Below are 115,343 nucleotides of genomic sequence, written 5' to 3'. Positions count from 1 at the left end.
CCGTGCCCGCACCGGCCCCCACCCCGCCGGTCGAGGCCGCCCCCACGGGCCCCTTCGACCCCGTCAAGGAATTCGACCGCATCGTCACCAACGCGTCGACCAGCTTCACGGTCGAGGGCGCGCCCATCAAGCAGCGCCTGCAGATCGGCAAGGACCGCCTGGGCTTTTCGTTCACCTCGTCCAAGCCGGGCTATGCCTATGTGCTGCTGGTCAGCACCGACGGCACCTTCATGAAGCTCTTCCCCAACCGGATCGCACCGACCAACCACGTCGAGGCCGGCGAGCACATCCACCTGCCCGACAAGAGCTGGCCCATGGACGCGGCCGGACCGGCCGGCACGGACCACTTCGTCGTCATCGTCTCCAGCCGCCCGCGCGACTTCACCGAGGCCGGCGGCCGCAACGAAGGCGGTTTCGTCGAATTCCCGCGCGACGAGGCCGAAGCCGCCTGGCGCAACCACAAGGGCCCCGGCTCGGTGTTCGCCGGCAAGCCCGTGTGTGATGGCGGCGGCGCCTGCCCGGACGACTACGGTGCCGCCCATTTCACGCTCGAAGAATTCGAATAAGCCACCCCCTCCGTCCCACCCGGGACACCCCAGATGCATCCCAGGGAGCGAACCGCATGAGCACCGACTGGACACCCAATTTCGGCCAACTGGACCGCACCGCGCCCACCTGGGCGCCCAAGCGCCCCGTGCGCATCGCCCTGCTGGGTGATTTCAGCGCCGGCGCCGCCGCCGGCCGCCTGGACAGCGGCAGCGCGCTGTCCAAACGCAAGCCCATCCCGGTCGAGTTCGACACCCTCGAAGACGCGCTTTCGCGCCTGGACGTCAAGCTCAACCTGCCGCTGGGCGAGCAGGGCAGCGTCGAGATCAACCTCACCGAGCTCGAGTCCTTCCACCCCGACGAGCTCTACCGCAACCTGGATCTGTTCTCGCAGCTGTCCAGCCTGCGCAAGCAGCTGAACAATACCGCCACCTTCGCCAAGGCCGCCGCCCAGGTGCAGGGCTGGGCCGATGGCAAGGCCAGGAAGGCCACGCGCACCAGCCGCAAGTCCAAGGCCCGTGGCGCCGCCCCCGCGGCCGATGCGAAGCTGAGCGATTTCGCCCGCCTGGTGGGCTTCGCCAGCGCACCTGAAGACGCGCCCGCAGCCGCCGGCGGCGCCGACGCGCTGATCCGCAGCATCGTCGCGCCCTTCATCGTGCCGGCTGCCAGCCCCAACAAGGATGCGCTGGTCGCCTCGGTGGACAACGCCCTGTCCGACGCGCTGCGCGCCGTGCTGCACCACGCCGACTTCCAGACGCTCGAGTCGCTCTGGCGCGGCGCCGACTTCCTGCTGCGCCGCCTGGAGACCGGCCCCGGCCTGCAGGTGCACCTGATCGACCTGAGCGCCGAAGAATTCGCCGCTGACCTCAGCAGCACGGACGACCTGTCCGAGACCGCGCTGTACAAGCTGCTGGTCGAGAACCCCTCGCAGGACAAGACCGGCGGCTACACCCTGCTGTGCGGCCTGTACCAGTTCGAGGCCACGCCGCCGCATGCCGAGCTGCTGGGCCGCATCGCCCAGATCGCGCAGCAGGCCAATGCGCCCTTCGTCACCAGCTTCAGCATCGACGGCCTGACCGACCGCAAGAAGCCGCCGCATGCCCTGGTGCAAGAGGCCTTGCGCGCCCTGCAGGGCCTGCCCTCGGCCAGCCACCTCAGCCTGATGGCACCTCGCTTCATGCTGCGCCATCCCTACGGCAAGCGCAGCGACCCGATCAGCAGCTTCGAGTTCGAAGAATTCACGGCCCAGGAGGGCCTGCGCGGCATGCTGTGGGGCCACCCCGCGCTGCTGGCCGCCAGCGCCGTGGCAGGCAACGATGGGCTGACCATCGGTGATCTGCCCTTCTACCATTTCAAGGATGCGGACGGCGACACCATCGCCCTGCCCACCACCGAGCGCCTGCTCAACACCGACGCGGCCACCACCCTGCGTGACTGGGGCATCAGCCCGCTGCTGGCCCACAAGGGTGCGCCCGAGCTGCGCCTGGCCGGCCTGGACGCCGTCAACGGCGCCGCGCTGGGCAAGGCCACGCCGGTGTCGTCCAGGCCCCGCGTGGGCGTGGAGACCAAGGTCGGCATCGGCGCCGGGCTCACCGTCACGGCCACCACCCGCAAGCCCGCCGCGGGCAAGCCGGCCACCAAGGGCGACGATGACGACGTGCTGGCAGGCCTGAGCGGCGACGACAGCGGCGCCAGCGACGACCTCGACGCACTGCTCGCCGGGCTGGACGACTCGTCCTCATCGTCCAGCGACAGCAGTGGCGATGACGACCTGGACGCCCTGCTCGCCAGCCTGGGTGGCGACGACAGCAGCGCGTCCAGCGACGACAGTGCATCGTCCGACAGCGGCAGCGACGAGATGGACCCGGAGCTGGCGGCCTTGCTGGCCTCGCTGGAGTGAAGGCTCAGCCGGTTGACGCGCCGGCGCCGTCTTTCTGCCCGTTCACACCCATCCCTTCGGCCCCGTCCTTTCAGACGGGGACACTACCTTTCCGGCAATGGGCAAGCCGCCCAAAGGTGCCTAGAGTCGGCCCACGATTGCAGCCACAGCAGCGCCCGGGAGGCGCACGCCGCATCGAGGGCCGACACGCCCACGAAATGACGCATCACACGCCATGAGATCCATTCGACACCTGCTCTCCCGCATCACCGCGCCTTTGCTGCTGGCCGCCGCCACAGCCTTCGGCCCCGCCGTGGCCCAACCCGCCGCGCCGGCCAAGGCACCTGCCGCAGCCGCCAGCGCCGCGGTCGACACGCCCCGCAAACCTGGCGTGCTGCGCGTGGCCGTCAAACCGGCCAAACCCTTCGCCTACGAAGAAAATGGCCAATGGAAGGGCTACAGCGTCGAGTTGTGGAACGCCATCGCCCAGCAGGAGCAATGGCAGTTCGAGTGGGTGCCCATGGACACCGTGCCGCAAACCCTCGAAGCCCTGCAGAAGGGCCAGGTCGATGTCGGCGTGGGCGCGCTGAGCATCACCGAAGAGCGTGAAAAAGTGCTCGATTTCTCGCACCCCTTCTTCGAATCGGGCCTGCAGATCATGTCGCCCGTGGCCTCCGCCGGCTCGATCTGGGTGGCCCTCCAGGGCCTGGCCTCGGCCCCGGTGCTGGGTGGCTTCGGCGCCCTGGTCCTGGCCCTGCTGCTGGTCTCCTGGCTGCTGTGGTGGTTCGAGCACAAGGACAACGAAGAGAGCTTCCCGGCCCCGGCCTGGATCGGCTTCAAGGAATCGCTCTGGTGGTCGACCAACATCCTGATCGCCGGCGGCTGCGAGAACAAGTCGCCCAACGGCACCCCCGGCCGCCTGCTGGCCGTGGTGTGGATGCTCGGCGGCATCGCCTTCACCTCCTACATCACCGCCGTGTTCACCTCCACCCTGACGGTCACGCGCCTGAACACGCAGGTGCGCGGCATGGCCGACCTGCAGGGCCAGATCGTCGGCACCGTCGAGGGCAGCTCCAGCGACGCCTACCTCAACAAGCTCGGCGGCATCCCGGTCGAGGGCCACGACTCGGTCGATTCGGCCATGGCCGCGCTGCTCAAGAAGGACGTCAAGGCCGTGGTCTACGACGCCCCGATGCTGCGCTACTGGATGTCCACCCACCCGGCAGAAAATGAAAAAGTCGCGCTGGCCGGTGACACCTTCGCCCGCCAGCACTACGGCTTCGCCCTGCCGGTGGGCAGCGCCAAGCGCAAGGAAATCAACGAAACCCTGCTGCAATTGCGTGGCTCGGGCTTCCTGGAAGATCTGGAAAAACGCTGGTTCGGGTCCATCCAGGCCCCGTTGAGCCAATGACCTGATCAGGAGGGCTGGGCCATCCCTAAGCTCAGGGACCCGACCCCTACCCCGACGACGCCGTTGAGTCTATGATTGCCGAATTACCCTAAGGAGCACCCGCCATGAACCGCCCCCTCACCCCTGAATCGCACGCTGCGCGCCGCATCCTGGCCGCCTGCCTGCTGACAGCGGCGCTGGGCGCCTCGCCCGCCTGGGCCCAGGACGCCGCGCCCGCCCCCGCCGATGCCGGCGCGGCCGCCGGCCCCGTGGATGTCGGCACCACCGTCCCCGATGCAGCCTCTGTCAAGGAAGGCCTGTTCCCTGAAGACGCCTGCAAGGAACTCGAAGCCAACGGCTTCAAGTGCATGGGCTTCAAGCCCGCCATCAAGTACTCGCTGCCCGCCTCGTCGTTCGCGCTGGGCTCGGCCGTGCTGCCCGAGTTGCTCAAGCGCCAGCTCGACGTCTTCGCCGACGTGCTGCGCGGCAAGCGTGGCTCGTCCGGCCGCCAGGTCAAGATCGTGGGCCACGCCGATGCCTCCGGCTCGCAGGCCGGCAACCTGAGCCTGTCGCAGCGCCGCGCCGAATCCGTGCGCGCCTACCTGGTCCAGAAGGGCGCCGATGGCGGCATGCTCGAAGCCGTGGGCCTGGGCTCGACCGACCCCAAGAACAAGGCTGATCCGTACTCCAGCGAGAACCGCCGCGTGGAGATCGGTCGCGCCAAGTAAGCGCACCGCACCGCAGGAAGGCCGCTGATCCAGCGGCCTTTTTTCCGCCTGCGCCTCGTCATCGCTCCATGCCCAGCGGCAACACCCATGGCATGACCACGCGCCTGGCCCGCAACACGCAACTGCTGCAGGCAGCCGTGGCAGCGCTGGGCAACGGGCAGCAGACCGGCCAAGGGGGCACGACAGCGTCCACCCCGCCGCCGGCCCGGCCCAAGGCCGTGCGCACCTTCACCGATGTGCACGATTTCAATCGCGCGGCGAACAATGGCGCCTGGGTGAAGACCGTTTTACGCAACAAGGCCGGTGGCTGACATGGACATGCTCGAGCTGCAGGAGCAATTCATCGGCGAACTGCTCGACGCCATCACCGAACCATGGGAACGCATCGAGGTGCACTACGAGAACTTCGCATGGAGCGATGGCAGCTCGGAGATCTACGTGGCCAACCGCTTCCTGGGTGACGAGAAGATCGACGTCGACCTGTCCGTAGAAGCGCTCGACGCACTGGCGGCGCTTCAGGAGCACCCGCCCCAAGGGCAGAGCGAAGCCTGGACCTGGCTGACGTTCACCCTGTACGCCACAGGCAAATACCACTTCGATTATCAGTACGGCGTGCCGCCACTGGTGGCGCGGGAAATCGCGGCAAACCGTTGATCAGACGCCAATGTGGCAATGGCGCGGCCAAGACCCGCCATCCACGACACAACGCAAGGGCGCGCGAGCGCATGGCGGCTCGACCCGGGCCACTGCTTCATCGACAGATCGTGCTGCACCCACCTGCCGAAGCTGCGTGCAGGCGCATCAAGGAATGTGCTCGGTGACCTGCCCAGGGAAGGTCACCTGGATCACCCCGGCCCACATGCACATCAGCTTGCTCGTGTTGTTGAGCGCGGGCATGTTGGCCAGCAGCACCGTGGGCGAGCCAGGCACCCAGGGTGACACGGTGGCCGGCACGCAGGGCATGGGCGTGAGCACTCCCATGGCAGCCGCCGTGGCCGCCGCCACCACCGGGTTGGCGGGGCTGGAACACATCCCGAACGGCCGGATGTTCACGATGGGGATGTGGTCCATGATGTTGGCCGCCGGCTGGTTGCTGGTCATCATCCGGTTCAGCGGCAATACGCCCATGGCACTGGGCGCAGCCCCGAAGGAGCATGCCAGCAATGCGTTGTTGCACACATGGCTGATCGCACCGCTGCCTGCCGATGAAGCCCCTCCGGCTGCCGCAGCCACCGCGGGTGCCGCGATCTTCTTGACCGCAGAGATATTGTGGGTAGGCCAGATGGCGCCCTCATAACCAGAGGGGTTGAGCCCGCCGACTTCCAACGCCTTCCAGGTGAAATCGATGCAGCTGTTCGTCAGCCCGTTGTAACGTGTGCTGAAGCCGGCGGCGGTGGGGTCCTCGCCAAAGGATTTCATCGCGTTGTACTGCGCATCGGAGATGTCGATGGTGCGCGAGTACGCCTTGCTCTTGTAGTTCGTGCTGTCGTCGTTGTAGACCTGTCCCGGCGCGAAGGGGCTGCCGTGGTGCTCTTCGTCGGGAGCGAACCCATAGCTGGTCGTGCTGCCATCGTCGTCCGTGAGCTCATACCACATGTGCCCCACGGAGGATGTCCCTCCAGAGGCCAGCTCCGTGCCTCTGTCGGCAATGTTGATCGTGACCTTTGGCATGTGTGGCCTCCTTACTTGCCCATGTAGGCCCGGACAACGGAGAACTGGGTCCCCGCATCCCGGTACTGCGGCGCATCGTGTCGGTTGACGAGCCTGACCTTGAAACGGCCTGGCGCGAGCTTGACTGACGCCAGCCGGCTGACGAGCTTGTCGGCGGTCGCTGATGTCTTGCGTGGCCGCTCGATCTCGCTGTCGTGGACGGTGCGGTCCTGCCCCCCGTCCGCAGCCAGAGCGATCACCGACAGATGAACATCGATGCCTGCGCCAGGCTCCTCCCAGCGCCCCGTTGCCGGATTCAAAAAGGGCGCTCCCGCAAGCCGAACCGCCTGGGCGCGGCCGGCCGCATCGCCCTCCTTGAAGGGGTAGAGCAGGTTGAAGGCGTAGAACGTCTCCTCCCGGATCTCGAATTCAGCCTCGACCACGGTCTGCGCGTGAGACATGTCTACCGGCAATTGGAACGGTGGATGCTGCAGGCCCGCACCGTTCACACAACCGCTGGACGCACCGCCGATGAACAGCGCTGCCAGAACACGGCGACCGATCCCGGGCAGTCCGGGTGTCCGGGGCTTGCTCATGGCTCGACCCTCAGTTTTTCAATGCGCGTGGCCTTGCCCCGCTCGAAGTACACCCTGAACACCCATGTGGGCTCCCCGGGGAACTGTGTGTTGTTGACGAAGGTCATGACGATCTCGCTGTTGTCCGGCTCGATCGACTGTCGCCACATGACGTCCAACGGGTTGGTGTGTGGTGGCCACTTCGCAGGGTCGGCCTTCACCTTGTAGGTGAAGGCGCCGCCCGCCAGCCTGGCCTCGAAGGGTGCCATGCCAGGAAGCACCTGCCCTTGCAGGATGGAAGCACGGTGAGCCTCGGGAAATGCTGCAGGCTCCTGCTCGAACATCCGTTGGGCATAGGCTTTCCGCTCCGTAGGCGTCATGTTCATGAAAAAGCTCCTTGCGGCCTGCGCATCAGGCGGGGTCGTCCAGCGCCCACACCGTCAGGGCGCTGAAGTTGTCATGGCTGGGCTTGTGCGCGGCATTGCGCAGCACCAGGGCTTCCAGGGTGCTCAGCCATTCGCGCGGGTCTCGGGCCTGCGTCAGCGTCTGTTGCAGCACGGCCTCGTCCACGTACTCCCACAGCCCATCGGTGCACAGCAGGAACACATCGCCAGGGGCGATCACCCACGGGTCGTGGCTCACACCGATGTGCAGGTCTTCTTCCTGCGAGCCCAGCGCGCACAGCAGTTCGCTGCGCTGGACATGGTTGCGCATCTGCTCCGGGCGGATCAGGCCGCCATCGACCAGCGATTGCACCAGGCTGTGGTCACGCGTCTGCATGCGCAGCTGGCCGCGGCGGAACACATACAGCCGTGAATCACCCACGTGGCCCCACATCGCGGTCTGCGTGTCCAGCTCGATGAACAGGGCCACCACGGTGCTGTGCATGTGCTCGCGCACCCCGCCCTGCTGGCGATGCTGGTGGATGGTGCGGTTGGTGTCCAGGATCAACTCGTGCACCGACGCACCGTTGTTGACGGGCTGCTGGGCATTGCGTTCGATGATGTGGCGCACCGCCAGCTTGGAGGCGATGTCGCCGCCGCCATGGCCACCTGCGCCATCGGCCACCACGCAGGTGAGGTGGTGGTCGGAGTGCCAGTGGCCGCAGGCATCTTCGTTGTAGTTGCGCCCCCCCTGGCGCGAGATGATGGCCAGATCCAGCTGGATGTGGCCCGGCGCCCCGTACACGGTGTCAGAGAAGTTCGACATGGTTGTTGCTTTCGGTGTCGTCTCGGTCACGCGTCGCCATGCTCACGCGTCGCGCTGCAGTTCGTCGATATGGGCTTCGTAGGCACGCAGGAATTCCTTGCCGAACAGCTCGTGGAAGTCGTCGCTGGCCTCGGCAGATATCTGGCTGTAGAGCTCGGTGAAGACGTCCCACATCTTGGCCTTGCGGGCGCCCGGCAGCACCGAGGCCAGCACCGACTTCTGGGTGAGCTTGCCTTCGAGCACACCCGGATCGAAACGCTTGAGCACCCCTTCGAGCGCGGCGCGCATGCCAGCCACGAAGGCGAACTGGTGGGCGCGCAGATCGTCGTAGGCATCACGCATGGCAGGGGCCGGCGGCATGAAGCCGCGCGCAGGCGGGCTGAGCAGGTGGTTCAAGGCCACTTCGACCGAGGGCGAGAACTTCAGCGGGTTGTTTTCCTTGGCCACGATCATCGTGACCTCGGCGCGGATCTCGCGCTTGAGCGCGGCGCGGGCCACCAGCAGTTCCACCGTGCCCTTGGTCGACTCGTGCACCAGCTGGCCGAGCAGCTTCATGAACTCGGGCGTGAGCGACTGGATGGGCAGGGCCGACATGCCCAGGCCTTCGCGCAACGCGGCGATGAGGGCGGCCTGGTCGGTGGGCGTGCCGGCCGCTTCGGCAGCGGGTGAAGGCTGCGGCACCGGGGACGGCGCTGCAGCGCGCACGGCAGGTGGGGTGACCGGCGCGGCAACCGGCGCCGCCACGGGCACAGCGGTCCGCTGGGCCGGCGGCGGTGTGATCGGCGAGGACGCTGGGCTGCCTATGCCCAGGTCGGAAAAATCCAGTGGATCGAGCACCCCACCGCCAGAGCCACCGGTGCTGCCACCACCCAGCAAGGCCAGCGGATCCAGCAATGCATCACTGGCATTGGCGCGCCCGGCGGGCGATGCCGGCGCTGGTGCATGTGCTGGCGGCATGGCGGGCGCCACCGGTGCCGACACCGGCGGCTTGGCAGCCGCCGTCGTGCCGAAGCTGTCGAAATCACCCAGCTTGGCCTTGGATCGGATCACGGTGCGGCCTTCCTGGGCACCATCGTCCCAGGACATCACGGCCGAGCCGGCCCCACCGGCCGCCGGTGGCGCCACGGGCCCGGCCACCGGCGCCGCCGGGGCCTTGGGCGCGTTGACCTTCAGGGGCGGCTCCATGAACGGCTGGTTCAGCGCCGAGACATTGTCCGGGGCGGCCGTGGCCGAGGCCACGTTCACCGAGTTCAAGGACTTCATCGGGTCGAGGTGGTTGGCCATGTTGGGCTGGGCCGAGGCCTGGGCCAGCACCGAATTGGCCAGGGGATCGCCGCCGCCGCTGCCACCACCCAGACCGAACATGGCATCGATGGACGACGAGGTGTTGGCCTTGCCGCCGCCCAGATCACCCATGCCGGGGATCAAGGGGGCATTGGCACCGCCGCCCAGTTCCAGCCCGAGGCTGTTGCTCTGGCCGAGTGAACGGGCCAGGTCCTGCGGCTTGGGGGCTGCCACCGGATCCGGGGCGAAGGGGTCCCAGTCGTCGGGGATGCCCCCGGCCGCCGGGGCCGCGGGGGCCGGGGCGGGTGACGGCGCACCAAAGCCACCGCCGAAGCCACCCCCCCCGCCACCACCACCGAAGCCCCCTGCCGAGGGGGCCGCTGCTGGCGCGCCAAACCCGAAGGGATCCCCCGCAGGCGCCGGGCTGCCGGCAAAACCGAATGCGGCCAGAGGATCGGTGCTGGCAGCCCCGACTCCACCCGCAGGCGGGCGTGCGCCACCCGCGCCACCACCACCGAAACCACCGCCCGCCGCAGCCGGCCTGGGCGCACTTGGCGCAGGTGCCGCGAAAGCCATGCCGCCCAGGTCACCGAAGGGATCACCTGCACCACCGCCCGCATGGGCACCCGCGGCGGCACCACCGGCCAGCACGTCCACCCGGATCGCGTAGCCACCGATCTGCAGCTGGTCCCCGGCTGCCAGGGGCGCCTCCACGCCGTTGCCCAGCGAGCGGCCATTGATCAGCACGGCGTTGCTGCCGCGGTCCACCAGGGCATAGCCGCCGTTGCGGAACACCACCTGGGCATGCACGCGAGAAATCGAACGCTCGGGATCGGGCAGCACGAGCTGGTTGGTGTCGGCACGGCCGATGTTGCCGCCCAGCTCGTCGAACTGGGCCGACAGGGCCTGGGGCAGCGGCGTGCCGTTGTAGGTCTGGACAGTGAGCTTGATCACGATGCGGTTCCTGGGGGACTCGGTGGGTGCGGGGGCGTGCGCCTTGCTCAGCGCAGTATGTAGAGCTTGCCTTCGACCTGGGCCAGGCGCAAGGGCCATGCCGCCCACGCGCCCCCCGCTTCCTTGGGGCCTGGCGCGGTGCGCAAGGCCGGTCCACCGTCGGGCGCCAGGCATTCGACCAGGCGGCCTCCGGCCACCGGCCTCAGCACCAGGCCATCGGGCTCGGGCGGCTTGACCGTCAGGGCCTGCGCCTCGAACAACTGCTGCACATGGTCGCGGATGTCCTGCACCCAGGCGTTCGGCGCGCGCTGGTAGGCCAGCGCCAGCTCTTCGGTGCGCAGGCGGGCCGCGGCCAGCAGGCTGTCCGGGTCGCCGCGCAGCAGGTCCAGCGCGATGCCTTGCAGCGTCTCCAGCACCTGGCGCTGCAGCGCTGGTCCCTGTGTGATGACCGGCGCCTCCAGCCAGCGCCAGCGCGGGAAGGTCACGGGCAATTCCACGTCCTGGCCGAAGCTGAAAGGCCAGTCATGGGTTTCGTTCAGGCCAGGCGTCCACGACAGCTGGGACAGCACCCGGGCGTTGGGGTCATGCGGCGCCTGGCCCTGGTGGCACAGCGCCAGCACCACGCGCACCCCCACGCTGCCATCGCCCACCTTGGGCTGGGCCGGCGGCGCTTCGCCCACCAGGGGCGCGGGGGGGCCGGCCGTGAAGCTCAGGCGGTTGCGGCCGGCCACGGCGTACTCGTGCACGGGCAGCGTCACACTGCCACCCTCAGCACCCAGGCGCGCCAGGGGCAGGCCATTGAGCTGCACCTCGGCGGCACAGCCCCTGGCCTGCAGGCGGATCATCATCAGGCGTTCCATCAGCCGGCGCTCCAATCCACCAGCGTGATCGCCGGCCACAAGGTGCGCGTGGCGGTCTGCTCGCCCCGCACCGGATCCCACACCCTGAGCGACAGCGTGCACGGCAGCAGCGCCAGCTTGAGGTACCACTGCCAGCCCTGCCCGTCCGGGCGCGGCCGCAGGCCGGCCTCGCCCACCAGCGCACCCGGCTGGCTGCCAGGCGCCTCGGACACCGTCGACAGGCCGGTGTGGCTCAGCGCGTCGAACTCCACCGCGAAGGGATGCGACCACGTCGTCTTGACCGCCATCAGGCGCTCGGCCAATGCCGGCTCGGGCTGTTCGCGCATCACGTCGGCCTCCAGCAGCGCGCGGCCGGTGGACAGCAGGCGCACGCGGCCATGGGTGCCGGCATGGCGCAGCTCGCCCATCACCGTCAGTTCGGTGGCACAGGCCACCAGTCGGGCGATCAACTGGGCCCGCAGGAAGCCACTGCTGCCTTCGGCGGTGACCGCTTCACGCGCCCCCCAGGTGAACGCCGCCAGGCCGTGCAGCAGTTGCGGCACCGCCTCGATCCGCGGGGACAGCAGCACCTCTTCGCGCATCAGTTGCTGGTACCAGCCGTCCATGCCATTGACGAAGGCCTCGCCCAGGCGCGAGAAGCCCTGCTGCCAGGCGCCGACGGGCAGCGGCTGGCCATCGCGCTCCAGGCGCACCAGCGGTGGCGGCGCGATGTCGCGTGCGCCCTGCTGGGGCCACTGCCAGGTGGGCTGCGGCAAGGCCTTGAACTCGGCGAACCACTGCTCGGCCGGCAGGATGCTCAGCACCGCCTGCTGCGTGCCCAGCGGGGCCCCCGCACGGCGCAGGCCGCAGGTGCACGCGGTGATCTGCACGTAGCGCGGCGGGCGCTCGCGGCACAGGGCGCCTTCGGTCACGGGCGTGGTCACCGGGGCGCCGGGCTTGCCCTGCTGGGCTGCCGGTGTAGGGCCGGCAGGCCCCGTGCGCGCCTTGGGCGGGATGAACTCTTCGGCCGCGTGCAAGGGGCTCTTGATCAGGCGCGCGGGCATGCCCATGAACACCTGCCCGCCGGCATCGCTCTTGAACTCCACACGCGGGTGCACATGGGCGTCGCACACGGTGTCGATGGCGCAGCGCAGGTGCAGCCAGGCCTTGTGCCCGCGGGAGGCCGGGTAGGCCAGCGCCGCGATCTGGCGCGGTGCCACCTCGGCGCCGGGCAGCGGGGGCGTGTCGGTGCGGTAGCGCTGCGGCTCGGCGGCCACCGGGGCGCGGTTGACCAGCACCGCGCCGCCCGACAAGGCCAGGCGGTATTCCTGGCGCCAGCTCTGGTCGCCCAGGGCGATGTCGAAGGCGGTCATGTCGCAGACCTGGCGTGGCTGGGGCAGGCCGGCCTGCCCTTCGATCCAGGGCGCGGCCTCGGGGCCCGCGGCCACGGCCTCCAGCGCCGCATCGGCGGCATCGAACTGCTCGGGCTTCACGCCGGCGGCTGCGCGCTGCGTGAGCTCGTCATGCGAGCGCAGCGCCAGCTGCTGCACCTTCACGCCAGGCGGACGGTGTTCGTCACGCAGGATCTCGGTGGCCCATTCGAAGCCCGGCTTGTCATCGAAGGCCGGTCCCCACACGCACCACAGGTTCACATAGCGCGCCGCATGCACGGGCTCCAGCAGGCCGTGGCGCTGGGCCTGCAGCAGCGCCGCATCGACGAAAGCCTCGCCCCGGTCGCCCAGCTTGGCGGCCAGCACCGGCCACTGCACCGTCAGCACCCGCGCCAGGGCCTGCGCCAGGCGCTCGCGCTGCAGGCTCTGCAGCCATTCGTGTTGTTCGGCGGTCAGGCGAAGCATGGCGTCCCGTCCTTCACGCGTTGGCGACCGGCAGGCATTCGCGAGGCGTCACGACCAACTGGCCCGCGCTCAACGACAACCACTGCCACACCTTGGGCCCCACCATGACCCAGTCGGTCAGCGGTCCGTAGGCGGCATCGAGCTGCTGCGGGTCGAGCTTGGGCAGCAGCGGTGCCCACAAGGCCGGGTCGTGCCACGTCCAGCGACGGCGCTGCCCATCGGGCAGGGTCACGTCCAGCAACCGGCGGCCATGCTCGCGCATGGTCATCAGGTTGACCGGCCCCAAACCGATCACACCCCAGCCGGGGTAGGTGCTGGAGCACTCCTGCAGCAGCCAGTCGGTGAAGGCCCCCTCGGGGTTCAGCTCGACCAGGTAAGGCGCCTGGGCGGCTTTCTCCGGCGTCAGTGCACCGCGCCACAGGCAGTCCCAGCCGCGCGCATCGGCCTTGTCCAGCAGCCCGCGCACATCGGGCACCACGGCGCCGCTGATCACCGCGTGGGCGCGGGCAGCGGGGGAGGCCCACAGCATGGACTTCAGGTGCGCGTAGGACTGCTGCTGCATGCGTGCAAGGTCGGATCGAACGAAGGCGGTATTGTCAGGCCGCGCCCGGGGTCAGGCGCGGCCACCAGGGCATCAGAACAGCGGATCCTTGTCGGGCTCGGGCTTGATGGCTTCCACAGGTGCCGCGACGGCCGGAGGGCTGGCCGGGCTGGCCGACCCTGCACGGCCACCGCAGTTGATGTTCACCAGCGGCGCGTCGATGCTGATGGTGGCCGGCCCGATCACGATGCTGCCCGCCCCCGCCTTGAGCGTGAGCGTCATGCCCGCCTCGATGGTGACGTTCATGTCGCCCTTGAGGTGCACGTTCATCGCCGCGCCCTTCATGTCCTGCGTGGCCTTGATGTCGATGCCCTGCATCGCATTGACGCCCACGTTGGCCTTGGTGTCGACCACGAAATCGCCGTCGGAATGCAGGTTGATCACGCCGGTGGTGGTCTGCAACCAGTCGCCACCCACCGAGTTGTGGTGGTCCTTCAGGAAGGTGGTCGTGACCTTGCCGTAGACGATCTGCTCCACGTCCTTCTCGACCAGCTCCTGGCGCTTGCCCTTGAGGGTGATGAACTGGTCGGCCTTGACGGTGTCGTAGTCGTTGTTCTCGACCTCGCGGTGGAAATCCTTTTGCGCTTGCAGCCAGATGTACTCGCTGCCGGGCTTGTCTTCGAAGCGGAACTCGTTGGACTGGGCCTTGTCGGTCGAGGCCATCGAGCGCGACAACATGGTCGTGACGCTGGCGTTGGCCGGCAGCGCGTGCGGCGGCATGTACTCGGCGTTGTAGACACGGCCCGTGATCAGCGGCTGGTCGGGATCACCCTCCAGGAAGCTCACGACCACCTCGTCGCCCACGCGCGGCAGGCTGATGGCACCGAAGTTCTTGCCGGCCCAGGGCTGCGACACGCGCACCCAGCACGAGCTCTTGTCGTCCTTCTTGCCCAGGCGGTCCCAGTGGAACTGCACCTTGATGCGGCCGTACTTGTCGGTGTGCACATCGTGAGGCTTGACGGCCGCGGGGCCCACCACCATGGCCGTCTGCGGGCCATAGACCATGGGCTTGGGCGTCAGGCGGGGCGCACGGTACTTGTCGGCCGTGGGCATGACCTGGAAGTCACATGAGTAGTGGCCATCGGAGCCTTCCTCGCCACCGATCTCCGCGCCTTCCTCGATGTAGATGTTGGTCGACAGCACCAGGTACTCGCCGTCGAGCGCCTTGTTGGGCAGGCCGTCGACCTTGAAGGTGGTACCGCAGGTCAGGCCCCGCGCGTCGGATTGTCCGCTGGCCACCTGGTAGCCGGCCTGCTGCTCCTGCGCGCGGGCCTTGGCGTAGGCCGTGCCGTCGCCGTCCTTCGTGTACTCGCCGGGATAGTCGAACACTTCGTAGCTGTTCAGGTCATGCTGCCGCGCGACGGCGCTGTCCTTGCGCAAGGCCACACTGGGGCGTTCGAAGTCGTAGTCGGCCAGCACCACCTTGGTGGGCAGCACCTGCACGCCCACGCTCCAGCTCTGAATGGTTTCGCCCTGGTCGCCATGGGCCTCGGACCAGTTGGCCTTGTACGGGATCTTCTCGTACAAGGCCACGGAATGGTGCGCCGAGGCGTTGTCGCACAGCACCATCTCGTGGCCGCCGGCGGTGTGCTCGAAGTAGTAGTAGATGCCCTCCTGCTCCAGCAGGCGGGTCACGAAGTTCATGTCGCTCTCACGGTACTGCACGCAGTAATCCCAAGGCGTGTAGGTTCCCGTGAGCTTCTTGCTGACCTTCTTGATGCCGGCGTGGTCGGCAAAGACTTCCTCGACGATCTGCACGACCGTCTTCTCCTGGAAGATCTTGCAATCCTGCGTGCGCGACAGGAACCACAACCAGGGCCGCAGCGTGGCCTGGTAATGGAAGAACTGCTTGGTGCGCCGCCCCGAGTGCGCGAAACGCGCCACCAGCCCGTTGAAGTGCCGTTTGCCCTCGGGCAGCTCCAGGGCGATCGACATGCTCTTGCCCAGGAACTTCTCCAGGTCCAGGTCGGGTTTGTCGCTCAATATCTCGACCTGGTATTCGAATGGCCGTGACAGCCCCTCCGAGGCCGACAGCGACATCAGCTGCATCTTGCCCTTGCCGGGCACATCGCAGGTCAGTTCAGCAAGCAGTGCCATGATGATCCTTTCAATCCTGTCTTCGCCCGGCATCAGCCGGGCTTTGTTCTTGCGGTGCGCCCATGCGGCTTCGCATGCCTAGCGCCCCTGCAGCAGGCCGGCCTGGATGACGCCCGTGTCACGCAGCTGGCCGACGAGGCTTTTCCCATAGATGGACCGGTAGACGCCCTCGGCGGCCAGGGCCCCGACCACACCGGCCACCAGCCCGACACCGATCACGACCGCGCCCGATGCCCCGACCGCCACCAGCACGGCGGTGGCCAGGCCTGTGGCCAGCGCACCACCGGCCGTCGTCACGGCCTCTCGGCGAATGAACTCGGCCTTCTGGTGCTGAGGGGTGTTCTGGTACTCGTGGTACGTCCACCCCAGACCCGCCACCATCAGGATGGCGCCGCCGGCCTTGAGGTAGCGGGCGTTGCGCAGCACGGCCGCATCCACCCCGGCATTGGTCTTCTCGACATTGCGCAGGATCTGCCGCAGGTGGTCGTCGCGCGACCAGGTGGCCCGGGCCGGATTGGCCTGTGATCGCTTCATCAGGTTGTTGAAGTTGCGCCCGCCGGCGCCGTACTTGGCCCAGTCCCGTGCCTCGGCGGCCAGGAAGGCATCCGGCCCCGAAGGCACACGCCACAGCCGTGCGACCGTGGTGCGCTGGCCCGATGCCTGCCTCACCAGGGCCTCGAGCTCGGCCGAGGTGGGATGGGGGCCCAGCTTGGACAACCTGGCCTGGGCAGCCTCGACCAGGGCGCGGTCCACCTCCTGGTAGCGACGCCGTATCGGGTCCCAGGTCGCCCCGGCCAGGAACTGCCGTGCACCCGCGCCACCCACTCCGTTGTCCAGGCTGAGCAGGAAGGCATGGCCTTCCTGCTCCGTGCTGCCCGGCACCATCAGGGTGTAGCACTGGCGGGCGATCGGGTCATCGATCACCAGGGTCACGCACGTCTGTCCGGTCAATTGGTCCATGGCTGGCCTCACTCGTCCCGAAGGACATCCACGAGGCCCAGCGGCCCCGTCTCTTCACCGCCCTGGCGAACGGCATCCCAGACCGCCAGGCTGAACTGCCCGCTGCCGCGGCGCATGGCGCACCAGGCCCAGCCCAGCGTGCCCCACCGCCAGGGCCAGCCCACCCGCCGCAGCCGGAAAATGCCCCCGCAGGATTGCGCCCAGGCCCCCAGCGCATCCACATGCGCCTGCGAGGGCAGGTTCAAGGCAGCCGCCAGGGCGATGCCATCGCGCGTCTGCACCACCCAGCGCTGCTCCGCCTCATCGGGCACACCGGGCAACACCGCCACGACCGACCACAGGCGCTCCAGCGAGGCCAATGGCAGACGCCAGCCACCGACGTTCACCACGTCGGAGCCCAGGTCCAGGTCGATCACCGCGGCAGCGCCCATGGTGTGCTCAGCCGAAGTCGTAGGTGAAGTCGCCCTCGGCTGCACCCAGGGTCACGCTCTGCAGCGCCTCGCCACGGCTGGTGCGGCCCAGGTACTCGATCGAGATCTTGGGCAGCACGGTGTTGGTGAGGATGGAATCGATGATCCGGCCGCCCGCTTCCGGGTTGTCGCAACGCTTGACGATGAGCTTGACCGCGTCGTCCGAGTAGTTGAACGGGATGCGGTGGTTCTCTTCGACACGGCGCTTGATGCGGTTGAGCTGCAGGCGCACGATCTTGCCCATCATCTCTTCCGACAGCGGGTAGTACGGGATCGTGACGATGCGGCCCAGCAGCGCAGGCGGGAACACCTTCATCAGCGGTTCCTGCAGGGCCATGGCCAGCGAATCCGGATCGGGCGAGAGCTCCGGGTCCTTGCACATGTTCATGATCAGCTCGGACCCCACGTTCGAGGTCAGCAGGATGATCGTGTTCTTGAAGTCGATGAAGCGGCCTTCGCCGTCTTCCATCGAGCCCTTGTCGAACACCTGGAAGAACATCTCGTGCACGTCGGAGTGGGCCTTTTCCACTTCGTCGAGCAGCACGATGCTGTAGGGGCGGCGGCGCACGGCTTCGGTCAGGATGCCGCCTTCGCCATAACCCACGTAGCCCGGAGGCGCGCCCTTGAGCGTGGAGACGGTGTGTGCCTCCTGGAACTCGCTCATGTTGATGGTGATGACGTTCTGCTCGCCGCCGTACAACGCCTCGGCCAGCGCCAGCGCGGTTTCGGTCTTGCCGACGCCGGAGGTGCCGCACAGCATGAACACGCCGATGGGCTTGTTGGGATTGTCCAGGCGGGCGCGCGAGGTCTGGATGCGCTTGGCGATCATGTCCAGGCCATGCTGCTGGCCGATCACGCGCTTGCCCAGGGCCTCGCCCAGCTTCAGCACGGTTTCCAGCTCGTTCTTGACCATCCGGCCCACGGGGATGCCCGTCCAGTCGGCCACCACGGCGCCGACGGCGTACGCATCGACCGAGGGCATGATCAGCGGGGCATCGCCCTGCAGCTCGGCCAGCTTGCCCTGCTCGGCCTTCAGCTCTGCCAGCAGCGTGGCGCGCTGCGCGTCGTCCAGCGTGGCCGCTTCGGAGGCCTGGCCGTCGACCGGCTTGTCACCGCCGCGCAGTTGCGCACGCAGCGCCAGGATCTTGTCGACCAGGGCCTTTTCTTCCTTCCAGCGGGCATCCAGGCCGGCCAGTCGGGTCTTCTCGGCGTCCAGCGCGGTGGCGGCGTCCGTGCGGCGGCTGCCCACGTCCACCCCCACAGCCGATTCACGGTCGATGATGCCGATCTCGATGTCCAGCGCCTCGATGCGGCGGATGGCGTCTTCCACCTCGGCGGGCGTGGCGTGCTGGCTCACGGCCACACGGGCGCAGGCGGTGTCCAGCAGGCTCACGGCCTTGTCGGGCAGCTGGCGCGCCGGGATGTAGCGGTGCGACAGCTTCACGGCCGCTTCGATCGCCTCGTCGAGCAGTTGCACCCTGTGGTGCTTCTCGAGCACGGTGGCCACGCCACGCAGCATCAGGATGGCCTTGGCCTCGTCGGGCTCGGGCACCTGCACGACCTGGAAGCGGCGGGTCAGCGCCGGATCCTTCTCGATGTACTTCTTGTACTCGGCCCAGGTGGTGGCACCCACGGTGCGCAGGTTGCCGCGCGCCAGGGCGGGCTTGAGCAGGTTGGCCGCATCGCCGGTGCCGGCCGCGCCGCCCGCGCCCACCAGGGTGTGCACTTCGTCGATGAACAGGATGATGGGCTTGGGCGAGGCCTGCACCTCGTCGATCACCTGGCGCAGGCGCTGCTCGAACTCGCCCTTCATGCTGGCGCCGGCCTGCAGAAGGCCGATGTCCAGGCTCAGCAGGGACACGTCCTTGAGCTGGGGCGGCACGTCGCCGCGGGCCAGGCGCTGGGCGAAACCCTCGACCACGGCCGTCTTGCCCACGCCGGCCTCGCCGGTCAGGATGGGGTTGTTCTGGCGGCGGCGCATCAGGATGTCGACGATCTGGCGGATCTCGTCGTCACGGCCGGTCACCGGGTCCATCTCGCCCTTGCGGGCCTTCTCGGTCAGGTCGACCGTGAACTTCTTGAGCGCTTCCTGCTTGCCCATGGCGGCCGGGGCGATGGCGCCCTGGTCGGAGCCCGGCTGGCTGCTGCCCAGGCCGCTGCCATCCTGCGCGCCCATGCGGCTTTCAGACGTGCCGCCGCAGACCTTGTCGAAGTTCTCGGCCAGGTCATCGACCTTGATCTTCTCGAACTGGCGCGAGATGGCCAGCAGCGCATTGCGCAGCGTGGTCGTGCGCAGGATGCCCAGCAGCAGGTAGCCCGTGCGCACCTGGCTGTCGCCGTACTTCAGCGTGCCGTAGACCCAGCCGCGCTCGATGGCGGCCTCGATCTGCTCGGAGAAATCGGAGATGGCGGTCGAGCCACGCGGCAAGCGGTCCAGCGCCGTGGTCACGTCCTTGGCCAGCACCGACGAATCGATCGCATAGTGGCGCACGATGGCGTCCACATCGGATTCGTTGTTCTGCAGCAGCTGCGTGATCCAGTGGATGAGCTCCACATACGGATTGCCACGCAGTTTGCAGAAAACGGTCGCCCCCTCGATGGCCTTGTAACCCAGGGGATTGAGTTTGCCAAACAAGGCCACCCGGCTGATTTCACTCATGGCTTGCTCCTTAATTTACGCAAGAGAAAGATGTTCTACGTTCATGATCAGATCGGCCGCATCGCGGCGGCGCTGCTTCTGGTTCATCCAGGTGCTGCGCCCCAACGCACCGGCCACGGGCGACTTGCCCAGGGACCACGCGGGCACGTCATCACGGTGCAGGATGAGCTTGAGGTCCCAGGCGAACTCGAAGCCCACATACTGGCGCACCAGCGATTTCAGTGAGGCCAGGCCCGTGGCGCCCGGCAGGAACTCACGGTACTGCGCCAGGTGCAGCGGCCCGATGACGATGCGGAACTTGTGCTGCACATCCCACACCTGTCGGCCCAGCACCGCACCACGCCCCAGGCCTTGCTGGCCATGGCGCGTCAGGCGCGAGCGCTCCTCGTCGGCCAGCGGCATCCAGTGCCCGGCGAACTGCTCCACCTGCACCGGCACGTCGTACTGCACCTGGATCCAGGCGCGCAGCCCATCTGCATCGCGCACGCCCCGCGACAGCCGGCCGGCATAGAACAGCTTGGCATGGTCGGGCAGCGCGTCGCGCTGTCGGAAGGCCTCGCCGCCGAAACCGAACATCGCCCCCAGCCAGCGCTCGACGCTGGCGTCATCGGCCCTGTCGAGCAGCACCGCGGGCTGGGTGCGCGTCCAGGCACGGTAGAACAGCAGCCCGAAGCGGTGCAGCAGCATGTCCAGGAAGCGCTGCATGGTCGGGTCGCCATGGTGCATGGCGCGCTCTCGGGCGTACTCGGTCAGGTGAATGGGCAGGGCGCCATTGGGGCCCAGGAAGCTGAACACCCGCTGCACCAGGCGCACGGTGCCGGTGTGCCCGACCTGCGTCTGCGTGATCGGGGCGGGCGCGAAGTTCAGCGCGGCCTCTTGCGCGAACCGCACGGGCTCGTCCTGCGGACGCAGGGCCGTGCCCAGGCGCGGCAGATGAGGGTGCGTGCCTTCGATCCGGCGCAGGGCCTGGAACAGGTCGAAATCATAGGGACGCTCCTGCAGCCTTTGCCACAGGGCCTCGGCCAGGGCCTGGCTGGCCGCCTGCAGATCCGGCTCGCGAGGGGTGTCGAAGGCAGCGCTCACAGCACAGGCCTCGCGCCCAGACCGGGCTGCCAGCGCATCACCTCGCCACGCGCCAGCGAGTGCAGCGAGGTCTGCACGAAGCTGTTCATCGACACGTGCCGCGCCAGGTAATGGTGCAGCACGGAAGCGAACAGGAAGGCACTGCCGCCCTCGAAGGACAACTCGTCGACCGTGAGTTGCACCTCCAGCCCGCGCCCGAAGGCGATCGGGCCGGGCACCGGGTGGCGGCGCACCACGGGCTTGGTGCGCACGTGGCGCAGCCCTTCGATCTGGCGGCGCGTGGCCGGGTCACAGGCCAGCGTGAACAGCTGCAGCAGCTCGCGCAGGGCCTGGGCGCCCTGCTCCGCATCCGTGTCGATCAGCGACAGGTGGTTCAGCGACAGCAGGTTCAGCAATTGCCAGGCCGCCGCGTTTTCACGCAGCGAGCTCAAGGGGCGCGACGGGCCGGCCAGCACCTGCACGCCCTGCAGCGGCGCGGCCGTTTCCAGGGCCATGCCCGCACCGCCGCCCACCGGCATGAAGACCGGCAGGTCACGGTTGGTGCACAGGGCCTGCAGCGAGAGCTGGCGCAGGGTCTGCGGGAAAGGCGCCTCGCGCGCATCGACCAGCGAGATGAACACCTCCGAGCCGATGTAGCCCGACCGCGCCCCTTCCCTGCGCACCTTGTCCGACGGCAGGCGCGGCTCACGCAAGGTGCTCCAGTAGGCCTGGTGGCCGGGCGGCGCACTGTGCGGCGTGGCGAACAGCGGATGGAAGGTGACCTGCTCGTTGGTCTGGGTGACACCTTCGACGGTCTGCAGGGAGTAGATCTCGTAGTCGGTGGGGGCTGAGCGCTCCGGCACCACATGGAATTCGAACGCGCTGTCATTGACCTGCACGCGGTCGGCACGGTGCGGGAACAGGTTGATGGCGGGCGCGCAGTGCAACGCGAAATTGCTGGCATCGACCGCGCCCTCCAGCCCCTCGCCCTGGCGGGAGAACAGCAGCACCAGCTCGCACTCGTTGCCCGGGCAGGCTGCGAAGCCACGTGCCAGCTTCTTCACATCGAAGAACATGAAGCGCTGCGGAAAGGCGAAGTACTCCTGCATCAAGCGCGTGCCCGACAGGCCCCGCTGGGTGACCGGCAGCAAGGCCTCGTCGTCACCGTAGCCCACGGGCTGCACCACGTCGCTGTCCAGCCAGACCCGCGAGCCCTCACCCGCGCGGCCCGGCAGGCCCAGCATCGCACCCGTGCACGCGCCCAGCACCAGCTCTTGAAGGCGGAAAGCCACGTCCTGCAGCCCGGCCAGGTAAAAGCGCAGTTGGTCGACCCCCAGTTGCGTGAACTGCAGCCCGTCGGGCAGGCCCATGCGGATGCGCACCCCGCTGCGCGGACGGTCCTTGAGCGGCAGGCTGGACAAGGACAGATCCGCCGCGTTGATGAAGTACTCCGCCGATTTCACGGTGATGGGCGTGAGCGTGACGTCGTGCCCGGTGCGGAACTCGCAGCGCGTGGCACTGACCGAGGTGCTCGGCCCCATCAGGGATGAGCCGCGCGGCAGCACATAGCCCTTGAGCAGGCCCGGGTCCGGCTGGGGCTGGAACTGCGCCACCATCATCGAGGGGATCGGCGACGACAGGTTGGGGCAGACCATGTCCAGCAGGCGCTGGGACAGCTTCGGGAACTCGGCGTCCAGCTTCAGGTGCACCCGCGCGGCCAGGAAGGCCGAGCCCTCCAGCAGACGCTCGACATACGGGTCGGCCACCTCCAGGCCTTCGATGCCCAGGCGCGAGGCGATCTTGGGGAACTCGCGCGCGAATTCCGCGCCCATCTCACGGAGGTAGCGCAGTTCCTGGTTGTAGTAGCGAAGCAGTCGGGGATCCATGTTCAGCCCCGCATGTCACGGACACTGGACTGCCCGGTCTCCACGTCCATCGACGCGCTGAGCAGCAGCTCCAATGGCACAGGCTGGTTCCACATGTGCCCCCGGATCACCAGCTTGAGCTGGTTGTGGTGGCTGTGCAGCGAACCGTCGATCTGCGCCTCCACCTCCAGCGTCTCGCGATCGATCCGCGGCTCGAAATCCAGGATGGCCTGCTTGATGTCGTTGCCGATGGCGCGCAGGTCCATGCGGCCCACGGCCTCGCCCGACAGCGAGGGCAGGCCATAGTTCAGCACCGAGTGCTGGGCAAAGGGCGCCTGCTTCCACAGCGCCGCCTCTTCGTCGATGTAGGCCGGGCGGCTCTGCTTGGCGCTGGTGCGCCGCGACGGTTCGGCCCGGTTGGCATTGAACAGCCAGGACAGGTCGCGCAGCACCGCGGCGCGAAGCTGCTGACGCGACAGCACGCGGGCATCGAGCGATTCACTCTTGTTGCCCGGGTCCGCGTCGGTCAGGCGATCCAGCAAGGAGGGCTGGAGTCGTTCCTGGGAAGTCAGCTCAGCCATGGTCCGCCTCGGCCCCGGCTTCGCCCTCACCCTCGCCATCATCATCAGCCGGTGGCGGCTGCAACTCGATCAGGCGAACGTTCAGCAGGTCGTGATCGCCCAGGTTGGAGCTGAACACGCGCTGGCCCAGGCCGGCCCAGCGGTCCGCGCCGATCTCGCGCCATTCGGTCTTGCGCGACAGCAGCAGTTGTGCGTCGCCGCTGTCCTGGGTGCCAGGGTAGCGCGAGGGGATCACCGCCACCACCTCGCCACCGTTGGCGAAGGTGAGGTAGGCCGGGGTCCAGACCATGTCGCGCAGATCCTGCGGCAGCTCGAACGAGATGCGGCTCAGGCGAGAGAAGGGAATCCAGTAGTACTTGCCGTTGACGAAGGCCTCGAGCACGGGGCCCAGGCGCGAGTCGGCATCGGCGATCCACTCGAAGGGCTCGCCATCGATGGCCCCGGGCACGGCGGGTGCCTCGTCGAAGGCCTTGGCCGCCAGCTCGTTCGACAGGGGTGCATTGCCCTGCCCGACCTGCAGCAGCGATTCGATCAGCTTGGCCAGCCAGGGGTCCGGGTGCCCGAAGACCATGGGCGCACGCTTGCCGGCGAACACCTCGGCACGCAGCAACTCGCAGCGCAGCGCATGCCCGACCATCTCGCGCATCGGCCCGGCCGACGGCAGCAGGTCTGCCACGACATTGAGCTGGGTGTGGGCGCGCGACCACTGGCCCAGCACGCACAGCAACTGGGCCATGAAGATACGCAGCCGCGCGTCGGCCGGCTTGGCCTTGACGGCGGCGGTCAGGTGCTGCAGCGCGCCTTGCGGATCACCTGCGCGCAGGGTGGCTTCGGCTTGGGCCAGGGGTTCGGACATCGGGCGGCTCTCTTTTCTTGAGAATGAGGGGTGCGAGGGGATGGCGGCCAAGCGCTCAGGCGCGCTCAGAAGCCATGGCCGCAATCGGTGCAGAAACGGGCGGCGCGGGGCATCACACCACCGCAACCGGGACAACTCTTGTGGGTGCTGGCCATGTCGAAGCCGCACTCGTGGCAGAAGCGCCCACCACTCGAAGGCACCTGGCAGTTAGGACAGGCCAGCCCGCCCGCGCCACCTTGCCCTTCGTCATACCCACCGCCATGGCCGGCCGACGCGCCACCCGGCCGCTTGTGCTTGTTGAGGCAGGTCTTGCACTGGCTCAGACTGTCGTCCCAGCACTCGTCGCAGGCCTGGTTGCGGCACTCCGTGCACTGGTTGAAGTAGCGCTGGGCCTGCGCCTGGGCCGCCTCAAACGCCTCTTCGTGTGCCCCGCGCGCACCGGCCGTGGACATCGCGCTGGTGGCCTTGCCGGCCTTGTTCAGGTCGGTCATCAGGAAGGTCAGCCGCGTCAGCCAGCCTGTCAGCTGGCCCATGCGGTGCGCCTTGAAGGGGCTGCGCCAGGTGAAATCGCAGCACTGGCAATAGAACTCGAACTGAAACCCAGCGCCGACGTCGCCCGCCGTGCTGCTCAGGTCTCGGTAATTCTTCATCCGGATCATGGTCGGGCCTTGATGTGGTGACTGGAGCGCTTACTTCTTCTGCGGATGCTTCTTCAGGTACTCTTCGATGATCTTGATGACGTCATCCTTGGTGAGGCCCAGTTGCTCGCTGAGCGATGAATCGCTGTCAGCGGCGGTCAACTGCGCCGGCTCTTCCTGCTCGATGCCCGGCGGCATTTTCAGCGCGAAGATCTTCTGGCCCTTGTTGCCGTGGTCGCTCTTGTAGCGCACCTCGACCTCGTCATACGACAGGCTCCAGTCTTCGTCGAGCACCACCTCCATGTCGCCGCACTGGACGTTCAGGTCGCAGGACATCAGCCGCACCGACTTGAGGATCACCTTGAGCTCGACCGCCTTCTCCGTCCGCTGCCGGATCGTGAGGGTGGCCGTGCCGCAGGTGGCCCCGCTCTTGAGCAGGGCCATCATGGGCACGCTGGCAACGTCCACCGCCTTGGAGATGCTCAGCCGGCGGCCTTCGGCCTGGCGATCAGCGCTGCGGGCATCTGGCGACTTGTCGGCCATCTTCAGGCCCCACTTCCAATCGAACAATTCGATCTCGCCCTTGTGCCCTTCGGCCTGGCTGTTGCCAGCCACGGCACCCAGCGCCAGGTAAACCTCTGCGAATTCCATGACCTGCCTCCGTCGTGTCTACGATCAGCCCAACCACACCGGGATCATTTGAGATCCATGCCGTCCACTTCGGTCAGGAAGGTACTGCGCTTGGTCGAGAAGCTGCCATTGGGATTCACCTCGAAGACCTCGATCTTCAGCGACGAATACCGGATGGACAGCTCCTCCTGGAGCACCATCGCCTTGCCGTCGGCCACCAGCGCCACATCGATGTTCTCGATGAACCCGCCCTGGACTTCCAGGGTGAAGGCATCCCGCATGTCCCCCTGGCTGCCCCCAGCCCCGGCGCCCGTGCCGAAACCGTGCGCCACGGTGACCTTGGCGGTGGTGATGCGCTTGCGCTCGCGCATCGCCGTCATCAGGGTGACCGATGAGCTGTCGAAACGCTTCTTGAGCGAGAGCACATCCGCCTCGACGCGCCGAGTGACCGTGCGGCCAGCGCCCACGCCCTTGATCACGTCCTTGCCGGTCATCGACCAATCGAAATCCGACAGGATGATCTGGCCCACATAGCCGGCCGTCTCGCTCTCGCCGATGTTGGAGGCGTCGAGTCCTTCAATGGACATCTTCAGGAATATCTGGCTCCAGCCCATGGTGCACCACCGTGATGACTAACGGCAAGCCGTTGACACAATGAACAAATCCGGGAGCCCCTCGCAAGGAGGAAGCACCCGGACCACATCAGCAAGACAGGTCTTACTTGATGATCTTGTTGGCGGCGATGTCCCACTCGAACGGCATGTCGCCAGACAGCTTGCCCTTGTTGTCCTGGGGCTTGTAGTTGATCTCGATGGACTTGGACACCATTTCGACGTCCTGGCTCACAGCGCCGTCTTCGCCACCCTTGGTCGAGACCTTGGTGGTGAAGGCGTCCTTCATCTTGATCTGGAAGAACTGCTTGGGCAGGCCGTCGGCATCGCCGACTTGCTTACACATCACGATTTCAACGGTCGCGAAGTGCACACCCTTCACGATGTTGCGCATGATCGTGGGGGAGGACTTGTCGAAGTAGTGCGAGAAGCTGAACACGCCGGGTGTGGCCTTGCCGACCGCAGCGCCGCCGCCCTTCAGGAAGCTCGATTCGGCTTCGATGTCCCAGCTCCAGTCGCCGATTTCGATCCAGCCCTGGTCGCCATGGAAGTTTTCCTGGAAGGACTCGCCCTTGTCGACGCCCGCGAATTTGATGAATGCATTACCCGGCATGATTGACTCCTAAGTGGTCAGTGTTAACGAACGATGGCTTGATCAGCCCTTCTTTTCAGAAGGCAGTTTGGAGACAAGCCGCAGAGAAACCGTGAGGCCCTCAAGCTGATAGTGAGGTTTGAGGAAGAACTTCGAGGAGTAGTAGCCCGGAGCGCCTTCCACCTCTTCCACCACCACCTCGGCCGCCGCCAGGGGGCGTTCGGCTTTGGTGACTTCGGTCGAGTTGGTCGGATCCCCGTCCACGTAGTTCAAGATCCAGTCGTTCAGCCATGAGGCCATGGCGTCGCGGGACTTGAACGAGCCCACCTTGTCCCGCACGATGCACTTGAGGTAGTGGGCAAAGCGGCAGGTGGCAAAGAGGTAGGGAAGACGCGCCGCCAGCGCCGCGTTGGACGTGGCGTCGGGGTCGTCGTATTCGGCAGACTTCTGCAGCGACTGGCCACCGATGAACGCCGCGAAGTCGGAGTTCTTGCGGTGGATCATCGCCAGGAAGCCGTTCTTGGAGAGCTCGGCCTCGCGACGGTCGGAGATCGAGATCTCGGTGGGGCACTTCATGTCCACGCCGCCGTCATCGGACGGGAAGGTGTGCGTGGGCAGGTTCTGCACCGCGCCGCCGGACTCGACACCACGGATGCGCGAGCACCAGCCGTATTCCTTGAAGGAGCGGTTGATGTTGGTGGCCATGGCGTAGGCCGCGTTGGCCCAGCCGTACTTGCTGTGGTCGCCGCCAGCGGTTTCTTCTTCGAAGTCGAACTCTTCGACGGGGCTGGTCTTGGCGCCATAGGGCAGGCGCGCCAGGAAGCGCGGCATGCACAGGCCCAGGTAGCGGGCGTCGTCGGATTCGCGCAGCGAACGCCATGCGGCGTACTCGGGCGTCTGGAAGATCTTGGTCAGGTCACGCGGATTGGCCAGTTCCTGCCACGATTCCATCTGCATCACCGCCGGGCTGGTGCCCGAGATGAAGGGGCAGTGGGCCGCGGCAGCGATCTTGGCCATCTCGGCCAGCAGCTCGACGTCGGGCGGGGTGTGGTCGAAGTAGTAGTCGCCCACCAGCGCACCGAAGGGCTCGCCGCCAAACTGGCCGTACTCTTCTTCGTAAAGCTTCTTGAACAGCGGCGACTGATCCCAGGCCGTGCCCTTGTAGCGCTTGAGCGTCTTGGCCAGATCCTGCTTGCTGATGTTCATCACGCGGATCTTGAGCTGCTCGTCGGTCTCGGTGTTGTTCACCATGTAGTGCAGACCGCGCCACGCCGATTCCAGCTTCTGGAAATCCTCGTTGTGGATGATCAGGTTGACCTGCTCGGAGAGCTTCTTGTCGATCGCGGCGATCATCGCCTCGATGGACTTCACCGCATCGGCACTGATGATGTTGGTGTGCGCCAGGGCCTGCTGGGCCAGGATCTGCACAGCCTGTTCGACGGCGCCCTTGGCTTCGTCGGTCTTGGGCTTGAATTCCTTTTGCAGCAGCGAGGCGAACTCGTTGCCTTCCAGGGTGACGCCAGCCAGCGCCGAGCTTTGTTGCTGTTCAGCCATGTGTGTTTACTCCTGAACTTATTGCTCGTCAGCCGGTTTGGCAGTGGCCGTCAGCGACTGCAGCAGCGACGGATCGTTCAGCACCTTGTTGATCAGCTCTTCGGCACCGGTCTTGCCGTCCATGTAGGTGATCAGGTTGGACAGCTGGGTACGGGCTTCGAGCAGCTTGTTCAGGCCCTCGACCTTGCGCGCCACGGCGGCCGGCGAGAAGTCGTCCATGTTCTCGAAGGTGATGTCCACGGGCAGGTTGCCTTCACCGGTGAGGGTGTTGGGCACCTGGAAGGCCACGCGGGGCTTCATGGACTTCATGCGGGCGTCGAAGTTGTCGACGTCGATCTCCAGGAACTTGCGATCGGCCACGGCGGGCAGCGGATCGGCAGGCTTGCCTGACAGGTCGGACATGACGCCCATCACGAAGGGCAACTGCACCTTCTTCTCGGCGCCGTACAACTCGACGTCGTATTCAATCTGCACGCGGGGCGCGCGGTTGCGCGATACAAACTTTTGTCCGCTCATGGAATGACTCCGTTTCAATGACCGTTAAGCTCAACGAACCACATTACAACACCGGCACGAGGCCGTGGGACCCCTCTAAAGGGGACCCCAAATCTTAGGGGGAGCCCCGGGGGCTTCAATAACCACCGCCGCCTCCAGCCACGGTATCGGGGTCTACCCCCATGATCTTGGCCACTTCGTTGAGCGCCTCGGGGGCCAGTTCCTTGACCAGCTCGAGGAAGTTCTTGTCGATCAGGCGCTGGGCGCGGCGCAGCAGCAACTGGGCCGGGCTGGTGGGCTCGGTGCGCTCCAGGTACTGGCAGACCAGGTCGATGGCCTTGATCGCATCCTCGCGGGTGTCGATCGAGTCACCGATGCCGCCACCGCCCCCACGGCCGCCCCGGCGTGGTGCACTGGTGCTTTCGCTGCCACCATCACTGCCACCCAGGTCGCCCAGCAGGCTGTCCAGATCCAGGTCATCGCTGCTGTCGCTGCTCTCCTGGGGCGTGACGCGCACCAGGGCGGACAGCATGTCCTTGAGCGTGTCGCACGACGGGGCGCGGCCATAACCGACGCGGTCCTGCAACAGGCTGATCAGGGCGTCGAGTTCGCTGGAGGCACGCTGCCCCAGGTCCTTGAGGGTGTCGTCCTCGGCGATGGCAGCGCCCAGCATCTGCTCGATCGAGTCGACGCTCATGGGCGATTCGTCATCGCGGGCCGGGATCTTGTCCAGGGCCACCTCGATGTCGCGCACGGTGAGCTGGCCCACGGCGCGGCTGCGGAACACCACCGACTGGCGGACATCGCCCAGCATGCCGGCGCTGTCTTCCAGTTGCGACAGCACGTTCAGGCGGGCATAAGGATCGCCGTCGTCCGGATCGGGCTTGGGATGGGCATCATCCCAGTAGCGCTCTAGCAGTTCGCGCAGCAGCCGCAGGCTGTGCGGCAGGGACGACAGCCCTTCGCGGTGCAGCAGGGCACGGCCCCACAGGATCGCCACGCGCAGGTCGCGGGTGCGTTCGAAGAGTTCTTCGGATTTTTCCTTGACCGCACCCCAGTCGGGCGGCTCGGCCGGCGAGAACTGGGTTTCAGGCTTGCCTTCGGCAGCCTTGTTCAACTCAAGGAAGTCGTTGTCGTATTCGAGGTCGTCGCCACAGGGAGGATCTCCGAGGGGCTCCAGCCAGGCATCGACTTGGGCAGCGCTGTCACTCATGGTTGGCCGTGATGGATGGTATGGGTTGCAGAAATGCGTGCAAAAACCGGAGGACTGTAGCGCTGCGTTGTGAACATGCCGTGCGTTGGCATGGTTCGCATGGTGTGGTCAGCCGACCGGAGGGTCAATCCTACGGTTTAGGAGACGACATCCCACGGTCTGCGCTGGCCGGGATACAACAGCCTGAAAAAAGCACCGCCAGCACCCTGCTTTACTCGGCGTCAGCCCTGTGGCGAGCAGCCTACAGTAGCGCTCTCCGATCCACGTCAAACGCCAAGGAGCTCGCGATGACGCACCCTCGATCCAGCCTCAGCGCCCTTGCGGCCGCGGCCACCCTGGCAGCCGTGCTGCACACCCCCGCCCGCGCTGGCGAAGCCTATGGCGCCGTGGGCATCCCTGGCGTGATGGGCGGCTACGCCCACACATTGACCGACCGCGTGGTGTTGCGGGCCGACTACGCATCGCTGGGTTCGCACAACAAGGACGGCAATCGCGAAGGCATCAACTACAAGGGCAAGCTCAAGCTGGCCCGGGTTGGCCTGTTCGCCGACTACTTCCCCGCAGGCGGCGGCTTTCGCCTGACCGGCGGGCTGACGGTCAACGACATGTCGCTCAAGCTGCGCTCGAACATGCCGGCCGGCAGCATCGTCAACATCGGCGGCACCAACTACATCGCCAATGGCAACGAGTACCTCAACGCCGACGTGAAGGTCCCCAAGGTCACGCCCTATGTGGGCATCGGCTGGGGCCACCACCGGCGCGAGCCGGGCTGGGGCTTCATCGCCGACGTGGGCGTGTCGATCGGCAAGGCCAAGCTGGACGTGGACACGAACCTCGCCACCTATGGCGTGTCGCAGGCCGACATCGACCGCGAAGTGCAGGACCTGCGCGACGACGTGGCCAAGGTGCGCGTCATCCCGCAACTCAGCGTGGGCATGAGCTACCGCTTCTGATTTCTCAGGGAACCTGGGCTTTGCCATCGGTCGCCGTTGGGGGGCAGACACACCAGGTGTTCCGTCACGCACACGGGTCGGCAGGAAGTTTCCCTGCCGACCCGTTATTTTTTGGCCCGCACAGGGCCACCCCCAGGGCAAACCCTGGCGTTTGGCACATCAAGAAATTTCAAGCGCGGCCGACAAACCGTGCATGGCAGTAACAAACACGCCCAAAAAGCACTTGTCCGTGGTGGGAGCGCCGCTGGCGATCCACGGTCCTGCCACGGAGGCCGCGCCGCATGCCGAACCGCTCACGGCGCCTCCCGTGGCCGCGGAGACCGGTACGACCGGCATGGCACACCCCGACACCCTGCGCCAGGTCGGCCCGCTGACCCGGCTGGTGCTGGGCGACGACTGGAAGCAGCGACTGCGCACACGCCGCTCCCTGATGGGCGGCTTCAACTACCTGGTGTTCATCGTGCTGCTCAATCTGGCAGCACGGTACGGATGGCTGCCCGAGGTGCCGGTGCACCAGGTGAGCTTCGTGCTGCTGGCCATGGTGGCGGCCTTCTACACCCTGCTGCGCAGCGGCCTGAACCGGCAGTTCGCGGATCCCTCGCTCACGATGCCGCAGATGCTGCTGCCCGCCACCGTGACGGCCTGGGTCTACACCTTCGGCGGCCCCCTGCGTGACGGTGTGCTGCTGATGCTGGCGCCGGTGCTGCTGTTCGGCTTTCGCAACCTGCGCCCAGGCAAGGTCCGCCTGCTGAGCGGCTACGTGCTGGCCCTGATGGGCGGCGTGATGGTCTGGCTGGTGCACACCGATCCGCAGAACCATGACATGGGGGGCGAGCTGGTGCGCTTCATGCTGGTGGCCGTGGTGGTGGTCACGCTGTGGCAGTACACCAGCAACGACACGGAAGAAAGCTCGGGGGTGCTGCACGCCCTGGGTGTGATGCTGTTCACCGACGATGCCAGGCAGCGCCTGCGCATCCAGCGCTACATGATGGCCGCGGCCAACTTCGTGATCTGCACCATCGTGCTGGCCTATGCGGTGAGCACCGGTGCGGTCGAGGCGCGCCTGGGCTGGTGGCTCGGCTGCTACATGATGGCCAACGTGGGCGTGTTCTACGCCCTGCTGCGCAGCGGCCTGAACCTGCACTTCGCCGACCCGTCGCTGACCCTGCCGCAGATCATGGTGGCGCTGACCTGCGTGGTCTGGTCCTACGCGATCCTGGGTGAATCGCGCGGTGCGGCCTTGATCCTGCTGGCGTTGATCCTGATGTTCGGCATGTTCAACCTGACGGCCAAGCAGACGCGCATGGCGGCCTTCTTCGCGCTGTGCAGCCAGGGCCTGACGATGCTCTTCATGGCCACGCTGGCACCGGACCGCTACCCGGTGCGCCAGGAGATGGTGAACTTCCTGTTCGCCTGCACCTCGCTGCCCACGATCTCGGTGCTGTCGGGGCAGCTGAGCACGCTGCGCCACCGCCTGCAATCGCGCAAGGACGAGCTGGCCGAGGCGCTGGCCCGCATCCAGACCCTCGCCACGCGTGACGAGCTGACCGGCCTGTTCAATCGCCGCCACATGATGGAGACCCTGGCGCTGCAGAAGAAATTCAGCGACAAGGGCGGGCGCATCTTCTGCATCGGCATCCTGGACATCGACCACTTCAAGCACGTGAACGACACGCACGGCCACGGCGTGGGCGACGAGGTGCTGCGGCACTTCGCGCAGCACGCGCAGTCGGTGATGCGCGATTCCGACGTGATCGCGCGCTGGGGCGGCGAGGAGTTCCTGCTGATGCTGACGGACTGCCGGCTGGACCAGGCCGAGGCCGGGCTGGAGCGGCTGCGCGAGGTGATCAATGCCGCGCCCATGGCGGACACCATCCCCGGGCTGCGCGTGACCTTCTCGTCCGGGCTGACCGAGCAGCGCTACGAAGAAACGATCGACCAGACCATCGAGCGCGCCGACCAGGCGCTGTACCGGGCCAAGCGCGGCGGGCGCAACCGCACCGTGGCAGGCTGAGCCGCCTGCCCCGTTCAGCCCTGGCCCTGGCTGGCGGCGGTCAGCACCTTGAGCAGCCACGCATTGAGATCGGCCACCTCCTCGGCGCAGACCGAATGGGGCATGGCGTAGTCGTGCCATTCCACGCCATAGCCCAGGCCAGCCAGCGTGTCGCGGGCCTGCTGTCCGCGCGCGATGTTCACGACGTCGTCATGCCGGCCATGCGCCATGAACACCGGCACATCCGCATTGGCGGCGCTGCGCTCGGCCGCCAGGGTGTCGGCCAGCGGCAGGTAGCCCGACAGGCCGACGATGCCGGCCAGGCGGCTCGGATGCCGCAGCCCGGCCAGCAGCGACATCGCGCAGCCTTGCGAGAAGCCCATCAGCACGGTGCGCGAGGCCGGCACGCCGCGCGCCTGCTCGCGCGCCAGCAGGGCTTCGATGTCGGCGATGGACTGGCGCAGGCCGGGCTCGTCTTCGGGTGATCGGCCGCCCAGGCCCAGGATGTCGTACCAGGCGCGCATGGCGTGGCCGCCGTTGATGGTCACGGGGCGCACCGGCGCATGCGGGAACACGAAGCGCACGGGGCCGATGGCGGTGAGGTCAAGCTCGTCGCAGATGGGCACGAAGTCGTTGCCGTCGGCACCCAGGCCGTGCAGCACGATGAGGGTGGCGGCGGGTGGCACGCCGGGGTCGATGTCGAGGGTGTCAAGCATGGTGGTGTGTCCTGTGGGGGCGGGCTGGCGATCGAGGTGATCGGGCCGGGCGCCCATCGGCACATGCTAACGGGCATTGATGGGCATTGGCGGGCATGGCCGCAACACCCCGGTCACAGGTCCAGCACCAGGCAGGCCGAGCGGGCGCGAGAGCAGCAAGCCATCAGGCGGTCGTTCAGGGCCTGCTCCCTGGGCGACAGGTGGACATCGCGGTGGTCGATGTCGCCTTCGAGCACGCGGGTCTCGCAGGTGCCGCACAACCCTTGCTCGCAGGACACGGGGATGAGCACCCCATGCGCGGCCAGGGCTTCGACCAGGGTCTGGCGCGCGGCCACGGGGATCAGGCGCTGGCTGCGCTGCAGACGCACCATGAAGGCGCGATCACCGCCGGTGTCGGCCGATGCGGTGCCCGCCGGTGCGGCGAAGTGCTCCTGGTGCAGGCGGTTGTCGTCCCAGCCCAGGCGGCGCGCTGCCGACAGGGCTGCATCCATGAAGCCTTGCGGTCCGCAGACGTAGAGGTGGGTGCCAGCTGCGGCATCGGACAGCAGTTGGTCGATGTCGAGCGCGGTGGCGGGTTCGTCGTCATGGTGATGGCGTACCCGCGAGGCGAAGGGCGCCTCGCGAAGGGCCTGGGCAAAAGCGGCGCTGGCCCGGTTGCGCGTGCAGTGGTGCAGCGCAAAACCGGCGCCCAGTTCGTGCAGGCGGTGGGCCATGGACAGCAGCGGCGTGATGCCGATGCCGCCCGCCAGCAACAGGCTGCGCGGCGCGGCTTCGTCGAGGCAGAACTGGTTGCGAGTTTGGCCAATGCGCAAGACAGTACCCTCTTGCACATCGCGGTGCATGGACACGGAGCCGCCTCGCCCGCCGGCCTCGAGCTGCACCGCGATGCGGTAGCGACCCTCGGCCGGGGCGCCCCACAGCGAGTAGGGGCGCACGGCCCCGGCGGGTGTGTGCACGTCGATGTGAGCGCCAGCGGTGAAGGGCGGCAGCGGTAAGCCGTCGAGCGCCTGCAGGTCGAAGCCGGCGATGCCGTCGGCCAAGGCGTGGCGGGCCACGACACGGACCTCGCGTGGGTCGGCAGGCAAGGTGGCGTTGGGCATGGCGGGCTGGATCATGGGCAGGCTCCTCGGTTGGCTCAGAAGCGGTGGCGGATGCCGACGCCGAAGCTGCTGCCGTCCGAGCGGCCCGTCCACCGGTCGCCCATGGCGATGGCGTAGAGGTCGGTGCGCTTGCTCAGGTAGTGGTCATAGCCGATGGTGGTGAAGCTGCGCGTGGCCTCGCGCGTACCGGAGGTCCTGGCTTGGCCCCACGAGGCCAGCACCGCGCCGTTGCCCACGGGCACCGAGGCGCCGAACTGCGAGATGGTGTCGCGCGTGCCGGCGTTGGTGGTCTGCGTGTCGGTCTCGCGCACGCGGCCATATTGGCCAAAGAACTTGGCGAAGCCCGCGTTGTACGAGGCGCCCAACTGCCATGTGGTTTCCTCGCCCGAGGCAAAGCTGGCCTGCACACGCTGCACGACCAGGCCGCCCGAGAAGGCGCCGCTGTTGTAGCGCACGGCTGCGCTGGTGTTGTCGCCCTGGGCAGATTCCCTGGGCGCGTAGAGCAGGTCCACCGTGACGCCGCCCAGATCGGGCGAGGTGTAGGCCACGGCGTTGGACCAGGCCGTGCCGCCCGAGGTCTTGCCGGTGTAGGAGTAGTGGCTGCGGATGGCCGGCGAGTAGTTGTACGACGAGACCAGCGGGTTGTACATCAGCACGTTGGCGAACAGCGGCGTGGGCACGCGGCCCATGCGCAGTTGGCCCAGCCCCTCCTTCTTCAGGCCGACATAAGCAGCGCGGCTGTAGAACGGATCGCCCGCGAAGCTGCCGGACATGCCCGTGTCATTGAGCATGAAGCTCTCGAGCACGAAGTTGGCCGTGAGGCCGCCGCCCAGGTCTTCCACGCCCTTGAAGCCGATGAAGCTGGTGGTCATGGCGCCTGATTCGACGCGGGTCACGCGATCGCCGCCTGCATCCTTGAAGGAGCCCAGGCCGATGTCCATCAGGCCGTAGACCTGGACGGTGGTGGCGGCAGGCGCCGACTGCGCCTGGGCGGTGGCGCAGGCAGCAACGCACAGGGCGGCCAGCGCAACCTTGCGGATGGGCAGCACGTTGGCGCGCAGTGGAGCGGAATGGAACTTCAATGGGGGCATGGCGAACTCGCAACAGGAAGGTCGAAGGCTGGGAAGCAGGGACAAAGAACGAGGGCGCACCTGTCCCTGGCCACCCGCTCTTCAGGCAACCAACGGAACGCAGCGCGGGTAGAGAGAAACGTCAGCCGGACATGAGCTCGTCGAGCAACCGGTAGTCAGGCAAGGTGGTGTCGATGGCGCGGCCACGGCGCAGCACGACGCGGTCGAACTGGTGGCGCGACAGGGCCTCGGACCAGTCGCGTGCGCGCAGCACGATCAGGTCGGCATCACCGCCCACGGCCACGGTGCCCACGGTGTCGGGCAGGCCCATGATGGCGGCGGGGACGGAAGACGCCGAGGTGATCCAGTCGCCCAGCGGGTGGTCCAGCTGCAGGATCTTCACGGCCTGCGTGAAGGTGTCGAGCATGTCGTGGTCGCCATAGGCGTGGAAGGGATCGCGGCAGTTGTCGCCGGCCACGGCCACGCGCAGGCCACGGGCCTTCATCTCGTGCAGCACGGTGACGCCGCGCCAGCGGGGCGTGCGGCCGGGCGCGCGTGATTGCAGGTACATGTTGACCGTGGGCAGGCTGACGATGTCGACGCCGGCCTGCGCACAGGCTTGCAGTGTGGCCTCGATGGCCTCGTCGGGCTGCAGGGCCAGCGAGCAGCAGTGGCCGCACAGGATGCGGCCCTTGAAGCCCAGCTGCACGGCCAGTTGCGCCACACGGATCAGGCTGCGCGCTTGCGGGTCGCTGGCTTCGTCGACATGCAGGTCGAGGTCCAGGCCTCGCTCGGTGGCCAGCTGGAACACGCGCGTCATGGCCACGTCGAACTCGGGCGGCAGCGGCACGTTGGGCAGCTGGCGAAAGCGCGTGACGCAGCCCAGCCTGGCGCCGGCGGCGGCCACCGTGTCGGCCAGCGCCCGGCCCTCTTCGGTCAGGAAGATGTCCAGGGGCGCGATGGACGAGGCCTGCAGCGCGATGCGGCCGGCCCATTCGGCGCGCAGGCGCTCGAACACCGGGAAAGAGATGCCGGCCTGCGGTGCGAGCGAATCCAGGTGTGTGCGGATCGCCACCACGCCGCGTGCGTGCGCTGTCATCAGGCCGAAGCTGGCCCGTCGGTAGACATCCTCGGCATGCCAGCGGGCCTCGCGGTCCACGCCGGTGGCGTGCGCGGCGCCGGGCACATCGCCCGTGGGATTGGGCCGGCGCGGCCAGATGTGGCCCTTGTCCAGGTGCGTGTGGCAATCGACCAGGCCGGGCAGCACCATGGACTGGTCCAGGCTCGGGCCGAGCGATTCGGGCAGGGTGCCGGCCGGCTCGATGGCGGCGATGCGGCCCCCATCGATCAGCAGGTCCACCTGGGCCAGATCGCCATCACCCACCGTGTGCCACGTCTCGTCCTGCGTAGGCGAAGGCCGCAGCAGGCAGCGGGGCACACGCACATGGCGCAAGGCGCAGCGATCGCCTGAAGGCATCGGGAAAAAGGCAGGCACCGTGGTCATCGGGAAGCTCATGGCGGAGGCCTTTCAGTTCTCGCGCGAGACCGCGCTGTCATGCCAGTGCCGCAGCGCCAGGTGCGAGACCAGCGACAGGCAGGCGAAGATCACGATGCCGCACAACGACACCAGCAGCAGCGCGGCGAACATGCGCGGGATCTGCAGCTGAAAGCCCGCTTCGAGGATGCGGAAGGCCAGCCCCGACTGCGTGCCCGAAGTGCCCGCCACGAACTCGGCCACCACCGCCCCGATCAGCGACAGCCCGCCTGAGATGCGCAACCCGCCCAGGAAGTAGGGCATGGCGGCCGGCAGGCGCAGGTTCCACAGCGTCTGCCAGCGCGTGGCGCGGTAGAGTTGGAACAGGTTGACCAGGTGATGGTCGGCCGAGTTCAGGCCCAAGGTCGTGTTCGACAGGATCGGGAAGAAGGCCACCAGCCACGCGCAGATCAGCAGCGACGCCGTGAGGTTGTCGGCCCACAGGATGATCAACGGCGCGATCGCCACCACCGGGGTCACCTGCAGCACCACGGCATACGGGAACAGCGACAGCTCCATCCACTTGGACTGCGTGAACAGGATGGCCAGGGCCATGCCCAGCACCACCGCCGCGCTGAGCGCCGCCAGCGAGATCGCCAGGGTGATCCACAGCGAGCCGGCCAGCAGCGACCAGTCCTGCACCAGCGTGGTGGCGATCAGCCAGGGGCCGGGCAGCACGAAGGGCGGGATGCCCCTGAGGCGCACCACGGCTTCCCACAGCAGCAGCACGGCCAGGCCGGTGAACAAGGGGGCCAGCACGCGCGCCCAGTGCGCAGGCGCGATGCCCAGCACGCGGCGCGGCGGCGGGATGACGACATCGTCCAGCAGCACCGCGTCGATTGCGGCCTGTGCCGATGCGGCGTGAGAGAGGTTCGCGTTCATGCGGCTTGTCTTTCCATCGGCAAGGTGGATTCCAGCGCGGCCGAGGCGCGTTCGCAATGGCGCGCATAGACGGCAGAGGTGCGGTACGAGGCTGGCCGGGGGTAGGGCTCGGCCACGTCCAGATCGGCATGGATGCGGCCGGGGCGGGCGGCCAGCACCACCACGCGCTGAGAGAGGTACACGCTTTCGAACACCGAGTGCGTCACGAAGACCACGCTGAAGCGTTCGCGCTGCCACAGGGCCAGCAGGTCGTGGTTCAGCTTCATGCGCGTGATCTCGTCCAGCGCGGCGAAGGGCTCGTCCATCAGCAGGATGCGCGGCCTGGTGACCAGCCCCCGTGCGATGGACACGCGCATCTTCATGCCACCGGACAGCTCGCGCGGGTAGGCATCCTCGAAACCCGCCAGGCCCATCGAGGCCAGCGCCTCACAGGCACGCTCATCGGCCAACCTGGCCGGCATGCCGGCCAGCCGCAGGGGCAGGCTCACGTTGCGCCGCGCCGTGGCCCAGGGCATCAGCGTGGGCTCCTGGAACACGAAGGAGAGTTCTGGCTGTGCCAGCCCGCGGGCATCGCAGGCGCTGGTGGGCCAGTCGATCTGGCCGGCCGAGGGCTGGCCCAGCCCGGCGATCAGGCGCAGCAAGGTGCTCTTGCCGCAACCCGAAGGCCCCAGCAGCGAGATGAACTGGTGCTGGCCTACATCCAGGCTCACATCGCGCAGCGCCAGCGTGCCGCTGGCAAAGCGCTTGCTGACCTGCCGCACCCGCAGCAGCGGCTTGGCATCAGGGGTGACGAGGTCCATGGCTCAGGCCCCGACACGCTTGTTGACGAACTTCAGGGTGTAACCCTTGCGGATGTCCAGCCCGGCCGGCATCGCGCCGGCGGCCACCATCGCGTCGTAGATGGCCTTCCAGCGCGCATCGCTCATGGCCCCCACGCCACCCTTGTCGACATCGCTGGAGCTGAAGATGTTGTGGCGCTTCATCGCGGCAATGGCATAGGCGATCTTCTCGGGCGACATCTCGGGGTTGCTGGCGCGGATCAGGTCGTTGCCCGGCGTGGGATCGCCGTGGAGGTAGCTGGCCCAGCCCTTGGCCGTGGCGTCGACGAAGCGTTGCACCACGTCGGGCTGCTCGGCCACCACCCTGGGCTGGGCCAGCATCACGTTGCTATAGGCCTGGTAGCCCTGGTCGGCCAGCACATGCACCACCGGGTCGGCGCCGGCCCGCTTGAGCTCATACGGCTCGCTGGTGATGAAGCCTTCCATCGACATGCTCTTGTCGGCCAGGAAGGGCGCCATGCTGTAGGTGTAGGGCCGGGCCTGCTCGTCGGCAAAGCCGTAGCGTGCCTTGAGCCACTGGAAGTAGGTCTGGCGTCCCACCGTGGACACCAGCAGCGGCTGGCCTTTCAGCGAGGCCAGCGTGTCGTGGCCCGTGCCCTTGTGCGAAAGCAGCACCGTCATCGGGCGCTGGCCGAAGGCGGCCACGGCCACGCCGGGCAGGCCTTCCTTGACGAAGTTCAGCACACGCACGCTGTCGGAATCGACGAAATCGGCGCGGCCGGCCAGGAAGATCTGGTTGACGTTGAGCTGAGGGCCGCCCTTCTTGAGCTCGACCTCGAGCCCTGCGTCCTTGTAGTAGCCCAGGGCCAGGGCCTGGTACAGGCCGCCCTTGTCGGGCTGGGGCAGCCAGCCGGTCTGGTAGGTGATCTTGGTGAGGCCGCCCTGTGCACGGGCGTGGCGCAGGAAGGCCGGCGCGGCCAGGGTGGTGGTGCCGGCGAGGGTGGCGAGCGCCTGGCGGCGGGTGAAGCGGGTGCTCATGGGGATGGCTCCTTGGGGTACAGACGTGGCGATCGAGTGGAGAGCAGGCGGCTTCAGCCCTGCAGTTGCGGCGGCGTGCTCGCCTGCGCCTCGGCCATGACCTGGGCCTGCGTGTGCTGGCCGTACTGCCAGCCGGTGGTCGGCAGGTCCAGGCCTGACGAGCCGCCGCTGGCAGCGGCCAGTTCGCCCGCGTCGTCCAGGTCCATCTTGCCGGGGTTCATCAGGTTGTGCGGGTCCATCTGGCGCTTGAAGGCGGCGTCACGGCCGCTCATGGCCTTCATGCCGTTTTCCTTGACGAAGTAGGTGTGGTTGTTGGCCACCATGGCGCCGTCCTCGGCCATGCCGCGGATCACCTCGGCCACCTGGGCTTCGTCCTCGAACTGGTAGTAGGGTGAGCCCTGGAAGGCGATGCGGCCGTCGTAGCGCTTGACCTCCAGGTGCATGCCGCCCAGGTCCTTGAAGCGGCGCTGGCTGCGCTCGACCGCACCGAGCAGGTCGGGGTCGAGGTACAGGCCGATGTTGTTGACGATGTTGGGCTGCGTCTTGTTGACCTGCAGGCGCGCATGGCCCCAGCCGAACTCCCACAGCGGCGCGTGGTACGGGCCTTCGCCCTCGGCGGCCTCGACCGTGATCTCGCCGCCGAACTCGGCCACCAGCGCGCGGAAAGCCTCGATGCCCTGCTGCGCGACCATGCTGCGCACCATGCTGTGGCCTTCGCGGCCGAAGGGGCGCATCGCCGTCATGTAGTCCCAGTTGGGCCATTCGTCGATGGAGATCAGCTTCTTGACCAGGCCATCGGCCGCGGCCAGTGCATACGCGAAGCGCGCTGCCACCATGAAGCCGGGGAAGTTGGCCACGGTCTCGACCCAGGGCCACGCTGGCGCCAGCGGCATCTCCACCTCGGTGATGATGCCGTTGGTGCCGTAGGCATGGTGGGCCAGGTTGACGTCGCTGCCGCGCACTTCGTAGACCTTGGGCTCGGCCTCGACGCTGACCATCTGCAGGCCCAGTATGTTGCCGCGGTCACGCAGGATGCCCCAGGTGCAGCTGCCGATGCCGGCGTGGCCGCCGCCGATGTAGCCGCCCACGGTGGCGGCGCGCTTGGTCGATGAATGCATGCGCAGCTCCCAGCCGGTGGGGCGGGTCGCCTCGTCGATGGCCACCAGGCGCGCGCCGGCCTGGGCGCGCACGGTGGCGTTGCGCGTCCACAGCACCGTTGAGAGCGCGCTCATGTCCACGATGGCGCCACCGCGCAGCGGCACGCCCTGCCCCAGGTTGCAGGTGCCGGCGCCGCGCATCATCAAGGGCATGCGCGTGAGCGCGGCGGCACGGGCGACGCGGATCACGTCGGCCTGGTCGCGTGGCTTGACGATCAGGTCGGCCACCTTGTCGGCCGCGTCACGCCGGATGATGGGGCTGAAGGTGGTGGACATGTCGCGGCTGCGGCGGCGCACGACATCGGGATCGGACACGGTGGGGATGTCGCCCAGGTGGGACAGGAAGCCGGTGACGTCATTCATGTGAAACTCCAATGGATCGAAGCTGGAAACCTTGTGCATCTCGGCGCGCCCTCACGCGCCGCTTGTTTGATCTGCAGCAAGCAGCATGCCAATAGGTGAACTTTCACATAAATTGATCGACGGCCCCATGGAACTCGAAGACCACGTTTTCTTCCTCTGCACGCAGGTCGTCTACCGGCGCGACCGCCTCATGCAGGAGGTGCTCAAGCCCGTGGGGCTGCTGTCCACCGAGTACCGCGTGCTCAGCGCCGTGCTGCGCAAGGGCCCCCTGCCGATGCAGGATCTGGCGCAGTGGACGGCCTACGAGCGCACCCGCGTCACGCACATCCTGCATGGGATGGAGGACAAGGGCTGGGTGGAACGCACCAGTTCAGACAGCGACAGGCGCGCCGTGTTGGTGCGAATCGCCCCAAAAGGGGCAGCGCTGTTCAAGAAGGCCAAGGCAGAGGTGGACAAGATCACCGACCAGATCCTGGCCGAGCACAGCGAAGAAGACATCGCGCACCTGCGGCGCACGCTGCGCGCGCTGCGCGGCAAGCTGATCGAGATGGAAGGCTGAGCCGCCGTGGATTGAAACGGTGTCAGGGCGCCATGGCCAGCAGCGTGTCGCCGAAGCCGCCTCGCGCGCGGGCATCGGTGCGCGCGCTGGTGAGCACACGCGGCGCGGCGCTCCAGGCGATGGTGGCGCCACTGCGCTGCAGCGCCTCGACCAGGGCGACATCCTCGCTGCAGGCCAGCGGCGCGAAGCCGCCCGCGCGCCGGTAGGCCAGGGCGCACACGCCCAGGTTGGCTCCGTGAATGTGGCGGTGGCCGTCGGCATCGCGGTAATGGCGCTCGAAACACTGGCGCACCGGCTCACCATGCTCACCGGCCGACCAGTCCACCTCGACCGAGCCGCACACGGCCTGCGCACCCAGCCCCAGTTGTGCGGCCAGCCAGCCGGGCGAGACCACGGTGTCCGCATCGGTGAAGGCCAGCCAGCGCGCCCCTGCCTCCAGCAGGTGCTGGGCCCCGGCTGCGCGGGCCGCCCCCACCTTGCGCGCCTGCACGTGCAGCACCTGCACCGGGTGCGCCCGGGCCACGGCCTCGGTGCCATCGCTGCAATCATCGAGCACCGCCACGATGCGCACGGGCTCACTGCGCAACGCGGGGTGCAGGGCCGCCGCGCGGACCGCGTGCAGGCAGGCATCCAGGCAGGCCTCTTCGTTGTGCGCGGGAATGACGACGCCGATCATGCGGCGGGGGCGGATTCGGCGCCGCGGGCCACGGAGACATCGCTGGGCGACCACACGTCCAGCAGGAAGTCTTCTTCCTCATGGTGGACCAGGCGCGCCCAGCCCGGGCCCTCACCCAGGCGGGCATGAAGGGCCGCGGTCGCGTGGCAGCGGTCATGGAAATCGGGCCGCCAGTGGCAGGCCACCAGGCAGCCCTCGGGCGTGAGGCTGGTGTGGCAGGCGCGGGCCAGGGCGTCGAGGTCGGCTGCGGGCAGGTAGTACGCCCATTCGGCGATCACGACCAAGTCGAAGCGCCCGGCGGGCCAGTCGCGCGGCAGCGTACGGCGTTCGATGCGCACCTGAGACGCCCGGGGCTGGCTGACCACGTGCGCCTTGGCGATGCACACAGCCGTGTCCGACGCATCGCAGGCCAGCAGTTCGTCACAGCGCAGCGCCAGGGCCGCGGTCAGCGCGCCGGTGCCGCAGGCGGTCTCCAAGGCTCGGCGGTAGCGCTGGTGCGGCAACGCGGCCAGCAGCAGCGCCTGCTTGCGCTGCTCATACCAGCGTGTGTGCACTTGCCACGGATCGGCATCGCGCCGGTAGAGCTGGTCGAAATGATCGAGGTGGCGGCCCGGGTTCACCGCGCGGCTCAGCGGAAGAACACCTCGTAAGGCCGCAGCACCCGCGCCAGGGCGCTGGGCGGCAGCACGCAGCCGGCACGGCTGGTCGGATCGGGCCGCGTCTGGCTGGTGAAGGCGGCGGCGGCCAGGCGCTTGCGCTGCTCCACATCGGGGGACAGCGGCAGGCGGCAGGCGCGCGACCAGGGCAGGCGCGGATCGCCCGGGCGGGCCCAGTGCCACGCCCACACCGGCATCTCGATCAGTTGCGCGCCGGCCTGCTCTGCGGCGGCGGCGCAGGCATGGCCGGTGGCCTCGTGGTCCGGGTGGCCGTCTTCGCGCCAGGTGGTGATCACCACATCGCCGGGGCGCAGCTGCGTGAGCAGCGCGGACACCATCTGATCCTGCTGGGCTGTGAGCTGGCCGTCGTGCAGGCCCAGCCGGTGCAGGCGGATGCGGGACAGGCCCAGCAGCGCCAGGGCACGCACGGTTTCCAGCGGGCGTTCCTGGGCCAGGCGATCGGGTGTCCAGCGGCTCGACCCGGGGTGGCTGGCCGTGCCATCGGTCACGGGCATGATCAGCAGCTCGCGCCCGGCCTGGGCCAGTTGCGCCATCAGGCCGCCGGCCCCCAGCACCTCGTCATCCGGGTGCGGCGACACGACGACGGCGCGGCGCCCGGCCGGCACCAGGGCCTCCAGCGTCACGGCCGGCAGGGTGCCCAGATGGCTGCAGGCTCGCCACGATGCCTCGGACGTGCCACGGCCGCGGATGACCCGCCCGGCACGGTGCTCATCCGTTTCAGGCGGCAGGGTGATCGGCCCCATAGGGTCGGAGCCCAAGGGAAACAGGGGGGCGACCGGCGTGCCGATCCTTTCCATCACAGCGGCCATGGGGACTCCTCAATGGTCAACAGGTCGGCGCCGAGCGTGGCCTGGTCACGTTCGGCATGGCTTTGGCGCAAGAACACGGGCAGGTCGGCCACGAGGTGCGCGATGTGCGCATCGCGGCACAGCGGGCCGGCACCCAGGGCGCGGGGCACGGCGTGCAGGCAGCGCGTGGCGGCCTCCTCGACCACCAGGCGCACGCACAGCGCCTGCGGGCGGGCATCGCGGTCGGGGTGGCGGTCGATCCAGTCGGCGGCCTCGCGCAGCATGGCCCCCGCGGCAGTGAGTGCGGCGTCCACGGCGCCCAGGTGGGCCAGCGGATGCAGGGCCCTCGCATCAAGGTGGTCCGGGTCCAGCCGCTCGGCCCGGTCGCGGCAGGCAGCGTGCAAAGCCTCGCCCAAGGCCACCGCGGCGCCGTACCAGCAGGCTGCGATGCCTGCGCCGCCATGCCAGAAGCCACGGCGGTTCACATAGCTGGCCGGGGCACCCAGCTGGACGCCACGCGCCGCATTGAAGCGGACGTCCATGCTCGCGGTGGCGGCCATGCCCACGGCCTGCCAGCCTTGCCCCGTCACGGTCACACCAGGCTGGTCCATGGCCACGATGGTCAGCACAGGCTGATCGTCATCGTTCCAGGCACTGACCAACGCATGGCTGACCGAGGCTGCACCGGAACACCAGGCCTTCACACCACGCAGCGTGACGGTGCCGTCCGGGGATGGTGCAGAACAGTGCAGCCGTGCATCGGGGGCTTCGGCGCACCACACGCCCCACGTGCTGCCAGGCGCCGGTTCTGGCGCTCCCAGCTCGGCCAGGATGGCCAGCGCATCGGTGTGCGCCTCGTACAGCTTGGCCAGGCTCAGGTCGTGGGCCGCCACGGCGGCGAGCATGCGCCAGCGCTCCAGGGTGCGGCCCTGGCCGGGGGGCGGCACATTCGCCAGGCCTGCGTCCACCATCGCCTGCAGGACCTCGCCGGGGGGCGTGGGCCGTGGCGCACGCGCGCGCATGGACAGGTGCGCACGCAAAGCCCGCAGGCGGGCGGGACCATCGTCCGGGGGCAGCAGTGCGCGCGACATCACCCCACCCGCCCGGGCAAGCCCATGCGACCGCTCCAAGGCGTCGGCTGGCAGGGGTGGAGCAGGTTCATGGCAAGGCCGGCGGAGAGATGGCTGGTGAAACGGTGACCAGATGCCATCATCCCGGGGCGTCCCCGCCTTGCCCATCAGCCGATGGTGCGCCCGCTTGTCGGGCAAGTCCTACATGGCGTGGCCGCTTCGAGGATCAGCCACCGCGCAGGAATCGCTCGAACTCCTCCGGCGGCATCGGCTGCGCGAACAGGAAACCCTGCCCGTGGTCACAACCCACGCTGGACAGCAGCGCGCACTGGCCCGCGGTTTCCACGCCTTCGGCGATCACGCTCATGCCCAGGTCGTGCGCCATGGCCACGATGGACCGGCACAGCACCATGGCGGTCGAACCGGGCGTGAGGTCGCGCACGAAGGCCTGGTCGATCTTCAGGAAATCGAACGGAAAGTGCTGCAGGTAGGACAGGGATGAGTACCCCGTGCCGAAGTCGTCGAGCGACACGGCCATGCCCGCGGTGCGCAAACGCCCGAGCCGCTCGATCACCTCGTCGCTGGCATCGAGCAGCAGGCCCTCGGTGATCTCCACCGACAGGGCATGGCCCGGCAGGCCGATGGCATGCAGGTGCGCGGGCCAGTCCAGCCGCGCGGCCCCGCTGTCGCGGAACTGCACGGGCGACTTGTTGACGCTGATCTGGAAATCGGCATGGAAAAGCGAGCGCCATCGCAGGGCCTGCCCCGCCGCCTGGCGGAAGACCCAGTCGCCGATCTCGTCGATCTGGCCGCTGGATTCGGCGATGGGGATGAACACCGAAGGGCCGATCGGCCCCAGCACAGGATGGCGCCAGCGCAGCAGGGCCTCGGCCTTGTGGACCTCGCCCGTGGCCAGGTCCACGATGGGCTGGTAGACCACGCTGAGCTGGCCATCGTCCAGGGCGCTGCGCAGCTCGGTGGCCACGCGCAGGTGCAGGCGTGCGGCGGCCTCCATCTCGGCCGTGAAATGGCACAGGCGCCGGCGGCCCGCGTCCTTGGCCGCGTACAAGGCCTGGTCGGCCTGCTTGAAGAGGGATTCGATGGCCGTGCCGTCGCGCGGGGCCTGCGTGATGCCGATGCTGGCCGACACATAGGCCCGTTCGCCACGCAGGCGGAACGGCTGCACCAGCCTGGCGATGATGTCGCGCGCCACCTGGTCGATGCGGTCGGCATCGACCAGGCCGGGCATGACCACGGTGAACTCGTCGCCGCCCAGCCGTGCCACGGTGTCGGCATCGCCCACACACTGGCGGATGCGGCGGCCCGCCTCCGCCAGCAGCAGGTCGCCCAGGTCGTGGCCCAGCGTGTCGTTGACTTCCTTGAAGTGGTCCAGGTCGATGAACAGCAAGGCCACGGTGTGGCCGTCGCGCGCGCTGGCGGCCAGGGCCTGCTCCAGCCGCTGGCGCAGCAGCTGCCGGTTGGGCAGGCCGGTCAGGCTGTCGTAGTGGGCCTGCTGCCAGATCAGGGCCTCGGCCTTCTTGCGGCTGCCGATGTCGCGGGCCACCCAGGCCACGTGGCGCGCAAAGCCGTGCTCGTCCAGGATGGGGGTGATGTCCAGTTCCAGCCAGAAGGCGCCCCCATGGCGGTCATGGGCCACCAGTTCGATGCGCAGGGCCGAGCCCGAGCGCAGGGCGTCGTCGACACGCGCGCGGTCTTCGGCCGCGGTATCGGGGCCATAGAGCAAGGTGTGCGGTCGGCCCATCACCTGGCCGCGCTCGTAGGCCGTGCGCGTGAGGAAGGCCTCGTTGACGAAGACGATGCGGGCATGCGGCGGCGTGTCCGCGTCGCGCGCCGTGATCATCACCAGGTCATTGATGCGGGCGGCGGCCGCCCCGGTCAGGTGCAGCTCCTCGTTGGCCGCGCTCAGGGAAGCCGCGATATCGCGGTGCTTGTCCAGCGTGCGCTCCAGCCCCGCCAGCAAGGCCGCGCAAGACAGCGTGACCATCGCGCCCACGAACGCGAAGTTGACGGTGACCACCGACCACTTGACCAGGGGCTGGTGCTCGAAGCCTGGCGTGGGGAACTGCGCATCGACCAGCCAGCCCAGCACCAGCAGCGTCAGTGCACTGAGCGCCAGCGCCAGCAAGGCCGGGCGCATGCCCAGCAGCAGCGCCGCCATGGCGGGCACCCCCAGCAGATAGACCTGGCTGACCGGCCCGACCGTGAGCATCAGCCACACACCGACCAGGTACAGCAGCGCCAGCAGGCTCCACGCTCGCAAGCGATAGTCCAGGCTGCGGCGGCGCCAGACAAAGGCCACCCAGGCCAGCGCCACGATGTCCATCACGGCGACCGACGGGTGCCCCTGGTGGAACGCCACGATGGCACTGGGCACCGCGGCCACCACCCCGAGCAGCAAGGCCACCGAGAGGATGGCCGACAGCAGACGCTCCCGCCAATGGCGCATGTCCATCGGGATCTGGTGGTCTGCCAGCAGGGTCTGTCGGATCGATCGGTACACGCTCAACGCCCGGGTCCCCCTCACGCCGGAGCGTGATGCGCGTCGGGTGACGGTTGTTTTTCAGAGGCTCGCGCGGCACCGTGCGCACACGGGCGCATACGTCCCTATCGGCACGGCATGCCCAATTTGAAGGCATGCGGCGGTGTTGCAGCCGACAAATCTCCCCTGCCCCCTGAATCAGGACGCCCTGCCCTGCGCCATCACACCGTGGTGGCGTGGCCTTTGGAACGAGGTTCGGCAGGCATGCCCTCCTCATCGATCGAGTGCGCCTCCTTGTTCGGCCCCGAGGCCTTGGCCCGCTCTGCCAGCCCTGCGTAGAACTCGGCCAGCTCCCGCAGATCCTGCTCGCACATGCTCTCGATGCCGATCATGCGGTTGCTGGCCTCGCGGTGCGCTGCCAGCAGTTCGTTGAGCTTGAGGTGGATGGCCACGCTGTCCTTGTTCTGGCTTTGCTGGATCAGGAACACCATCAGGAAGGTGACGATGGTGGTGCCCGTGTTGATCACCAACTGCCAGGTCTCAGAGAACCCGAACAGCGGGCCGCTGATGGCCCAGGTCAGCACCATGGCCAGGGCCATCGAAAACACCACCGGCGAACCGGCCCACCGGGTGACCACAGAGGCGAACCGATCGAAAGCCGACAGCACCGCGGAGTGCGACACGTGCGTCAGGCTGTTGGTGCTGGGCATCGAGCCCAGGGCATGGCCGATGTGCCGGAGCGACGGGCGATGGTGTGAGCGCTGCTTCATGGATCGACCGGATGTGGCGGGGCTTTGATCTTCCGTCTCCGGCGCTGCTGAGTGAATCAGCCGACGTCGCACAGCGCTGTCGTCGAGTGCCTACGCCGACTGGAAACGCCGCCCGTTAACCCTTCAATCCGCTTGGGTTTCCTGCCACCACCCGCATTCCAAGACGACTGGTCATATAGTTCATCCATGCCCCGCACCGCCGACCCCACCGACATCCCGCGCCGACTGGCCGATGCCGGCTATGCCTTGTTCCAGCAGAACGGCTACAACGCAACCGGCATCCAGCAGATCACCGACAAGGCTGGCGTGCCCAAGGGCTCGTTCTACAACCACTACGACAGCAAAGAGGCCTTCGCCGCGCAGGTGCTGCGCAACTACGGCAAGTGGATGGGCGCGGCCTGGAACGCCAGCCTGAAGGATGCGCCCGCCTCGCCCCTGGCCACGTTGCGCCATGTGTTCACGCAGTTCATCGCGCACCACGAAGGCAATGGCTGCCAGGGCTGCCTGGTCGGCAACTTCGCCGCCGAGGTGGCCGAGGCCAGCGAGCCTTGCCGCACCGAGCTGGCCACCGTGCTGGACGACTGGCGCGAGCGCATGGCCGGCCTGATCGAGCAGGCCCAGCGGTCCGGCGAGATGCGCCGCGACATCGACGCGCGCACCCTGGCCAATTTCTTCTGGGACGCATGGGAAGGCGCCGTGCTGCGCAGCAAGATCGTGCGCAACGTACAACCCCTTCGCGACGTGCTCCGCCTGTTGCTGGACGGCTTCTACCTGCCGTGAGCTGAGAACACCCTCCCCCCTTTCCAGCATCTCCACCATTTCTTGGTGGTCTCCATCCGGAGGCCGCCTGGCGTCCTGCCGCCTTGTCGCGGCCCTTTCATTCACCTGTCACCTGTCTCGTCATCCACGGAGTTCCGCATGGCCAACCAAGAGCACACCCAAGAGCCGCTGTTCCAGACCTTCAAGCTCGGCAACATCACCTTGTCCAACCGCATGGCCATGGCCCCGCTGACGCGCAACCGCGCCGAAGCCGGCAACGTGCCCGGCGCCATGACCATCGAGTACTACGCCCAGCGCGCCTCGGTCGGCCTGATCATCGCCGAGGCCACCCAGGTATCGGCCCAGGCCCAGGGCTACAACGCCACGCCCGGCGTGCACACGCCCGAGCAGATCGCCGGCTGGCGCAAGGTGACCGACGAGGTGCACGCCCGCGGCGGCCACATCTACCTGCAGATGTGGCACACCGGCCGCATGTCGCACACGGCCTTCCAGCCTGGCGAAGAAGCGCCCGTGGCCCCGTCGTCCATCCGCGCCCAGGCCAAGACCTTCATCCCCGGCGCCGGCTATGTGGACACCTCGCTGCCCCGCGCGCTGGAAACCGCCGAGATCCCCGGCATCGTCAATGACTTCCGCACCGCGGCACGCCACGCCATTGAGGCGGGCTTCGACGGCGTCGAGATCCACGGCGCCCACGGCTACCTGCTGGACGCCTTCCTGCGTGATGGCTCCAACAAGCGCACGGATGAATACGGCGGCTCCATCGAGAACCGCTCGCGCTTCCTGCTGGAGGTGATGGCCGCCGTGATCGCCGAGATCGGCGCCGACAAGGTGGGCGTGCGCCTGTCGCCCGTCTCGCCGGTCAACGACTCGAACGAGAGCAACCCGCAGCCGCTGTTCGAGCACGTGGTGCGCGAGCTGGAGAAGCTCAAGCCCGTGTACATCCACGTGGTCGAAGGCCACACCGGCGGCCCGCGTGACAACGCACCGTTCGACTACGAAGCGATCCGCAAGCTCTACAGCGGTGTCTGGATGGTCAACAACGGCTACGACAAGGCCATGGCCAACGAGGCGATCGCCAGCGGCAAGGCCGATCTGGTGTCCTTCGGCCGCCTGATGATCACCAACCCCGATCTGCCGCGCCGTTTCAAGGAAAACGCGCCGCTCAACGAGCTGTTCAAGGACGCGCCCCTGTATGGCGGTGTGGGCCCGCACGGCTACACCGATTACCCGGCCCTGGCTGGGTAAGCCCCGGGCGGTGAGGCGCGCGGTGGTGGCGCCGATTCAGGTCAGCCACCGCGCCAGCAAGGGCGTCAGCAGCACCAGCACGATGCCTGAGAAGATCATCACCAGGCTGGCAATGGCGCCCTGTTGCGGGCCCATCTGCCAGGCCTTGGCGGTGCCCACGCCATGGGCCCCCGCCCCGAAGGCCGCGCCTTCGGACACCGGGTGGCGGATGCCCGCCCACCACAGCCAGGCCTGGCCCACCAGCATGCCGAACACGCCGGTCACGAGCACGGCCAGCACCGCCAGCTCGGGCTGACCGCCCAGCACCTGGGCGGCCGGCATCGCGAACGGTGTGGACACCGAACGCGGCAGCAGGGTCAGCATCATCTCGCGCGGCAGATCGAGCCACAGCGACAGCAGCCACGAACTGCCCACCCCCACCACCACGCCCGTGAACACCCCCGCCAACAGCGTGAGCGGGTAGCGTGCGATGACGCGGCGCTGCTGGTAGATCGGCAAGGCGAAGGCCACCGTGGCCGGGCCCAGCAGCCAGGTCAGCCAACGTGATTGCGACCAATAGGCGGCGTAGGTGGTGCCCGTGATCAGCACCAGCGCCAGCAGCACCAGGGGTGTCACCACGATGGGCGACAGCCAGATGCGCGGATGGCGCAGGAACAGCCGCTTCGAGCCCACATACAGCAGCACCGTGGTCAACAGCCAGGCCAGGCCGACCCACCAGGGCGTGGCCACGAGATCGGGGCGGCTCATGGCGGCGAGGTGCGGGCGCTTTCCCAGCGGATGGCGCGCTCGACCACGGCGGCCACGGCCAGCATCACCACCAGGGTGCCGAGCACGATCACCGCGGCCAGCTTCAGGCCGGTCCAGCCGAGCAGCTCCGGGTGGTTCAGCACCGCCATCAGCGGCGGTGTGAAGAACAGCAGCATCTCGCCCAGCAGCAGCCGCGCGCCCGATTCGATGCGGGCCTCGGGCAGCCAGCCGGCCAGCAGCAATGCCGTCACCGAGACCAGGCCGATCACACCGCCGGGCAGAGCCAGGTGCAAGGCCGCCGCCACCGCATCGCATGCCCACCACACCGCCATGAAAAAGCCCGCCTGGGTGAGCGCGGGCATGAAGTTCGGGAGCTGGAGCATGGGGCGGGTACTGCGGGCGGGGACCGGGCCCCTTGAAGCCCGCATTTTAAGGGCTTACCCTCGATCGCCCGCCCTCCTGAATCGCCGGCTCACTCCCGCGACAGGCCTCGGTGGATGAGCGCACCGACCACCGCGCCGGCGATCGGGGCCACCCAGAACAGCCACAGCTGCGACACGGCCCAGTCGCCCACGAACAGCGCCACGGCCGTGCTGCGGGCCGGGTTCACCGAGGTGTTGGTCACCGGGATGCTGATCAGGTGGATGAGCGTGAGCGCCAGGCCGATGGCCACGGGCGCCAGGTTCTGCGGCGCAGCGGTGGATGTGGCCCCCAGGATCACGATGAGGAAGCCCGCGGTCAGGACCACTTCGATCAGCGCGGCAGCCAGCAGCGAATAGCCGCCTGGCGAGTGCTCGCCGAAGCCATTGCTTGCGAATCCGGCGGACACGTCGAACCCGGCCTTGCCCGAGGCCACCAGGTACAGCACCCCGGCCCCTGCGAGACCGCCGACCACCTGCGCCAGGATGTAGGGCAGCAGCTTGCCGGCGGGGAAGCGCCCTGCCAGCCACAGCCCCACGCTCACGGCCGGATTGAAGTGCGCCCCCGAGACATGGCCCAAGGCATAAGCCATCGTGAGCACGGTGAGGCCGAAGGCCAGAGACACCCCCAGCAGACCGATGCCCACGCCAGGGAAGGCCGCCGCGAGGACGGCACTGCCGCAGCCGCCCAGCACCAGCCAGAACGTGCCGATGAATTCGGCGCCATATGCTTTCATGAAGTTGCTCCTGTCGATCAAAAAAAGGAAAGAGAAGACCGGGCCTGTCAGAACTTGCCCAGCATGTTGAGGAACCAGCCGCGGCTGCGGTAGCTGAGGTCGGTGAGGTTGTCCGAGAAGTCCGTGAAGTTGTGGCCCAGGCCCACCTTGAGGTTCTCGTTGACGTGGTAGTAGGCGGCCGTCAGGAAGCCGGTCTTGCGGTCCTCCAGCTCGCGGGCCTCCAGGCTGCGCAGCTCCAGCAGCCAGTCCCAGTGGCGGACCACCTTCCAGTCCACGCGCGCCACGGCCAGCGTCGCGGTGCTGCTGAACCAGGGGGCGCTGTCGTTGCGGGCCGCGCGCAGCTCGCCGGTGCGCCAGGCCAGCTTGCCGCCCACCGTCCAGCGCGGCGTGAGGTCGTAGGTGGCGTCCACGGCCAGCACGCGGCTGCGCTGCTGGTAGTCGATGCCTTCGGTGACCACGGCCACCTGCGTCACGTCGGTGGCCACCACCTGGCCAGGCGAGGACAGGTCATGCAGCCAGGTGGCCTTGAACAGCACGTTGAGCTTGTCGTCCAGCACGGGGCGCAGGGCGTAGCCCACCATGGCCTCGGTGTAGCGCGCGGCATACCAGCCCCCGGCGCTGCTGTCGCTGTCGGCCACGTTGAGCTTGCCCACCCAGCGGCCATCGGTGCCGTCCTTCACGCTCAGCGCGTTCTTGAGCAGCCAGCTGCGGCGCGACTCGGTGGCCGAGCGGTCCCAGCGGTACTCGGCGCCACCGCTGTAGCGCACGTCCGCATCGGCATAACCGGCGGTGAAGGCCACGGCCTCGCGGCGCAAGGCCTGCACGGTTTCCGATTCGATGCGGCCATTCTCGAACGAGGCACCCCAGGTCCAGCGCGTGTCGGGCGCGTACTGCACGCCGTAGGCGTGTGTGAGACCGGCCTGCAGCCCGGTGGAGTGGCGCTGCTCGGTGTAGACGTTCAGGCCATCGGACAAGCGCGACTTCAGGCCCGACACCAGCGTGCCCCCGCGCCCGAGGTTGTTCTCGTCGGTGCGGCCGGTGTCCAGCGCATAGGTCATGTACACGCTGGAGCGGTCGTCGTACTGGTAGTCGACGCCGGCCTTGCCGGCCGCACCGCCATCGCCGCCCGACACCTCCGCGCGCAGGCCCAGCTTGTCGGTGGCGCGCCAGCGGGCGCCCAGGCCCACGCGGTCGTTGTCCTGGCGCGTGCCGCTGCGGCTCACCGTGTCCTGCAGGAACACGTAGCTGCCCCAACCAGCCTGGCTGTCGAAATCCAGCTGCGCACTCAGGTCCGTGCGTTCGCCTTCGACGTTGCTGAGCACGGGCGCCAGCGGGTTGCTGATCAAGGCATCGGTCTGCTTGTCATCCTGGCGCGCGCCCACCGTGAGCGACCAGCGGGGAGCGAGCTTGAAGGCGATCTGCGCCTCGGCGGCCTGGGTGTCCACACCACCGTCTTCGTCGCGCTGGTCGGCCTTCAGGCGCAACTCGGCGCGCTCGCCCAGTGGCGTCGTGGCGCTCACGCCGGCCTGGCGCGATTCACGCGCGGCCAGTTGCCCGGGGGCCGAGTAGCCGGCATCACGCTGCTGCGCATAGGCGGCCAGGCGCCCTCGGTCGGCCAGCCCGGCCTCCTTGAGGTCGAGCTGGCCTTCGATGCGCCAGGCGCCGGCATCCACCTGGCCCTGGTCGGGCAGCGGGTTGTTGCGCGTGAAGTTGAAGCCGCCATCGAGCGATTCCAGCTGCCCCGTACCCGGACCGCTGCTGCGCGCGGCCTCGGCCTTGAGGTAGGTGTTCTCGCTGCGGCGCAGCGTCACGTCGACACCGGTGAGGTGCTGGTCGCCGCCGGTCTGCTGCTGTTGCGAGGTGGTCAGGCCCAGCCGCAGGCTGTCCGTGGCCCACCAGGCCACGCGGCCACCCGTGGCCAGGCTGTCGAAATCGCCCGCCAGCGGCGTGTATTCGTAATCGACCACCAGGTACACAGGGTGGCCGGCCAAACCGCCGGTGCGCACGATGCTGCTGTCATCGGAGGTGCCGGGCAGCGGTGCGCTGAGCAGCACGCGGCCCTGCAGCGCATCGACCTCGTAGTCGGACGAGGGCACGAGCTGGCGGCGCGAGATCACGAGGCTGGAGTCGCGGTCGCGCACCTCCACGAACACCTTTTCGGCGCCCCGCGTGATGTCCTGGTGGCGCAGGTAGTAGAGCGAGCCGCCCGTGCCCCGGAAGTCTTCACGTGCGGCCAAGGTGCCCGGCTGTGCGGCGAACACGTCCAGCCGCAGCCGGGCATCGCCAAAGGAGGTGCTGTCGTCGCCCACGTAGCGGCCGTGCAGCCCGTACAGGCCACGGCTGACCTGCGCCAGCGCGGTGCCATCGAGCGTGAGCTTGTAATCGCCCCACAGCAGGTGCGAGCGCCCATCGTCGATGCGCAGGTACAGGCTGCCCTGCGTGGGCGCGTCCTCGATCGCGGTGGAGTCGTCACCGAAGGTGGCCCACGAATCCACCGGGTCGATGCGGCGCAGCAGCGAGGTCGGGTCCTTGCGGTCCAGGCGGCGCAGCAGGTCCTCCAGCGGCTGCTCCTGCGTGTCCAGGCTGCCGGTGATGGTCCAGCGGTCGGTGAGCTGCCCCTTGCCGTAGAAGGCGATGCGGCCTTCCGTCCAGGTGTCGCCGTTGTAGCGGTTCCTGTCCTGCGTGAGCAGGGCGGCCGGTCCGCTGACCTGGTTGCGGCCCACGGTCAGGTCGGCCTGTCCGATGAAGAAGCCGTCGCGGCGCGGGATCTCGAAATCGCGGCGGTAGACCTGAGCACGGCCATCGGGCTCGATCACGGCGATCTCGCCCGTGTGCACCTGGCGTGGCACCAACTGCTGCACGACGAAGCGGCCTTGGGCATCCACCGGCACGGCCAGGCCCAGCGCCCTCACGCGCTGCGTGGCCGCGATGCCCTGTCCGCTGGCGGTCACCGTGCCGCCTTGCAGCGGGATGTTGACGATCGACAGCCGTGATTCCCCCAGTGCACGGCGCAGCGCCTGCTCGGCATCGGGGGCAGGCACCGCGTCGGGGCGCGGCGAAGGCTCGGCCAGCGTCAAGGTGAAGTCGGCGGTCTCATCGAAACGCCCTTGCGCATCGGTCACGCGGATGCGCCAGTACAGGCGTGATGGCTGCGCCAGGCTGTCGGCGATGTCCTGGGGCACGGTCCATTGCGCACGCAGGTCACCATCCAGCGGCACCACCGCCAGCAGCTGCGGCTGCAGGGCCTCGTTGGCCGTGAACAGGCGCAGTTCGGCACGCTGGAAGAACAGGCGGTAGTTGCTGTCCGCGGCGAAGCGCACGGTCTGCCCGGGTGACACGGTGGTGGGCCAGGCCGCACCGTTGAGCCGGCGTGGCTGGGACAGGCTGTCGTACTGCAGGCGGAGCTGGTGATGCTCGAGCCGCACATCGGTGCAACGCTGGCGGTCTGCGCTGGTGGCGGCCACGGCGCCGAGGGCGCCGGCCGTGGCCATGGCGCCAGCGGGCAATCGCCCGTCCACGGTGAGGCGCCAGGGCTGGCCATCGTCCATGGCCAGGGGACTCAAGGCATCGCACACGCCGGGGTCGAGGGCAGGCGGGGCCTGCGGCGTCACCACGGCGCTGGCCGGGTCACGCCAATACACACGCACTTCCACGCGGCGGTTGGCGGGCCAGTTGGCACGGTCATCGGCGGGTGCGGCCAGTGGCTCTGCCGGGCCCTTCGATCGGACCTCGAAGGCCGAAGCCCCCAGGCCCAAGCGCTCACCCAGGTAGCCGGCCACCTGGCGCGCGCGGGCCAGGCCCAGGGCCTGGTTGTCGGGAAAGCGCTGGCGCAGGGCGGGGCTGATGCGCTGCACATCGGTGTGGCCCACCACCTCGAAGCGAAGGCCGGCCTGCCCCTTCACCTGCGCCACGATGGCGTCCAGCCGTGCACGGTCCTGCGGCTTGAGCAGGTCCTCGCCGGAATCGAAGCGCGGCACATGGCGGTCTTGGTGCTCGCGAGCGCCCGTGCTGGCTGCGCCTTGGGGCGCAGCGGTGAAGGGCGCCCGGTCGCCCGGCACGGCCCGTTCGTCACCGAGCAGCACGGTCAACCTGGGCAGCTCGCGCTCGCCCGTTTCGGGCAGGCGCTGTGCGCCCGTGATCTCCACCGCACGCGCATCTTCGGTGCAGTGGCCGTGCATGCGCCCACGGTCGCTGCGGGCACAGTCGATGGCATCGGCTCCCACGGCGCGCGATGGTGCGTCCTGGGCCAGGGCACCGCCGGCCGACAGGCAGGCCAGCACCACCGCGTGGGCGATCAGGGTGCGGGAAGGACGGATGGGCTTCATGCTGATGCTCGGACGGGTTGTCTGGATCGGGGATGACGGGAGGTGGTCGGCGAAGGCACTCATGGGGCCGCCGGAGCCGCGTTCAGCTCCACCTCGATGTCCAGGTTGAACAGGGCCTGTCCGCGGTCATGCCCCAGTGCGCGCCAGCGGCGCAGCACCTCGGCCTTGAGCGCCGCCACGCGCCGCTCGGCCAGGCCTGGTTCCTCATCGACCGCGCGCTGGTAGGCCAGCCTCAGGATCGATGGGCGCTCGGCCAGCTCGCGCAGGGCCTCGCCGAGCTGCGCATCGAAACCCGCCTGCAGCGCGGCCTGTCCAGGCTGGAACGCCGCGCCGCGCAGGGCCAGGCGCACCACCCGGTGCACCGTCGCCCCGAAGTTCACCTTCACCAGCTTGCCGCGCGTCATGCGTTCGCTGGCCGGGTTGTCCGTGGTCACGCGGTAGCCCGAGGGCAAGGTGCGCTCGTCCAGCTTGAGCACGAAGTTGCTGCCCGTGCCCTCCTTGGGCACCATCGCGCAGGCGATGTGGTAACGCCCTTGCGCATCGGTGCTGACCAGCAGCCCGTTGACCGTGGCCAGTCGCACGTTGGGCAGGCCGGGCTCGCCCTCGTCCTGGTAACCGTTGGCGTTGCGGTCGTCGTAGGCCTTGCCGATCACGTCCGTGCAATCGAACAAGGCATCGGGCACCACGCGCACGGTGGCCGCGGCCACGTTGGACAGGCGCTCACCACCCTGCCCCTGCTCGGCCTGCACCACGTTGACGTAGTCTCCTTCGCCCACGCCAGTGCCCACGCCCAGCACCATCGCCAGGCGCAAGGTCTGGTTGGGCGCGAAGGCCTGGCCCGGCACGGTCAGGCGGCGGCCCTGCACGGTCGGCGTTGCCTTGAGCACCGGGCCCGAGGGCAAGGCCTGCACGGTCAGCGAGCCCTGCACATACTTGAAGCCAGGTGGCAGGGTGTCGACCAGGTCGATGCCCGACAGCGCCAGCGCGCGGGTGTTGACCGCGGTGATCACGTAGGGCACCAGGTCGCCCTTGCGAACCGTCAGTTTGGACGTGGTCTTGCGCAATTCGATGGCGTTGTTGCCCCCTGAAGGGTCCAGCGGGATGTGGTTGTTGACCACGTTCTGCGCCGCCGAGCCCGGGAAGCTGAAGTCCATGAAATACGGCGGCAGGCTGCCCGCCGTGGGCTGTGAGGCAGCGCTCACCAGGCAGGGGTCGCCGGCCACGGGGTCGACCGTGCCAGCAGGCGCGGTGCAGGTCTGCATGTCCAGCGGGCCGGTTGCGGCGGGATGGGTCAGCGACAGGCCATACCCGGCGGGCGGCGTCACCGTCAGGCGGTAGGCCCCTGCCGGGGCGCCGGGCAGCAGGTAGAACTGGTAGAAGCCGTCTGCGCCCGTGGTGACGGCAGCGCCGCCGGCCAGCAGGTGCTGCGCCGCATCGAAGCCGGCGGGGCCGGTCAGCGTCACCGTGGCGCCGGGCACGGGCTGCGCGCTCAGGCTGTCGTAGACCACACCACTGGGATCCAGCGGCAGGTCCTGGTTGACGATGGCCACGCCCGCCCCCACGCTCACCGGCACGAGCGCGCGCGTCGCCATGCCAGGCACGGTCGGGTGGGGGCCGCCGGTCGCGTTCTGCACCGGGTCCGTGGGCCAGGCTCCGCCTACCGTCTGTCCGGCGGGTGAGCGGAAGCGCACCTGGTAGTCGCCCGGCACCAGCTGGTCGAAGCGGTAGCTGCCATCGGCAGCGCTGGTGGTGGCGGCCAGCACCGTCAGCTCATCCAAGGCGCAGCCAGGCGTGCCACCGGGGCAGCCCAGCAGCTCGACCGTCCAGCCGCCCACCAGCGACTCGTCGCCCGACCGGGCACGGTCGTGGTCGCGGTCACGCCAGATGCGGCCTGACAGCGAGGATGGCGACTGCGTGCGCTCGAAGAAATCGTAGCCGGTGGCCTGCGTGCCAGGGGTCGTCAAGGGCACGCGCAGCTGGTTGGCCACAGGGCTGGTGCCGCCGATGGAGCCCGGCGTCTGGCCACCCTGGTCATAGCCGGCCGGCTGGGTTTCAGTGATCAGGTAGCCGCTGGCATCGGCCGCCGGCAGGTCGCTGAAGCGGTAGTGGCCGTCGGGCGTGGTCTGGGTGGTGCGGCTCACGGCACGGCCACTGGCATCGGTGCCGGTGAGCGTGAGGCTCACGCCAGCCAGTGGCAGGTCGCCCGGCTCGCGCGAGCCATTGGTGTTCGCATCGTTGAAGACCTGGCCGGCCACGCTGGCGCCCACCTCGCCGAAGTCGAATCCATCGCCGTTGGTGCCGGTGCCGTTGGCATAGACGATGCCCGTGATGACATCGTTGCCCGCCGTCCCCGTGGGCGTGCCATTGACCTGACCAGCCTTGTCCTGTCCATCGACATAGGCTGCAGGGTGGCTTTGCGTGATGGTGTAGCCCGTGGCGTTGGAGGGCGGCAGGCCGGGGAAGAAGTAGCGCCCGTCGGCGCCCGTGGTGGCCGTTCGGCTGACCGTGCTGCCGTCCTGCGCGCTGCCGGTCAAGGTGAGCAGCACGCCTTCGATGCCGCGCTCGCCTGTGTCAGGCGCGCCATTGCCATTGGTGTCCACGTACACGAGGCCGGCCAGCAAGGCCGTCTGCACGGTGACGCTGCCGCTGTTGAAGTTGTTGCCTGCCGCCGGATCAGGGCCGCCATTGGTGTCGCCCGAGCCTGTGGTCACGATGCTGGCCGTGTTGCTCACCACCGTGCCATCGGCCGGTGTGCCGCTGAAACGCACCGGCACGCGCAGCGTGGCTGTGCCGTTGGCAGGCATGCTGTCGATGGCGCAGCCGACGCTGGAGCCACCGGCCACACCCGTGCACGTGGGCGCCAGCGGCACAAAGGTGCCGCTCGTCACGGCCAGGGATGGCGGGCCCGCCAACACCAGGCCGGCAGGCAGGTTGTCCGCCACGGCCACCTGCTCGGCCGCCTGCGGGCCGTTGTTGCGCAGCTCCACCAACCAGTCGAAGCTGGCGTTGTAGGGCACCTGCGTGATGGTCGTGGCCGTGCCGGACTGCACCGCGCGCTTGGCCACCACCTGCACGTCCGCCTTCAGGCGGAAGGTGCTCGGCTCCGTCGCGGTGTTGTTGCCTTGCGGATCCAGCGCATCCAGCGCCACGTTGGCGAAGGCCACCGTGGCCACGTTGTTGAACGTGCCCTTGGCCTGGCCACGCAGCTTCACGCGCACCTGCACCGATGAAGCCTCGCCGGTGGCGCCCGAGCCACTGCCGCCCAGTTGCGCGATCGTGCAGACGATGTTGCCGCCCGCCACGCCAGGCGACACGCCAGCGGTGTTGCAGGCCACGCCGGCGGGCAGGGGCGCCACCACCTCGACGAAGGTGGGCGCACCAGCCCCGGCAGGCAGGCTGTCCGTGAGCACCAGGTTCTCGGCAGTGGAGGGCCGGTTGTTGGTCACGGTCAGCGTGTAGGTGACGTCGTCGCCCACATCGACCGGGTCGACATCGTCCACCTTGTTGATGATCAGGTCATAGGTGGGCGAACTCACGGCCGTGGGCTGGCTGGCCGTGTTGTTGGCCGTGCCACCCGCCACTTCGGGCGTGTCGGTCGCGATGCTCACACTGTTCGAGATGCTGCCCGTGCCGCCACCCGCCACACTGGTGGCCACCAGCGGGCGCACCCGCACGGTGACGGTCTGCTGCGCACCGCGATCGATCTGAGCCCAGGCGCACACCAGCGAGCGGTTGCCGCCCGTGGTGATGCTGCCTGCGGCCGGCGTGGTGGCGCAGTTGCCGCCACCCGAGGGCGTGGCGGACAAGAAGACCACATCCAGCGGCAGGGTGTCGGTCACGACGACGTTGAAGGCCCGGCTGGCACTGGTCGCCGCCACGTTGCGCGCCGTGATGGTGTAGGTCAGCAGTTGCCCCGCCGGCACCGGGTCTGGGTTGTCGGCCTTGCTCACCGCCACGTCCGTGCGCGCCTCGAAATAGGCCAGGGCCGGCGTGTTGTTGTTGGCGTTGTTGTTGAGCAGGACGGGGTCGCCCTGGTTCTGGGCCAGCGCGAAGGCGGTGTTGCTGACCTGGAAGGCGTCGGAACCGCTGCTGCCGTTGCCGAAGTGGCGCACGCTCACCTGCACACGGGGGCAATCGCTTCCGGCCGTGCACACGGGCAGGGATGTGATGGTGCAGCCGCTCAGCGACACGTTGCTGCCGGACGCCGCCAGAGCGCAGCCGCCCCAGGTCGCGCCACCGGCGACGGTGCTCACGCTGTAATCGGCCCCACTGGCATTGAACACATTGTTGAACACGTCGGTCACAGCCACGTCGGTGGCGGTGGACGGGCCGGCGTTGACGATCTCGATCTCCCACGTCACGGCCTCGCCTGCCTGCTGGCGGTTGCCCGGGGCATTGCCCAGGCCCAGCACGCGCTTGAGCGTGGACACATCCGCCTGATCGGCGCCCAGTTGAGGCTCGATGCCCACCGACGCGCAGTTGTTGGGCGCCACATCGTCCGGCGGTCCACCCGCGCTTCCCACGCACATGCTGTTGGTCAGGGTGCTGCCCGTTGCCGTGGCCTGCGCATTGATCACGTTGTTGCCCGTGCTGGCATTGAGCGCCACGGCCACGCCGCTGCTGGTGCAGGTGATGGTGACCGGCCCGGCCTGCGGAAAGCCTGCCCCGCCCGACGACACGCACACGAAGCCCGAGGCCGGCGTGATGCCGTTGACCTGCAGGCCTGCCGGCACGGTGTCGGTCAGCGTGAGCACGCCCGAGGCCGGGAAGGCCGAGGGCCCCAGGTTGGTGGTCGAGACCGAGTAGTTGAATGCCTGCCCCACCGGCACGGCGCTTTGCGGCCAGCTCTTGGACTTGTTGGCACGGAAGTCCGAGCGCGGATCGATCACCGTGGTCGCCACGGTGCCGTCGGCGCTCACCACACCCGGGGCGCTCGCGCGGGCCGTGTTGTTCACGCCCACGCCAGCGGTCAGGGCCTGCACCGGCACGGTGATCACACCCAGGGATTGGCTGTAGCCCGCACTGCCCGAACCGCTGCGGGTGCAGGTGATGGCCGGCCCCGCTGCTGGACACACGCTGGAGGCGGTGCACGCCCAGGCGCCACTGCTGAAGCTGGCCGGGGCGCTCTTGCAGAAGTTGGCCGGCATGGCATCGGTGACCTGCACGCCTGCGGGGTAGTCGCCGCTGTAGCGCGCATCGAGCAGGAAGTCGAAGGCCTGGCCGGTCTCCACCGGATCGGCCACGGACTTGGTCTTGGCCATGGCCAGGCTGCTGCCAGCGGACACCACCGTGTTGAGCGTGGCCACGTTGTTGCCGGAGACCCCATCGCCCACGCCACCGCCCGCGGTGACGTCCGCCGTGTGCGCCAGGGTCGAGCCATTGCCGGCGCCGACCACGGCATTGACGGTCACGGTGCGGTTCGCGCCCACGCCCAGGGCGCCCACGGCGCACGTGAGCTGGCTGCCGGCGAGGGAGCAGCCGGCCGGGGGCAACGGGATGCCCAGGCTGGGCGGCACGTTGTAGGTCAGCGTGGAGGCGGGTGAGGCATCGGGCCCATCGTTGGTGACGGTGAACACCCAGGCCTGCGCACTGCCGGCCGGAGCGCTGGCGGGGCCGCTGATGCCCACTCGCAGGTCCGCGCCGTTGTTGACCGTGGTCGTCTGGGACTGGGGCGTGCCCGACGGCAAGGGCGTGGCGCTGACGGTCAGGCTGCCCTGCACGGTCGACCGCACGCGCAGCGGCAGTTCGGCGACCTGGTTGGCGCTCAGGTTCAAGCCGCTGCAGGTGAGCACGCCCGGACCGTTCTGGCCTGAGGCCATGCCGGTGCAGGCCACACCCGCCGGCAAGGTGCCATGCCCGGCGTAGACGCCACCGCCCGGCACCGCGAACGACACCGAGGCGTTGGACACCGGGGCGCCGCCCGATTCGGCCACACGCACCGTGTAGGTCACCTCGCCACCGGCGGACACCGGGTCCGGGGTGTCAGGCAGGCCCGAGATGATCAGGGCCGACCAGGCTGGCGACGAAGCCAGTGCCGACACCAGCACGGCGGCCGGGCCGATCCACCGCAACGCGGCACCGGCCACGCGGCGCACCAGCTGCTCCGCCCACGGACGTTCCTCGCCTTGCCCACCCGCGGGCACTGTCTTGCCGATCATTGCTGGCCACCTTCGTCAAACGCTGTCGATCACGATGGCGGGATGGCGCTCCATGGGTGTGGTCCACCCGGCCTCCTCACCGGGAGCGGACTCTAGGGACGTCGTGCTCGGTGCACCAGCGAGTTGACAATCGTTGACAAAGCGGGGCCCCGCCCGGCTGCGGGCCGGCAGGCGCGTGCGGGGGATCAGCCGCGTGGCAGGCGGATGAAGAACGAGGCCCCGGGGCCGGCGTCTGAGCGCTGGCCCTCGTCGAGATCGGCCCAGCCGCCATGGCGCTCGGCCACCGTCCGAACGAACACCAGGCCCAGGCCCGTGCCGGTGGCCGCCTGGTCCGCCGTGGCTCGCCGAGCCTCGTCATCCACGGACAATGCCTGGGCAAAGGGCTGGAACAGCCTGGGCCGCAGCTCGGCCGGCACGCCCGGCCCGTCGTCACTCACCCGCATCCACCACGCACCGGCGTGCAGTGCCAGCGAGCAGCGCACGGAGCCGCCATCGGGCGAGAAGCGGACCGCGTTGCCCAGCAGGTTGACCAAGGCTCGGACCAGCAGGGTGCGGTCCCCCTGCACGAGCGCTTCGCCCTCGGGCAGCTCGCAGGTCAGGCGGATCCTGCGGGCCTCGGCCAGCGCCCATTGCTGGTCCACGGCATCGGCCAGCACATCGCGCAGGTCCAGCGGCTGCTTCATGCCACCGCTGCGGGCCCGGGCCAGTTGCACATGGTCATCGGCCAGCGTCAGGCTGCGCCGGGCGTGGGCCTCCACGCGGCCCAGCAGTTCGCCATCGGGCGCAGCGCCCGAGGCCCGCCAGCGCTGCACCAACGCCAGGATGGCGGCCTGCGGCGCACGCATGTCATGAGAGATGAAGCGCCATACCGCTTCCTGCTCGCGCCGCAGGGCCTCCTGGTGGCGTGCCGCTTCCAGCCGCCGCCAGCTCGACAGCGCATAGGCCAGCGCCAGCGCACCGAACACGGGCAAGGGTGATACCTGCACGCCGCCCAGGCGCAAGGCCAGCCAGGCCAGGCCGGCCGTGCCGGCCATGGCCGCCGCGACCAGACACAGCCCCTGCCGGGGTGACAGGCGACGCACACCGGCCAGCAGCAACCCCGTCACCAGCACCGCGAGCAGCGCGTTCTCCCACGGTTCGGCCCGGCGCAGCGACAGCCCCTGCCGCAAGGCATCGGCCACGTTGGCCGACACCTCCACACCCGGCATCAAGGCATCGTGGCTGGCCATCGGGGTGGGGTAGGCATCGCCCAGGCCCACCGCCGTCGCGCCCACCAGCACCAGCTTGCCGCGCAGCACCTGCGGCGGCACGCGGCCCTCCAGCACGTCCACATACGAGACGCGCTGGAAATGGCCCGGCGGCCCGGCATAGGGAATCTGCGTCCAGTGGTCCCGCTGCCAACCCGCGCCCGAGGCGTCATTGCCCGGCCGCCGCTGCCCGGGCAATGACGCCTCGGGCGGCGCCTGGCCAGCGATGCCCAGCAGCGCCAGCGAGAAGTGGCTCCACCATCGGCCTGGCGTGCCCTCCTTGAGGAACACGCTGCGCGCCACGCCGTCGGCGTCCAGTTCGACATGGATGTGCCCCAGGGCCTTCGCGGCCTCGGCCAGCAGCGGCACAGGCTCGGCCGGCCGAGGCAGGCCGCCCGGACCGACGGTCATGATCAAGGGCAGCACCACGGGCACCGAGCCGCGCATCGCCTCTGCCAGCAAGGCATCGTCCTGGGGGTGCTCGGTGTCGGGCTCCGACAGGATCACGTCCAGGCCAACGCCGCGCACACCGGACTGCCCCAGGCGGTCCAGCAAGGCGGCATGCACGGTCCGGCGCCAGGGCCATCGGCCCAACGCGGCCAGGCTGGGCTCGTCGATGGCCACGATCAGGATGTCGTCAGGTGCCGGACGACCATGCAAGGCCGCCAGGTGGTCGATGGCCGCGCTCTCTAGCCGGCCGCGCCCATCCGTCCAGCCCAGCAACAAGGCCACCCCCAGCAGCGGCACGGTGAGCCAGCGCAATCAGGGCCTCCCGTGCCCCAGGCGAAGGCCGTGTCCGGTCGACACGGGCTGACCATCACCACTGCACACACCGGCTTCGCCATGCAGCAGCCGGGGCGGTGAGAAGGCCGAAGCCATGCCCTCTGGCGACACGGCCCTCAGCCGCAGATAGTAGGGACGGCACCAGGAGGGCATGGGCCATTGCACCTCCGGCGAGCCCACCGAGCGCTTCTGCACGTCGCGCGCAAACGTGGGGTCGGGCGACAGCTCGATGTCGAAGCGGGTGCCCGGTGCGCCCTGCCAATGCACGCGAACCTGCTCGCCCACCTCGATGAGCGGCTCGGGGGCCTCGGGCCGCACCACGGCCACAAAGCGCGCCTCGTCGCCGAAGGGCCCTTCGTCGATCGAACCATCCGCGCGCCGCCACTGTGTGGCCACGCGCCAGCGGTAGCGCCCTGGTTCGGTGGCATCGAGCGTCCACGCACAGGGGCCGGCCGCCGTCCGCTCCTGCACGCCGGGGCGTGCCGGGGCACCCGGCTCGGGCCAGGCGCCGTCACCCCTCTGCCACTCCCACCGGTAGGCCGCGGCTTCAGGCACCTCGGTGCAGGCCAGGGCCACCGCTCCCGTGGGCACGGCCTCGTCAGGGCCGGGCGACTGGGCCAGTGGTGGCACGGGCTGCGTCTTCACGCGCACGCGCCGGGTCGCTTCGCGGCCCACCAGCCCATCCGGGTCGATGGCGCGGATGTTGAGCACATGCTCGCCCTCGGGCAGTTCAGGCGCCACGACGGAGGGCTGCGCCACCTCTCGGCTCAGCAGCACGCGGGTGAGGGTTTCGTCCTCGGCGATCTGCACGCGGTAGGCCCGGGCACCTGCCACGGAGGGCCACGCCAGCGTCCAGGGCAGACGCTGCACCAAGGCGGGCAGCGCGGACACCTCGGCGGCAGGCAGCAGGGGCCGCACGGCCGCGCCCCCCATCGCCCGCCGGACCACGGCGCCCTGCCCTGCAGACACCGGCGCAGCCGCCGTGCGGCCACCCAGGGCCTGAACCGCCACCTGCCCCTGCACGACATCGGACAAGGTCAGCGCACCCTCGGCATCCACCGTGACACCGAAGCGTGTACCGCGCACACCGGCCACGGCCAGCGGCGTGCGCACATCGAAACGGGAGCCGCCACGCTGGGGCGTCACCTGCGTGTCCACCCGCCCGCGCTGCAGCTCCAGCGAGGTGCTGGACCGGCCCGATTCGGTCACCTGGCGCAGGCGGTCCAGTGCCACCCGCGTACCGGCCTGCACGTGCACCTGCGAGCCGTCATGCAGGCGCAGGCTGGCATAGCTGTCAGGGCCCACACTCAGCACCTCGCCCTCATCGAGCTGGTCGCCGATGCCCACGGGGCGCCCGGGCGCCTGGCCCAGTCCACGGAGCACCTGCCCCCGCACATACAGCACCGTGGCCGGGCGGGCCTGGCCCTTGAGCAGGGACACCGGGATGCGAAGGCGCTTGCCAGGCTGGAGCCGCCGGGGCTGGACCACCGCGTTCAGGCGGGCCACCACAGGCCATTGAGAAGGACTCTCCAGCAGCCGATCAGACAAGCCGATGAGCGTGTCGCCCGGCTGGACCTCGTGCGTCACCATGTCCTCGGCAGCCACCGGGTGCCACAGGCACCCCAGCACCAGGGCGGCGGCCAAAGCCTGTCGGCGGCCGGTCATGCGCATCGGGCCTCCTCGGAGCCGGGTTGCCCGCGAGGATCGTCGGCCACGGCCTCTTCGAGCCGGTAACCCAGGCCGTACACCGCCGTCAGGCGCATGCCCCGCTCGCTGCGCAAGGCCAGCTTGGCGCGCAGGGACGACATGTGCGTGTCCAGCGTGCGGGACGGCACGTGGGCGCCCAGGCCCCACACCGTCTGCAACAGGTAATCGCGCGACAGCAGGCGGCCAGGCTGCATGAACAGGCAGCGCGCCAGCTCGAACTCGCGGGGCTTGAGGTCGATGGCCTCGCCCTGGTAGGTCACCTCGCGCCGCACCAGGTCCAGGCGGTATCCCCCCAACACCAGCGCTGGCAGCGCCGACGAGGGATAGGTGCGGCGCAGCAGTGCGGCCACGCGGGCATTCAGCTCATGCACGCGCACCGGCTTGGTCATGTAATCGTCGGCACCGCAGCCCAGTGCCTCGACCACATCCCGCTCTTCGTCGCGCTGCGTCACGAAGAGAACGGGCAGGCGATCCTGCAGATGGGCACGCACCCACCGGACCACCTCCACGCCCGACATCCCCGGCATCTGCCAGTCCACGATCAGCAGGTCGAACACATCGCGCTGGAGCTGGCGCACCAACGCCGCGCCCTCGGAGAACGCCACGCCGTCGTGCCCTGCACGCTCGATGATCTGCAAGACCAGGTCCAGGTGATCCCGGTCATCATCCAGTACCGCTATGCGCATGGAAAGCCACCGCCGACCCTGCCCGTCGCCGCCTCGCTGATCGACTGCTTGTTTCGCCACATGGCCGCGATGTTAACAAGCCCCTCCCTGGAGGCCGCCACGCCCGGCCCACGCCCTCGCCAAAGCCTGCCAGACTCCGTAGACTTTGCTGCAACGCAACACCTCGACCACACAAGCAGATGAAGATGAACGCGATCGGAGGCCTCTGAATGGGCTTGTTGGGCATTCTGCTCGGGCTGGGCCTGCTGGTCTGGCTGTCGTACCGCGGCTGGAGCGTGCTGGTGCTGGCGCCCGCAGGCGCGCTGGTGGCGGCCGCGCTGTCCGGAGAACCCTTGCTGGCGCACTGGACGCTGACCTTCATGACCTCCGCCGGCGGTTTCGTGGCGCAGTTCTTCCCGCTGTTCCTGTTAGGGGCCATCTTCGGCAAGCTGATGGACGACAGCGGCGCGGTGCATGGCATCGCGCAATGGCTGACCGATTTACTGGGTTCCCAGCGCGCCATCCTGGCGGTGGTGCTGGCCGGTGCGCTGGTCACCTACGGCGGCGTGAGCCTGTTCGTGGCCTTCTTCGTGCTGGCGCCCATGGCGCAGGCCGTGTTCCGTGTGGCCGATCTGCCGCGGCGGCTGATCCCGGCGGCCATCGCCCTGGGCACCTTCACTTTCACGATGACGGCGCTGCCCGGCACACCGGCCATCCAGAACGCCATCCCCATGCCCTTCTTCGGCACCACGGGTTTCGCGGCCCCAGGCCTGGGATTGCTGGCCGCGGCCATCATGCTCGGCTGGGGCCTGTGGTGGCTGGGCCGCGTGCAGCGGGCAGCGCGCCAGGCCGGCGAAGGCTATGACCCGGGCCCATTGGCCTCACCTCCGACGGGCGATCCGCTGGTGCGGGAACGCGGCAGCACGGCCACCCACTTCGATCCGGCCGAACTCACGCACCGCCCGCCCGCGCCCGACCTGCCCGGCATCGTGCGTGCCCTGCTGCCCATGGTCGTGGTCATCGCCGTGAACCTGCTGTGCAGCCTGTGGCTGCTGCCCCGCCTGGACACCAGCTACCTGGCCGATGCCCGTTTCGGTGGCATCGGCCTGAGCCATGTGGCCGGCGTGTGGTCGGTGATCCTGGCACTGGCCGCCGGCATCGCCGTGCTGCTGGTGCTGCAGCGGCCCCGCCTGCACCACCCCAAGGCCAGCGTCGCCGCCGGGGCCAACGGCGCGGCGCTGCCCGTGCTGTCGGTGGCCAGCCTGGTGGGCTTCGGCGCGGTGGTGGCCGCGCTGCCGGCCTTCGCGGTGGTGCGCGACTGGGTGCTGGGGCTGGGCGGCAGCCCCCTGGTGTCGCTGGCCCTGTCCACCAACCTGCTGGCCGCGCTGACCGGGTCGGCCTCGGGTGGCCTCACCATCGCGCTCGACGCGCTGGGCCCGACCTACCTTGAGCTGGCACGCCTGCACGGCATCGACCCGGCCCTGCTGCACCGCGTGGCCGTGATCGGCGCCGGCACGCTGGACAGCCTGCCGCACAACGGGGCGGTCGTGTCGCTGCTGGCGGTGTGCGGCTGCACCCACCGCGAGAGCTACCGTGATCTGGTCATCGTGGCGGTGGTGGGGCCCATCGTGGCGCTGGTGGCCGTGATCACGCTGGGCTCCTGCGTCGGTAGCTTCTAGGCATGCCGACACTGCCTGGCCCATCTTGTTCCCCCTAACTTGTCGTGGCCGCCGGGGGCTCATCGCCCCACGGCCCTTCAGGGACCCTCCTGTTCAGGCGGATCCTCACAGCCCGCCCGCCTCGTAACGTCTGTTACGTTCATGGTCGCCGCGAACAAGGAGTCTCCATGGCCATTCTCAAGCTCATCACCCAGCCCTCGTCCATCATGGACAAGGCGATCGCCTCCGCCGCCGGACCGCTCAAGGTCATGAAGGCGCCCACGGGCATGAACTTCGCCATCGAGATCGATGTCGACAAGGCCATCGTCAAGGCCGTGGAGAAGGACCCGCTGCTGCAGTCCATCATGGTCGACAAGGCCAACGAGATCTACGAAGACCTGGTCAGCCGCATCGGCAAGAACCTGCAGGCCACCGACAAGGGCGCGGTCACGCTGAAGGATGCGGGCCAGAACGACAAGCTCGAGAAGCTGATCACCGTCGTCAACAAGGGCATCGAAGAGGCCCGCAAGATCGCCGTCGACCGTGCGCAGAAGGACGTGCTGAAGGCCTGGGACGAGCTGGTCAAGGCCCGCAAGGACTACACCAAGTACAAGATCAAGATCGGCGTGAAGATCACCACGGGCCTGGCTGGCCTGGCCGTGAGCATCGGTCTGCTGGCCGGTGGCGTGGTGTCCTTCGGCGCCAGCTCCATCCCCGGCATCGTGGGCATGGTCAAGTCGACGGCAGCCATCGGCGCGCAGATCGTGTCGGCCAGCCAGGAGATCGAGACCGCGCAGAAGCGCCTGGAGGGCAACCTCAAGACCATCGAGCAGCGCTTCGTCAACGCCAAGGGCGAGTTCACCAAGAAGGGCAAGTCCCAGGAAGCCGGCGCCGCGCTGCTGGAGCAGTTCCTGGGCACCTCCGGCCCCTTCGCCGTCGTGGCGAGCATCAAGGGTGCGGTCGATGACCTGGGCACCATCAAGAGCAAGTTCGGGGGCCTGAAGGTCAACTCGCACGATGCCGCCAAGAACCTCCACAGCATCCTCGAAAAGGTCGCCGAAGCGCGCAAGAAGTTCTTCGCCGACGTCGACAAGGAGGTCAAGAAGGCCGGCACCTCCAAGGCCACGGCGGACCGCAAGGAGATCGAAAAGCGCCTGGACGCCGTGCTCGACCCCTTCACCTCGAAGGTGGACGCGGCCCTGCGCGCCGTGATCGAGTACCAGAGCCGCTACAAGACGGCCGAGCCCAAGATCACGGTGGCCGAAAAACGCGTGGCCGAACTGGCCAAGCTCAAGGGCAAGGGCTGGAAGGTCTTCGAGAACGTGCTGGTGTTCAGCGACCTGGCGCTGTCCTTCGCCGACCCGGGCCAGTACGCCAAGGTCGGGGAGTCGCTGGCCGGCATCCTGCCCTCGGTGGGCGGCCTGGCCGCCGACAAGATCACCAAGAAGGTCTTCGAAGGCACCTTCCTGGAAGGCTGACCCGGCCAGCCCGAGGGCGAGCAAACCGGGACTTTGTTGGCAGGACCGCTCGCTCTCCCTTATGCCCAAGGGTCAGGGCGTGTGTGAGGATCGGGAACCTGTACCGGGCTGTCCGGTGCAGACCGCAGTCCCCTTCACGCATGCCCGTCAGGCGCCCCACCTTCTTTTCACGCCCATTGCCGGGCCTGGACGCCAGCGACAAGCACCGCCGGCGGGTCACCTTGTTGCTGCTGTTCGGCAGCAGCATCGTCATCGCCCTCGGCCTGGGCTGGGGCACCTACTACCTGCTCAAGGCCAAGTGGGTCCTGCTGGCCATGGACGCTGCCCTGGCCAGCGTCGGCATGGCGGCCCTGGCCTGCACCCTGACCAACCGCACCCGCCTGGCGGCCCTGCTGTCGGCACATGCCCTGCTGGTGGTGATCAGCCTGATCTGCTATTTCGACGTGCCCGACGTCGGGGTGCCCCGGTCGGCGCACATGCACCTGCTCACACTGGCTGCGGCCTCCTTCCTGCTGTTCCGCAGGGAAAACACCTACCTGCGCGTGGTGCTGCCCTTGATCTGCTTCGCTGTCGCGCTGTTCTACGCGGGCAGCGACTTCGGCGTCACCAACCCCGACTACATCCCGCCCCCCGAGGCGCGCGAGATCAGCGTCTGGATCAACAACGCCAGCTGCTTCTTCACCATCGCCATGGTGCTGGTGATCATGCAGGCCGACGTGACGGCCCGCAACGCCATCGAGGACGATATGCGCACGGCCCTGGCGCAGGGGCATTTCACATTGCACTACCAGCCCCAGGTCCGTGAGGACGGCCACGGCCATGGCCAGGTCATCGGCGCCGAGGCGCTGCTGCGCTGGGACCACCCGCAGCGCGGCATGATCCTGCCCGGCAAGTTCATCAGCCTGGCCGAAGAGACCGGCCTGATCGTGCCCATCGGCGACTGGGTGCTGCGCAAGGCCTGCACGCAACTCGCTGAGTGGGCCGGCCATCCGCGCACCGCCGCGCTCACGCTGTCGGTCAACGTCAGCGCCTCGCAGTTCCGCCAGCCGGATTTCGTGCCGCAGGTGCTCGACATCGTGCAGCGCAGCGGCATCGATCCCTCGCGACTCAAGCTCGAGCTCACCGAAAGCCTGCTGGTCAAGGACATGGACGAGGTGGTGCGCAAGATGGCCGAGCTGCGCGCCCGCGGCCTGGCCCTGTCGCTCGACGATTTCGGCACCGGCTACTCGTCGCTGAACTACCTCAAGCGCCTGCCCATCGACCAGCTCAAGATCGACCAGAGCTTCGTGCGCGACCTGCTGAACGATCCCAACGACATGGCCATCGTGCGCACGCTGGTCTCGCTGGGCCAGAGCCTGAACCTGATGCTGATCGCCGAAGGCGTGGAGACGGCCGAGCAGCTCGCCTGGCTGCGCGAGAACGGCTGCCCGGCCTACCAGGGCTTCCTGTTCAGCAAGCCCCTGCCCATCGACCTGTTCGAAAAACTCGTGGCCACCCCGCCCACCATGCCAGTTGCCCAGGGCCCCCGCCCACGCCCCGCCGCCGGCAAGCCTGTCGTGGTCTGAGCCCCTCCATGGACAACAGCGCAGGCCGCATCGACGTGGCGGGCATCCTCGCCACCGACCCCTGGTACCGGGAGCTGCCTGCCTCGCTGCAGCAGGCCTTGCTCAAGATCGGCGTGCCGCGCCGGCTGCAGGCAGGCCAGCGCCTGTTCTCGCGCGGCGACGCGACCAACGGCATCTACGCCACGCTGGAAGGCCGGCTCGCGGCCTTCGACGTCAGCGAGCACGGCGACGAATCCATCCAGGTGCACCTCGAGCCCGTCAGCTGGTTCGGCGAGATGGGCCTGTACGACCGCCTGCCCCGTGTGCACCATGTGCGCGCCGAGCAGCCCGCCACCGTGCTGTGGCTCAGCGACGTGATCCTGCGCGAGCACCTGGCCCGCCAGCCCGAGCACTGGTTCCACTTCGCCCTGCTGCTCACGCAGAAGCTGCGGCTGGCCCTGTTCGTGCTCGAAGGGCGCAAGGTCGATTCCAACGATCTGCGCGTCGCGCGCATCCTGCTGATGCTCGCGCAATCGAGCCTGTCCGGCGCCGGCGAGACCAAGCAGCGCGTGAGCGTTCAGCAGCAGGAGGTGGCCGACATGCTGGGCATGTCGCGCCAGACCGTGAACCAGGCCCTGCAGCGCCTGAAGGCCGAAGGCCTGCTGCAACTGGCCTACAACAAGGTCGAGATCACCGACCTGGCCGCCCTGCAGGCCAAGGTGCATTTCGAGAACTGGCTGCCCCTGATCCGCTCACCCGAGTGACAACCCTTGATCGGGGTTTCCCGGTCTCTGTCGATAAATCGACACCGTCCTTCGTCAGGCATGCGCACAGTCCACTCCCGGACCAACCACCTCACGGAGACAAGACATGCTCGAACGACCTGGCTTTGCTGGTGCCCGCCGCCTGGGCGGCGCCTTCCTCGCGCGCTGGATCGGCGCCTCGCTGCTGTCGCTGGCGGCCTGCCACGTGGCACAAGCCGCCGCCCAGGCCTGGCCCCCGCTGGCATCGCCCGTGGCCAAGCCGGGTGACGACGCCTTCTACACCGCGCCTTCAGAGGCCGAACTGCAGGCTGCCCAGCCTGGTGACGTGCTGCGCTACCGCGAGATGAGCGCCAAGGCCTACTACCTGTTCCCGGTCAAGGGCCAGGCCTGGCAGCTGATGTACCGCAGCACCGACCACAAGGGCCGCCCCGTGGCCGCCGTCACCGCCGCGCTGCTGCCCTCCACCGCGCCCGCCAAGAACCGCAAGCTCTATGTCTACAACACGGCCTACGACGCGCTCACGCTGAACTGCGCGCCCTCTTATCAGATCGCCAAGGGCACCGCGCTGGAGCAGGCCCTGGTGCAAAGTGGCCTGAACAAGGGCTGGGTGGCCGTGGTACCGGATTACGAAGGCCTGCAATCCCTGTGGACCGTGGGCCGCAACTCCGGCCAGGCCGTGCTCGACGCCATCCGCGCGGCCGAGCGCTTCCTGCCCCTGGGCCTGAGCGGTGCGGCCACCCCGGCCGTGCTCACCGGCTACTCGGGCGGCTCCATCGCCAGCACCTGGGCCAACGAGCTTTACCGCAGCTACGCGCCCGAGCTCAACATCGTCGGCGTGGCCGCGGGCGGCGTCCCCGTGGACATGGGCAACGTGGCGCGCAAGGTCGATGGCAAGCTGTTCGCCGGCCTGTACATGGGCGCCGTCTCGGCCCTGGGCCGCGCCTACCCGGAGGTGGATGTCGATGCCCTGACCAACGAAGAAGGCAAGGCCATGCTGGTCAAGATCCGCGACATGTGCGCCGGCCAGTTCCTGGGTGGCACTCCCGACGTGGTGGGCTCCTTCGCCTTCAAGAAGATGGCCAGCTACACCACCGTGCCCGACATCCTGGCCGTGCCCGCCGTGCAGCAGGTGGTGGCCCTGAACCGTCTGGGCCAGCGCAAGCCCGGCGCCCCCACCTACCTGTACAACGGCCTCTTCGACCAGGTGATGCCGGTGGATGACGTCAAGGGCCTCGTGACGACCTACTGCCAGCAGGGCGTGCCCACCACGTTCCGCCAGGTGCTGGGCGAGCACATCACCTCGGTGTTCCTCGGCTTCCAGGGCGCGTTCGACTACCTGGAGGCCCGCCTGGCGGGCAAGGCGATCACGAGCACCAGCTGCAAGTGACTCCAACCCTAGGGAAAGCCCGCAGCATGCGGCCGCCCTGTGCGCGTTTAAAACGCCGGACACTGACGGCCGCATGCGTGTCTCTCCCACCCACCTGAAGATCCTGGCCTCCGCGCTCGACGTGGAGGGCTTCGACGCCAGCCTCATTCTGAAGCGCTGCGGCATCGACTCGCTGGACGCGCTGGAGCAGCACGGCACCTGGGTGTCCCTCGATGTGTTCGACCGGGCCATGGCCGCCGCGGTGGAAGCCAGCGGCGACCCCAGCTTCGGCCTGGTGGTGGGCAAGAGCATCGCCATGATGCAGTTCCGGCTCTTCACCCCGCTGGCCCTGTCGGCGCCCAGCCTGCGCCAGGTGTTCGCCGACCTGCTGCACTTCAGCCCGCTGGCGCTCGACCGCTGCGAGATCGAACTGGCAGAGACGGCACACGATGCCCGCCTGAAGATCGACGCCTTGGTGCAGCAGGGCTTGAGCGGGCACTTCCGCACCGAGCAGGTGGCCTGCGGCGCGATGCAGATGCTGCGCCTGGCCGGTGCCGAGCCCAGGGACATCCACCAGATCCAGTTTCCCTATGCCTGCCCTGAGGGCCAGGCAACGCGCTATGCGGCGGCCTTCGGGCGCCACGTCAGCTTTGGGCAGCCGGTGTGCGCCATCGGCTTCAACCGGGCCCTGCTCGACGCCGTGCAGCCCTCGCACGACCCGGTCGCCTACCTGGCGGCGCGCACCCGCGCCGAGCTGGCCCTGTCGGCCAAGGCCAGCGGCAACGACCTGGCCGAGCAGGTGCGCCAATGCCTGCTCAAGGCCTTTCCGGAGCAGCTCTCGGTACAGGACACGGCCGCGCGCCTGGGCATCAGCGAGCGGCGGCTGCGGCGGCAGTTGCAGATGCTGGGCCTGTCGTACTCCGACCTGCTCCAGCAGTGCCAGCGGCTGGTGGCCGAGCGCCTGCTGGCCGATGCGGCCCTGTCGCTCAAGCAGGTGGCCGACACCCTGGGTTTCTCCTCGGTCAGCACCTTCCACCGGGCCTTCCGCCGCTGGGCGGGCGTGACGCCGTCGGACTGGCGCGAAGGCCGCAGGCCCTGAACCCCCTGGATGCGTGCAGGGTAAGTCCCGCCCGCCACGGCAAATAGATTGGTCACTGCGGCCATTGGATCGCTGCACACTCGCCCCTAGCATCTCGATCCATAAGCATCCAAGCGTCCATACCGTCCATTGAGGAGAGACCGCATGTCCACGTCCACCACCACGGCCCGCCGCTCGGCGCAGTCCTTCGCGCTGCGCAGCACCGTTGCCGCCCTGATCGCGCTGTGCGCCGGCACCGCCGCCACCGCCCAGACCACCACCCTGGGCACGCGCGGCACCACCGCCAGCGACAACGCCGCGGTCACCAGCAATGCGGGCAGCACGTGGAAGGAATACACCCGCAAAGAGGATTACGCGGATGCCGTGAGCCTGCCGCTGCAGTTCATCACCATGGCCGACGGCAAGAAGCTGGCCGTGCGCGTGACCGTGCCGGCCGATGCCAAGGGCAAACCCGTGGCCGGCGCCTTCCCTGCCATCCTCACGCAGACCGCCTACCGCATCGACCTGGGCCAGCTGCTGGGCTACTTGGTGCAGACGGGCAACTCCCTGCTGGTCGGTGGCCAGGACAAATTCATGGTGCGCCGCGGCTATGTCTCGGTGGCCGTCGATGTGGTCGGCACCGGCATGTCCAGCGGCGAAGGCGCCCTGCTGGGCACCGAAGAGCAGGAAGGCTACGCCGCTGCCGTCAACTGGGTCACCCAGCAGCCGTGGTTCAACGGCAAGCTGGGCCTGGCCGGCACCTCCTACCTGGGCATCACCAGCCTGCAGACCGCGCGCCAGCAGCACCCCGCCGTGAAGGCCGTGTTCGCGCAGGTGCCCATGGGCGATGCGTACCGCGGCACCGTCGGCATCGGCGGCCTGCTCAACGCCAAGTTCATCAGCCTGTGGCTGCCGCTGACGCACACGCTGAGCGTGCAGAACGACATCGCCAAGATCAACTTCCCGACCTGGTCCGAGCAGATCGAGGCCGCCAACCAGGAGCACATCGCCTCCATCGACAGCTGGTACCTGCCCACCGTCGACCAGGCCATGACCGGCGTGAGCGGCTATGCCACCGACGACGGCGACTTCTGGGCCGTGCGCTCGCCGGTCGAGGGCGCGGGCAGCATCAAGGTGCCCACCTTCATCGTCGGCTCGTCCAACGACATCTTCCAGCGCGACGAGCCGCTGATCTATGAGCAACTCAAGAAGAACGTCAACGCCAAGCTGCTGATCGTCAAGGGCTCGCACGTCGAGGCCGTGCTGGCCGCCGCCAGCGGCGCCAACACCCTGCTGGGCAACGGCGCGCCGGGCTCGGCCTCGCTGATGCTGCAGTGGTTCGACCAGTACCTGCGCGGCATCAACACCGGCGCGGCCACCCTGCCCAACGTCACGCAGTTCGTCGAAGGCTACGGCCTGCTGGGCAGCACGCGCTACACCAAGTCCACCGACTGGCCGCACCCGCAGCTCACACCCACGCGCCTGTACCTGCGCGGCAACCAGACGCTCACGGCCGCCAAGCCGGCCAGCGGCGAGACCGCCCGCTTCGTCAAGGAGCCCAAGCCTGCCGTGGTGACCTACGCCAAGAACGATTCGGGCAAGACCGTGAGCGCCGGGGTCGAGATCAACGACGGCAGCGATTGCTCCAGCAGCATGGTGCAGTGGTCGCTGGGCATCTCCGGCCTGCTGCCCAAGGCCTGCTACACCAACAGCAACACGGTCGAGAAGTCGCAGGGCGCCATCATCTACGAGACGCCCTACCAGACCAGCGACCTCTACATCAACGGCCCGATCCAGGCCGACATCTGGGTGGCCACCACCAGGAGCGAAGCCGCCGTGTCGGTGCGCATCGACGCGGTCGACATCCTGGGCAAGGCCACGCCGCTGTCCACCGGCCTGCAGGCCGTCAGCCACCGCGCGGTGGACACCACCCGCTCGCGCTACATCAAGGGCGTGATGATCCAGCCGTGGCACCCGTTCACCGAGGCCGCCCGCCTGCCCGTGGTCCCCGGCCAGCCCGTGCTGGTGCCGGTGGAGGTGTTCCCGGCCGCCGCCGTGATCCGCAAGGGCCAGAAGCTGCGCATCGCGATCAGCGCCAGCAACCAGGCCATGGGCGTGTGGCCGCTGCCTAGCCAGGCGCAGGCCGCCGGTGGCATCACCACCATCTTCAACGACGCGGCACGCCCCTCCAGCGTGGTGCTGCCGGTGGTGCCGACCAGCGCGCTGAACTGACCGCCCCAGCGCCCCTCGGGGCGCTTCCGCGAAAGCCCCGGTGCCACAGCCGCTGCCCGGGGCTTTTGCCTTGTGTGCCCCCGCTCAAGCGGCCATGGGGCCGGCCTGCGCCTGCACACGGCCCATGATCAGGTCGGCCGCCTTTTCGGCGATGGCCACCACCGCGGCCTGGGTGTTGCCGCCCACCAGCGTCGGCATCACGGAGGCGTCCACCACGCGCAAGCCCTCCATGCCGTGCACGCGCAGTTGCGCGTCGACCACGGCCAGGGCATCGGGCCCCATGCGGCAGGTGCCCACGGGGTGGTAGACCGAATCCGTGCGGGCGCGCAGCACGGCACGGATCTGCTCGTCGGTGTCAATGCCGTGCGTGAACAGGTCGGCCTGGCGCCGTGAGGCCAGGGCCGGTGCATCCATCAGGCGCCGCGTGACCTTGTAGCCGCGCACCATGTCCTCCAGGTCCATCGGGTGGCTGAAGAAGGCCGGGTCGATGTCCGGGGCCTCCAGGGCGTTGGGATTGCGCAGGCTGACGCGCCCGCGGCTGCGTGGGCGCAGCAGGCACACGTGGCAGGAATAGCCATGCGCCCCGTGCAGGCGCCGCGCATGGTCCTCGGCGATGCTGACCACGAAGTGCAGCTGCAGGTCGGGCACGGCCAATGACGGGTCGGTCTTGAGGAAGCCGCCCGCCTCCGCGTAGTTGCTGCTGATGGCCCCCGTGCGATGGCGCACGTAGCGGCCGATCTCGCGCGCGGTGCGCCACAGGCCCGCTGGCGAGAAGCCCATCAGGTCCAGGCTGCGGGCGCGGTAGGCGAAGATGAAATCCGGGTGGTCCTGCAGGTTCTCGCCCACGCCGGGCAGGTGGTGGCGCACGGCGATGCCCAGGCGCTGCAACTGCTCGCCGGGCCCGATGCCCGAGAGCATCAGCAATTGGGGCGACAGGAACACACCCGCGCTCAGCACCACCTCGCGCCGGGCGCGCAGGCGCACCAGGCGGCCCTGGTACACCGCTTCGACCCCCACCACGCGCCGCTCGTCGAACAACAGCCCGGTCACCTGCATGCCCGTGCGCACCGACAGGTTGGGGCGCTGGCCGATGTGCGGGTGCAGGAAGCACCGCGCCGCGCTCCAGCGTTCGCCGTTGCGCTGCATCACCTGGTAAGGCCCCAGGCCCTCCTGCGTCGCACCATTGAAATCGTCGTTGAGCGGGAAGCCGGCCTCGCGCGCCGCCTGCAGGAAGTGCGCGTGGAAGGGGTTGCCCGTGCGCAAGGCGCTCACCGGCAGCGGGCCGCCGCGGCCGTGGAAGGCATCCTCGAAGGTGTCGTTGTCCTCGCTGCGCCGGAAATAAGGCAGCAGGTCCGCATAGGACCAGCCCGGGTTGCCCAGCGAGGCCCATTGGTCGTAGTCGCTCGCATGGCCGCGGATGTAGACCATGGCGTTCATGCCCGAGCAGCCGCCCAGCATGCGCCCCCGGGGCTGGTAGCCGCGGCGCCCGTCCAGCCCGGCCTGCGGCACGGTCTCGAACGCGTAGTTGTTCAGGCGGGTCGGCAGCATGGCCACCGCCGCGGCCGGCGTGCGCACGACCCAGCTGTCGCCGGCGCCGCCAGCCTCGAGCACCGCCACACGCAGGCCGGGGTCGGCGCTCAATCGCCCGCCCAGCACGCTGCCGGCGGTGCCACCGCCCACGACGATGACGTCGAACACCTCGTCCGGCTTGAAAGGGGTCACGGTTTTCATGGCCGGGATGCTGGGGCGCCGCCGGTGGCCTCGCCATCGTCGGATCGGACGGTTGGCGCTTTCGTCAGTTTCGACGATTGGGCCCAGGGCTCGAACCTGGAACACTCGCGCCACCGCCAGCCCCTGGAGCGATCCCCGATGGTCCTGACCGACGCCGACAAGGCCTTCCGCGACGATGTGCGTCGCTTCCTGCAAGAAGCCTTGACCGATGAGCTGCGCCAAGCCGGCCGCCGCTGCTCGGGCATCTTCTCGGACCACCCGGAAGGCATCGCCTGGCACCGCCTCCTGGCGCAGCGGGGATGGAGCGCCCCGCGCTGGCCCGTGGCCCATGGCGGCACGGACTGGACGCCGCGCCAGCACTACCTGTTCAACCGCGAGCTGTGCGAGGCCGATGCCCCGCCGCTGGCGCCCATGGGCACGGGCATGGTCGGCCCGGTCATCATCGCGTTCGGCACGCCCGCGCAGCAGCAGCGCTGGCTGCCCGGCATCCTCTCGGGCCAGGACTACTGGGCCCAGGGCTACTCCGAGCCGCAATCGGGCTCCGACCTGGCCTCGCTGCAATGCAAGGCCGTGCGCGATGGCGATCACTACGTGATCAACGGCACCAAGATCTGGACCACCCACGCGCAGTACGCCAACAAGATGTTCTGCCTGGTGCGCACGGCCAATGGCGGCAAGCCTCAGCAGGGCATCAGCTTCCTGTGCTTCGACCTGGACACGCCAGGCATCACCATCCGCCCCATCATCAGCATCTCGGGCGACCACGAGCTCAACCAGGTGTTCTTCGACGACGTGCGGGTGCCGGCCAGCGGCCTGATCGGCGAGGAGAACCAGGGCTGGGCCATCGCGAAGTACCTGCTGCAGCACGAGCGCGGCAACCCCTGGGCACCTCAGCTGCGCTCACGCCTGCGGCGCCTGCATGCGGCGCTGGACGCGGCCTTCGCCGACCCGGCCCTGCACGGCGAGGCCGAACACACCCGCTTGAGGCACGCGCTGGCAGATGCCCATTGCCGCATCGACGCCGTGGAAGCCCTGGAGATGCGCGCCCTGCAGGCGCACGAACGGGGCGAGCCCCCCGGCATCCGCCCCTCAATGACCAAGCTGCTGGGCACCGAGCTGCGCCAGCACCTGACCGAGCTGGGCGTGGCCATCGCCGCCCACCAAAGCCACCTGCGCGTGCCCATGCCCGACTGCGAGGGGCTGGGCGTCCCCGAAGAGGCGGCCTTCTCGATGTCGGCCTACCTCAACGACCGCGCCGCCTCCATCTACGCCGGCACCAACGAGATCCAGCGCAACCTCATCGCGGCCGACATCCTGTCGCGCTGAGCACCTGCCCTGCCCCACCCCCAGCGCCCATGAGCACCACCTTCGACCTCGACGACACCCAGCGCATGCTGCGCGACAGCCTGGCCCGCTTCCTGACCGATCAGCACGGCCTGGAGCAACGCCTGCACCAGCTCGACCAGGCGCTCGACGCCCCACCGCTGTGGCGGGCCTTCGCGCACGACCTGGGCATCCTGGGCGCCGCCTTCGGTGAAGACCACGGCGGCCTGGGCGGCGGCATGCCGGAGAACCTGCTGATCATGGAGACCCTGGGCGAGGCCTTGTGCGCCGAGCCCTACCTGTCCACCGTGGTGATCGCGGGCGGCGTGTTCAAGCGCTGCCCCGATCCCGCCTGGCGGCAGATGATCGGCCGCATCGTCGACGGGCATGCGCTGGTCGCCTTCGCCCACACCGAGGCCACCGCGCGCCATGGCCTGCAGGGCCTGCGCACCACCCTGCAGACCCGCGCGGATGGCGACGGGCTGGTGCTCCACGGCCACAAGACCGTGGTGCACGGTGCCCGCTGGGCCACGGACCTGCTCGTCACCGCCTGCGACCCACAGGCCCATGGCGATGCCCAGGCGCTGTCCCTGCTGTGCATCCCCGCCGGCACGCCCGGCATCCGCCGCACCGATCTGCGCACCATCGATGGCGGCCATGCCAGCGAGCTGTTCTTCGACAAGGTGGCCGTGAACCCTGGCCAGGTGCTGGGCCCGCGAGGTGGCGCCCATGCCCTGCTGGAGCCCGTGCTGGACGAGGCCACCCTGGCCACCTGCGCCGAGGCCCTGGGCGTGATGCGCCGGCTGATGCACGACACGCTGGACTACGCGCGGCAGCGCCGCCAGTTCGGCGCGCCGATCGCCAGCTTCCAGGCCCTGCAGCACCGTCTGGCCGACATGCACCTGGCACTGGAGCAGGCCGCCGCGATCACGGCCGCCAGCGCGGCCCTGCTGGACGCCCCCGAGGCACAGCGCGCCGCCGCGGTGTCGTCGGCCAAGGTCTGCGTGAGCCGGGCCTGCCGCACGGTGGGCCAGGGTGCGGTGCAGCTGCATGGCGGCATGGGCATGACGGAAGAGTTGGCCATTGGCCACTACTTCCGCCGCGCCACCATGATCGAGCAGCGCTTCGGCCCGGCGGACTGGCACATCGACCGGGTCGCCCGACTGGCCGCCGCGCAGCACGCCGCCTGACAGATCAGGGGATCACGGCCAGACGCCGTGCGGCGGCCACCGCCTGCATGCGGTTGTGCGCGTTGAGCTTGGCGTTGATGTTGCGCAGGTGCGTGCGCACCGTGCTGTCCGAGACCTTGAGTTGCGCGGCCAGGGCCCCGTTGGAATGCCCCTCGGCCAGCAACTGCAGGATGCGGACCTCCTGGGCCGTGATGGCCGCGGCACTGCCCTGCGCGGGCGAGGCCGCCTCCACCTCGGCCTTGCCCACGGCGCGGGGCAAGGCCTCCAGGGCCGCCGCCAGGCTCTGCAGGTACTCCACCCACACCGCGTCGCCACAGGCCATGCCTGCATCGTCCAGGCGCGCCTGCAGGCGCTGCACTAGCGGAAGCATCGCACTGCCCTCGTCCAGCACCAGGCGCACGAAGCCCTCCTGGCAGGCCTGGCGCAGCACCAGCTCCATGGACTGGGTGCTGGCCGCGATGTCCGCGCAGCGGTGCTGGGCCAGGGCCAGCAGCAGGCGCAGCTTCATGGCCCGCCGCTGGCGGCCGCTCACCTCGGCCATGGCCAGGTCGGCTTCGATGCGCGGCAGGGCCGCCGCCGCATCCCCGAAGGCCAGGTCCCAGCGCATCTGGCCCAGCGCGGGGTACTCCAGGTCATGCGAGGGCAGCCTGGCGATCAGCGGCTCATCCCACAGGCCGGGCAGGTCCGCGCTGGCCAGCGACTCGCGCGCGGCCCGTGCCTGCCCTTGCAGGACCTGGATGCGCGCGCGCTCCAGGCAGGCCGCGGCCACGGCGCGCGGCAGCCGGCGCTGGTGCCCCAGGTAGTCCAGGTCGGCCAGCATGTCCATGGCCTGCACCACATCGCCCCGCGCGTGGGCGATGCGCGCACGCATCGCGTGGCCCATGATCATGTGGTCGGGCAACCCGGCCTCGCTGGCATGCGGCAGGTAAACATTCAGGCGGCGCTGGGCATCGTCTAGCCGGTTGACCTCGTACAGCGTGCTGGCATAGAGCACGCCGCCCCAGGTGTTGCCATGCGATGAGTGGCCCGGCATGCCGCTGTCGCCCAGGGCCATGCGCAGCCGCGCCATGGCCTGGTGCAGGCGCGCCTCGTGCAGGTCGAGCATGCCCTCGACCGACTCCGTGTAGGCCCGCGTGAAGGCATTGCTGTTGGGCGTGCGGCGCGCACGGTCCAGCAACTGGTGCGAGGTCGGTGCATCGCCCAGCACCCAGGCCACGTGGGCCAGGACGTTCATCAGGCCGATGTCGGAAAAAGGGCAGCCGGTGGGCATGTGCTCCAGCGCCTCACGGCCTGCCGCCATCGCCTCGTCGTAGCGGTCGGTCATGGCCAGCAGCAAGGGGCGCAGGGCGCGCAGCTTGACCTGCACGGTGGCATCGCCCGACTGGTTGCAGCGGGCGTCGCGCAGCTGCACGCTGGCCTGGGCCGGGCCGTGCACGAAGCAGGTGGCCCACAGGGCGATGACCTCCAGGCGCGGGTGCCCGGCCAGGTCAGCCTCGGGGATCAGTCCGAACCAGCGGTGCAGCAGGCGCATGCGGCCCTGCTCCAGGAAGCGCTGGGCATGCTGCGACAGCAGGGACAGCGCATGCGGCATGTCGCCGCCTTCGATGGCGTGCTCGATGGCCGGCACCGGCCGGCCGTTGGCCTCGTACCAGCCCGAGGCGGCCAGGTGCAGCCGTGTGAACTCGTGCGGCTGCTCGCGCGCCAGCTGCGCCCGCAGAAAATCGGCGAACAGGCTGTGGTACCGCCAGCTGCGCCGCGTCGGGGTGTGCCCCGCGACGCCCGCCGTCGGCAGCACGGGGCGGATGAACAGGTCGGCCGCTTCCAGACGCTGCAGCATGCGCTCGCTGTCGGCCAGGGTCTGGCCTTCGGCGCGGGGTGCCAGGGCATGGCACAGCGGTGCATCGAGCTGGCCCAGCACGCTGGTGCGCAGCAGGAACTGCCGCACCTCATCCGGCTGGCGCGCCAGCACGGCATCGGCCAGGTAGTGCGCCACGGCCACGTTCGAGCCCGAGAACTGCGCGATGAAGGCGTTGTCCAGGCCATGGCGGTCCAGCGCCACAGAGGCCAGCCACAGGGGCGCGATCCAGCCTTCGGTCTTGCTGTGCAGCTGGCGCAGCGCCTCGGCCGGCAGCGGGCCCTTGCCGCGCTGCTCGAAGAAGCGGCCGGTCTCGTCCAGGCTGAAGCGCAGGTCTTCGGCATCGACCTCCAGCAGCTGTCCATGCACACGCAGGCGGCCCAGCCCCAGCTCGGGCACGTTGCGCGAACCCACCACCACCTGCCCGCCATGCGGCAGGTGCTCGATCAGCTCGCGCATCATGCCCAGCACCGAGGATTCGTGGAGGCACTCCACATCGTCGAAGAACAGCACGAAGGGATGCTCGCAGGCCGACAGCTGGTCCACCAGGCCCAGCAGACCGCGGGCCCGGCCGCCCTCCACCAGGTGCGCCACGGCGGCGGCCAGGCACTGCAGGAAACGCGGCAGGTCGTTGTCGGCGCGATCAACCGTGAGCCACGCCGTACCCACGCCCGAGGCCGACAGGCGCTCGCGCAACTGGGCCATCGTCGTCGTCTTGCCGTAGCCGGCGGGCGCGCGCACCAGCACCAGGCGCGCCTGCGACGCACCGCCGGCTCGCTCGACGATGGCCCGGCGCCGAACCTGGTTCGGGCTGGTGGCGGGGGGGCTGATCTTGCCGGCCAGCACGGCCGCCCAGGGCGATCCGGGATCGGTCGTGGCGGCAGAAGAGGGGGGCGATGGCATGAAGGACTGACTCATGAACCGGCTCTCCTGGCGAGGCCATGGACCTCGAAGAAGCGGCCATCTTGAGCGAATCCAGGGGCCGGGGTCAGAGGGTTTCCACGCACTGCGCGACACCACGGCCAAATCGTCCGAAGTGACGATGTTGCCGCTGGACACGTCTTCATACAGTGCCCAGGCGATTACACCCAAGCACTGTAGGAGACCGTATGGGAGTCCTGATGAATAGGCCGCTCTTTCGCCTGAACCCGCTTCATGTCATGGCCTGCATGGCATGGGGCCTGACCATGCCGACCCATGCCGGCACCATCGATCTGGGCGACGGCGCCGAGGCCGTCTGGTCGCTCAGCACCTCGCTCAGTGCAGGTTGGCGCGCCAAGGGCATCGACAAGGAACTGCTCGGCCAGGGCGATGGCGGTTCGGGCTCGGCCTATACCGCATCGGCCAACAAGAACTTCGAGCGGGGCGAGAACTTCAGCACCCTGCTGCGCGTGATCGGCGACGTCAACCTGCGCAAGGACGATTACGGACTGATGCTGCGCGCCAAGGCCTGGGACAACCTGCGCCTGAGCGGCAGCAGCGTGCCCTTCGGCGCACCCAGCAACAACTACGAGCCCGACAAGCGGCTTGACGATTCGCAGTTCGACACCAACCTGTCGAACTTCCGCGGCGTCGAACTGCTCGATGCCTACGTCTACGGCAGCTTCGATCTGGGCGAGACCGCCCAGCTCAAGGTGCGCCTGGGCCAGCACGTGGTGAACTTCGGCGAGAGCCTGTTCGTGCCCGGCATCAACCAGTACCAGGTGCTCGATGTCAACGCGCTGCGCCAGTCGGGCACCCTGCTCAAGGAAGCCATCCTGCCGGTGCCGCAGCTGTCGGCCAACCTGGGCCTGGGCGATGGTTACTCCCTGGAGGGCTATTACCAGTTCAAGTGGAAGCGCACCAGCATCGACGGCTGCGGCACCTACTGGTCGCCCGCCACGGCGCTGAACTGCACGCGCGGCTCCACGCTGGTGGCCAACGACACGGTGTTCGGCGTGCAGAGCTCGCGCGACCACTGGAACGGTGGCCTGGGCGGCGCCCTGCCCAACTTCCGCTTCTCGCTGCTGGACGACAAGGACGGCGCCGATGAAAACCAGTTCGGCCTGGCCTTCAAGAAGATGGTCGAATCCATCGACACCGAGATCGGCGCCTACTACACCAGCTACACCACGCACGTGCCCAACCTGTCGGGCGTGCGCGACCTGACCACGGTGCCCAACTCGGCCTACTACCTGGGCGGCCCGCTGGGCTCGGTGTTCTGGGACTACTCGGCCGACAAAATCAGGGTTTTCGGGCTGAGCGCGTCCACCGTGGTCAAGGGCTGGTCGGTGTCCGGTGAAGTCAGCTTCACGCAGGATTTCCCGGTGCAGATCAGCTCGGTCGATGGCTTCTACGCCATGGCCGCACCTGGCCCCGGCGGCACCGTCGGCATCGGCCCGATGGCTTCGCGCTGGGGCTCCACCGCCGCGCCGATCGGATCGGGCACCTACAACCGCGGCTACGACCTCAAGGACAAGACGCAGATCCAGGTCTCGACCCTGAAGCTGCTGTCCAACGTGCTGGGCGCGTCGTCCGGCACCGTGCTGGGCGAGGTCGCCTTCCAGCACTGGAACGGCATCGGCGATCCCTACACCGGCGTGCGCTACGGCCGCGGCTTCGAGTTCGGCGCCGGCCCGCACGCCGCCTATGGCGGGGCCTGCCCGGCCGCCGCCACCAACCAGGCCAACTGCACGCAGGACGGCTACTTCACCAGCACCGCCTGGGGTGTGCGCGCCCTGCTCGAACTGGAATACCCCGGCCTGATCTCCAGCGTCGTGGTCAAGCCCCGCCTGTTCATCTCCAAGGATGTCAAGGGCTGGTCGGCCGACGGCGTGTTCAGCCAGGGCCGCCATGTGATCGCCCCCGGCGTCAAGTTCGACGTCGACAAGCGCTACACCCTGGACATCAGCTACACGGCCTTCAACGACAAGGCGCGCTTCGACAGCTTCCATGACCGCGACTTCTTCGCGCTGGTGCTGGGCGCGAGCTTCTGATCCACAGAACACGGAGACACCATCCATGCAAGCACGTTTCAACCAACGCGTCCGAACCACGCTGACCCTGGCCGCGCTGTGCGCCCTGGGCCTGACCACTGCGCAAGCCAAGCTCTCGTCCGCCGAGATCGAACGCCTGTCCAAGGACCTCACACCCATCGGCGCGGAGCGCGCCGGCAACAAGGACGGCTCCATCCCCAAGTGGGAAGGCGGCCTGACCAAGGCGCCGGCCGGCTTCGATGCCAAGAAGGGCTGGGCCGACCCCTACGCGGCCGACAAGCCGCTGTTCAGCATCACGGCTGCCAACGCCGAGCAACACAAGGACAAGCTGGCCCCCGGCCAGCTGGCCCTGCTCAAGCGCTACCCCAGCTACAAGATCGACGTGTACCCCACACGCCGCTCGGCGGCCTTCCCTGAATCGGCCTACGAGGCCGTGAAGGCCGAGGCCGGCAAGATCGATTCGGCCAACGAGGGCAACTCGGTGCTCAACCAGGTCGCCAGCACCGTGCCCTTCCCCATCCCCAAGACCGGTGTCGAGGCGATCTGGAACCACGCCTTCCGCTACCGCGGCGACACGCTGATCCGCGACCAGACCGAGTTCCCGGTGCAGACCAATGGCTCGTTCACGCCGGTCAAGCGCCATGAAGAGACCATCTTCAGCAACGGCCTGAAGAACGGCTCGAACGTGCTGTTCTACTTCCGCACCACGTACAAGGCGCCGTCCAGCATCGCCGGTGATGCGCTGCTGGCGCACGACTTCATCGACCAGGTCAAGCAGCCGCGCGCCGCCTGGGTCTACAACCCTGGCACACGCCGCGTGCTGCGCGCGCCCGAGGTGTCCTACGACACGCCGCGCAATGGCGTCGATGGCCTGTCCACGGTGGACGACTACGACGGCTTCAACGGCTCACCCGACCGCTTCGACTGGAAGCTGGTCGGCAAGAAGGAGATGATCATTCCCTACAACAACTTCAAGCTCACCGACAAGAGCCTGAAGTACACGGACATCATCAAGCCTGGCACCTACAACCAGTCCCTGGTGCGCTACGAGCTGCACCGCGTGTGGGTGGTCGAGGCCACTCTGAAGGCCGGCAAAAGCCACGTCTACAGCAAACGCGTCTACTACCTCGACGAGGACTCCTGGCAGATCGCGCACGGCGACCTGTTCGATGGCCGCGGCGAACTGTGGCGCGTGCTGGAGATCTTCGGCGTGCAGTACTACAACGCCCCGGCCTTCTTCATCGGCGGCTCGGCCCAGTACGACCTGCAGGCCCGCCGCTACGTGTCCAGCGGCCTGACCAACGAGGAAAAGCCCATCCAGTTCAACGTCCCGCTCAAGCCATCCGACTTCACGCCGGACGCGCTGCGCCGCATCGGGAACTGAGCGCATGAGCAGTCCCCTGTCCGGGCCCCTGCCCGCATCGCTCGCACGGCATGGGCGCAGGCTGGCCCAGGGCGCCCTGGCGCTGGGCCTGTGCGCCACGGTGGTGGCCAGCGAGCCGCCGCGCGAGGCCGGCCACGCCCAGCCCATCGATTTGCTGACCCGTCCCTCTCCCGCCACCAGCCATGGCGCCCGCCGGCTGCTCACGGACGTCGCCCAGGCGGGCTCGCGCCTGGTGGCGGTGGGCGAATCGGGCCTGGTGCTGCTGTCCGACGATGGGGGACGCCAGTGGCGCCAGGCCCCCACGCCCACCTCGGTGATGCTGACCGCCGTGAGCTTCGGCAGCGCCCAGGCCGGCTGGGCCGTGGGCCACGACGGCGTGGTCCTGGCCACGCGCGATGGCGGGGCCACCTGGCAACGCCAGCTCGATGGCCGCCAGGCCGACCCGCTGATCCTGGCCGCTGCGCGCGCACAGCTCGACAAGCTGCCGCCCGGCAACGGCGAGGATCCCTCGCCCCAACGCCTGCAGGCCGAAGATGCCGTGGCCGCGGCCGAAGCGGCCATATCGGGCGGGCCGTCCAAGCCCCTGCTGGCCGTGCGCTTCTTCGATGCGCAGCGCGGTCTGGCCGCCGGGGCCTTCGGTCAGCTCTTCCAGACGGAAGATGCCGGCCGGCACTGGACCTACATCGGCGACCGGCTGGACAACCCCGAGGGCCTGCACCTCAACGGCATCACGCTGACCCCGGCCGGGCAGGTGCTGATCGCCGCGGAGAACGGCACGGTCTTCAGCTCGCCCGACCAGGGCCGCAGCTGGACGAAGGCCCAGGTCGGCTACAACGGCCACCTGTACGGGGTGCTGGCCCTGCCCGGCACGGGCCTGACCGCCTATGGCTTCAATGGCAACGTGTTCCGCTCGCTGGACGGCGGCACCAGCTGGAAGCCCGTCAACAGCCACAGCGCCCGCGCCATCGTGTCGGCCCAGGCCGTCCCGGGCGGCGCACTGCTGCTCAACGAGGAAGGCCAGGTGCTGCTCAGCCAGGACGGCGGGGCCTCGTACCGGGCCCTGGGCGCCCGGCTGCCCGTCAAGCGGCTGAGTGGCGTGGCCTTCACCAAGCCCCATGAAATCGTCACCGTGGGCCTGGGTGGCGCCTCGGTGCACACCGTGCCCTGGAAAAGGACATCACCATGACTGCGTCTACCGGCTGGGCCGTCCGCCTGCAGGCGGCGGCCGAGCGCGCCCTGTTCTCGCGGCGGCCACTGTGGCTGCTTTTTTTCGCGATCACCTCGGCCGTGCTACTGTGGCAGGCCACGCTGCTGCGTCCTGACGCCAGCTTCCAGAAGATGGTGCCCACGGCGCACCCCTTCATCGTCAACAGCCTGCGCTTCGTCAACGAGCTGCGCCCCCTGGGCAACACCGTGCGCATCGCGGTGGAAGCCACCGACGGCGACATCTACAACCGCGAGTACCTGGAGGTGGTGCGCAAAGTCACCGACGAGGTCTTCTACATCCCCGGCATCGACCGGGGCAACCTGCGCTCGCTGTGGACGCCCAACACGCTGTGGTTCGAGGCCACGGAAGATGGGCTGCGTTCCGGCAAGGTGGTGCCGGCGGATTTCGGCAGCCTGGGCATCCGGCGCGACGTGGCCGTGGTGCGCGAGAACATCGCCAAGGCCGGCCTGGTGGGCAGCCTGGTGTCCAACGACCACAAATCGAGCGTGATCGTGGCGCCGCTGCTGGAGAACGACCCGGACACCGGCGAGCACCTGGATTACGCCGTGTTCTCCGAGCGCCTGGAAACCCAGCTGCGCGAGCGCTACGAGCGCCCCGGCATCCGCATCCACATCGTCGGCTTCGCCAAGCTGGTGGGTGACCTGATCCACGGCGCAGGCGCCATCGGCCTGTTCTTCGCGCTCACCGTGGCGCTGACCACCGTGCTGCTGTGGATCTACTCGCGCTGCTGGCGCAGCACGCTGGTCACCATCGGCTGCTGCCTGCTGGCCGTGGTGTGGCACCTGGGCATCATGCACGCGCTGGGCTTCGGGCTGGACCCGTACTCCATCCTCGTGCCCTTCCTCACCTTCGCCATCGGCGTGTCGCACGCGGTGCAGAACATCAACACCTTCGCCAGCGAAAGCCACCGGGGCGCCAACAAGCTGGGCGCGGCCAAGGCCACCTTCTCGCTGCTGTTCGTGCCCGGCACGGTCGCCCTGCTGTGCGACGTGGTGGGCTTTTCGACACTGCTGATCATCGACATCGGCGTGATCCGCGAACTGGCCATCAGCGCCAGCGTGGGGGTGGGCGTGATCATCTTCACCAAGATGTTCCTGCTTCCCATCGCCATGTCCTACACGGGCATCTCGCGCGGCGGCCTCAAGGCCGCGCAGCGGCGCGCCCAGGGCCCGCACCGCATCGCCTCGGCCATCGCCTCGCTGGCCTCGGGCCGGCGCGCCTGGGGCGTGCTGGGTGTGGCTGCCGTGGTGGGCGTGGCCGGCTTCGTGGTCAGCCGCCACCTGCAGATCGGCGACCTGGACCCGGGCGCGCCGGAGCTGCGCCCCCACTCGGTCTACAACCAGGACGTGGCCTTCTTCACCAGGAACTACGCCACCAGCGCCGATGCCTTCGTGGTGATGGTCAAGACACCGCCTGGCGAGTGCGGTGCCTATGCGGCGGCCAGCACCGTGACCCAGCTGCAGTGGGCGCTGGAGGAAACGGCCGGGGTGCAGGGCACCATGTCGCTGTTCGACTGGATGAAGCAGATCATCTCGGGCAGCTACGGCGGCAACCTCAAGTGGTCCACCGTCTCGCGCAACCGCTACATCTCGAACTCGGCGCACAAGGGCATCCCGCAGGCCTTCTACAACGACGACTGCTCGATGATCCCCGTGATCGCCTACCTGGCCGACCACAAGGCGGCCACGCTCAAGGGCGTGATCAAGACGGTCGAGGCCTTCAGCCAGACCCACGGCGGCCCGCACGCCGAGATCCTGATGGCCGCGGGCAACGCCGGCATCGAGGCCGCCACCAACGAGGTGGTCGAGAAGGCCTGGCGGCCCATGCTGCTGCTGGTCTACGGCATCGTGGCAGCGCTGCTGATGCTGGAGTTCCGCTCCATCCGCGTCACGCTGTGCCTGCTGATCCCCTTGGTCATCACCTCGCTGCTGTGCGAGGCCGTGATGACGGTGATGGGCCTGGGCGTGAAGGTGGCCACCCTGCCAGTGATCGCGCTGGGCGTGGGCATCGGCGTGGACTACGGCATCTACCTGTACAACCGCCTGGAGACCTACCTGCGCCAGGGCCTGCCGCTGCGCGAGGCCTACCTGGAGACCATGAAGACCACCGGCCTGGCCGTGGCCTTCACCGGCATCTCGCTGGCGGCCGGCGTGCTGACCTGGGTGATGTCGGACATCAAGTTCCAGGCCGACATGGGCCTGCTGCTGACCTTCATGTTCCTGTGGAACATGGTGGGCGCCGTGCTGCTGATCCCGGCGCTGGCCGGGGTGATGGGGCTGGGCCGCCGCCCGGCCACCGCCCCCGCCGGGGCGGCTCAGCCAGCACCGCCACCTCAGGGCGGCATGGCGTTTCAGCCGCGCTGAGCGGGCGCCTCCTCATGCAGGGCCTCGGGCTGATCACCCGGGGCCTTGCCGCCTTTGGGGCGGTGCGCAAAGTCCGGGCCCAGCTCTTCGATGCGGTAGCAGTGACCGGGGTAGGTGCGGTTCAGCCCATCGGACAGCAAGGTGGGATAGCCCTCGTACGGCACGAAGCGCTTGATGGCGGCGCGGGCCTTGAGCACGCCATGCGTCACGGCCTTCAGCCACGAAGGCGGCGCTGACAGCCCCACGGCGGGCAGCAGCCGGTCAGGCACCAGCGCCGCCACCGCCGGCTTCACGGCGAAGCGCAGGGGCTTGGGCAACCAGGCCGCCATGATGTCGATGGTGGCCTGCGCCACTCGCTCGTTGCCCACCGCGTACTTGAGCTTGCGCGATTCGTACTCGGCCACGAAAGCGTCGAACTCGGCCCAGGTGGCGGGGATGTCCTGGAGGTTCATGCGCCGCCCGATCTCGATCCAGTAGTGGAACCAGGCCTCGCGCTCATGGGCGGTCATCGCGCGCCAGCCGTAGTCCTGCAGCCAGCGGGTCGGGAAATCCAGGAAGGTCCACAGCACGAACAGGAAGTCCTCGTTCTCGATGCGGTAGAAGGAGTGGATGTGGTTCATCTGCTCGATGGAGCGCCGGCCCTTGTCGGCCTCCCAACCGCTTTCGATGTACTGCGCGATCAACAGGCGGGTATCGTCGTAGCGCTTCTGGCCATGCTTGCTGAACTGCTTGGTGCGGTCCAGCAGGGCCGAGACGGTCTGGCTGCCATAGGTGTGGAACAGCGCCAGCTCGGTCGAGCGCTGCATGTCGGCCGGGAACTCGTAGGCCGTCAGCAGGTAGACGATGCGCTGGCAATCGCGCCTGGCGTCGAGCGATTCGATCTCGCGCTGCACGGCAGGGTTGCGCCACAGCCCGAGCCAGCGCCGGTACTCGGGACCGGGCCCGCGCTCAGGCACTGAAAAAGGGCAGCCTGCGGCGCCGGTGGGTAGGTTCTCGCTCATCTCGTCGTGCTCCGTGTTCATGCTGAAACGCTGGCCGCGGACCGGCAGCGTCGCTGCACGCTAGAGAGCGCGCCCCCTTGCAGCCATCGTCATTTCCGACGATTCGGGATGAACGGCATTTGTCTGAAGCGACGATGGGTGTCGGGCCCTTGTTTTCCTAGGATCGGCTGACATCTGCACCTGTCCCGCAACCGCCCTCAGAAGGAAGACAAACACCATGGAGATCCGTGCCGCCGTCACCCGCGAAGCCGGTCGATTCAGCATCGAAGCGGTCGATCTCGACGAGCCCCTGGCCGATGAGGTGCTTGTGCGTCTCGTGGCCACGGGCATGTGCCACACCGACCTGGTCGCCCTGGACCAGCACATGCCCTATCCCCTGCCCGCCATCCTGGGGCATGAGGGGGTGGGCGTGGTCGAGCGCGTCGGGCCTCAGGCCAGCCGGGTGCGCGCAGGCGACCATGTCGTGCTGAGCTTCGCGGCGTGCGGTCACTGCCCGACCTGCCAGGCAGGGCGCCCGGCCTACTGCCAGACCGCGCGCCAGCTGAACCTGGCCGTGCGCCGTCCCGACGGGCGTTGCGCGCACCATGCGGCAGGTCAGCCCGTGTCCGCAGGCTTCTTCGGGCAGTCGTCCTTTGCCTCACATGCGCTGGTGCGAGAGCGCGATGCCGTGCGCGTGCGCGGCGACGTGCCGCTGGCTGCGCTGGCGCCGCTGGGCTGCAGCGTGCAGACCGGCGCGGGTGGGGTGCTCAACGTGCTCAAGCCCTCCGCGGGCAGCAGCATCGCGGTGTTCGGCCTGGGCGCCGTCGGACTGTCGGCCGTGATGGCCGCGCGCCTGGCGGGGTGCGGGCGCATCATCGCGATCGATCTGCACGGCACCCGGCTCGACATGGCCGCCGGCTTCGGCGCCACCGACCTGATCAAGGTGGACGACACCTCCAGCGCCGCGCGGGTGCAGACCCTGGTGGCCGGCGGCGTCGACTTTGCCGTCGATGCCACCGGCGTGCCTGCCGTGATGGCCGAGGCGGTGGCCGCCACGCACCGCACGGGCACCAGCCTGATGCTGGGCCTGCCCCCTCCGACGGTCAAGGTGCCGCTGGATGCGGGCCTGCTGCTGGGTGGCCGCACCATCCGCGCCTCCATCGAAGGCGACAGCGTGCCGGGCCTGTTCATCCCGCAACTGGTGGAGCTGCAACGCACAGGGCAACTGCCCTTCGAGCGCATGTGCAAGGTCTACCCGCTGGACGCCATCAACGAGGCGGTGCGCGATTGCCGGGACGGCAGCACCATCAAACCCATCATCACCATGGACGCGGCATGACTGCCACCGTGTTGAACGCGCAGGACGCCAGCCGCCTGCAGACCTGGCTGGCGCAGCATGTGCCGGGCGCCCAGGGGCCGATGCGCCTGGAGCGCATCCATGGCGGGCAATCCAACCCCACCTTCTTCGCGAACTTCGACGAGGCCGCGCTGGTGTTGCGCAAGCAGCCGCCGGGCGAGCTGCTGCCATCGGCGCATGCGGTGGACCGGGAGTTCCGCATCCAGCAGGCCCTGGCCGACACCGACGTGCCTGTGCCGCGCATGCGCGCCTTCTGCGAAGACCGCGGCGTGATCGGCACACCCTTCTATGTGATGGACAGGCTGCAAGGGCGTGTGCTGTCCAGCCAGTCCATCCCGGAGCTGCCGCCCGCGCAACGCCGCGCCTGCTGGCTGGCCATGGCCGAGACGCTGGCGCGCCTGCACGCGGTGGACTGGGCCGCCTTGGGCTTGGCCGACTACGGCAAGCCAGGCAATTTCTTCGCCCGGCAGATCAACCGCTGGACACGGCAGTGGCAGGCCTCACGCACGCGCGAGGACGCGAACATCGAGCGCCTGATCAAGTGGTTGCCGGCGCACACCCCGCCGGGCGACGAGACAACCATCGCGCATGGTGATTTCCGCCTGGGCAACCTGATGTTCCACCCGAACGAACCGAGGGTGATCGCCGTGCTCGACTGGGAGCTGTCGACACTGGGGCACCCCTTGGCCGATGCGGCCTACAGCGCGATGGCCTGGCACACGGCGCCCAGTGCCTTCGATGGGCTGCGGGGGCTGGATCTGGCGGCCTTGGGGCTGCCGACGCAGGCGGAGTACCTGGGGCATTACCAGGCATGCAGTGGGCGGGGCGATGGGGTGTCGAACTTCCACCTGGCGTTTTCGCTGTTCCGGTTCGCAGTGATCCTGGAAGGGATCAGTGCGCGGGCGCAGAGCGGGAATGCGTTTGCAGAGGATGCCGTTGCTGTGGGACGGCAGTCGGCTGCGTTTGCCCAGGCTGCCGTGGAGTTGATCTGATGACCTTCTTTGTCTGCGTTTGTTCTGGCGCTTTGTCGTGAGCGCGCGGGGCGGGGCCTGAGGGGGACTCTGGCCTGGGTGCCCCGCTCACCGCATGCCACCTCTGTGCACGCCACCAGCGGGGCACAAAAGGGATGTGGGGGCAGACGGCCGGGCGCCTTGTTGGCGCCGAGCAGCGCAGCGGCGAGGTGGGGGCGCGCGCAGCGCGCTTCGTTGACTGACTCGCCGCCCTTGTTTGAACGGAGCGTCCGCAGGACGCGCAGTGAGTTGGGCGGCGCCACCTCGACGTGAGCAGCACAGGGCAGTCACGCCGAAGGCGGAACCGCCAACATTGAAGCCCGGACGGCTGCCACCACATCCCGTGCCCCGCGCTCTCACGAAAAAGCGCACGAGCCTTCAAACAGCCAGAATCAGTCAATCACGCCTTGGAAGCGACCTTGGGCAAACTCACCCCCAACTCCCGCGCCAACGCCTCACTGTGCTGCCCCACCGTCGCCGCCGGCTCCAGTTCCTGATCCGGCCACGCGGAAAACCGCACCGGCGCCCGCACCTCGATGTACTCGCCCTCCGTCGGATGAGCCCGCTGATGCAGCAACCCGCTGGCCTGCAACTGCGGATCCACCAGCAGATCCTCGATGTCGTTCACCCGCATCGCAGGCACGTTGATCTCCGCCAGCAGCGTCAGCCATTCGTCCGTCGTGCGTGACGGGGTGATCTCGAACATCAGCTCATACATCTGGCCCATGTTGCGCCGACGCGTGGGCCCATCGATGAAGCGAGCCTCCTTGAGTACCTCGGCCCGCCCCACCGCCTCGAAGAAGCGCACCCACCGATCGTCCAGGTAGGGCGCGATCGCGATCCAGCCGTCCTTGGTCGGCATGGGCTGGCGTGTCGGGTCCACCTGCCGGGTGTAGCGGGCCGGGCCCGTGGGCGGCACGAAGGTGCGGTCGAACAGATGCTCCAGCAGGTTGAAACTGGCCACCGCCTCGAACATCGGCACCTCGACAAACTGGCCCTGCCCCGAGCGCAAGCGGTGCACCAACGCGGCCATCACCGCGTACGCCGCATGCAGCCCGGACACCTTGTCGGCCAGCGTCATCGGCAGGTAGCGGGGGCGCGGGTTGCCATCGACATGCGGCAGCAAGGTCGCCACGCCGGCAGCGGCCTGGATGATGTCGTCATAGGCCTGCAGGCCGGCATAAGGGCCTCGCTGGTCGAAACCGGTGCAGTGCACATAGACGATGTCGGGTTTGATCGCCCGCACGGCCTCGTACCCGAAGCCCAGGCGCTCCATCGCATCGGCGCGCACGTTGTGGATGAACACGTCGCTCGATTCGATCAGCTTGTGCAGGGCCGCGCGGCCCGCTTCACTGCGCAGGTCCCAATCCACCGATCGCTTGCCACGGTTCAGCCGCAGGTGGATGGGGCTCATGCCCGCCGTCTTCGGTGGCGTGCCCACCAGGCGTATGGCATCGCCCATGCCGGTCGGCTCGACCTTCACCACGTCGGCGCCCAGGTCGGCCAGCACCTGCGTCGCATACGGGCCAAAGATCACGGTGCTCATGTCGGCCACGCGGATGCCTTGGAGCATGGAAGGAGAAGCGGTCATGACAGCTTTCGAAAAGTAGGGGGCGCGGATGCAGGCAGCGCGGCACCCGCAATGACGTTCGGCCGGGATCTTCGGGCGCCAGGGCAGGCACATCAATCGTCAGAACGGACGACGCCACCCAGCCGCTGTGTTCAGCACACCTCCAAGCCCCTCATTTCGTCGCTTCAGACGATCACACCCCGCGACGCTTCTCGCCACACTGCCGCATCCCATCCCCCGAGAACCGTCGAGAACACCGCATGGAGCACCGCACACGCACCCACACCGATCCGGCCCGCACGCCGTTGATCATCGGCGTGGGAGAGATCACCTGGCGAGACAAGGACCCGGCCCATGGGCTGGAACCGATCGCGCTGATGGAAGCGGCCCTGCGCGCCGCGCAGGAAGACGCCCTGGCCGGCGCACGCCCCCACGCCGGCACGGCCTTGCTGCAGGGCATCGATGCACTGGATGTGGTGTGCGAGCACTCCTGGCCTTATGCCGATGCGCCCGCCCTGCTGTGCGAGCGCCTGCACATCCGCCCACGGCACCGCGCCTATGCCGCGGCCGGCGGCGAATCACCCGTGCGGCTGCTGCATGAGGCGGCCCTTCGCATCGCAGCGGGCGAGAGCGCGGTGGCGGCCGTGGTCGGTGCCGAGTCCAGCCACACCGTGGCCACTGCCACCAAGGCCGGGCTCTCCCTGCCCTGGTCACCGAAGGACACCGGTGCACGCCTGCTGCGCGGCGCCGACATCTGCCATCCTCAGGCCGTGCGCCACGGGGTGGTCGCCCCCGTCAACGTGTACCCCTTTTACGAGAACGCCCTGGCGAGCGCCTGGGGCCAGAGCCCCGCACAGGCGCTGCAGGAATCGGCGCTGTTGTGGTCCTCGATGAGCCAGGCCGCCGCCCGCAACCCGCACGCCTGGCAGCGCCAGGCCCTGGGGCCCGACGACATCGCCACACCCAGTGAGCGCAACCGCCTGATCGCCTGGCCCTATACCTTGCGCATGGTGGCCAACCCGCTGGTCAACATGGGCGCGGCCGTGCTGCTGACCAGCCTGGAGATGGCGCTGGAACTGGGCATCTCCCCCGACCGGATGGTCCACGTGTGGGGTGGTGCCTCGGCCCAGGAGCCTCGCGACTACCTGGCGCGCGACCACTACGGTCATGCCCCCGCGCAGGAGGCCGTGCTGGAGGAAGCTCAACGCCTGGTCGATGGCAAGCCTTTCGATCTGCTGGAGCTGTACAGCTGCTTCCCCGTGGTGCCCAAGATGGCGCGCCGCACCCTGGGCCTGCCGGCCAATGCGCCGGTGAGCGCCACTGGAGGCCTGAGCTTCTTCGGTGCGCCACTGAACAACTACATGACACATGCAGTTGCTGCGTTGGTGAGAGGGCTTCGGCAAGCCCCTGAACACACCGCGAATGCGCCGCAACACGCCCTGCTCTACGGCCAGGGCGAGTTCGTCACGAAGCACCACGCCATGGTGCTGTCCACACAGCCACCGCCCCCGGGGCGCCTGCGTCCGGACCACAGCGTTCAGGTGCAGGCCGACCAGCGACGCGGGCCCGTGCCACCGCTGACAGATCAGCACGAAGGCCCTGCCACCGTTGAAACACACACGGTGGTCTATGGCCGCGAGGGCCAGCCCGACTTCGGCATCGTCATCGCGCGCACACCGGATGGCCAACGCCTGATGTCGCGGGTGACCGCCACGGACACGGCCACGCTCGCACGTCTGACAGCCCTGGACCGCAGCCCTGTGGGGCAACCCGGCACGACCTCGCTTGACGATGATGGCCGCCTGCACTGGAGATTCACCGCATGAGCGCCCAGCTCCAAACACCCGCCGACCCGGTCCTGCTGATCGAGCGCCTGCCCGGCCACGTCACACGCATCACGCTGAACCGTCCATTGGCCCGCAACGCGATCAATGGCGACATCACCACGGCCCTGGACGCCGCGCTGCTGGCCACGGAACAGGACGATGACGTCCGGGCCGTCGTGCTGACCGGCAGCGGCCGCGAAGCCTTCTGTGCAGGCGCAGACCTCAAGGAGGTGGCGGCGGGACGCGGGCGGCAGTTGCGCACCGAGCGCGGTGGCTTTGCCGGCTTTGTCTATGCGCCCCGTACCAAGCCCTGGATCGCCGCCATCAACGGCCCTGCGCTGGCCGGCGGCACCGAGATCGCGCTGGCTTGCGACCTGATCGTTGCGGCCGACACCGCCACCTTCGGCCTGCCCGAAGTGCAGCGTGGCCTGATCGCCGGCGCTGGCGGCCTGTATCGCCTGCCACGCGCCCTGCCCCGGCATGTGGCCTTGGAGCTGGTGGCCACGGGTGATCCGCTTCAGGCTTCACGCGCGCATCAGTTCGGGCTCATCAACCACCTCGTCGCGGCACCAGAGCTGCAGGACACGGCCTTGTCGCTGGCACAGCGCATCGCGCGCAACGCACCGCTGGCCGTGCGCGAGAGCCTGGCGATCGCGCGCCAGGCGCATGACCTGGACGAGGCTCCGCTGAAACAGTTGAGCGCAGAAAGCCTGGCCCGGGTCGCGGCCAGCGAGGACCTGCGAGAAGGCCTGCAGGCATTCATCGAAAAACGCGCTCCGCAATGGCGGGGCTGCTGAGGAACCATGGACTTCCAACTCACGCCCGAACAAGACGACCTGCGGCAACGCACTCGCCGCTTCATCGCCGACGAGGTGATGTCTTTCGAAACCGATCCTCGCTGCACACCGCACGGCCCCACTGAGGATCTGCGCCAGGAGCTGATCGCCCGTGCCCGCTCGGCCGGCCTGCTCACCCCGCACGCCTCGCGCGAGCTGGGCGGCCTGGGCCTGTCGCACGTCGACAAGGCCATCGTCTTCGAAGAGGCCGGCTATTCGCCATTGGGGCCCGTCGCCCTGAACATCCATGCGCCTGATGAAGGCAACATCCACCTGATGGAGCTGGTGGCCACGCCCGCGCAAAAGGCACGGTGGCTCAAGCCCCTGGTGGGCGGCCACACCCGCTCGTGCTTCTGCATGACCGAGCCGGCTCCCGGAGCAGGATCCGACCCGTCGATGCTGCAGACCACCGCGCGCCGCGATGGCAGCGACTACGTGATCGACGGCACCAAGATCCACATCACGGGGGCCGTGGGGTCGGCCTTCGCCATCGTGATGGCGCGCATGGAAGACGGCAGCGCCACGATGTTCCTGACGGACATGGAGCGTCCTGGCATCACCATCGAGCGCCAGCTCGACGCATTGGACTCTTGCTTCACCGGTGGCCATGCCCTCGTGCGCTTCGATGGCGTGCGCATCCCGGAGGGTGATCGCCTGGGCGAGATCGGCCTGGGCCTGCGGCATGCGCAGTTGCGGCTGGCCCCCGCGCGCCTCACCCATTGCATGCGTTGGCTGGGCGCGGCGCGCCGTGCCCATGACACCGCCGTGGCCTACGCGCGTGAGCGCGAAGCCTTCGGCCAGAGCCTGGCGTCACACGAAGGCGTGAGCTTCATGCTGGCCGACAACGAACTGGACCTGCACACGGCGCGCCTGGTGATCTGGCACTGCGCCTGGCTGCTGGACCAAGGCGACCAAGCTGGCCATGCCTCGAGCATGGCCAAGGTGCTGTGCTCCGAGGCCGAATGGCGCGTGGTAGACCGCAGCGTGCAGATCCTGGGTGGCCGTGGCGTGACCGACCTGAGCATCGTCTCGCGCATCTTCAGCGACATGCGCGCCTTCCGCATCTACGACGGCCCGAGCGAAGTGCACCGCTGGCGCATCGGCCGGCAGATCGCACGGGGCCCGCGCCCGGCGGAGGTGGCCCGATGACGACACTGGCCGACCGCTTTTCACTGAAGGGGCAGACGGCACTGGTGACGGGTGCATCGAGCGGGCTGGGCTTGCACGCGGCAGGTGTGCTGGGGCAGGCCGGCGCGCGCGTGCTGCTGGCCGCCCGCCGGCTGGACCGGCTTCAGTCGGCCGTGGCCGCCTTGAATGCCGAGGGGCTGGAAGCCCACGCCGTGGAGCTGGACGTGAACGACGATGGTTCGGTGGTACATGCCTTCGCCCGCATCGAGGGGCGCTGGGGCCCCCCGGGCATCGTGCTGAACAATGCCGGTGTGGCGGCCTCGGCGCCGGCCCTGGCTCAGACAGAGTCTCAATGGGACCAGGTGATGAACACCAACCTGAAAGGGGCCTGGCTGGTGGCGACGGAAGCCGCGCGTCGGCTACAGGCTGCCGGCAAGACAGGCTGCATCATCAACGTGGCGTCGATCCTGGGCGAGCGCGTGGGGGGCGCCGTGGCCCCCTACTGCGCATCCAAGGCCGGGCTCATCCATCTGACCAAGGCCCTGGCCCAGGAATGGGCTCGCCTGGGCATCAGGGTGAACGCCCTGGCGCCCGGCTACATCGCGACGGAGCTGAACCGGGATTTTCTGGCCAGCGAGGCCGGACAGCGCCTGATGTCGCGGATCCCGCAACGTCGGTTCGGCACGCCATCGGATCTGGATGGCGCCTTGCTGCTGCTGGCGTCTCAGGCTGGCGCCTACATCACCGGGGCGGTGCTGGCGGTGGACGGCGGGCACCTGGTGTCACCGCTTTGAAAACCAGACTGGCCGGCCTTCGCTAGACGCAGGGCGCTGAAAAAAGGGGCGGCACACCCCGGAATCCGTGCCGCCCCAAACACACCGTGGTGCAGGAGAAAACTCAGTCAGACCGATTCCGGAACAATGGCATCCGCCGCCCCATGAACGCCGCGACCCCCTCCGCGAAATCCGGGTGATCGATCAACTCACGCTGCCGCTCGGCCTCATACGCCAGCTGCGCAGACAGGTCATTGCACCGCGCCGCTTCGAACGCACGCCTCATCTCCAGCGCGCCATGCGCCGGCAGCTCCGCCAGCCGGCGCGCCAACGCACGGCCTTCGTCCGGCAGGGCCGCATCGTCCACCACGGACCACACCAGCCCCCAGTCCAGCGCCTGATCGGCCGGCAGCTTGTCGCCCAGCAGGGTCAGGCCCAGCGCACGCGAGCGGCCCACCAGGTTCGCGAGGAACCATGTGCTGCCCAGGTCCGGCACGATGCCCAGCTTGGGCATGAACGGAAAGTAGAAATAGGCCGACCGCGCCGCCACCACCAGGTCGGCCGCCAGCGCCAGGCCCACGCCCGCGCCCGCCACCGCCCCGTTGAGCGCACTGACCACCGGGAACGGCGCCTCCCGCAGGGCCAAGACCAGCTTGTTGGACAACACGGCCATCGTGTCGGCCGTGCGCGTGCCCAGGCTGCGCGTGTCGCCCGCAGACGGCACCATGGCGCTCAGATCGGCGCCCACACAGAAGCCGCGGCCTTCACCCGTGATCAGCAGCGCCCTGACCTCGGCGTCCCGCCCTGCGCTGGACAGCACCTCCAGCAAGGCATGCTGCATCGCTTCGGTCAGCGGATTCATCCTGGCGGCGTTGTCCAGGGTCACGACCCCGACGGCCCCTTCTCGCTCGTATCGAATGCCTGACGCCATCACAGCCTTTCGACGATGGTGACGTTGGCCAGGCCCCCGCCCTCGCACATGGTCTGCAGGCCATAGCGCGCCTGGCGGTGGATCAAGGCGTGCACCAGGGTCGTCATCAGCTTGGTGCCCGAGCCGCCCAGCGGGTGGCCCAGCGCGATGGCGCCGCCATGCACGTTCAGCCTGGCCGGATCGGCACCCACGGCCTGCAGCCAGGCCAGCGGCACGGACGCGAACGCCTCGTTGACCTCGTACAGGTCGATGTCGTTGATGCTCAGCCCGGCTCTCTTGAGCGCCAGTTGGGTCGCCGGGATCGGCGCCTCCAGCATGATCACCGGGTCATGGCCGATCACGGTCATGTGGTGGATGCGGGCCAGCGGCTTGACGCCCAGGGTCTTCAGACCGCGCTCGTTGACGACCAGCAGGCCACTGGCGCCGTCACAGATCTGGCTGGCACTGGCCGCCGTCAGCGCCCCGCCTTCCTGGATCAGCTTGACACCGGCGATGCCCTCGAGCGAGGCATCGAAGCGGATGCCTTCGTCGACCAGGTGCGGCTCATTGTGGGTCTCCCCATCGGCGGTGCGCACCTGCACGGACACGATCTCTTCTTCGAAACGCCCCAGACGCGTGGCCTCGATGGCGCGCTGGTGGCTCAGGAAGGCGAAGGCATCGAGCTGGTCCTTGCCCAGGCCGTACTTGCGGGCGATGGCTTCGGCGCCGCTGAACTGGCTGAACTCCACGCCGTCGTAGCGCTTCTTCATCGACGGGCTGACATAGATGCCCAGGCCGTTCTTGAGCGGCAGCGTGATGGGCGTGCCCATCGGCACGCGGCTCATGCTCTCGACACCCGCAGCGATCACGATGTCCTGCGTGCCCGACATCACGGCCTGCGCCGCGAAGTGCAGCGCCTGCTGGGACGAGCCGCACTGGCGATCCACCGAGGTGCCGGGCACCGACTCGGGCAGCGAAGACGACAGGATGGCATTGCGCGCCACGTTGCAGGCCTGCTCGCCCACCTGGCCGACGCAGCCCATGATGACGTCGTCGACCGCGGCGGGATCGACCCCGCTGCGCTGCACCAGTGCGTCGAGCACCTGGGCGGCCAGGTCGGCAGGGTGCCAACCGGACAGGCGGCCGCCCCGGCGGCCCCCGGCCGTGCGGGCGGCGGCAACGATATAGGCTTCAGACATGGAAACGGTCCTTTGTGCAGTGTGAGATGAGGGCAGTGCGCTCAGCGCGGCGCCATGCGGATCGCGCCGTCCAGGCGCACGCTCTCGCCGTTGAAGTAGCCGTTGGTGATCATCACTTCCACCAGTTGCGCGTACTCATCCGGATCGCCCAGACGCTTCGGGAATGGCACCGACTCGGCCAGCGCCGCCTTGACGTGATCGGGCGCGGCCTGCAGCAACGGTGTGTTGAAGATGCCGGGCAGGATGGTGTTGACGCGGATGCCTTCGCCCATCAGGTCGCGCGCGATGGGCAGGGTCATGCCCACGATGCCGGCCTTGGAGGCCGAGTAGGCCGACTGGCCCATCTGCCCATCCTGCGCAGCCACCGAGGCCGTGTTGACGATGGCGCCACGCTCGCCGTCTGCCAGCGGCGGCAGGGTCAGCATGCCGGCCGCCGATTTGGCGATGCAGCGGAAGGTGGCCACCAGGTTGACCTGGATGATGCGGTCGAAGCCGGCCAGCGGGAAGTGGCGGATCTCGCCGCTGGCCTTGTCGCGGCTGGCCGTCTTGGTGGCGTTGCCGATGCCGGCGCAGTTGACCAGCACGCGCTCCTGGCCATGGCGGCTGCGTGCGCGGGCCAACGCCGCGTCCACGTCGGTGTCGGAGGTGACATCGACCTGGCAGAACACACCACCCAGGTCGCGCGCCAGGCTTTCGCCCAGGTCGGCATTCAGGTCGAAGATGGCGACTTTCACGCCCTGGGCCGCCAGGCGCCGGGCCGTGGCCGCGCCCAGGCCCGACGCGCCACCGGTCACGACGGCGGCGATGCTGGAATCGAGTTTCATGGGATCAAGGGGAAAAGTGGAGGAATGATCTGGACGGGTCAGCGGTAGAAGCGCTCACCCTGGGCCGCCATGGCACGCAGGCGGTCAGTGGCGTGATAGGCGGGCCCGAGCGAGGCGTGCTGGTCGCACAGGGCCACCACCTTGGGCAGCCCCAGCCAGTCGGCGTACTTGAGCGCGCCGCCCAGGTAGGCCGGCAGGCCCAGGCCCAGCATCAGTGCCATGTCCACCTCGGCGGCCGAGGCCACCACGCCTTCTTCCAACGCATGGGCGGCCTCGATGATCATCGGCAGCATCATGCGTTCGACGATCTCTTCGGGCGTGAAGCTGCGCTGGCCTTCGGTCTGCAGGCTGCGCACCAGTTCGTGCGCCTCGGGCGAGGAGGTCTTGCGGGGCTTGCCGCCTGCATCGGGAGCGTAGCGGTAGAAACCTTCACCGGTCTTCTGGCCATAGCGCTTGCGCGAAACCATCAGCTTCACGGCATTGCGCGCCACCGGCTTCATGCGTGTGGGGTAGCCTGCCGAGATCACATCGCCCACGTGAGAACCCGTGTCCATGCCGACCACGTCCTGCAGGTAGGCCGGCCCCATGGGCCAGCCGAAGGCTTCCATCGCCCGGTCGACCTCTTCGAAGTCGGCGCCATCGGCCAGCAGCTGCAGAAAGCCGTTCACATAGGGCGTGACGATGCGATTGACCAGGAAGCCCGGGCAATCCTTGACCACGATGGGCGTCTTGCCCATGGCCAGGGCCTGAGACACCGCCAGGCCCACGGCCGCGTCGCTGGTCTTCACGCCACGGATCACCTCGACCAGCGGCATCACCGGCACCGGGTTGAAGAAGTGCATGCCGACAACATTCTCCGGACGCAGCAGCGGGCGGGCGATGTCATCGATGCGCAGGCTGGAGGTGTTGGAGGCGATGACGGCGTCGTTGCGGATCGAGCCTTCCAGCACGCCCAGCACCTGCTGCTTGATGTCCAGGCGCTCGACCACGGCCTCGATGACCAGGTCCACCGACTCGAAGCCCCGATCGTCCAGCTGGGGCTTGATGGACTTCAGGATGGCGTCGGCCTTGTCCTGCGTGAGCCGGCCGTTCTTGACCTGGCGGCCCAGCAGCTTTCCGGCCTCGTTGAGCCCCAGGTCCAGCTGCGCGCTGGCGATGTCCTTGAGCAGCACGGGGGTACCACGCAGGGCGGCCGTGTAGGCGATGCCGCCCCCCATGATGCCGGCGCCCAGCACGGCCAGCTGCCTGACGGAGGCGCCCTGCCCCGTGTGCTTGCGCGAGGCCTTCTTGATCAGCTGGTCATTGAGGAAGACCTGCACCAGCGCACCGGCAGCCTGGGTCTTGGCGACACGGCCGAAGGCCTCGGCCTCCAGCGCCAGGGCCTGGGCCCGGCTGACGGCGGCGGCCTCGGCCATCATCTCGGCCGCGATCACGGCCGCAGGCTGATGCGGCGGGCTGCCGGCCTTGATCTTCTCGACGGCTGTGGCGAACAGGGCCTGGCGCTCGGCATCCGACAGCGGCAAGGGGTTGCGCTTGCGGGCCTGGGCGGCCTTCCAGTCCACCTGGCCATCGGCCGCGGCGCGCAACAGGGCCAAAGCCTCCTCACGCAGGGCCGCCGGCTCGGCCACCTCATCGACCACGCCTGCCGCCCTGGCAGCCGGGGCCTTGGCAGGCTTGCCGCTGGCGATCCATTCCAGCGCGGTTTGTGCCCCTGCTACGCGGGACAGACGCACCGTGCCACCGAAACCCGGGAACAGGCCCAGCTTGACCTCGGGCACGCCCACCTGCGCGGCCGTGGACATCACGCGGTGGCTGGCGGTCAGCGCCAGTTCCAGACCACCGCCCAGCGCGAAGCCGTTGATGGCCACCACGCTCGGGAAGGGCAGGTCCTCGAAGGCCACGAAGATCTGGTTCTTGACCAGCACGCCACTGGCGATCTGCTCGGCGCTGTCCTTGAACATCTCGCCGAACTCCTTGATGTCGGCACCGACGATGAAGACATCCTTGCCGCTCGTCACCAGCACGCCGCGTACATCACCCGCCTGGGCCAGCAGCTCGGTGGCCTGGCGGAACTCGTCCACCGTGCGGGCATCGAGCTTGTTGATCGGTTCATTGCGGGCGTCGAAACACAGTTCGACGAAGCCCTCGTCCAGCCTGTTCAGGCGGATGCTGTCACCTTGAAACACATGCGCTCCTTGACTGCAGTGGCCTCATGCCACGCTTTGCATGCACTGTAGAAACCGGGGCCGCCAGGGTCCATCGTCCAAAGTGACGAAATCCGCGGGGCCTGTTCACCTGGTTCAGGCCGCCCAGCGGCCAGCCACCTGCAGGCGTTCACGGCACTGCAGCACCATGCGCTCGATCAGCTCGGCACAGGTGGGCACATCGTCGATCAGGCCGATGCACTGGCCTGCGCTGACGATCCCGCCATCGACCACACCACTGGCCAGGGCAGCGCGGCCACGCTGGCCGGCCACCAGCGGGCGGATCTCTTCGAAGGTGCAGCCCCCCTCGCGGCGCTCCATCGACAGCACCTCGTCGGCGATGGCGTTGCGGAACACCCGCGCCGTGTTCTTGAGCGTTCGGAAGATCAGCGCCGTGTCGCGCTCGCTGCCACGCACCAATGCCTGCTTGATGTCGTCGTGGATCGGTGCCTCCTGCGTGACGCAAAAGCGCGTGCCCATGTTCACGCCTTCGGCGCCCAGCGCAAGCGCGGCAGCCATGCCACGGCCATCGGCGATCCCGCCGGAGGCGATCACCGGGATCTTGAGTTGGCGTGCCGCCGCCGGGATCAGCACCAGGCCGCCCACGTCGTCTTCACCGGGGTGTCCGGCGCATTCCAGTCCATCGATGGACACCATGTCCACGCCATTGCGCTCGGCGGACAGGGCATGGCGCACGGTGGTGCACTTGTGCACGATGCGCACGCCGTTGGCCTTGAAGCGGTCGATGAACTCGCGCGGGCTGTTGCCAGCCGTCTCCACGATGGTCACGCCGCCCTCGATGATGGCCGACACGTACTCGGCATAAGGCGGCGGTGTCACCGTGGGCAGGATGGTGAGGTTGACGCCGAAGGGCTTGTCGGTCAGCGCACGGCAGCGTTCGATCTCCTGGCGCAGCGCATCGGGTGTGGGCTGCGTCAGCGCCGTGATGATGCCCAGGCCGCCTGCGTTGGAAACGGCCGCGGCCAGTTCGGCCAGCCCCACCCACATCATGCCGCCCTGGATGATGGGATAGGCAATGCCCAGTTGTTCAGTCACTCGTGTCTTCATGTCGCTTGTCCAGAGAAGAGGGGTAAAGGCGGTGGGGGGCCTGCGCAGCGCGTTCACGCAGCCATGGCGGCACGTAGAAGCGGTCGGCCTGGCTGTTCGGCAGGGCCGCCAGGCGGTCGCACTGCGCCACGAAGTCGGGCAGGCCCTGGGTTTCGATGAAGGAGATGGGGCCGCCCGTCCAGGCCGGGTAACCCAGCTCGCGCACGGCCACCACATCGGCCTGTGCGGGGTCGTCGATGACGCCCTCTTCCAGGCAGCGAACGGCTTCCAGCGCGCTGGCGCTCAGCCAGCGCCAGCGGACCTCGTCGAGCGCTGGCTGCGTGGACGCGATGGCGTGGTCCAGCACATCGAGGGCCGGCGGCGGTTCGAAACCGGCCTGGCGCGCCGCATTGATCATCAAGGCCGGGCTCACGCCGTCGGCGGCCAGGGCCTGCGCTTCATCCGCATGGGCCCGCACCAGCCTGCCCGCGCAGCGGTCGGCCGGATAGCGGGTGGCCGCGGCCCATTGGCGCGTCAGGCGTGGGCCGTTCACGAACAGGGTCCGCAATCGGTTGCGGGCCACGGCGCCGGCCAGCAGCAGGCTGAAATGGCGTGCCTCCAGGGCCAGGGCCTGGTCGATCGGCAATTGCGTGCCTTCATAAACGCACGACAGGATGGCCAGAGGCGCGGGCTCGTTGTCCTGCGTGTCGCGGCGCACGCGGGCCACGCCCAGGCCAAAGCTGGCCGAGGCATGCGGCGCCAACGCACCAGCGCCTCCCGGCAGCTTGAAGCCCTTGACATCCCAGGGCTGCACGGCCTCGGCATTGGCCAGCACCCAACGGCGCGCGGCAGGGATCACATCCCTGGCATTCACCACCTGGTCCACCAGGCCGATCTGCAAGGCCTCGGTCGGGGCCACCTGTCGGCCAGACAGCAGCAGCGGCAAGGCCGCCGGGATGCCGATCAGGCGTGGCAGGCGTTGGGTACCACCACCGCCCGGCAGCACGCCGAAACCGACCTCCGGCAGGCCCACGACGGCGCGCGAACTGTCGGCCAGCACGCGGTGGTGGCAGGCCAGGCACAGTTCGAACCCGCCGCCCAGGGCCGGGCCCTGGATGGCCGCCGCCACGGGCTTGCCGCACCGCTCCAGCGCGCGGATCAACTGCTGGGCCGGGGCCAGCACCTCCAGGATCTGCGGGGGCGTGAGGCCGGCCTCATGCACGGCCAGCAGGTCTTCGGGCGCCGCACCGCTGCAAAAGCCCGTGAGCTTGCCCGAGGCCAGGACCAGGCCGCAGATCTCGGCATGGCCCGTCACGTGGGCGATCGCGGCGCCCAGATCGGCCAGGAAGCCCGGGGTGAAGGCGTTGTCCGAGCGTCCCTTGACATCGATGGTGAGCAAGGCCACCCCGTTCGCATCGACGGACAGGCTCAGGTTGTCCCACTGTTGTTCGCGCATGGCCCGTGTCCTCAGGTCCGTTCGATGATCAGGGCCGTGGCCTGCCCGGCCGCCGCGCACAGGGTGACCAGGCCGGTGGAGGCACCGCGCCGTTCGAGCTCGTCAAGCACGGTGCCCAGCAGGATGGCGCCGGTGGCCCCCAGCGGGTGGCCCAGCGCAATGGCACCGCCATTGACGTTCACGCGCGCCGGGTCGATGTCGAAGTGGCGCATGTAGGCCAGGGGCACGACCGCGAAGGCTTCGTTGACCTCGAACAGGTCGATGTCACGGATGCTCATGCCACAGCGGTCCAGCGCCCGCTGGGTGACAGGCATGGGCCCGCCCAGGCTCAGCAGGGGTTCGGAGGCGCCACTGGCGCTGGCCAGGATGCGTGCGCGCGGCCGCAGGGCCGCCCGCTGGCCGAAGGCATGGTTGCCCAGCAGCACGGCGCAGGCCCCATCGACGATGCCGCTGGCGTTGCCGCTGGTGTGCAGGTGTTCAACGCCCATCAGCTGTGGATAGCGCCGCAGCACGATGCTGTCGAAGCCCTCCTCTCCCAGGCCAGCGAACACGGGCTTGAGCTTGGCCAGATCGGCCATCGTGGTGCTGGGCCGCAGGGCTTCGTCACGCGTCAGCACCGGTCGACCGAGTTCGTCAAGCACCGGCAGCAGGGACCGATCGAAGTAAGCGCCGGCCTGCGCTGCCGCCGCGCGGCGCTGGCTTTCACAGGCATAGGCGTCGAGCTGCTCGCGCGTCAGCCCCTCGAGCGTGGCCATCAGATCGGCCGCCACGCCGTTGGGGATGTAGGGATGGTGCCGGCCCACCGCGGGATCGGTGTAGGTGGCGCCGCCGTCGCTGCCGATGGCCACGCGCGACATGGATTCCACGCCACCGCCGATCGCGGCATCGGCCTGGCCGGCCGCGATCAGCGCATGCCCCATCTTGACCGTGTCCAGTGCCGAGGTGCAGAAGCGGTTGAGCTGATAGCCCGTGACATGGTCGCCATACCCCGCCTCCAGCAAGGCCGCGCGCGCGATGTCGGCGCCCTGCTCGCCCACAGGCATGACGACGCCAAGCCCCACGTCATCGATGTCGGCCGCCTGGAACCCATTGCGCTCGCGCAGGCCCTGCAGCACGCGGGCGGCCAGCCGCACCGGGGTGGTCGCATGCAGCGCCCCGTCCGGGCGGCCCTTGCCCCGCGGCGTGCGCACATGGTCATAGACAAACACATCGTTCATGCGGTTCCCTGGGCTGAGATGGCCGCCCGACTCTAGGCAACCCCCAACCCCACGCCCATCGTCGGAACCGACGGAATGGCGTGCACCCGGGCCTAGGTATTGCCCGAACAGACAAGCACATTAATGCGGGCGGAGAATCCCGGCAGATCCTGGTGCACGCCGCCCGCGGTGATGCGGCACGCCCACAGAACGCAGGAACCGCCATGCCTCCCGTCTCCTCGCCCACCGCCCCCGCCGACCCGAGCGCCACGGACATGAACACGCCGATGACGCCGCCATCGCCCGCACTGGCCTCGAAACTCAACCCCCTGGGCGCCAGCGCCCTGCAGGTGCTGCGCACGGCCGCCTGCGAGCGGATCGTGCAGGCCACAGCCGCCAAGCTGGTGCTGGTGCGTGCGCCCGCCGGGTTCGGCAAGACCACGGCCATGCTGCAGGCACGCGCCGGCCTCGAAGAACAGGGCGTTGCCACCGCCTGGCTCACACTGGACCGGGCCGACAACGACGTGTCGCGCTTCCTGCTGGGGCTCAACGCCGCCGCCACCCGCCTCGCGCTGGAGCCCATGGCCCATGGCACGCCGGTGGACGTGGTCGAATCGCTGACCCGCCACAGCGGGCCCTTCGCCCTGTTCCTCGATGACTTCGAACTGATCCAGGAGCCGGCGGTGCTGGGCCTGGTGCGCGAGATCATCGACCACCTGCCGCGCCGGGGCCAGCTCGTGATCGGGTCGCGCGGGCTGCCCGACCTGGGCATGGGACGTCTGAGGGCGCGTGGTCAGCTGGTCGAGGTGGACACCGAACACCTGCGCTTCAGCCTGGAAGAGACCACGCACTTCTTCCAGCTGCGCAGCGCGCATGCCCTGCCGGCCGAATCGCTGGCACAGCTCCACAGCAAGACCGAAGGCTGGGTGGCCGCGCTGTGGCTGGCCTCGATGGCGCTGGACCGCCGTGGCACCGACAGCGATTTCATCGAGCGCTTCTCGGGATCGAACAGGGCCATCGCCGACTACCTGGCCGAGGACGTGCTGGCCCATCAGGGGCCGGAGGTGCGCGAGTTCCTCATGCGCACCAGCATCCTGCGCCAGCTCAACACCTCGGTGTGCCAGGCGCTGAACCCGCGCCTGGACAGCGCCCGCATCCTTGAACAGCTCGACAGCGCCAACCTCTTCCTCACGCCGGTCACGCCCACGGACGACACGGGGCCGCGCTGGCGCTACCACAGCCTGTTCGCCGACTTCCTGCGCAACCAGCTGGCGCGCGAGCACCCTGAAGATCTGCCGCGCCTGCACCTGGCAGCCTCGGCCTGGCATGAATCACAGGGCCAGACCGTGCCCGCCGTGGAGCATGCCATCGAGGGCGGAGACTTTCCCCACGCCCTGTCCCTGCTCGAACCGCACGCGGACGAGTTCCTGTTCAAGGGCCAGTTGCGGCTGCTGGGCCGGTGGTTCAGCGTGATCCCCGACGAGGCCCTGAGCTCCCATCCACGCCTGCAGGCCATCCGGGTCTGGGCCACCTGCTTCACGCAGGGCCCCTGGCAGGCCATGGCGCAGCTGGAGTGCATCCACCCCGATGCAGGCAGCGACCCGGCCGTCAGCGCCAATGTCAATGCGCTGCGGCCACTGCTGCTGGCGATGATGGACCGCTACGAGGATGCCTACCGCGTCGGCCATGAAAGCCTCGCCACGCTGCCCAGCGCCAGCCCCTTCGCCGACAGCGTGCTCACCAACGCCATGGCCAACGTGGTGTCCGTGATGGGGCACCACCACGAGGCGCACCGCCTGCTCGATGCGGCCCGAGCCACGCAGGGCTCGAGCCTGTTCGTGCGCATGTACACGGAGTCGATGGAAGGCCTGCTCGATCTGCAGGAGGGCCGGCTGCGCCAGGCCACGGCGCGCTTTCGGATGGCCGTGACGGGTGGCACCAGCACCTACAACCACACCAACGGACACGCCTGGGCGGGCATCTTCTATGCCTCGGTGGTGTACGAGCTCGATCAGCTCGATCAGTCGGAGCACCTGCTCAATGTGTACCTGCCGCTGGCGCGCGACGTGGGCCTGCCCGACCACATGATCCTGAGCCATGTGCTGCGCTCGCGCATCGCCTTCCAGCGCGGCGACATCGACGCCGCCTTCCACGTGCTGACCGAACTGGAGTACCTGGGGCATCACCGCCAGTTGCCGCGCGTGGTGGCCAGCGCCAAGCTCGAGCGCTCGCGCATGCTGCTGCTGCAGGGCCATGCCCAGGCATCGCGTGACGAACTGGCCCGGGCCAACGACCAGATCCTGTGGCAACGGGTGGCCCGGCAGCGCCTGCCCGCGCACGAGCTGCATGACCTGCGCCTGGCGCGCCTGCGCTGGGACATCTGCTTCGGTGATGCACAGCAGGCCATGGGCGCGCTGCAGGAAGAGATCGTCGATGCGCAGTCACGCACGCGTCATGGCCGCGTGTTCAAGCTGCGCGTGCTGCAGGCCCTGGCCCAGCAGCGAACAGGCGACATCCTCGGCGCCACCGAAACCTTGCTGGCCGTGCTGCGCCAGACCTGCCACGACGGCTTCATCCGCCTGATCCTGGACGAAGGCCCGGCCGTGGCCGTGCTGCTGCACCGTTGCCACGCCCACCTGCAATCGCGGGCACAGGCACCCGCCCATGCGCACGAGCCCACCGACCCCATCTTCGACGAGTACCTGCAGCGCCTGCTCAAGATCGTCGGCCCCGTGTCGATGGGCGATGCGGACCCGGCCGGCGCAGCCACCCAGCCGCTGGCCGAGCCGCTGACGCGCAAGGAGATCCGCGTGCTGCAGCTGCTGGCCGAGGGCTACTCCAACGGCGCCATGGCCGAGAAGCTGTTCGTCTCGGACAGCACCGTGCGCACCCACCTGCGCAACATCAACCTCAAGCTGGGCACGCACAGCCGCACGCAGGCCGTGGCCATCGCGCGCAAGCTGGCGGTCATCCGCTGATCCCGCCCGCGCGGGTCAGCGGCACGCTGGGTCGCTTCACAGCGCCCGGGCGATCACCTCTTTCATGATCTCGTTGGTGCCGCCGTAGATGCGCTGCACCCGCGCATCCGCGTACATGCGGGCGATCATGTACTCGTTCATGTAGCCGTAGCCGCCGAACAGCTGCAGGCACTCGTCGACCACGCGGCCCTGGGCCTCGGTGGCCCACAGCTTGGCCATGGAGGCCGTGGCCGTGTCCAGCGTGCCGGCCACCAGGCGCTCGACGCACTGGTCGATGAAGGCCCGGCCCACCTTGATCTGCGTGGCCACCTCGGCCAGCTTGTAGCGCGTGTTCTGGAAATCGGCCACTGGCTTGCCGAAGGCCTTGCGCTCGCGCGTGTAGGCCAGCGTGGCCTCGTAGGCGCCTTCCATGGCGGCCAGGGCCGTCACGCCGATGATCAGGCGCTCGTAGGGCAGGTCGCTCATCAGCTGGAAGAAGCCCTTGCCTTCTTCGCCGCCCAGTATGCGGTCCTCGGGCACCCACACCTCGTCGAAGAAGAGCTCCGAGGTGTCCTGCGCCTTCAGGCCGATCTTGTCGAGCACGCGGCCCACGCTGTAGCCCTTGCAATCCTGGGTCTCGACAATCAGGATGGACGTGCCGCGCGCCCCCTGCGCCGGATCGGTCTTGGCCACCACCAGCACCAGCCCGGCCAGGTAGCCGTTGGTGATGAAGGTCTTGGTGCCGGAGATCGCATAGCCCCCGTCACGCTTGTCGGCCTTGGCGCGGATGGCCTGCAGGTCCGAGCCAGTGCCGGGCTCGGTCATCGCGATGGCGCCCACCAGCTCGCCACGCGCCATGCGCGGCAGGTAGGCCTGCCGCTGCGCTTCTGTGCCGTGGTTGAGGATGTAGTGCGCCACGATGGCATGCACCGAGGTGCTGATGCCGGTGAGGGCGCGGCGTGCCAGCTCCTCGTACACGATGGCCTCGTGGCGGAAATCACCGCCGCCGCCTTCGTACTGCTCGGGGATGTCCGTGCACAGCAGGCCGTTGGCGCCGGCCTTGTGCCACAGCGCGTGGCCCACATTCCCGCGGCGGCGGGCCTCTTCATCGTGCGGCAGCACTTCGTTCTCGACGAAGCGCGCCACGTTGTCACGGAACAGATCAAGGTCGGGGTCGCTCCAGGAGCGACGGGTGTCCAGCGTCATGACGCCTCTCTGGCTGAAGTGAAGAACGGGGTCAGTTGATGGCGCGCGTGCGGCCGGCCCAGAAGGGCTCGCGCAGGATGAACTTCTGCAGCTTGCCGGCCGGCGACACCGGCAGCTCCTTGCGGAACTCGACGCTGCGCGGGCACTTGTAGCCGGCGATCAGCGCCTTGCAATGGGCGATCAGCGCGGCCTCGTCCAGCGAGGCGCCCTCGCGCAGCACCACCACGGCGTGCACGCGCTCGCCCCAGTGGTCGTCGGGCACGCCGATCACGGCCGACATCGACACCTGCGGCAGCTGCGCGATGGCGTTCTCCACCTCGGCGGTGTAGACGTTCTCGCCGCCCGTCACGATCATGTCCTTGATGCGGTCGACCACGTAGAGGTAGCCCTCTTCGTCCATGTAGCCGCCATCGCCGGTGTGCATCCAGCCATCGCGCAGGGCGGCCGCGGTCTGCTCGGGCTTGTTCCAGTAGCCCTTCATCACCATGGGCCCGCGGGCCACGATCTCGCCCACGGTGCCCGCGGGCACCTCCTGGCCGGCGGGGTCGACGATGCGCACCTCGGCGATCGGCACGGGGCGGCCGGCCGAGCGCAGGCGGCGCGCCTGGTCCGGGCCGGGCCGGTGGTCCTGCGGCAGCAGCACCGAGATGGTGGGCGCCAGCTCCGTCATGCCGTAGGCCTGGCAGAACTCGGTGTGCGGCAGGGCCTTCATGGCCTGGTCGAGCAAGGCCTCATCGATCGGGGCCGCGCCGTACAGCAGCATGCCCAGGCTGGACAGGTCGAACTCCTTGAAGCGCGGGTGGTCGACCAGGCGCTTGATCATCGTGGGCACCAGGAAGCTCTCGGTGACCTTGCGTTTTTCGATGGCTTGCAGGATCACGACCTCGTCGAACATGGGCACGACGATCTGCGTGGCCAGGCGCTGGATCAGCTGCAGCGACAGGCCGCAGCCGGCCACATGGAAGAACGGCGCGACCACCAGGCCCACCTTGTCGCCCGGGCGGGGCACAGCGGCCACGGCGCTCAGGGCATTGAGGTAGAGGTTGGTGTGCGTGAGCGTGACACCCTTGGGCTTGCCAGTGGTGCCGCCCGTGTACATCACCGCGGCCAGGTCCTCGCCTTGATGGCGACGGTCTTGCGCGGGCTGGGCCTCGGCCATCAGCTGCTCGTAGCCCAGCATGCCGGCCGGCACTTCGCCATCGTCGCAGTACACCAGGGTCTTGAGACATTGCGAGGTCTCGCGCAGCAAGGCTGCCTGCGGCGCGAAGTAGCGGTCCACCAGCAAGATGCGGGTGTCGCAGTCGTCGAGCGAATAGCCGACCTCGGCCGGGCTCCAGCGCACGTTGACGGGGTTGATCACGCCACCGCCCCACCACACGCCGTAGAGGTACTCCACGTAGCGGATGGAGTTCAGCGCCATCATGCCGACACGGTCGCCGGGCTGCATGCCCAGCTGGCGCAGC

The 115,343-nt window shown here is 68.7% G+C and carries 89 protein-coding genes (2 of these 89 cut by a window edge); 31 read left to right on the top strand and 58 right to left on the bottom strand.

Features of this window, described 5'->3' with window-relative positions:
- The 6 genes from EIP75_RS00710 to EIP75_RS00685 all read left to right on the top strand — a co-directional run.
- A protein-coding gene (locus tag EIP75_RS00710; RefSeq protein ID WP_125241298.1) for a protein kinase domain-containing protein crosses the window boundary here: on the top strand, positions 1-566 show its final stretch. The gene continues 1,441 nt to the left of window position 1, outside the view; only the last 566 of its 2,007 coding nucleotides appear in the window; its start codon lies off the left edge, out of view; its stop codon occupies positions 564-566.
- 56 nt (positions 567-622) lie between these two features.
- The gene (locus EIP75_RS00705; RefSeq protein ID WP_125241297.1) at positions 623-2,446 is read left to right on the top strand and encodes a type VI secretion system contractile sheath domain-containing protein; all 1,824 of its coding nucleotides are present in this window, start codon (positions 623-625) and stop codon (positions 2,444-2,446) included.
- A gap of 214 nt (positions 2,447-2,660) precedes the next feature.
- A complete protein-coding gene (locus EIP75_RS00700; RefSeq protein WP_125241296.1) occupies positions 2,661-3,836 on the top strand; it encodes a transporter substrate-binding domain-containing protein in 1,176 nt (391 codons plus the stop codon).
- A 104-nt stretch (positions 3,837-3,940) separates the two neighbouring features.
- A complete protein-coding gene (locus EIP75_RS00695; protein WP_125241295.1) occupies positions 3,941-4,543 on the top strand; it encodes an OmpA family protein in 603 nt (200 codons plus the stop codon).
- 68 nt (positions 4,544-4,611) lie between these two features.
- Positions 4,612-4,854: a hypothetical protein gene (locus EIP75_RS00690; RefSeq protein ID WP_125241294.1), complete on the top strand. Its 243-nt coding sequence runs from the start codon at positions 4,612-4,614 to the stop codon at positions 4,852-4,854.
- A 1-nt stretch (position 4,855) separates the two neighbouring features.
- On the top strand, positions 4,856-5,197 hold the full coding sequence (locus EIP75_RS00685) for a hypothetical protein (RefSeq protein ID WP_125241293.1): 342 nt from the start codon (positions 4,856-4,858) through the stop codon (positions 5,195-5,197).
- Positions 5,198-5,344: 147 nt separating this feature from the next.
- Here the strand turns inward: EIP75_RS00685 and EIP75_RS24400 are convergent, their stop codons facing one another.
- From EIP75_RS24400 to tssA, 23 genes are all read right to left on the bottom strand, one after another.
- Positions 5,345-5,731: a DUF4280 domain-containing protein gene (locus EIP75_RS24400; protein WP_274379796.1), complete on the bottom strand. Its 387-nt coding sequence runs from the start codon at positions 5,729-5,731 to the stop codon at positions 5,345-5,347.
- Between the two features lie 494 nt (positions 5,732-6,225).
- On the bottom strand, positions 6,226-6,789 hold the full coding sequence (locus EIP75_RS00675) for a DUF5625 family protein (protein ID WP_125241292.1): 564 nt from the start codon (positions 6,787-6,789) through the stop codon (positions 6,226-6,228).
- The gene (locus tag EIP75_RS00670; protein ID WP_199758453.1) at positions 6,786-7,154 is read right to left on the bottom strand and encodes a hypothetical protein; all 369 of its coding nucleotides are present in this window, start codon (positions 7,152-7,154) and stop codon (positions 6,786-6,788) included. The genes EIP75_RS00675 and EIP75_RS00670 overlap by 4 nt, the downstream gene beginning before the upstream one ends.
- Positions 7,155-7,179: 25 nt before the next feature.
- Positions 7,180-7,977 carry a PP2C family protein-serine/threonine phosphatase gene (locus tag EIP75_RS00665; protein ID WP_125241291.1) on the bottom strand — a complete coding sequence of 266 codons (798 nt, stop codon included), beginning with the start codon at positions 7,975-7,977 and terminating at the stop codon, positions 7,180-7,182.
- Positions 7,978-8,019: 42 nt separating this feature from the next.
- A complete protein-coding gene (tagH, locus tag EIP75_RS00660) occupies positions 8,020-10,215 on the bottom strand; it encodes a type VI secretion system-associated FHA domain protein TagH (RefSeq protein ID WP_158622694.1) in 2,196 nt (731 codons plus the stop codon).
- A 47-nt stretch (positions 10,216-10,262) separates the two neighbouring features.
- The gene (locus EIP75_RS24005; RefSeq protein ID WP_158622693.1) at positions 10,263-11,075 is read right to left on the bottom strand and encodes a hypothetical protein; all 813 of its coding nucleotides are present in this window, start codon (positions 11,073-11,075) and stop codon (positions 10,263-10,265) included.
- Positions 11,075-12,910: a hypothetical protein gene (locus tag EIP75_RS00655; RefSeq protein ID WP_125241289.1), complete on the bottom strand. Its 1,836-nt coding sequence runs from the start codon at positions 12,908-12,910 to the stop codon at positions 11,075-11,077. The genes EIP75_RS24005 and EIP75_RS00655 overlap by 1 nt, the downstream gene beginning before the upstream one ends.
- 13 nt (positions 12,911-12,923) lie before the next feature.
- Positions 12,924-13,472, bottom strand: a complete 549-nt coding sequence (locus EIP75_RS00650) for a DUF4123 domain-containing protein (protein WP_125241288.1) — start codon at positions 13,470-13,472, stop codon at positions 12,924-12,926.
- Between the two features lie 72 nt (positions 13,473-13,544).
- Positions 13,545-15,608, bottom strand: a complete 2,064-nt coding sequence (locus EIP75_RS00645; RefSeq protein WP_158622692.1) for a type VI secretion system Vgr family protein — start codon at positions 15,606-15,608, stop codon at positions 13,545-13,547.
- Positions 15,609-15,686: 78 nt separating this feature from the next.
- The gene (locus EIP75_RS00640) at positions 15,687-16,568 is read right to left on the bottom strand and encodes a hypothetical protein (protein WP_125241286.1); all 882 of its coding nucleotides are present in this window, start codon (positions 16,566-16,568) and stop codon (positions 15,687-15,689) included.
- Between the two features lie 8 nt (positions 16,569-16,576).
- Entirely contained in the window at positions 16,577-16,999 is a 423-nt protein-coding gene (locus EIP75_RS00635) for a hypothetical protein (protein WP_125241285.1), read from the bottom strand.
- Between the two features lie 7 nt (positions 17,000-17,006).
- Positions 17,007-19,697, bottom strand: a complete 2,691-nt coding sequence (gene tssH / locus EIP75_RS00630) for a type VI secretion system ATPase TssH (RefSeq protein WP_125241284.1) — start codon at positions 19,695-19,697, stop codon at positions 17,007-17,009.
- A gap of 15 nt (positions 19,698-19,712) precedes the next feature.
- The gene (tssG, locus tag EIP75_RS00625) at positions 19,713-20,780 is read right to left on the bottom strand and encodes a type VI secretion system baseplate subunit TssG (RefSeq protein ID WP_199758452.1); all 1,068 of its coding nucleotides are present in this window, start codon (positions 20,778-20,780) and stop codon (positions 19,713-19,715) included.
- Positions 20,777-22,645: a type VI secretion system baseplate subunit TssF gene (gene tssF / locus EIP75_RS00620; protein ID WP_125241283.1), complete on the bottom strand. Its 1,869-nt coding sequence runs from the start codon at positions 22,643-22,645 to the stop codon at positions 20,777-20,779. The genes tssG and tssF overlap by 4 nt, the downstream gene beginning before the upstream one ends.
- A 2-nt stretch (positions 22,646-22,647) precedes the next feature.
- On the bottom strand, positions 22,648-23,205 hold the full coding sequence (gene tssE / locus EIP75_RS00615) for a type VI secretion system baseplate subunit TssE (protein ID WP_125241282.1): 558 nt from the start codon (positions 23,203-23,205) through the stop codon (positions 22,648-22,650).
- Complete coding sequence (locus EIP75_RS00610) at positions 23,198-24,061, bottom strand: type VI secretion system accessory protein TagJ (protein WP_125241281.1); 864 nt, start codon at positions 24,059-24,061, stop codon at positions 23,198-23,200. Before EIP75_RS00610 ends, tssE begins: the two co-directional genes overlap by 8 nt.
- A 65-nt stretch (positions 24,062-24,126) precedes the next feature.
- The gene (locus EIP75_RS00605; RefSeq protein ID WP_158622691.1) at positions 24,127-24,711 is read right to left on the bottom strand and encodes a double zinc ribbon domain-containing protein; all 585 of its coding nucleotides are present in this window, start codon (positions 24,709-24,711) and stop codon (positions 24,127-24,129) included.
- Between the two features lie 39 nt (positions 24,712-24,750).
- Entirely contained in the window at positions 24,751-25,350 is a 600-nt protein-coding gene (locus tag EIP75_RS00600) for a type VI secretion system tube protein Hcp (RefSeq protein WP_125241279.1), read from the bottom strand.
- Between the two features lie 44 nt (positions 25,351-25,394).
- Positions 25,395-25,943: a type VI secretion system tube protein Hcp gene (locus EIP75_RS00595; protein ID WP_125241278.1), complete on the bottom strand. Its 549-nt coding sequence runs from the start codon at positions 25,941-25,943 to the stop codon at positions 25,395-25,397.
- A 103-nt stretch (positions 25,944-26,046) separates the two neighbouring features.
- Entirely contained in the window at positions 26,047-26,553 is a 507-nt protein-coding gene (locus EIP75_RS00590) for an Hcp family type VI secretion system effector (RefSeq protein ID WP_125241277.1), read from the bottom strand.
- Between the two features lie 42 nt (positions 26,554-26,595).
- Positions 26,596-28,086 (bottom strand): type VI secretion system contractile sheath large subunit, encoded by a 1,491-nt coding sequence (gene tssC, locus EIP75_RS00585; RefSeq protein ID WP_125241276.1) that lies wholly within the window; start codon positions 28,084-28,086, stop codon positions 26,596-26,598.
- A gap of 18 nt (positions 28,087-28,104) precedes the next feature.
- Complete coding sequence (gene tssB, locus EIP75_RS00580) at positions 28,105-28,602, bottom strand: type VI secretion system contractile sheath small subunit (protein WP_125241275.1); 498 nt, start codon at positions 28,600-28,602, stop codon at positions 28,105-28,107.
- Positions 28,603-28,717: 115 nt separating this feature from the next.
- Positions 28,718-29,794: a type VI secretion system protein TssA gene (gene tssA / locus EIP75_RS00575; protein WP_125241274.1), complete on the bottom strand. Its 1,077-nt coding sequence runs from the start codon at positions 29,792-29,794 to the stop codon at positions 28,718-28,720.
- A 287-nt stretch (positions 29,795-30,081) separates the two neighbouring features.
- On the opposite strand from tssA, the gene EIP75_RS00570 reads away from it, so the two are divergent.
- Together EIP75_RS00570 and EIP75_RS00565 are read left to right on the top strand one after the other, a co-directional pair.
- A complete protein-coding gene (locus EIP75_RS00570) occupies positions 30,082-30,747 on the top strand; it encodes a hypothetical protein (RefSeq protein WP_233584607.1) in 666 nt (221 codons plus the stop codon).
- Between the two features lie 193 nt (positions 30,748-30,940).
- Positions 30,941-32,761 (top strand): diguanylate cyclase, encoded by a 1,821-nt coding sequence (locus EIP75_RS00565; RefSeq protein WP_125241273.1) that lies wholly within the window; start codon positions 30,941-30,943, stop codon positions 32,759-32,761.
- Between the two features lie 14 nt (positions 32,762-32,775).
- Here EIP75_RS00565 and EIP75_RS00560 read toward each other — a convergent pair whose 3' ends face one another.
- The 8 genes from EIP75_RS00560 to EIP75_RS00525 all read right to left on the bottom strand — a co-directional run bounded on the left by EIP75_RS00560 (position 32,776) and on the right by EIP75_RS00525 (position 41,379).
- On the bottom strand, positions 32,776-33,456 hold the full coding sequence (locus EIP75_RS00560; RefSeq protein ID WP_125241272.1) for an alpha/beta hydrolase: 681 nt from the start codon (positions 33,454-33,456) through the stop codon (positions 32,776-32,778).
- Between the two features lie 113 nt (positions 33,457-33,569).
- A complete protein-coding gene (locus EIP75_RS00555; RefSeq protein ID WP_233584606.1) occupies positions 33,570-34,571 on the bottom strand; it encodes a PDR/VanB family oxidoreductase in 1,002 nt (333 codons plus the stop codon).
- Between the two features lie 20 nt (positions 34,572-34,591).
- On the bottom strand, positions 34,592-35,647 hold the full coding sequence (locus tag EIP75_RS00550) for a porin (RefSeq protein ID WP_125241271.1): 1,056 nt from the start codon (positions 35,645-35,647) through the stop codon (positions 34,592-34,594).
- 121 nt (positions 35,648-35,768) lie between these two features.
- Entirely contained in the window at positions 35,769-37,142 is a 1,374-nt protein-coding gene (locus tag EIP75_RS00545) for a cytosine deaminase (protein WP_199758451.1), read from the bottom strand.
- Between the two features lie 12 nt (positions 37,143-37,154).
- A complete protein-coding gene (locus EIP75_RS00540; protein WP_125241270.1) occupies positions 37,155-38,042 on the bottom strand; it encodes an ABC transporter permease in 888 nt (295 codons plus the stop codon).
- Positions 38,039-38,842, bottom strand: coding sequence for an ABC transporter ATP-binding protein (locus EIP75_RS00535; RefSeq protein ID WP_125241269.1), 804 nt, complete (start codon positions 38,840-38,842; stop codon positions 38,039-38,041). The genes EIP75_RS00540 and EIP75_RS00535 overlap by 4 nt, the downstream gene beginning before the upstream one ends.
- A 3-nt stretch (positions 38,843-38,845) precedes the next feature.
- Positions 38,846-39,859 carry an ABC transporter substrate-binding protein gene (locus tag EIP75_RS00530; protein ID WP_125241268.1) on the bottom strand — a complete coding sequence of 338 codons (1,014 nt, stop codon included), beginning with the start codon at positions 39,857-39,859 and terminating at the stop codon, positions 38,846-38,848.
- 53 nt (positions 39,860-39,912) lie between these two features.
- A complete protein-coding gene (locus EIP75_RS00525) occupies positions 39,913-41,379 on the bottom strand; it encodes an FAD-binding oxidoreductase (protein WP_158622689.1) in 1,467 nt (488 codons plus the stop codon).
- Positions 41,380-41,506: 127 nt separating this feature from the next.
- On the opposite strand from EIP75_RS00525, the gene EIP75_RS00520 reads away from it, so the two are divergent.
- Positions 41,507-41,938, top strand: a complete 432-nt coding sequence (locus tag EIP75_RS00520) for a MarR family winged helix-turn-helix transcriptional regulator (protein WP_233584605.1) — start codon at positions 41,507-41,509, stop codon at positions 41,936-41,938.
- A gap of 22 nt (positions 41,939-41,960) precedes the next feature.
- Here EIP75_RS00520 and EIP75_RS00515 read toward each other — a convergent pair whose 3' ends face one another.
- From EIP75_RS00515 to EIP75_RS00490, 6 genes are all read right to left on the bottom strand, one after another.
- Positions 41,961-42,614, bottom strand: a complete 654-nt coding sequence (locus EIP75_RS00515) for a glycosyltransferase family 2 protein (RefSeq protein WP_125241265.1) — start codon at positions 42,612-42,614, stop codon at positions 41,961-41,963.
- A complete protein-coding gene (locus EIP75_RS00510) occupies positions 42,611-43,234 on the bottom strand; it encodes a methyltransferase domain-containing protein (RefSeq protein ID WP_125241264.1) in 624 nt (207 codons plus the stop codon). The genes EIP75_RS00515 and EIP75_RS00510 overlap by 4 nt, the downstream gene beginning before the upstream one ends.
- Positions 43,235-43,242: 8 nt before the next feature.
- The gene (locus EIP75_RS00505; protein ID WP_233584604.1) at positions 43,243-44,100 is read right to left on the bottom strand and encodes a PIG-L deacetylase family protein; all 858 of its coding nucleotides are present in this window, start codon (positions 44,098-44,100) and stop codon (positions 43,243-43,245) included.
- On the bottom strand, positions 44,088-45,170 hold the full coding sequence (locus EIP75_RS00500; protein WP_125241263.1) for an acyl-CoA dehydrogenase family protein: 1,083 nt from the start codon (positions 45,168-45,170) through the stop codon (positions 44,088-44,090). The genes EIP75_RS00505 and EIP75_RS00500 overlap by 13 nt, the downstream gene beginning before the upstream one ends.
- Before the next feature lie 205 nt (positions 45,171-45,375).
- A complete protein-coding gene (locus tag EIP75_RS00495; protein ID WP_125241262.1) occupies positions 45,376-47,670 on the bottom strand; it encodes a putative bifunctional diguanylate cyclase/phosphodiesterase in 2,295 nt (764 codons plus the stop codon).
- Between the two features lie 200 nt (positions 47,671-47,870).
- Positions 47,871-48,419, bottom strand: a complete 549-nt coding sequence (locus EIP75_RS00490) for a low affinity iron permease family protein (RefSeq protein ID WP_125241261.1) — start codon at positions 48,417-48,419, stop codon at positions 47,871-47,873.
- Positions 48,420-48,605: 186 nt separating this feature from the next.
- Here EIP75_RS00490 and EIP75_RS00485 point away from each other — a divergent pair, with 186 nt between their 5' ends.
- Positions 48,606-49,199: a TetR/AcrR family transcriptional regulator gene (locus EIP75_RS00485; RefSeq protein ID WP_125241260.1), complete on the top strand. Its 594-nt coding sequence runs from the start codon at positions 48,606-48,608 to the stop codon at positions 49,197-49,199.
- Between the two features lie 138 nt (positions 49,200-49,337).
- The gene (locus EIP75_RS00480; RefSeq protein ID WP_125241259.1) at positions 49,338-50,444 is read left to right on the top strand and encodes an alkene reductase; all 1,107 of its coding nucleotides are present in this window, start codon (positions 49,338-49,340) and stop codon (positions 50,442-50,444) included.
- 36 nt (positions 50,445-50,480) lie between these two features.
- On the opposite strand, the gene EIP75_RS00475 is transcribed toward EIP75_RS00480, so the two are convergent.
- The 8 genes from EIP75_RS00475 to EIP75_RS00440 all read right to left on the bottom strand — a co-directional run bounded on the left by EIP75_RS00475 (position 50,481) and on the right by EIP75_RS00440 (position 67,253).
- Positions 50,481-51,191 (bottom strand): LrgB family protein, encoded by a 711-nt coding sequence (locus EIP75_RS00475; protein WP_125241258.1) that lies wholly within the window; start codon positions 51,189-51,191, stop codon positions 50,481-50,483.
- A complete protein-coding gene (locus tag EIP75_RS00470) occupies positions 51,188-51,574 on the bottom strand; it encodes a CidA/LrgA family protein (RefSeq protein ID WP_125241257.1) in 387 nt (128 codons plus the stop codon). Before EIP75_RS00470 ends, EIP75_RS00475 begins: the two co-directional genes overlap by 4 nt.
- A gap of 89 nt (positions 51,575-51,663) precedes the next feature.
- The gene (aqpZ, locus tag EIP75_RS00465) at positions 51,664-52,347 is read right to left on the bottom strand and encodes an aquaporin Z (protein ID WP_125241256.1); all 684 of its coding nucleotides are present in this window, start codon (positions 52,345-52,347) and stop codon (positions 51,664-51,666) included.
- A gap of 47 nt (positions 52,348-52,394) precedes the next feature.
- The gene (locus tag EIP75_RS00460) at positions 52,395-56,672 is read right to left on the bottom strand and encodes an OmpA family protein (protein WP_158622688.1); all 4,278 of its coding nucleotides are present in this window, start codon (positions 56,670-56,672) and stop codon (positions 52,395-52,397) included.
- A 59-nt stretch (positions 56,673-56,731) separates the two neighbouring features.
- Positions 56,732-62,830: an SdrD B-like domain-containing protein gene (locus EIP75_RS00455; RefSeq protein ID WP_125241254.1), complete on the bottom strand. Its 6,099-nt coding sequence runs from the start codon at positions 62,828-62,830 to the stop codon at positions 56,732-56,734.
- Between the two features lie 185 nt (positions 62,831-63,015).
- Positions 63,016-64,839 (bottom strand): CHASE2 domain-containing protein, encoded by a 1,824-nt coding sequence (locus EIP75_RS00450; protein ID WP_125241253.1) that lies wholly within the window; start codon positions 64,837-64,839, stop codon positions 63,016-63,018.
- Positions 64,840-66,525, bottom strand: coding sequence for a FecR domain-containing protein (locus EIP75_RS00445; RefSeq protein WP_125241252.1), 1,686 nt, complete (start codon positions 66,523-66,525; stop codon positions 64,840-64,842). It abuts the gene before it with no gap.
- Positions 66,522-67,253, bottom strand: coding sequence for a response regulator transcription factor (locus EIP75_RS00440; RefSeq protein ID WP_125241251.1), 732 nt, complete (start codon positions 67,251-67,253; stop codon positions 66,522-66,524). The genes EIP75_RS00445 and EIP75_RS00440 overlap by 4 nt, the downstream gene beginning before the upstream one ends.
- Positions 67,254-67,462: 209 nt before the next feature.
- Between EIP75_RS00440 and EIP75_RS00435 the strand changes: the two genes are divergently transcribed.
- From EIP75_RS00435 to EIP75_RS00405, 7 genes are all read left to right on the top strand, one after another.
- The gene (locus EIP75_RS00435) at positions 67,463-68,911 is read left to right on the top strand and encodes a GntP family permease (RefSeq protein ID WP_125241250.1); all 1,449 of its coding nucleotides are present in this window, start codon (positions 67,463-67,465) and stop codon (positions 68,909-68,911) included.
- A 167-nt stretch (positions 68,912-69,078) separates the two neighbouring features.
- Complete coding sequence (locus EIP75_RS00430) at positions 69,079-70,368, top strand: hypothetical protein (RefSeq protein ID WP_125241249.1); 1,290 nt, start codon at positions 69,079-69,081, stop codon at positions 70,366-70,368.
- A 140-nt stretch (positions 70,369-70,508) separates the two neighbouring features.
- Positions 70,509-71,933, top strand: a complete 1,425-nt coding sequence (locus EIP75_RS00425) for a putative bifunctional diguanylate cyclase/phosphodiesterase (protein ID WP_233584603.1) — start codon at positions 70,509-70,511, stop codon at positions 71,931-71,933.
- Positions 71,934-71,941: 8 nt separating this feature from the next.
- Positions 71,942-72,676 carry a Crp/Fnr family transcriptional regulator gene (locus tag EIP75_RS00420; protein WP_125241248.1) on the top strand — a complete coding sequence of 245 codons (735 nt, stop codon included), beginning with the start codon at positions 71,942-71,944 and terminating at the stop codon, positions 72,674-72,676.
- Between the two features lie 106 nt (positions 72,677-72,782).
- A complete protein-coding gene (locus EIP75_RS00415) occupies positions 72,783-74,063 on the top strand; it encodes a lipase family protein (RefSeq protein WP_125241247.1) in 1,281 nt (426 codons plus the stop codon).
- A gap of 73 nt (positions 74,064-74,136) precedes the next feature.
- Positions 74,137-75,141: an AraC family transcriptional regulator gene (locus EIP75_RS00410; RefSeq protein ID WP_125241246.1), complete on the top strand. Its 1,005-nt coding sequence runs from the start codon at positions 74,137-74,139 to the stop codon at positions 75,139-75,141.
- Between the two features lie 144 nt (positions 75,142-75,285).
- Complete coding sequence (locus EIP75_RS00405) at positions 75,286-77,352, top strand: CocE/NonD family hydrolase (RefSeq protein WP_125241245.1); 2,067 nt, start codon at positions 75,286-75,288, stop codon at positions 77,350-77,352.
- Positions 77,353-77,436: 84 nt separating this feature from the next.
- Here EIP75_RS00405 and EIP75_RS00400 read toward each other — a convergent pair whose 3' ends face one another.
- Positions 77,437-79,083, bottom strand: a complete 1,647-nt coding sequence (locus tag EIP75_RS00400) for a GMC family oxidoreductase (protein WP_125241244.1) — start codon at positions 79,081-79,083, stop codon at positions 77,437-77,439.
- A 138-nt stretch (positions 79,084-79,221) separates the two neighbouring features.
- On the opposite strand from EIP75_RS00400, the gene EIP75_RS00395 reads away from it, so the two are divergent.
- Entirely contained in the window at positions 79,222-80,409 is a 1,188-nt protein-coding gene (locus EIP75_RS00395) for an acyl-CoA dehydrogenase family protein (protein ID WP_125241243.1), read from the top strand.
- A 29-nt stretch (positions 80,410-80,438) separates the two neighbouring features.
- Positions 80,439-81,596, top strand: a complete 1,158-nt coding sequence (locus tag EIP75_RS00390) for an acyl-CoA dehydrogenase family protein (RefSeq protein ID WP_125241242.1) — start codon at positions 80,439-80,441, stop codon at positions 81,594-81,596.
- A gap of 4 nt (positions 81,597-81,600) precedes the next feature.
- On the opposite strand, the gene EIP75_RS00385 is transcribed toward EIP75_RS00390, so the two are convergent.
- On the bottom strand, positions 81,601-84,369 hold the full coding sequence (locus tag EIP75_RS00385) for a winged helix-turn-helix domain-containing protein (RefSeq protein WP_233584602.1): 2,769 nt from the start codon (positions 84,367-84,369) through the stop codon (positions 81,601-81,603).
- Between the two features lie 191 nt (positions 84,370-84,560).
- On the opposite strand from EIP75_RS00385, the gene EIP75_RS00380 reads away from it, so the two are divergent.
- From EIP75_RS00380 to EIP75_RS00365, 4 genes are read left to right on the top strand one after another with little or no spacing between them, the layout of a single operon-like run.
- Complete coding sequence (locus EIP75_RS00380; RefSeq protein ID WP_125241241.1) at positions 84,561-86,426, top strand: DUF1302 domain-containing protein; 1,866 nt, start codon at positions 84,561-84,563, stop codon at positions 86,424-86,426.
- A 25-nt stretch (positions 86,427-86,451) separates the two neighbouring features.
- Positions 86,452-87,810, top strand: a complete 1,359-nt coding sequence (locus EIP75_RS00375; RefSeq protein ID WP_125241240.1) for a DUF1329 domain-containing protein — start codon at positions 86,452-86,454, stop codon at positions 87,808-87,810.
- A gap of 4 nt (positions 87,811-87,814) precedes the next feature.
- A complete protein-coding gene (locus tag EIP75_RS00370) occupies positions 87,815-88,996 on the top strand; it encodes a WD40/YVTN/BNR-like repeat-containing protein (RefSeq protein ID WP_125241239.1) in 1,182 nt (393 codons plus the stop codon).
- A complete protein-coding gene (locus tag EIP75_RS00365) occupies positions 88,993-91,401 on the top strand; it encodes an efflux RND transporter permease subunit (RefSeq protein ID WP_125241238.1) in 2,409 nt (802 codons plus the stop codon). The genes EIP75_RS00370 and EIP75_RS00365 overlap by 4 nt, the downstream gene beginning before the upstream one ends.
- On the opposite strand, the gene EIP75_RS00360 is transcribed toward EIP75_RS00365, so the two are convergent.
- Entirely contained in the window at positions 91,389-92,423 is a 1,035-nt protein-coding gene (locus tag EIP75_RS00360) for an oxygenase MpaB family protein (protein ID WP_125241237.1), read from the bottom strand. The two genes, EIP75_RS00365 and EIP75_RS00360, sit on opposite strands and share 13 nt — an antisense overlap.
- A gap of 196 nt (positions 92,424-92,619) precedes the next feature.
- On the opposite strand from EIP75_RS00360, the gene EIP75_RS00355 reads away from it, so the two are divergent.
- Positions 92,620-93,720: an NAD(P)-dependent alcohol dehydrogenase gene (locus EIP75_RS00355; RefSeq protein ID WP_125241236.1), complete on the top strand. Its 1,101-nt coding sequence runs from the start codon at positions 92,620-92,622 to the stop codon at positions 93,718-93,720.
- The gene (locus EIP75_RS00350; protein ID WP_125241235.1) at positions 93,717-94,730 is read left to right on the top strand and encodes a phosphotransferase family protein; all 1,014 of its coding nucleotides are present in this window, start codon (positions 93,717-93,719) and stop codon (positions 94,728-94,730) included. Before EIP75_RS00355 ends, EIP75_RS00350 begins: the two co-directional genes overlap by 4 nt.
- A gap of 418 nt (positions 94,731-95,148) precedes the next feature.
- On the opposite strand, the gene EIP75_RS00345 is transcribed toward EIP75_RS00350, so the two are convergent.
- Complete coding sequence (locus EIP75_RS00345; RefSeq protein WP_125241234.1) at positions 95,149-96,339, bottom strand: CaiB/BaiF CoA transferase family protein; 1,191 nt, start codon at positions 96,337-96,339, stop codon at positions 95,149-95,151.
- 239 nt (positions 96,340-96,578) lie between these two features.
- On the opposite strand from EIP75_RS00345, the gene EIP75_RS00340 reads away from it, so the two are divergent.
- The 4 genes from EIP75_RS00340 to EIP75_RS00325 are packed head-to-tail and all read left to right on the top strand — an operon-like array spanning position 96,579 to position 100,902.
- The gene (locus EIP75_RS00340; RefSeq protein ID WP_125241233.1) at positions 96,579-98,144 is read left to right on the top strand and encodes an acetyl-CoA acetyltransferase; all 1,566 of its coding nucleotides are present in this window, start codon (positions 96,579-96,581) and stop codon (positions 98,142-98,144) included.
- Entirely contained in the window at positions 98,141-98,941 is an 801-nt protein-coding gene (locus EIP75_RS00335; RefSeq protein ID WP_125241232.1) for an enoyl-CoA hydratase-related protein, read from the top strand. The genes EIP75_RS00340 and EIP75_RS00335 overlap by 4 nt, the downstream gene beginning before the upstream one ends.
- A 6-nt stretch (positions 98,942-98,947) precedes the next feature.
- Positions 98,948-100,129, top strand: coding sequence for an acyl-CoA dehydrogenase family protein (locus tag EIP75_RS00330; protein ID WP_125241231.1), 1,182 nt, complete (start codon positions 98,948-98,950; stop codon positions 100,127-100,129).
- Positions 100,126-100,902 carry an SDR family NAD(P)-dependent oxidoreductase gene (locus tag EIP75_RS00325; RefSeq protein ID WP_125241230.1) on the top strand — a complete coding sequence of 259 codons (777 nt, stop codon included), beginning with the start codon at positions 100,126-100,128 and terminating at the stop codon, positions 100,900-100,902. The genes EIP75_RS00330 and EIP75_RS00325 overlap by 4 nt, the downstream gene beginning before the upstream one ends.
- A 103-nt stretch (positions 100,903-101,005) precedes the next feature.
- On the opposite strand, the gene EIP75_RS00320 is transcribed toward EIP75_RS00325, so the two are convergent.
- The 7 genes from EIP75_RS00320 to EIP75_RS00290 all read right to left on the bottom strand — a co-directional run bounded on the left by EIP75_RS00320 (position 101,006) and on the right by EIP75_RS00290 (position 109,738).
- Complete coding sequence (locus tag EIP75_RS00320; protein WP_125241229.1) at positions 101,006-101,812, bottom strand: enoyl-CoA hydratase-related protein; 807 nt, start codon at positions 101,810-101,812, stop codon at positions 101,006-101,008.
- A complete protein-coding gene (locus tag EIP75_RS00315) occupies positions 101,812-102,990 on the bottom strand; it encodes an acetyl-CoA C-acetyltransferase (RefSeq protein WP_125241228.1) in 1,179 nt (392 codons plus the stop codon). The genes EIP75_RS00320 and EIP75_RS00315 overlap by 1 nt, the downstream gene beginning before the upstream one ends.
- 41 nt (positions 102,991-103,031) lie before the next feature.
- Complete coding sequence (locus tag EIP75_RS00310) at positions 103,032-103,814, bottom strand: SDR family NAD(P)-dependent oxidoreductase (protein WP_125241227.1); 783 nt, start codon at positions 103,812-103,814, stop codon at positions 103,032-103,034.
- Positions 103,815-103,852: 38 nt separating this feature from the next.
- Positions 103,853-106,000, bottom strand: a complete 2,148-nt coding sequence (fadB, locus tag EIP75_RS00305) for a fatty acid oxidation complex subunit alpha FadB (RefSeq protein ID WP_125241226.1) — start codon at positions 105,998-106,000, stop codon at positions 103,853-103,855.
- A 114-nt stretch (positions 106,001-106,114) separates the two neighbouring features.
- Positions 106,115-107,086, bottom strand: coding sequence for an NAD(P)H-dependent flavin oxidoreductase (locus tag EIP75_RS00300; protein WP_125241225.1), 972 nt, complete (start codon positions 107,084-107,086; stop codon positions 106,115-106,117).
- Positions 107,067-108,521, bottom strand: a complete 1,455-nt coding sequence (locus tag EIP75_RS00295; RefSeq protein ID WP_125241224.1) for an enoyl-CoA hydratase-related protein — start codon at positions 108,519-108,521, stop codon at positions 107,067-107,069. The genes EIP75_RS00300 and EIP75_RS00295 overlap by 20 nt, the downstream gene beginning before the upstream one ends.
- A gap of 11 nt (positions 108,522-108,532) precedes the next feature.
- Entirely contained in the window at positions 108,533-109,738 is a 1,206-nt protein-coding gene (locus EIP75_RS00290) for an acetyl-CoA C-acetyltransferase (protein WP_125241223.1), read from the bottom strand.
- A gap of 266 nt (positions 109,739-110,004) precedes the next feature.
- Here EIP75_RS00290 and EIP75_RS00285 point away from each other — a divergent pair, with 266 nt between their 5' ends.
- Positions 110,005-112,695: a winged helix-turn-helix domain-containing protein gene (locus tag EIP75_RS00285; protein ID WP_420797134.1), complete on the top strand. Its 2,691-nt coding sequence runs from the start codon at positions 110,005-110,007 to the stop codon at positions 112,693-112,695.
- A gap of 36 nt (positions 112,696-112,731) precedes the next feature.
- Here the strand turns inward: EIP75_RS00285 and EIP75_RS00280 are convergent, their stop codons facing one another.
- A complete protein-coding gene (locus EIP75_RS00280) occupies positions 112,732-113,880 on the bottom strand; it encodes an acyl-CoA dehydrogenase family protein (protein WP_125241222.1) in 1,149 nt (382 codons plus the stop codon).
- A 31-nt stretch (positions 113,881-113,911) separates the two neighbouring features.
- A protein-coding gene (locus EIP75_RS00275) for an acyl-CoA synthetase (RefSeq protein ID WP_125241221.1) crosses the window boundary here: on the bottom strand, positions 113,912-115,343 show its 3' portion. It continues 125 nt past the right edge of the window; the window shows 1,432 of its 1,557 coding nt (coding positions 126-1,557); its start codon lies off the right edge, out of view — the gene reads right to left on this strand; its stop codon occupies positions 113,912-113,914.

Source organism: Aquabacterium soli (assembly GCF_003933735.1).
Lineage (GTDB): Bacteria > Pseudomonadota > Gammaproteobacteria > Burkholderiales > Burkholderiaceae_C > Aquabacterium > Aquabacterium soli.
This window is presented reverse-complemented; position numbering and strand designations above follow the sequence as displayed.

What these genes read in the sequence shown, in the direction of transcription:
- EIP75_RS00295 (WP_125241224.1), bottom strand. Translation starts at nt 108,521, where the DNA reads ATGCGCGAACAACAGTGGGACAACCTGAGCCTGTCCGTCGATGCGAAC.
- EIP75_RS00695 (WP_125241295.1), top strand. Translation starts at nt 3,941, where the DNA reads ATGAACCGCCCCCTCACCCCTGAATCGCACGCTGCGCGCCGCATCCTG.
- tssE (WP_125241282.1), bottom strand. Translation starts at nt 23,205, where the DNA reads ATGGCTGAGCTGACTTCCCAGGAACGACTCCAGCCCTCCTTGCTGGAT.
- EIP75_RS00325 (WP_125241230.1), top strand. Translation starts at nt 100,126, where the DNA reads ATGACGACACTGGCCGACCGCTTTTCACTGAAGGGGCAGACGGCACTG.
- tssC (WP_125241276.1), bottom strand. Translation starts at nt 28,086, where the DNA reads ATGGCTGAACAGCAACAAAGCTCGGCGCTGGCTGGCGTCACCCTGGAA.
- EIP75_RS00470 (WP_125241257.1), bottom strand. Translation starts at nt 51,574, where the DNA reads ATGCTCCAGCTCCCGAACTTCATGCCCGCGCTCACCCAGGCGGGCTTT.
- tssH (WP_125241284.1), bottom strand. Translation starts at nt 19,697, where the DNA reads ATGAGTGAAATCAGCCGGGTGGCCTTGTTTGGCAAACTCAATCCCCTG.
- EIP75_RS00690 (WP_125241294.1), top strand. Translation starts at nt 4,612, where the DNA reads ATGCCCAGCGGCAACACCCATGGCATGACCACGCGCCTGGCCCGCAAC.
- EIP75_RS00445 (WP_125241252.1), bottom strand. Translation starts at nt 66,525, where the DNA reads ATGACCGGCCGCCGACAGGCTTTGGCCGCCGCCCTGGTGCTGGGGTGC.
- EIP75_RS00535 (WP_125241269.1), bottom strand. Translation starts at nt 38,842, where the DNA reads ATGGACCTCGTCACCCCTGATGCCAAGCCGCTGCTGCGGGTGCGGCAG.
- EIP75_RS00515 (WP_125241265.1), bottom strand. Translation starts at nt 42,614, where the DNA reads ATGATCGGCGTCGTCATTCCCGCGCACAACGAAGAGGCCTGCCTGGAT.
- EIP75_RS00610 (WP_125241281.1), bottom strand. Translation starts at nt 24,061, where the DNA reads ATGTCCGAACCCCTGGCCCAAGCCGAAGCCACCCTGCGCGCAGGTGAT.
- EIP75_RS00505 (WP_233584604.1), bottom strand. Translation starts at nt 44,100, where the DNA reads ATGGCCGCTGTGATGGAAAGGATCGGCACGCCGGTCGCCCCCCTGTTT.
- EIP75_RS00480 (WP_125241259.1), top strand. Translation starts at nt 49,338, where the DNA reads ATGGCCAACCAAGAGCACACCCAAGAGCCGCTGTTCCAGACCTTCAAG.
- EIP75_RS00600 (WP_125241279.1), bottom strand. Translation starts at nt 25,350, where the DNA reads ATGGAATTCGCAGAGGTTTACCTGGCGCTGGGTGCCGTGGCTGGCAAC.
- EIP75_RS00280 (WP_125241222.1), bottom strand. Translation starts at nt 113,880, where the DNA reads ATGACGCTGGACACCCGTCGCTCCTGGAGCGACCCCGACCTTGATCTG.
- EIP75_RS00670 (WP_199758453.1), bottom strand. Translation starts at nt 7,154, where the DNA reads ATGAACATGACGCCTACGGAGCGGAAAGCCTATGCCCAACGGATGTTC.
- EIP75_RS00700 (WP_125241296.1), top strand. Translation starts at nt 2,661, where the DNA reads ATGAGATCCATTCGACACCTGCTCTCCCGCATCACCGCGCCTTTGCTG.
- EIP75_RS00645 (WP_158622692.1), bottom strand. Translation starts at nt 15,608, where the DNA reads ATGGCACTGCTTGCTGAACTGACCTGCGATGTGCCCGGCAAGGGCAAG.
- tssA (WP_125241274.1), bottom strand. Translation starts at nt 29,794, where the DNA reads ATGAGTGACAGCGCTGCCCAAGTCGATGCCTGGCTGGAGCCCCTCGGA.
- EIP75_RS00485 (WP_125241260.1), top strand. Translation starts at nt 48,606, where the DNA reads ATGCCCCGCACCGCCGACCCCACCGACATCCCGCGCCGACTGGCCGAT.
- EIP75_RS00475 (WP_125241258.1), bottom strand. Translation starts at nt 51,191, where the DNA reads ATGAGCCGCCCCGATCTCGTGGCCACGCCCTGGTGGGTCGGCCTGGCC.
- EIP75_RS00400 (WP_125241244.1), bottom strand. Translation starts at nt 79,083, where the DNA reads ATGAAAACCGTGACCCCTTTCAAGCCGGACGAGGTGTTCGACGTCATC.
- EIP75_RS00595 (WP_125241278.1), bottom strand. Translation starts at nt 25,943, where the DNA reads ATGGGCTGGAGCCAGATATTCCTGAAGATGTCCATTGAAGGACTCGAC.
- EIP75_RS00385 (WP_233584602.1), bottom strand. Translation starts at nt 84,369, where the DNA reads ATGAGTCAGTCCTTCATGCCATCGCCCCCCTCTTCTGCCGCCACGACC.
- EIP75_RS00300 (WP_125241225.1), bottom strand. Translation starts at nt 107,086, where the DNA reads ATGAAGACACGAGTGACTGAACAACTGGGCATTGCCTATCCCATCATC.
- EIP75_RS00530 (WP_125241268.1), bottom strand. Translation starts at nt 39,859, where the DNA reads ATGAGCACCCGCTTCACCCGCCGCCAGGCGCTCGCCACCCTCGCCGGC.
- EIP75_RS00665 (WP_125241291.1), bottom strand. Translation starts at nt 7,977, where the DNA reads ATGTCGAACTTCTCTGACACCGTGTACGGGGCGCCGGGCCACATCCAG.
- EIP75_RS00570 (WP_233584607.1), top strand. Translation starts at nt 30,082, where the DNA reads ATGACGCACCCTCGATCCAGCCTCAGCGCCCTTGCGGCCGCGGCCACC.
- EIP75_RS00545 (WP_199758451.1), bottom strand. Translation starts at nt 37,142, where the DNA reads ATGAGCTTCCCGATGACCACGGTGCCTGCCTTTTTCCCGATGCCTTCA.
- EIP75_RS00525 (WP_158622689.1), bottom strand. Translation starts at nt 41,379, where the DNA reads ATGAATGACGTCACCGGCTTCCTGTCCCACCTGGGCGACATCCCCACC.
- EIP75_RS00705 (WP_125241297.1), top strand. Translation starts at nt 623, where the DNA reads ATGAGCACCGACTGGACACCCAATTTCGGCCAACTGGACCGCACCGCG.
- EIP75_RS00455 (WP_125241254.1), bottom strand. Translation starts at nt 62,830, where the DNA reads ATGATCGGCAAGACAGTGCCCGCGGGTGGGCAAGGCGAGGAACGTCCG.
- EIP75_RS00435 (WP_125241250.1), top strand. Translation starts at nt 67,463, where the DNA reads ATGGGCTTGTTGGGCATTCTGCTCGGGCTGGGCCTGCTGGTCTGGCTG.
- EIP75_RS00315 (WP_125241228.1), bottom strand. Translation starts at nt 102,990, where the DNA reads ATGTCTGAAGCCTATATCGTTGCCGCCGCCCGCACGGCCGGGGGCCGC.
- EIP75_RS00460 (WP_158622688.1), bottom strand. Translation starts at nt 56,672, where the DNA reads ATGAAGCCCATCCGTCCTTCCCGCACCCTGATCGCCCACGCGGTGGTG.
- EIP75_RS00490 (WP_125241261.1), bottom strand. Translation starts at nt 48,419, where the DNA reads ATGAAGCAGCGCTCACACCATCGCCCGTCGCTCCGGCACATCGGCCAT.
- EIP75_RS00540 (WP_125241270.1), bottom strand. Translation starts at nt 38,042, where the DNA reads ATGAACGCGAACCTCTCTCACGCCGCATCGGCACAGGCCGCAATCGAC.
- EIP75_RS00285 (WP_420797134.1), top strand. Translation starts at nt 110,005, where the DNA reads ATGACGCCGCCATCGCCCGCACTGGCCTCGAAACTCAACCCCCTGGGC.
- EIP75_RS00410 (WP_125241246.1), top strand. Translation starts at nt 74,137, where the DNA reads ATGCGTGTCTCTCCCACCCACCTGAAGATCCTGGCCTCCGCGCTCGAC.
- EIP75_RS00345 (WP_125241234.1), bottom strand. Translation starts at nt 96,339, where the DNA reads ATGACCGCTTCTCCTTCCATGCTCCAAGGCATCCGCGTGGCCGACATG.
- EIP75_RS00500 (WP_125241263.1), bottom strand. Translation starts at nt 45,170, where the DNA reads ATGTCGCGCGCACTGCTGCCCCCGGACGATGGTCCCGCCCGCCTGCGG.
- EIP75_RS00395 (WP_125241243.1), top strand. Translation starts at nt 79,222, where the DNA reads ATGGTCCTGACCGACGCCGACAAGGCCTTCCGCGACGATGTGCGTCGC.
- EIP75_RS00440 (WP_125241251.1), bottom strand. Translation starts at nt 67,253, where the DNA reads ATGCGCATAGCGGTACTGGATGATGACCGGGATCACCTGGACCTGGTC.
- EIP75_RS00365 (WP_125241238.1), top strand. Translation starts at nt 88,993, where the DNA reads ATGACTGCGTCTACCGGCTGGGCCGTCCGCCTGCAGGCGGCGGCCGAG.
- EIP75_RS00560 (WP_125241272.1), bottom strand. Translation starts at nt 33,456, where the DNA reads ATGCTTGACACCCTCGACATCGACCCCGGCGTGCCACCCGCCGCCACC.
- EIP75_RS00350 (WP_125241235.1), top strand. Translation starts at nt 93,717, where the DNA reads ATGACTGCCACCGTGTTGAACGCGCAGGACGCCAGCCGCCTGCAGACC.
- EIP75_RS00405 (WP_125241245.1), top strand. Translation starts at nt 75,286, where the DNA reads ATGTCCACGTCCACCACCACGGCCCGCCGCTCGGCGCAGTCCTTCGCG.
- EIP75_RS00310 (WP_125241227.1), bottom strand. Translation starts at nt 103,814, where the DNA reads ATGAAACTCGATTCCAGCATCGCCGCCGTCGTGACCGGTGGCGCGTCG.
- EIP75_RS00335 (WP_125241232.1), top strand. Translation starts at nt 98,141, where the DNA reads ATGAGCGCCCAGCTCCAAACACCCGCCGACCCGGTCCTGCTGATCGAG.
- EIP75_RS00375 (WP_125241240.1), top strand. Translation starts at nt 86,452, where the DNA reads ATGCAAGCACGTTTCAACCAACGCGTCCGAACCACGCTGACCCTGGCC.
- EIP75_RS00590 (WP_125241277.1), bottom strand. Translation starts at nt 26,553, where the DNA reads ATGCCGGGTAATGCATTCATCAAATTCGCGGGCGTCGACAAGGGCGAG.
- EIP75_RS00430 (WP_125241249.1), top strand. Translation starts at nt 69,079, where the DNA reads ATGGCCATTCTCAAGCTCATCACCCAGCCCTCGTCCATCATGGACAAG.
- EIP75_RS00290 (WP_125241223.1), bottom strand. Translation starts at nt 109,738, where the DNA reads ATGAACGATGTGTTTGTCTATGACCATGTGCGCACGCCGCGGGGCAAG.
- EIP75_RS00650 (WP_125241288.1), bottom strand. Translation starts at nt 13,472, where the DNA reads ATGCAGCAGCAGTCCTACGCGCACCTGAAGTCCATGCTGTGGGCCTCC.
- EIP75_RS00675 (WP_125241292.1), bottom strand. Translation starts at nt 6,789, where the DNA reads ATGAGCAAGCCCCGGACACCCGGACTGCCCGGGATCGGTCGCCGTGTT.
- tssF (WP_125241283.1), bottom strand. Translation starts at nt 22,645, where the DNA reads ATGGATCCCCGACTGCTTCGCTACTACAACCAGGAACTGCGCTACCTC.
- EIP75_RS00360 (WP_125241237.1), bottom strand. Translation starts at nt 92,423, where the DNA reads ATGAACACGGAGCACGACGAGATGAGCGAGAACCTACCCACCGGCGCC.
- EIP75_RS00635 (WP_125241285.1), bottom strand. Translation starts at nt 16,999, where the DNA reads ATGGGCGCTGCCGCGGTGATCGACCTGGACCTGGGCTCCGACGTGGTG.
- EIP75_RS00655 (WP_125241289.1), bottom strand. Translation starts at nt 12,910, where the DNA reads ATGCTTCGCCTGACCGCCGAACAACACGAATGGCTGCAGAGCCTGCAG.
- EIP75_RS00340 (WP_125241233.1), top strand. Translation starts at nt 96,579, where the DNA reads ATGGAGCACCGCACACGCACCCACACCGATCCGGCCCGCACGCCGTTG.
- EIP75_RS00565 (WP_125241273.1), top strand. Translation starts at nt 30,941, where the DNA reads ATGGCAGTAACAAACACGCCCAAAAAGCACTTGTCCGTGGTGGGAGCG.
- EIP75_RS00555 (WP_233584606.1), bottom strand. Translation starts at nt 34,571, where the DNA reads ATGATCCAGCCCGCCATGCCCAACGCCACCTTGCCTGCCGACCCACGC.
- EIP75_RS00390 (WP_125241242.1), top strand. Translation starts at nt 80,439, where the DNA reads ATGAGCACCACCTTCGACCTCGACGACACCCAGCGCATGCTGCGCGAC.
- EIP75_RS00425 (WP_233584603.1), top strand. Translation starts at nt 70,509, where the DNA reads ATGCCCGTCAGGCGCCCCACCTTCTTTTCACGCCCATTGCCGGGCCTG.
- EIP75_RS00520 (WP_233584605.1), top strand. Translation starts at nt 41,507, where the DNA reads ATGGAACTCGAAGACCACGTTTTCTTCCTCTGCACGCAGGTCGTCTAC.
- EIP75_RS00420 (WP_125241248.1), top strand. Translation starts at nt 71,942, where the DNA reads ATGGACAACAGCGCAGGCCGCATCGACGTGGCGGGCATCCTCGCCACC.
- EIP75_RS00370 (WP_125241239.1), top strand. Translation starts at nt 87,815, where the DNA reads ATGAGCAGTCCCCTGTCCGGGCCCCTGCCCGCATCGCTCGCACGGCAT.
- EIP75_RS00330 (WP_125241231.1), top strand. Translation starts at nt 98,948, where the DNA reads ATGGACTTCCAACTCACGCCCGAACAAGACGACCTGCGGCAACGCACT.
- aqpZ (WP_125241256.1), bottom strand. Translation starts at nt 52,347, where the DNA reads ATGAAAGCATATGGCGCCGAATTCATCGGCACGTTCTGGCTGGTGCTG.
- EIP75_RS00640 (WP_125241286.1), bottom strand. Translation starts at nt 16,568, where the DNA reads ATGGACCAATTGACCGGACAGACGTGCGTGACCCTGGTGATCGATGAC.
- EIP75_RS00685 (WP_125241293.1), top strand. Translation starts at nt 4,856, where the DNA reads ATGGACATGCTCGAGCTGCAGGAGCAATTCATCGGCGAACTGCTCGAC.
- EIP75_RS00415 (WP_125241247.1), top strand. Translation starts at nt 72,783, where the DNA reads ATGCTCGAACGACCTGGCTTTGCTGGTGCCCGCCGCCTGGGCGGCGCC.
- EIP75_RS00550 (WP_125241271.1), bottom strand. Translation starts at nt 35,647, where the DNA reads ATGCCCCCATTGAAGTTCCATTCCGCTCCACTGCGCGCCAACGTGCTG.
- EIP75_RS00320 (WP_125241229.1), bottom strand. Translation starts at nt 101,812, where the DNA reads ATGGCGTCAGGCATTCGATACGAGCGAGAAGGGGCCGTCGGGGTCGTG.
- EIP75_RS24005 (WP_158622693.1), bottom strand. Translation starts at nt 11,075, where the DNA reads ATGGAACGCCTGATGATGATCCGCCTGCAGGCCAGGGGCTGTGCCGCC.
- EIP75_RS00605 (WP_158622691.1), bottom strand. Translation starts at nt 24,711, where the DNA reads ATGAAGAATTACCGAGACCTGAGCAGCACGGCGGGCGACGTCGGCGCT.
- tssB (WP_125241275.1), bottom strand. Translation starts at nt 28,602, where the DNA reads ATGAGCGGACAAAAGTTTGTATCGCGCAACCGCGCGCCCCGCGTGCAG.
- EIP75_RS00380 (WP_125241241.1), top strand. Translation starts at nt 84,561, where the DNA reads ATGGGAGTCCTGATGAATAGGCCGCTCTTTCGCCTGAACCCGCTTCAT.
- EIP75_RS00355 (WP_125241236.1), top strand. Translation starts at nt 92,620, where the DNA reads ATGGAGATCCGTGCCGCCGTCACCCGCGAAGCCGGTCGATTCAGCATC.